The organism is Shewanella donghaensis, assembly GCF_007567505.1.
Lineage (GTDB): Bacteria > Pseudomonadota > Gammaproteobacteria > Enterobacterales > Shewanellaceae > Shewanella > Shewanella donghaensis.
This window is the reverse complement of the sequence record NZ_CP041783.1, coordinates 2,133,844-2,249,186: the sequence shown is the minus strand read 5'-3', so window position 1 is coordinate 2,249,186 and position 115,343 is coordinate 2,133,844. Positions and strand designations below refer to the sequence as shown.

At 40.5% G+C, this 115,343-nt stretch carries 77 protein-coding genes, 2 tRNA genes, 3 rRNA genes and 1 riboswitch (2 of these 83 only partly in view); of the genes, 42 read left to right on the top strand and 40 right to left on the bottom strand.

The window, feature by feature from the left end; genetic code table 11:
- Nucleotides 1-497, bottom strand: the 5' portion of a protein-coding gene (locus FPK91_RS09555) for an outer membrane protein assembly factor BamD (protein WP_144210820.1). The gene continues 268 nt to the left of window position 1, outside the view; the window shows 497 of its 765 coding nt (coding positions 1-497); its start codon is at nt 495-497; its stop codon lies beyond the left edge, outside the window.
- Nucleotides 498-622: 125 nt separating this feature from the next.
- Between FPK91_RS09555 and rluD the strand changes: the two genes are divergently transcribed.
- The 4 genes from rluD to FPK91_RS09535 all read left to right on the top strand — a co-directional run bounded on the left by rluD (nt 623) and on the right by FPK91_RS09535 (nt 5,618).
- Complete coding sequence (rluD, locus tag FPK91_RS09550) at nt 623-1,597, top strand: 23S rRNA pseudouridine(1911/1915/1917) synthase RluD (protein ID WP_144210817.1); 975 nt, start codon at nt 623-625, stop codon at nt 1,595-1,597.
- 40 nt (nt 1,598-1,637) lie between these two features.
- Nucleotides 1,638-2,372, top strand: a complete 735-nt coding sequence (gene pgeF / locus FPK91_RS09545) for a peptidoglycan editing factor PgeF (protein WP_144214294.1) — start codon at nt 1,638-1,640, stop codon at nt 2,370-2,372.
- A gap of 144 nt (nt 2,373-2,516) precedes the next feature.
- Nucleotides 2,517-5,090, top strand: coding sequence for an ATP-dependent chaperone ClpB (gene clpB / locus FPK91_RS09540; RefSeq protein ID WP_144210816.1), 2,574 nt, complete (start codon nt 2,517-2,519; stop codon nt 5,088-5,090).
- A gap of 210 nt (nt 5,091-5,300) precedes the next feature.
- Nucleotides 5,301-5,618 carry a hypothetical protein gene (locus FPK91_RS09535; protein WP_144210814.1) on the top strand — a complete coding sequence of 106 codons (318 nt, stop codon included), beginning with the start codon at nt 5,301-5,303 and terminating at the stop codon, nt 5,616-5,618.
- A gap of 137 nt (nt 5,619-5,755) precedes the next feature.
- Here the strand turns inward: FPK91_RS09535 and FPK91_RS09530 are convergent, their stop codons facing one another.
- Nucleotides 5,756-6,205, bottom strand: a complete 450-nt coding sequence (locus FPK91_RS09530) for a DUF4124 domain-containing protein (protein WP_144210812.1) — start codon at nt 6,203-6,205, stop codon at nt 5,756-5,758.
- Between the two features lie 713 nt (nt 6,206-6,918).
- Between FPK91_RS09530 and FPK91_RS09525 the strand changes: the two genes are divergently transcribed.
- The 6 genes from FPK91_RS09525 to FPK91_RS09500 all read left to right on the top strand — a co-directional run bounded on the left by FPK91_RS09525 (nt 6,919) and on the right by FPK91_RS09500 (nt 15,270).
- Nucleotides 6,919-8,461, top strand: a 16S ribosomal RNA gene (locus FPK91_RS09525).
- A 379-nt stretch (nt 8,462-8,840) separates the two neighbouring features.
- A 23S ribosomal RNA gene (locus tag FPK91_RS09520) occupies nt 8,841-11,734 on the top strand.
- Between the two features lie 181 nt (nt 11,735-11,915).
- Nucleotides 11,916-12,031, top strand: a 5S ribosomal RNA gene (gene rrf, locus FPK91_RS09515).
- Together the 16S, 23S and 5S rRNA genes with 1 tRNA gene alongside form the textbook arrangement of a ribosomal RNA operon.
- 109 nt (nt 12,032-12,140) lie before the next feature.
- Nucleotides 12,141-12,217 (top strand) — tRNA-Asp (locus tag FPK91_RS09510).
- A gap of 779 nt (nt 12,218-12,996) precedes the next feature.
- A tRNA-Trp gene (locus FPK91_RS09505) sits at nt 12,997-13,073 on the top strand.
- Between the two features lie 487 nt (nt 13,074-13,560).
- Nucleotides 13,561-15,270 carry a class I SAM-dependent methyltransferase gene (locus FPK91_RS09500; RefSeq protein WP_144210810.1) on the top strand — a complete coding sequence of 570 codons (1,710 nt, stop codon included), beginning with the start codon at nt 13,561-13,563 and terminating at the stop codon, nt 15,268-15,270.
- 487 nt (nt 15,271-15,757) lie between these two features.
- Here the strand turns inward: FPK91_RS09500 and FPK91_RS09495 are convergent, their stop codons facing one another.
- A complete protein-coding gene (locus FPK91_RS09495; protein WP_144210808.1) occupies nt 15,758-17,149 on the bottom strand; it encodes an aldehyde dehydrogenase family protein in 1,392 nt (463 codons plus the stop codon).
- Between the two features lie 429 nt (nt 17,150-17,578).
- Here FPK91_RS09495 and acuI point away from each other — a divergent pair, with 429 nt between their 5' ends.
- Nucleotides 17,579-18,562: an acrylyl-CoA reductase (NADPH) gene (acuI, locus tag FPK91_RS09490; protein ID WP_144210806.1), complete on the top strand. Its 984-nt coding sequence runs from the start codon at nt 17,579-17,581 to the stop codon at nt 18,560-18,562.
- A gap of 211 nt (nt 18,563-18,773) precedes the next feature.
- Here acuI and FPK91_RS09485 read toward each other — a convergent pair whose 3' ends face one another.
- A complete protein-coding gene (locus tag FPK91_RS09485; protein ID WP_144210804.1) occupies nt 18,774-19,709 on the bottom strand; it encodes a LysR family transcriptional regulator in 936 nt (311 codons plus the stop codon).
- Between the two features lie 213 nt (nt 19,710-19,922).
- The gene (locus tag FPK91_RS09480) at nt 19,923-20,807 is read right to left on the bottom strand and encodes an aspartate/glutamate racemase family protein (protein WP_144210802.1); all 885 of its coding nucleotides are present in this window, start codon (nt 20,805-20,807) and stop codon (nt 19,923-19,925) included.
- 297 nt (nt 20,808-21,104) lie between these two features.
- Here FPK91_RS09480 and FPK91_RS09475 point away from each other — a divergent pair, with 297 nt between their 5' ends.
- Nucleotides 21,105-21,629, top strand: a complete 525-nt coding sequence (locus tag FPK91_RS09475; RefSeq protein ID WP_144210800.1) for a DUF3087 family protein — start codon at nt 21,105-21,107, stop codon at nt 21,627-21,629.
- A gap of 172 nt (nt 21,630-21,801) precedes the next feature.
- Here FPK91_RS09475 and FPK91_RS09470 read toward each other — a convergent pair whose 3' ends face one another.
- Entirely contained in the window at nt 21,802-22,224 is a 423-nt protein-coding gene (locus FPK91_RS09470) for an organic hydroperoxide resistance protein (RefSeq protein ID WP_144210798.1), read from the bottom strand.
- A gap of 449 nt (nt 22,225-22,673) precedes the next feature.
- Between FPK91_RS09470 and FPK91_RS09465 the strand changes: the two genes are divergently transcribed.
- Entirely contained in the window at nt 22,674-23,303 is a 630-nt protein-coding gene (locus tag FPK91_RS09465; protein WP_144210796.1) for a hypothetical protein, read from the top strand.
- A gap of 123 nt (nt 23,304-23,426) precedes the next feature.
- Here the strand turns inward: FPK91_RS09465 and FPK91_RS09460 are convergent, their stop codons facing one another.
- Nucleotides 23,427-24,305, bottom strand: a complete 879-nt coding sequence (locus FPK91_RS09460) for a TIGR03899 family protein (protein WP_144210794.1) — start codon at nt 24,303-24,305, stop codon at nt 23,427-23,429.
- Nucleotides 24,306-24,355: 50 nt separating this feature from the next.
- Entirely contained in the window at nt 24,356-25,534 is a 1,179-nt protein-coding gene (locus tag FPK91_RS09455; protein ID WP_144210792.1) for an MFS transporter, read from the bottom strand.
- A 186-nt stretch (nt 25,535-25,720) separates the two neighbouring features.
- Between FPK91_RS09455 and FPK91_RS09450 the strand changes: the two genes are divergently transcribed.
- The 5 genes from FPK91_RS09450 to FPK91_RS09430 all read left to right on the top strand — a co-directional run bounded on the left by FPK91_RS09450 (nt 25,721) and on the right by FPK91_RS09430 (nt 31,734).
- Nucleotides 25,721-27,145: a porin family protein gene (locus FPK91_RS09450; RefSeq protein WP_144210790.1), complete on the top strand. Its 1,425-nt coding sequence runs from the start codon at nt 25,721-25,723 to the stop codon at nt 27,143-27,145.
- 90 nt (nt 27,146-27,235) lie between these two features.
- Nucleotides 27,236-28,396, top strand: coding sequence for an imelysin family protein (locus FPK91_RS09445; protein WP_144210788.1), 1,161 nt, complete (start codon nt 27,236-27,238; stop codon nt 28,394-28,396).
- A gap of 222 nt (nt 28,397-28,618) precedes the next feature.
- A complete protein-coding gene (locus tag FPK91_RS09440) occupies nt 28,619-30,262 on the top strand; it encodes a di-heme oxidoredictase family protein (protein WP_405127347.1) in 1,644 nt (547 codons plus the stop codon).
- A 273-nt stretch (nt 30,263-30,535) separates the two neighbouring features.
- Nucleotides 30,536-31,057 (top strand): menaquinone-dependent protoporphyrinogen IX dehydrogenase, encoded by a 522-nt coding sequence (hemG, locus tag FPK91_RS09435; RefSeq protein WP_144210786.1) that lies wholly within the window; start codon nt 30,536-30,538, stop codon nt 31,055-31,057.
- A gap of 146 nt (nt 31,058-31,203) precedes the next feature.
- A complete protein-coding gene (locus FPK91_RS09430) occupies nt 31,204-31,734 on the top strand; it encodes a cytochrome b/b6 domain-containing protein (protein ID WP_144210784.1) in 531 nt (176 codons plus the stop codon).
- Between the two features lie 93 nt (nt 31,735-31,827).
- On the opposite strand, the gene FPK91_RS09425 is transcribed toward FPK91_RS09430, so the two are convergent.
- Both FPK91_RS09425 and FPK91_RS09420 read right to left on the bottom strand, forming a co-directional pair.
- A complete protein-coding gene (locus FPK91_RS09425) occupies nt 31,828-32,499 on the bottom strand; it encodes a thiol:disulfide interchange protein DsbA/DsbL (RefSeq protein WP_144214290.1) in 672 nt (223 codons plus the stop codon).
- A gap of 507 nt (nt 32,500-33,006) precedes the next feature.
- Nucleotides 33,007-33,654, bottom strand: a complete 648-nt coding sequence (locus FPK91_RS09420) for a DNA-J related domain-containing protein (protein ID WP_144210782.1) — start codon at nt 33,652-33,654, stop codon at nt 33,007-33,009.
- Between the two features lie 281 nt (nt 33,655-33,935).
- On the opposite strand from FPK91_RS09420, the gene FPK91_RS09415 reads away from it, so the two are divergent.
- From FPK91_RS09415 to FPK91_RS09390, 6 genes are all read left to right on the top strand, one after another.
- Nucleotides 33,936-34,502, top strand: a complete 567-nt coding sequence (locus FPK91_RS09415) for a phosphoribosyltransferase (RefSeq protein WP_144210780.1) — start codon at nt 33,936-33,938, stop codon at nt 34,500-34,502.
- 143 nt (nt 34,503-34,645) lie between these two features.
- Nucleotides 34,646-36,586, top strand: coding sequence for a peptidase U32 family protein (locus FPK91_RS09410; protein WP_144210778.1), 1,941 nt, complete (start codon nt 34,646-34,648; stop codon nt 36,584-36,586).
- Nucleotides 36,587-36,666: 80 nt separating this feature from the next.
- The gene (locus FPK91_RS09405) at nt 36,667-37,005 is read left to right on the top strand and encodes a DUF3622 domain-containing protein (protein WP_144210776.1); all 339 of its coding nucleotides are present in this window, start codon (nt 36,667-36,669) and stop codon (nt 37,003-37,005) included.
- Between the two features lie 176 nt (nt 37,006-37,181).
- Nucleotides 37,182-37,772 carry a hypothetical protein gene (locus FPK91_RS09400; protein WP_144210774.1) on the top strand — a complete coding sequence of 197 codons (591 nt, stop codon included), beginning with the start codon at nt 37,182-37,184 and terminating at the stop codon, nt 37,770-37,772.
- Between the two features lie 162 nt (nt 37,773-37,934).
- Nucleotides 37,935-38,158, top strand: a riboswitch (cobalamin riboswitch).
- Nucleotides 38,159-38,282: 124 nt separating this feature from the next.
- Nucleotides 38,283-40,259 carry a TonB-dependent receptor gene (locus FPK91_RS09395; RefSeq protein ID WP_144210772.1) on the top strand — a complete coding sequence of 659 codons (1,977 nt, stop codon included), beginning with the start codon at nt 38,283-38,285 and terminating at the stop codon, nt 40,257-40,259.
- Nucleotides 40,260-40,441: 182 nt separating this feature from the next.
- Nucleotides 40,442-41,203: an HDOD domain-containing protein gene (locus FPK91_RS09390; protein WP_144210770.1), complete on the top strand. Its 762-nt coding sequence runs from the start codon at nt 40,442-40,444 to the stop codon at nt 41,201-41,203.
- A gap of 74 nt (nt 41,204-41,277) precedes the next feature.
- Here the strand turns inward: FPK91_RS09390 and FPK91_RS09385 are convergent, their stop codons facing one another.
- Entirely contained in the window at nt 41,278-42,189 is a 912-nt protein-coding gene (locus FPK91_RS09385; protein WP_144210768.1) for a LysR family transcriptional regulator, read from the bottom strand.
- Between the two features lie 533 nt (nt 42,190-42,722).
- Between FPK91_RS09385 and FPK91_RS09380 the strand changes: the two genes are divergently transcribed.
- Nucleotides 42,723-42,932 carry a dodecin gene (locus FPK91_RS09380; protein ID WP_144210766.1) on the top strand — a complete coding sequence of 70 codons (210 nt, stop codon included), beginning with the start codon at nt 42,723-42,725 and terminating at the stop codon, nt 42,930-42,932.
- Between the two features lie 62 nt (nt 42,933-42,994).
- On the opposite strand, the gene queG is transcribed toward FPK91_RS09380, so the two are convergent.
- The 4 genes from queG to FPK91_RS09360 all read right to left on the bottom strand — a co-directional run bounded on the left by queG (nt 42,995) and on the right by FPK91_RS09360 (nt 50,116).
- The gene (queG, locus tag FPK91_RS09375; protein ID WP_144214288.1) at nt 42,995-44,230 is read right to left on the bottom strand and encodes a tRNA epoxyqueuosine(34) reductase QueG; all 1,236 of its coding nucleotides are present in this window, start codon (nt 44,228-44,230) and stop codon (nt 42,995-42,997) included.
- Between the two features lie 141 nt (nt 44,231-44,371).
- Nucleotides 44,372-46,198 carry a tetratricopeptide repeat-containing diguanylate cyclase gene (locus FPK91_RS09370; RefSeq protein WP_158638076.1) on the bottom strand — a complete coding sequence of 609 codons (1,827 nt, stop codon included), beginning with the start codon at nt 46,196-46,198 and terminating at the stop codon, nt 44,372-44,374.
- 86 nt (nt 46,199-46,284) lie between these two features.
- The gene (locus FPK91_RS09365) at nt 46,285-48,285 is read right to left on the bottom strand and encodes a tetratricopeptide repeat-containing diguanylate cyclase (RefSeq protein ID WP_144210762.1); all 2,001 of its coding nucleotides are present in this window, start codon (nt 48,283-48,285) and stop codon (nt 46,285-46,287) included.
- Nucleotides 48,233-50,116 (bottom strand): tetratricopeptide repeat-containing diguanylate cyclase, encoded by a 1,884-nt coding sequence (locus FPK91_RS09360; RefSeq protein WP_144210760.1) that lies wholly within the window; start codon nt 50,114-50,116, stop codon nt 48,233-48,235. Before FPK91_RS09360 ends, FPK91_RS09365 begins: the two co-directional genes overlap by 53 nt.
- Nucleotides 50,117-50,689: 573 nt before the next feature.
- Between FPK91_RS09360 and FPK91_RS09355 the strand changes: the two genes are divergently transcribed.
- Together FPK91_RS09355 and FPK91_RS09350 are read left to right on the top strand one after the other, a co-directional pair.
- The gene (locus tag FPK91_RS09355) at nt 50,690-51,124 is read left to right on the top strand and encodes a DUF3069 domain-containing protein (protein ID WP_144210758.1); all 435 of its coding nucleotides are present in this window, start codon (nt 50,690-50,692) and stop codon (nt 51,122-51,124) included.
- Nucleotides 51,125-51,154: 30 nt separating this feature from the next.
- Nucleotides 51,155-51,838: a Crp/Fnr family transcriptional regulator gene (locus tag FPK91_RS09350; protein WP_144210756.1), complete on the top strand. Its 684-nt coding sequence runs from the start codon at nt 51,155-51,157 to the stop codon at nt 51,836-51,838.
- A gap of 110 nt (nt 51,839-51,948) precedes the next feature.
- Here the strand turns inward: FPK91_RS09350 and FPK91_RS09345 are convergent, their stop codons facing one another.
- The 3 genes from FPK91_RS09345 to FPK91_RS09335 all read right to left on the bottom strand — a co-directional run bounded on the left by FPK91_RS09345 (nt 51,949) and on the right by FPK91_RS09335 (nt 55,922).
- On the bottom strand, nt 51,949-53,637 hold the full coding sequence (locus tag FPK91_RS09345; protein ID WP_144210753.1) for an NAD-dependent malic enzyme: 1,689 nt from the start codon (nt 53,635-53,637) through the stop codon (nt 51,949-51,951).
- Between the two features lie 302 nt (nt 53,638-53,939).
- Entirely contained in the window at nt 53,940-54,404 is a 465-nt protein-coding gene (locus FPK91_RS09340) for a YehS family protein (RefSeq protein WP_144210751.1), read from the bottom strand.
- 258 nt (nt 54,405-54,662) lie between these two features.
- Nucleotides 54,663-55,922 carry an NRAMP family divalent metal transporter gene (locus tag FPK91_RS09335; RefSeq protein ID WP_144210749.1) on the bottom strand — a complete coding sequence of 420 codons (1,260 nt, stop codon included), beginning with the start codon at nt 55,920-55,922 and terminating at the stop codon, nt 54,663-54,665.
- A 328-nt stretch (nt 55,923-56,250) separates the two neighbouring features.
- Between FPK91_RS09335 and FPK91_RS09330 the strand changes: the two genes are divergently transcribed.
- Together FPK91_RS09330 and FPK91_RS09325 are read left to right on the top strand one after the other, a co-directional pair.
- Nucleotides 56,251-58,842 carry a TonB-dependent receptor plug domain-containing protein gene (locus FPK91_RS09330; RefSeq protein WP_144210747.1) on the top strand — a complete coding sequence of 864 codons (2,592 nt, stop codon included), beginning with the start codon at nt 56,251-56,253 and terminating at the stop codon, nt 58,840-58,842.
- Between the two features lie 193 nt (nt 58,843-59,035).
- A complete protein-coding gene (locus FPK91_RS09325; protein WP_144210745.1) occupies nt 59,036-59,674 on the top strand; it encodes a glutathione S-transferase family protein in 639 nt (212 codons plus the stop codon).
- A gap of 171 nt (nt 59,675-59,845) precedes the next feature.
- Here the strand turns inward: FPK91_RS09325 and FPK91_RS09320 are convergent, their stop codons facing one another.
- The 4 genes from FPK91_RS09320 to FPK91_RS09305 form a co-directional block, all read right to left on the bottom strand.
- A complete protein-coding gene (locus FPK91_RS09320; protein ID WP_144210743.1) occupies nt 59,846-60,346 on the bottom strand; it encodes a DUF4447 family protein in 501 nt (166 codons plus the stop codon).
- A 76-nt stretch (nt 60,347-60,422) separates the two neighbouring features.
- Entirely contained in the window at nt 60,423-60,827 is a 405-nt protein-coding gene (locus tag FPK91_RS09315) for an SMI1/KNR4 family protein (protein WP_144210741.1), read from the bottom strand.
- Between the two features lie 187 nt (nt 60,828-61,014).
- A complete protein-coding gene (locus FPK91_RS09310; RefSeq protein ID WP_144210739.1) occupies nt 61,015-61,782 on the bottom strand; it encodes a nucleotidyltransferase family protein in 768 nt (255 codons plus the stop codon).
- A 276-nt stretch (nt 61,783-62,058) separates the two neighbouring features.
- Nucleotides 62,059-64,128: a M13 family metallopeptidase gene (locus tag FPK91_RS09305; RefSeq protein WP_144210737.1), complete on the bottom strand. Its 2,070-nt coding sequence runs from the start codon at nt 64,126-64,128 to the stop codon at nt 62,059-62,061.
- Between the two features lie 296 nt (nt 64,129-64,424).
- Between FPK91_RS09305 and rsuA the strand changes: the two genes are divergently transcribed.
- The gene (gene rsuA / locus FPK91_RS09300) at nt 64,425-65,114 is read left to right on the top strand and encodes a 16S rRNA pseudouridine(516) synthase RsuA (protein WP_144210735.1); all 690 of its coding nucleotides are present in this window, start codon (nt 64,425-64,427) and stop codon (nt 65,112-65,114) included.
- A 186-nt stretch (nt 65,115-65,300) separates the two neighbouring features.
- Here rsuA and FPK91_RS09295 read toward each other — a convergent pair whose 3' ends face one another.
- The 3 genes from FPK91_RS09295 to FPK91_RS09285 all read right to left on the bottom strand — a co-directional run bounded on the left by FPK91_RS09295 (nt 65,301) and on the right by FPK91_RS09285 (nt 76,608).
- Nucleotides 65,301-65,666: a GlyGly-CTERM sorting domain-containing protein gene (locus FPK91_RS09295; protein WP_158638075.1), complete on the bottom strand. Its 366-nt coding sequence runs from the start codon at nt 65,664-65,666 to the stop codon at nt 65,301-65,303.
- A 140-nt stretch (nt 65,667-65,806) separates the two neighbouring features.
- Nucleotides 65,807-71,551, bottom strand: a complete 5,745-nt coding sequence (locus FPK91_RS09290) for a S8 family peptidase (RefSeq protein WP_144210731.1) — start codon at nt 71,549-71,551, stop codon at nt 65,807-65,809.
- A 152-nt stretch (nt 71,552-71,703) separates the two neighbouring features.
- Nucleotides 71,704-76,608 (bottom strand): S8 family serine peptidase, encoded by a 4,905-nt coding sequence (locus FPK91_RS09285; protein WP_144210729.1) that lies wholly within the window; start codon nt 76,606-76,608, stop codon nt 71,704-71,706.
- A gap of 423 nt (nt 76,609-77,031) precedes the next feature.
- On the opposite strand from FPK91_RS09285, the gene FPK91_RS09280 reads away from it, so the two are divergent.
- Nucleotides 77,032-77,973, top strand: a complete 942-nt coding sequence (locus tag FPK91_RS09280; protein WP_144210727.1) for a LysR family transcriptional regulator — start codon at nt 77,032-77,034, stop codon at nt 77,971-77,973.
- A 109-nt stretch (nt 77,974-78,082) separates the two neighbouring features.
- Here the strand turns inward: FPK91_RS09280 and FPK91_RS21215 are convergent, their stop codons facing one another.
- The gene (locus FPK91_RS21215; protein ID WP_144210725.1) at nt 78,083-83,068 is read right to left on the bottom strand and encodes a S8 family peptidase; all 4,986 of its coding nucleotides are present in this window, start codon (nt 83,066-83,068) and stop codon (nt 78,083-78,085) included.
- A gap of 457 nt (nt 83,069-83,525) precedes the next feature.
- Nucleotides 83,526-88,541, bottom strand: a complete 5,016-nt coding sequence (locus FPK91_RS09270; RefSeq protein ID WP_144210723.1) for a S8 family serine peptidase — start codon at nt 88,539-88,541, stop codon at nt 83,526-83,528.
- A 525-nt stretch (nt 88,542-89,066) separates the two neighbouring features.
- On the opposite strand from FPK91_RS09270, the gene FPK91_RS09265 reads away from it, so the two are divergent.
- Complete coding sequence (locus tag FPK91_RS09265) at nt 89,067-89,960, top strand: LysR family transcriptional regulator (protein ID WP_144210721.1); 894 nt, start codon at nt 89,067-89,069, stop codon at nt 89,958-89,960.
- Between the two features lie 55 nt (nt 89,961-90,015).
- Here the strand turns inward: FPK91_RS09265 and FPK91_RS09260 are convergent, their stop codons facing one another.
- The 4 genes from FPK91_RS09260 to FPK91_RS09245 form a co-directional block, all read right to left on the bottom strand.
- A complete protein-coding gene (locus FPK91_RS09260; RefSeq protein ID WP_144210719.1) occupies nt 90,016-90,960 on the bottom strand; it encodes a LysR family transcriptional regulator in 945 nt (314 codons plus the stop codon).
- A gap of 155 nt (nt 90,961-91,115) precedes the next feature.
- The gene (locus tag FPK91_RS09255; RefSeq protein WP_227006722.1) at nt 91,116-92,087 is read right to left on the bottom strand and encodes a DUF4097 family beta strand repeat-containing protein; all 972 of its coding nucleotides are present in this window, start codon (nt 92,085-92,087) and stop codon (nt 91,116-91,118) included.
- A complete protein-coding gene (locus FPK91_RS09250; RefSeq protein WP_144210717.1) occupies nt 92,084-92,686 on the bottom strand; it encodes a hypothetical protein in 603 nt (200 codons plus the stop codon). The genes FPK91_RS09255 and FPK91_RS09250 overlap by 4 nt, the downstream gene beginning before the upstream one ends.
- Entirely contained in the window at nt 92,683-93,231 is a 549-nt protein-coding gene (locus FPK91_RS09245) for an RNA polymerase sigma factor (protein WP_144214283.1), read from the bottom strand. Before FPK91_RS09245 ends, FPK91_RS09250 begins: the two co-directional genes overlap by 4 nt.
- A gap of 282 nt (nt 93,232-93,513) precedes the next feature.
- Here FPK91_RS09245 and FPK91_RS09240 point away from each other — a divergent pair, with 282 nt between their 5' ends.
- Nucleotides 93,514-95,379, top strand: a complete 1,866-nt coding sequence (locus FPK91_RS09240) for a methyl-accepting chemotaxis protein (RefSeq protein ID WP_144210715.1) — start codon at nt 93,514-93,516, stop codon at nt 95,377-95,379.
- Nucleotides 95,380-95,559: 180 nt separating this feature from the next.
- Here FPK91_RS09240 and rpiA read toward each other — a convergent pair whose 3' ends face one another.
- The 3 genes from rpiA to FPK91_RS09225 form a co-directional block, all read right to left on the bottom strand.
- Nucleotides 95,560-96,222 (bottom strand): ribose-5-phosphate isomerase RpiA, encoded by a 663-nt coding sequence (gene rpiA, locus FPK91_RS09235; RefSeq protein WP_144210713.1) that lies wholly within the window; start codon nt 96,220-96,222, stop codon nt 95,560-95,562.
- Between the two features lie 92 nt (nt 96,223-96,314).
- Nucleotides 96,315-97,139, bottom strand: coding sequence for a mechanosensitive ion channel family protein (locus tag FPK91_RS09230; RefSeq protein WP_144210711.1), 825 nt, complete (start codon nt 97,137-97,139; stop codon nt 96,315-96,317).
- Between the two features lie 13 nt (nt 97,140-97,152).
- A complete protein-coding gene (locus FPK91_RS09225) occupies nt 97,153-98,355 on the bottom strand; it encodes an ATP-binding protein (protein WP_144210709.1) in 1,203 nt (400 codons plus the stop codon).
- Between the two features lie 650 nt (nt 98,356-99,005).
- On the opposite strand from FPK91_RS09225, the gene FPK91_RS09220 reads away from it, so the two are divergent.
- The 6 genes from FPK91_RS09220 to FPK91_RS09195 all read left to right on the top strand — a co-directional run bounded on the left by FPK91_RS09220 (nt 99,006) and on the right by FPK91_RS09195 (nt 106,008).
- Nucleotides 99,006-99,995 carry a cytochrome-c peroxidase gene (locus tag FPK91_RS09220; protein WP_144210707.1) on the top strand — a complete coding sequence of 330 codons (990 nt, stop codon included), beginning with the start codon at nt 99,006-99,008 and terminating at the stop codon, nt 99,993-99,995.
- Between the two features lie 378 nt (nt 99,996-100,373).
- Nucleotides 100,374-101,027 (top strand): cupin domain-containing protein, encoded by a 654-nt coding sequence (locus FPK91_RS09215; protein ID WP_144210705.1) that lies wholly within the window; start codon nt 100,374-100,376, stop codon nt 101,025-101,027.
- Nucleotides 101,028-101,205: 178 nt separating this feature from the next.
- The gene (locus FPK91_RS09210) at nt 101,206-101,592 is read left to right on the top strand and encodes a HopJ type III effector protein (protein ID WP_144210703.1); all 387 of its coding nucleotides are present in this window, start codon (nt 101,206-101,208) and stop codon (nt 101,590-101,592) included.
- Nucleotides 101,593-102,113: 521 nt separating this feature from the next.
- Nucleotides 102,114-103,298: a GGDEF domain-containing protein gene (locus tag FPK91_RS09205; RefSeq protein ID WP_144210701.1), complete on the top strand. Its 1,185-nt coding sequence runs from the start codon at nt 102,114-102,116 to the stop codon at nt 103,296-103,298.
- 494 nt (nt 103,299-103,792) lie between these two features.
- Nucleotides 103,793-105,277, top strand: coding sequence for a sulfatase-like hydrolase/transferase (locus FPK91_RS09200; protein WP_319593233.1), 1,485 nt, complete (start codon nt 103,793-103,795; stop codon nt 105,275-105,277).
- 134 nt (nt 105,278-105,411) lie between these two features.
- Entirely contained in the window at nt 105,412-106,008 is a 597-nt protein-coding gene (locus tag FPK91_RS09195; RefSeq protein ID WP_144210699.1) for a hypothetical protein, read from the top strand.
- A 133-nt stretch (nt 106,009-106,141) separates the two neighbouring features.
- Here the strand turns inward: FPK91_RS09195 and FPK91_RS09190 are convergent, their stop codons facing one another.
- From FPK91_RS09190 to FPK91_RS09175, 4 genes are all read right to left on the bottom strand, one after another.
- On the bottom strand, nt 106,142-106,729 hold the full coding sequence (locus tag FPK91_RS09190; protein ID WP_144210697.1) for a NapC/NirT family cytochrome c: 588 nt from the start codon (nt 106,727-106,729) through the stop codon (nt 106,142-106,144).
- Nucleotides 106,730-106,967: 238 nt separating this feature from the next.
- A complete protein-coding gene (locus FPK91_RS09185; RefSeq protein ID WP_144210695.1) occupies nt 106,968-108,053 on the bottom strand; it encodes a GGDEF domain-containing protein in 1,086 nt (361 codons plus the stop codon).
- Between the two features lie 283 nt (nt 108,054-108,336).
- On the bottom strand, nt 108,337-109,380 hold the full coding sequence (locus FPK91_RS09180) for a hypothetical protein (protein ID WP_144210693.1): 1,044 nt from the start codon (nt 109,378-109,380) through the stop codon (nt 108,337-108,339).
- 337 nt (nt 109,381-109,717) lie between these two features.
- On the bottom strand, nt 109,718-110,761 hold the full coding sequence (locus tag FPK91_RS09175; RefSeq protein WP_144210691.1) for a hypothetical protein: 1,044 nt from the start codon (nt 110,759-110,761) through the stop codon (nt 109,718-109,720).
- A 483-nt stretch (nt 110,762-111,244) separates the two neighbouring features.
- Between FPK91_RS09175 and FPK91_RS09170 the strand changes: the two genes are divergently transcribed.
- Together FPK91_RS09170 and FPK91_RS09165 are read left to right on the top strand one after the other, a co-directional pair.
- A complete protein-coding gene (locus FPK91_RS09170) occupies nt 111,245-112,000 on the top strand; it encodes an outer membrane protein OmpK (RefSeq protein WP_144210689.1) in 756 nt (251 codons plus the stop codon).
- 201 nt (nt 112,001-112,201) lie between these two features.
- A complete protein-coding gene (locus FPK91_RS09165; RefSeq protein ID WP_144210687.1) occupies nt 112,202-113,488 on the top strand; it encodes an acetyl-CoA hydrolase/transferase family protein in 1,287 nt (428 codons plus the stop codon).
- 157 nt (nt 113,489-113,645) lie between these two features.
- Here FPK91_RS09165 and FPK91_RS09160 read toward each other — a convergent pair whose 3' ends face one another.
- Complete coding sequence (locus FPK91_RS09160) at nt 113,646-114,080, bottom strand: PACE efflux transporter (RefSeq protein WP_144210685.1); 435 nt, start codon at nt 114,078-114,080, stop codon at nt 113,646-113,648.
- 94 nt (nt 114,081-114,174) lie between these two features.
- Between FPK91_RS09160 and FPK91_RS09155 the strand changes: the two genes are divergently transcribed.
- Nucleotides 114,175-115,053, top strand: coding sequence for a LysR family transcriptional regulator (locus tag FPK91_RS09155; protein ID WP_144210683.1), 879 nt, complete (start codon nt 114,175-114,177; stop codon nt 115,051-115,053).
- 126 nt (nt 115,054-115,179) lie between these two features.
- On the opposite strand, the gene FPK91_RS09150 is transcribed toward FPK91_RS09155, so the two are convergent.
- On the bottom strand, nt 115,180-115,343 hold the 3' end of the coding sequence (locus FPK91_RS09150; protein ID WP_144210681.1) for a TM2 domain-containing protein. The gene runs 181 nt beyond the window's last position; 164 of the gene's 345 nt are visible here — the last part of the coding sequence; its start codon lies beyond the right edge, outside the window — the gene reads right to left on this strand; the stop codon is at nt 115,180-115,182.

Genomic DNA, 115,343 nt, shown 5'->3' with positions numbered 1-115,343 from the left:
TCAGCTGCATATTTGCTGTTTGGATAGCTTTTGATTAAACGATTGAAGTCTTTAAATGCATCTTGAGCATTTTTAGGATCACGATCGGTGCGATCAATATTCATCATATCGTGAAAAAGATAATTATCTGCCTGCATATTTGTTAAACCACGCATATAATAGACGTAATCAATATCAGGATGTGTTGGGTTTAAACGTAGGAAACGGTCGATATTTGCAATACCAGATGCGACATCATCCATCTTATAATAAGCGAAAATCATATCTAATTGGACCTGAGTTTTATGTGGTCCAAATGGGTAACGAGAGTCCAACGCTTCTAACGTTCTAACTGCTTTAGAATAGTTACCAAGTTCCATTGAGGTCCTTGATTGGGCATAAAGTCCTTCTGGGGACTTATTACTGATAGCTTCGTCTTCAAAACCTTTAGAGGTGCTACAAGCCGTTAAAGTCAATGAAAACAATACTAGGGCGGCACCTTTGGCAAATTTATACATATGTAAATTCAATTCTTTTTTAAGTTGTTGTTAAGAATTTTTCCATTTCACTGTAAAATAGAAAACAATACGATTGTAACAGATAGCTCATTCACTTTGGACCCCAAAAAAGGGGTACGGTTCCTATGACACAACAGATTAACCTAAAAAGCGAAATCACAGCAAGTCAAACGGGTTTAAGATTAGACCAAGCTTTGGCTGAATTGTTCCCTGATTATTCCCGTACACGCATCAAAGAATGGATCCTATCTGGTGCAGTTTCAGTAGATGATACTGTTGTCGATATACCTCGAGAGAAGGTAATAGAGTCGCAGTTAATTGCTGTAGAAGCAACGCTTGAAGAAGAAGTTAAAGATAAAGCGCAGAAAATACCACTTAATATCGTCTATGAAGATGAGCATATTATTGTGGTAAATAAGCAAGCGGGTTTAGTGGTACATCCTGGTGCAGGTAATGCAGATGGCACATTATTAAATGCGTTATTACATCACTTCCCAGCGATTGAACATGTTCCTAGAGCCGGTATTGTGCATCGCTTAGATAAAGACACCACAGGTTTGATGGTGGTGGCTAAAACAGTTGAAGCACAAACTCACTTAGTTGCAGCACTTCAGGCCCGTGATATCGTGCGTGAATATGAAGCCGTTGTACTTGGCACTATGACTGCTGGTGGCACGGTTGATGAACCAATCGAACGTCACGAGACTCGTCGTACCCAAATGGCAGTGGTTATGGGTGGACGTCCTTCAGTAACGCATTATCGCGTTTCAGAAAAGTTCAGAGCTCATACTCGCCTAAGATTACGTCTTGAAACAGGTCGTACTCACCAAATTCGTGTGCATATGTCTTACATTGGCCATGTATTGGTTGGTGATCCTGTTTATGGTGGTCGTCCACGTCCACCGAAAAAGGCAAGTCGTGAGTTCTTCGAGCTATTAAAGAACTTTAATCGTCAGGCTTTGCATGCTGTTCGTTTAGAACTTGCACATCCATTTACCCATGAAATTATGTCTTGGCAAGCGCCTATCCCTGAGGATATGAAGTTGCTAACCCAAGCATTACGTGAAGATACCGAACTAAACCCAGTAGATCACCTATAAGTTGTTCAGTATTTCGCAAGTGGTTCTATAAGGATTGATGGTGTTTAAAGCCAATTGGCCTTTACCTGATAATGTTGCCATTGCCATGACGGATAGTCATGGTGGTGTCAGTCATCCACCATATAATAGTCTTAACTTAGGCTTACATGTGGGTGATGCAACAGAAGATGTATTGGCTAATCGGGCTTTATTACAAAAAACACTATCGATTCCATCCCCTCTAGTTTGGCTTGAGCAGGTGCATGGCACCAAAATTATAGATTGCTCAACGCTAACAAGTTCTGATCTGATTTCACCTCTGACTGCTGATGGCAGTTATTCCAACTCTTGTGCATCAACTCTTGTTGTCATGACTGCGGATTGTCTACCGGTATTACTGTGTAATAAAGTGGGAACTGAAGTGGCTGCCATACATGCTGGCTGGCGTGGATTATGTGATGGCGTTATTGAAGCGGCAATTGAACAGTTTCAATCTCCCGCGTCTGACATATTGGCATTTCTCGGTCCAGCAATAGGCCCTAATGCTTTTGAAGTTGGGACTGACGTTTATCAATCATTTACCCAACAACATGCACAAGCCAAAGATTACTTCACTTCTTTTGGTGAAAAGTATTTAGCCGATCTGGCAGGGTTAGCACAAATGAGGTTGTCGCTTAAAGGCGTTAAATCTATTCACGATGCTAAGACTTGCACATTCTCTGATACTGATTATTTTTCCTACCGCCGCGATCAGCAAACTGGGCGAATGGCTTCTCTTATTTGGCTTAAGTCTTAATCTGTTTTTTAGATTTGATCTACATCAGCTAATCTGCCACTTTATGATTATATTTACCTGTCTCATATTGAAAAATCCATAAATACCCCCATATTTTAATTATCAAAAACATTCCGTTTTTAATTAAATCGTTTAGGAGGCCGTATGAGACTCGATCGTATGACCAATAAGTTTCAAATTGCTATTTCAGATGCACAGTCTTTAGCTTTAGGGCGTGACCATCAGTTTATTGAACCTATTCATTTGATGATGGCATTGTTAAATCAAGATTCTGGTTCTATTCATCCATTACTGACTCAAGCGGGCATTAATGTGAGTGCGCTGCGTTCGTCAATCAGTAAAGAACTAGAACGTGTTTCGCAAGTTGATGGTGCTGGTGGAGATATTCAGTTATCTCAGAGCTTAATTCGATTACTGAATCTTTGCGATAAACTCGCCCAAAAACGAAAAGATAAATATATCTCTTCAGAGCTGTTTGTATTAGCAGCATTAGAAGGCTCTGATCCTTTAGCAAAAAGCCTGAAATCAGCAGGCGCGACTAAAGAACTTTTGGAGTCGACCATTGAGCAAATCCGTGGTGGACAAAAAGTGGATGATCCTAATGCTGAAGATCAACGCCAAGCGTTAAAGAAATTTACTGTCGATCTTACCGAGCGAGCAGAGCAGGGCAAACTTGATCCAGTGATTGGCCGAGACGAAGAGATCCGCCGCACGATTCAAGTATTACAGCGTCGTAGTAAAAATAATCCAGTATTGATTGGTGAACCAGGTGTGGGTAAAACTGCCATTGTTGAAGGCTTAGCTCAACGGATTGTCAATGGCGAAGTACCTGAAGGCATTAAAAACAAACGGGTACTTTCCCTTGATATGGGATCATTAATTGCGGGGGCTAAGTATCGCGGCGAATTTGAAGAACGCTTAAAGGCAGTATTGAGCGAATTAGCTCAAGAAGAAGGCCAAGTTATTCTGTTCATCGATGAACTGCATACCATGGTTGGTGCAGGTAAGGGTGAAGGCGCCATGGATGCCGGTAATATGCTTAAACCGGCACTGGCTCGAGGTGATTTACATTGTGTTGGTGCCACAACCCTAGATGAATATCGTCAGTATATTGAGAAAGATGCTGCATTAGAGCGTCGCTTTCAAAAAGTCTTGGTAGAAGAACCCAGTGTGATCGACACTATTGCCATATTGCGTGGGTTAAAAGAGCGTTATGAACTGCATCATCATGTAGAGATTACCGATCCTGCCATTGTCGCAGCTGCAACCATGTCTCATCGTTATATATCAGATCGAAAGTTACCAGATAAAGCCATTGATCTTATTGATGAAGCGGCTTCAAGCATCCGTATGCAAATTGACTCTAAACCAGAATCATTAGATCGATTAGAACGACGCGCTATTCAGTTAAAGCTTGAGGAACAAGCATTAGCTAAAGAAGAAGACGAAGCAAGTCGTAAACGTTTGAGTCATTTGCAGCTTGAGCTGGCAGAAGTCGAAGTTAAAGCAAATGAGTTAAATGAAATTTGGCGTACAGAAAAAGCCGCGTTAGCAGGTACACAGCATATTAAAGCCGATTTAGAACAATCGCGCATGGATATGGATGTTGCCCGAAGAGCTGGCGATCTAACTCGTATGTCTGAATTACAATATGGTCGTATTCCAGAATTAGAAAAGCAGTTAGATCTAGCTTCTCAAGCTGAAATGCAAGATATGACCTTACTACGTAACAAGGTGACTGAAACAGAAATTGCCGAAGTACTATCAAAAGCCACCGGCATTCCTGTAAACAAAATGCTCGAAGGCGAACGTGATAAGTTGCTGCAAATGGAAGAAGCGCTTCATCAAAGAGTTATCGGTCAAAATGAAGCTGTTGAAGCAGTATCAAATGCTATTCGCCGCAGCCGAGCTGGGCTAGCAGATCCCAACCGTCCAATAGGTTCTTTTTTATTCTTGGGGCCAACTGGTGTGGGTAAAACTGAATTATGTAAGTCATTAGCGACCTTCTTATTTGATACTGAATCTTCAATGGTTCGTATTGATATGTCAGAATTTATGGAAAAGCACACTGTCTCACGTTTAGTCGGTGCGCCTCCAGGATACGTTGGTTATGAAGAAGGCGGTTATTTAACTGAAGCTGTTCGTCGTAAGCCTTACTCAGTGATTTTGCTCGATGAAGTCGAAAAAGCCCATCCAGATGTGTTTAATATCTTATTGCAGGTATTGGATGATGGCAGACTGACTGATGGTCAGGGTAGAACAGTAGATTTTAGAAATACTGTAATTATTATGACGTCTAACTTGGGATCAGAATTGATACAACAAGGCTTTGCTTCTCAAGATTATGCTCAAATGAAATCTTCAGTGATGGAAGTGGTAACTCAAAGCTTTAGACCAGAGTTTTTAAATCGTATAGACGAAACCGTAGTGTTCCATCCTTTATCGGCAGAGCACATTGCATATATTGCAGAGATACAACTAGAGAACTTAAAAGCGCGCTTAGCTGAGAAAGACTATGGATTGTCGATTTCAAAAGAAGCGTTGGCACTCATTGCTGAAGCCGGCTTTGATCCTATCTATGGTGCAAGGCCTCTTAAACGAGCCTTACAACAGGAAATAGAGAACCCATTAGCAAATCTTTTGCTCAAAGGTGACTTAATTCCAGGGAAAGAGATTATCGTTGATGTCAAAGAAGGTTTACTAACATTCACACAATAACGACTTTACTAAATTAAAGGCTCATTAAAAGGAATCATGTTTACACATGGTTCCTTTTTTCATTCTAGTTTAAAGCATTGTGCTATATCCAAAGAGCCAAGTTAAAGTTTATTGATGTTGATTAAGGTAACTTGCGTGTGTGATATTTATCGACTAGCTTAAAAAGTAGGCGTTTTATTTGCTAACCCTCAATCAAATGAAGGATATAACATGAAAAAACAAGTTGTATTAAGTCTTTGTGTCATAGCTTTAAGCATAACTGGCTGTAGTAGTGCACCCAACAATGATAGCAGTGAGCCTGCCGTTATTGCTGTCGGTAATGTTGATTATGACAGTCTTTATCATTTTGGTTATAACAGGGGTTGTGAAAGTGCTATTGCTGAAAAAGGTTCAAATCAATCTGTTGATTCGATGAAAGACACTACTTTGAATGGTATAGATTCATTTGAAGATGGTTGGCGTTCAGGAACCGAGAATTGTAATGGTGGTGAATATAGTCCGATGTACACAGTTGGTTTGGCGCAATAGCTGTTAATGATAGTAGAGAAATAGTATTGTAAAAACTAAAATAATAAAGGGAGCCAATGGCTCCCTTTATTATGTAAAACACTGTCAATCTATTTGAGGACTAGACACACTCTTTCTAATATTGAGAGTAACTATAACTAATCACAAAACATTTTAATGCGTTCTTCATTCTTTTCTATCTGCGCAATTCGCTCTACCTCAGATACTTGTATTGATTCACCCGTTGTAGGGTCTTTACGATGCAACCTTTGATAAGTCGAAAGTACATTCAAACTATGTTTAGCATTTTTACAAATGGAGGCCGCTTGTTCAGAATCATTTTTTTTGATTGCTGCAGCATTTTTTTCTTCATCTGATGTTTTACTGGAACTCGCAGAATAAGAGGTATTAGGTAAGACAGGTAAATAGCCCACTTGAGGTGGTTCAATGTCTTCACTGTAAATTTTATCTGAATGCACTTCAGCTGGAGGCTGCTGGCTATAATGTTTAACGCCATCTTCATCGACCCAAGAATAGATTACAGTGGCTTGTGCCAATTGAATAAAACTGAAGCAGCCAACTAAACACAACAAACGTAGACTAAGCATATATATTCCTAAATGGTGTATCCCAATTTTCCTTATTTAAAACAAAATAGGCGATTTAGAGCATAAAACCAATACATTTTATTGAGTTTGTTTATTCCTGTTGCTTTATAGAAGGATGAAAATGATAGATACAACTATGAGTTTTACTCCTAAACATAAGCTAAAAGCCAATAGTTGTTGGTTTTAAGTGCGATCTGATTAGCTTTTGTTCGTTCAACTGAGTTTTGTAATAAAAACATAAAAAAGCCCTTGCACGAAATCTTGATTTGCCTATAATGCGCATCCACTGACACGGCGACAGGCCAATAGGCTCAACGTGTTAGCGTTAATTAAGACGGATTTACATCATCATAATTAACGGGTTGAAAAGCATTTTAAATTAACATTAAAAATGACTTGACGCCCACAACGGGAAGTGTAGAATACGCATCCCTAAGCCAACGACCTAGCGTCTAACGGCGGTATCTGAAAGATTGATACCAACGCTCTTTAACAATCAAACAAGAAATCTGTGTGGACACTCACAGGTGTTGAGTTAATCGAAATTGCTACTTAGGTAGCAATCAAAATTATTTACTCAATGTAACGATGAGTGTTCATAGCAATATGTAACAAACGTTTTAGAGATTCTTCCGAGTCTTTAAATCGAAATCAGAATTCATTGAGCCGAAGCGATGTTCTTATTTATAAGAATGGCTGCTTTAACAAAACTTTAATTGAAGAGTTTGATCATGGCTCAGATTGAACGCTGGCGGCAGGCCTAACACATGCAAGTCGAGCGGTAACACAAGGGAGCTTGCTCCTGAGGTGACGAGCGGCGGACGGGTGAGTAATGCCTAGGGATCTGCCCAGTCGAGGGGGATAACAGTTGGAAACGACTGCTAATACCGCATACGCCCTACGGGGGAAAGGAGGGGACCTTCGGGCCTTTCGCGATTGGATGAACCTAGGTGGGATTAGCTAGTTGGTGAGGTAATGGCTCACCAAGGCGACGATCCCTAGCTGTTCTGAGAGGATGATCAGCCACACTGGGACTGAGACACGGCCCAGACTCCTACGGGAGGCAGCAGTGGGGAATATTGCACAATGGGCGAAAGCCTGATGCAGCCATGCCGCGTGTGTGAAGAAGGCCTTAGGGTTGTAAAGCACTTTCAGTAGGGAGGAAAGGTTAACGGTTAATAACCGTTAGCTGTGACGTTACCTACAGAAGAAGGACCGGCTAACTTCGTGCCAGCAGCCGCGGTAATACGAGGGGTCCAAGCGTTAATCGGAATTACTGGGCGTAAAGCGTACGCAGGCGGTTCATTAAGCTAGATGTGAAATCCCCGGGCTCAACCTGGGAATTGCATTTAGAACTGGTGAACTAGAGTCTTGTAGAGGGGGGTAGAATTTCAGGTGTAGCGGTGAAATGCGTAGAGATCTGAAGGAATACCGGTGGCGAAGGCGGCCCCCTGGACAAAGACTGACGCTCATGTACGAAAGCGTGGGGAGCAAACAGGATTAGATACCCTGGTAGTCCACGCCGTAAACGATGTCTACTCGGAGTTTGGTGCCTTGAGCACTGGGCTCCCAAGCTAACGCATTAAGTAGACCGCCTGGGGAGTACGGCCGCAAGGTTAAAACTCAAATGAATTGACGGGGGCCCGCACAAGCGGTGGAGCATGTGGTTTAATTCGATGCAACGCGAAGAACCTTACCTACTCTTGACATCCACAGAACTTACCAGAGATGGTTTGGTGCCTTCGGGAACTGTGAGACAGGTGCTGCATGGCTGTCGTCAGCTCGTGTTGTGAAATGTTGGGTTAAGTCCCGCAACGAGCGCAACCCCTATCCTTATTTGCCAGCGCGTAATGGCGGGAACTCTAGGGAGACTGCCGGTGATAAACCGGAGGAAGGTGGGGACGACGTCAAGTCATCATGGCCCTTACGAGTAGGGCTACACACGTGCTACAATGGCGTATACAGAGGGTTGCAAAGCCGCAAGGTCTAGCTAATCTCACAAAGTACGTCGTAGTCCGGATCGGAGTCTGCAACTCGACTCCGTGAAGTCGGAATCGCTAGTAATCGTAGATCAGAATGCTACGGTGAATACGTTCCCGGGCCTTGTACACACCGCCCGTCACACCATGGGAGTGGGCTGCACCAGAAGTAGATAGTCTAACCTTCGGGAGGACGTTTACCACGGTGTGGTTCATGACTGGGGTGAAGTCGTAACAAGGTAGCCCTAGGGGAACCTGGGGCTGGATCACCTCCTTACCTATACGACTAACTTAATGTTTGTTGAGTGTTCACACAGATTGCTTGTTAACTTCTTCGGAAGTTGAGCGAAATGCGCCGCGAGCCGGTTAGCATTGTTCTTTAACAATTTGGAAAGCTGATAGTATTTAACATGATGATGTCTGTCGTTGTGTTATTTACAAAATCGTATTATTGGGAAATTAATCCTTTTTCAATAATACATTGAGTTCTCAAAACACTTTATTAAGTGTCTTGAATATTCTAAAAATCTAAGGCGAATTTGTGTACTCGAAAGAGATGCAAATTATGTAATAAACCAGCTAGTTACGATATAACTGTTAAGGCTACCCGCTTTAACAACACTTGTTTTCATTTATGAAACTGATGTGGGTTGTATGGTTAAGTGACTAAGCGTATACGGTGGATGCCTTGGCAGTCAGAGGCGATGAAGGACGTAATAACTTGCGAAAAGCGTTGGCGAGCTAGTAATAAGCACTTGAGCTAACGATATCCGAATGGGGAAACCCGGCCACATAAGTGGTCATCATACAGTGAATACATAGCTGTATGAGGCGAACTCGGGGAACTGAAACATCTAAGTACCCGAAGGAAAAGAAATCAACCGAGATTCCCCTAGTAGCGGCGAGCGAACGGGGATTAGCCCTTAAGTCTATGGGGTGTTAGTGGAATAAGTTGGAAAGCTTAACGGTACAGGGTGATAGTCCCGTACATGAAAACTAACCATAGATGAAAACGAGTAAGGCGGGACACGTGACATCCTGTTTGAATATGGGGGGACCATCCTCCAAGGCTAAATACTCCTGACTGACCGATAGTGAACCAGTACCGTGAGGGAAAGGCGAAAAGAACCCCTGTGAGGGGAGTGAAATAGAACCTGAAACCGTGTACGTACAAGCAGTGGGAGCGGTTCTTGAGACCGTGACTGCGTACCTTTTGTATAATGGGTCAGCGACTTACGTTTTGTAGCGAGGTTAAGCGAATAGCGGAGCCGTAGGGAAACCGAGTGTTAACTGCGCGTTTAGTTGCAAGGCGTAGACCCGAAACCGAGTGATCTAGCCATGGGCAGGTTGAAGGTTGAGTAACATCAACTGGAGGACCGAACCGACTAATGTTGAAAAATTAGCGGATGACTTGTGGCTGGGGGTGAAAGGCCAATCAAACTCGGAGATATCTGGTTCTCCTCGAAAGCTATTTAGGTAGCGCCTCGAGCGAATACCACTGGGGGTAGAGCACTGTTAAGGCTAGGGGGTCATCCCGACTTACCAACCCTTTGCAAACTCCGAATACCAGTGAGTACTACTCGGGAGACAGACGGCGGGTGCTAACGTCCGTCGTCAAAAGGGAAACAACCCAGACCATCAGCTAAGGTCCCAAAGTTATTGCTAAGTGGGAAACGATGTGGGAAGGCTTAGACAGCTAGGATGTTGGCTTAGAAGCAGCCATCATTTAAAGAAAGCGTAATAGCTCACTAGTCGAGTCGGCCTGCGCGGAAGATTTAACGGGGCTAAGCAATACACCGAAGCTATGGGTTTGCTAGTTTACTAGCAAGCGGTAGAGGAGCGTTCTGTAAGCGGTTGAAGGTGAAGGGGTAACCCACACTGGACGTATCAGAAGTGCGAATGCTGACATGAGTAACGATAAAGGGAGTGAAAAACTCCCTCGCCGAAAGACCAAGGGTTCCTGTCCAACGTTAATCGGGGCAGGGTGAGTCGACCCCTAAGGCGAGGCCGAAAGGCGTAGTCGATGGGAAACAGGTCAATATTCCTGTACTTCTGCTAACTGCGATGGAGAGACGGAGAAGGCTAGGCTAGCGCGGCGTTGGTAGTCCGCGTTTAAGGTTGTAGGCTGTAAACTTAGGCAAATCCGGGTTTACTTAAGGCTGAGAACTGATGACGAGTCACTAAGGTGATGAAGTAGTTGATGCCATGCTTCCAGGAAAATCTTCTAAGCTTCAGGTTAGTAGGAATCGTACCCCAAACCGACACAGGTGGTCGGGTAGAGAATACCAAGGCGCTTGAGAGAACTCGGCTGAAGGAACTAGGCAAAATGGTACCGTAACTTCGGGAGAAGGTACGCTCCTGACGGTGATGAGACTTGCTCTCTAAGCTGTTGGGAGTCGCAGATACCAGGTGGCTGCAACTGTTTATCAAAAACACAGTACTGTGCAAAATCGCAAGATGACGTATACGGTATGACGCCTGCCCGGTGCTTGAAGGTTAATTGATTGGGTTATCTTCGGAGAAGCTCATGATCGAAGCCCAAGTAAACGGCGGCCGTAACTATAACGGTCCTAAGGTAGCGAAATTCCTTGTCGGGTAAGTTCCGACCTGCACGAATGGCGTAATGATGGCCACGCTGTCTCCAGCCGAGACTCAGTGAAGTTGAAATTGCGGTGAAGATGCCGTATACCCGCGGCTAGACGGAAAGACCCCGTGAACCTTTACTATAGCTTGGCACTGAACATTGAACCTACATGTGTAGGATAGGTGGGAGACTTTGAAACTTCGTCGCTAGATGGAGTGGAGTCAATCTTGAAATACCACCCTTGTAGTTTTGATGTTCTAACCGCGGCCCCTTATCGGGGTTCGGGACAGTGCCTGGTGGGTAGTTTGACTGGGGCGGTCTCCTCCCAAAGAGTAACGGAGGAGCACGAAGGTTGGCTAAGTACGGTCGGACATCGTACGGTTAGTGCAATGGCATAAGCCAGCTTAACTGCGAGACATACACGTCGAGCAGGTACGAAAGTAGGTCATAGTGATCCGGTGGTTCTGTATGGAAGGGCCATCGCTCAACGGATAAAAGGTACTCCGGGGATAACAGGCTGATACCGCCCAAGAGTTCATATCGACGGCGGTGTTTGGCACCTCGATGTCGGCTCATCACATCCTGGGGCTGAAGTCGGTCCCAAGGGTATGGCTGTTCGCCATTTAAAGTGGTACGCGAGCTGGGTTCAGAACGTCGTGAGACAGTTCGGTCCCTATCTGCCGTGGGCGTTGGATGATTGAAGGAAGCTGCTCCTAGTACGAGAGGACCGGAGTGGACGAACCGCTGGTGTTCGGGTTGTTATGCCAATAGCATTGCCCGGTAGCTACGTTCGGAATCGATAACCGCTGAAAGCATCTAAGCGGGAAGCGAGTCCTAAGATGAGTCATCCCTAGAGATTTAATCTCTCTAAAGAGCCGTTCGAGACTAGGACGTTGATAGGCAGGGTGTGTAAGCGTTGTGAGGCGTTGAGCTAACCTGTACTAATGACTCGTGAGGCTTAACCATACAACCCAGATGAGTTTTATCTGAGTGGTTGTGGTAACTAGATTTATTACAGACTGAAAAGTCGAACTTAGATACGAATATAGAGCACTTAATATGGTGTGAACTCAAAAAAATCTCGAAAGAGTTATCAGATTTCCGAATTATTATTTACTGCGTTTGCGGTAAATGAAGCAAGAATTTGCTTGGTGACAATAGCATTGTGGTACCACCTGATCCCATCCCGAACTCAGCAGTGAAACGCAATAGCGCCGATGATAGTGTGGGGTCTCCCCATGTGAAAGTAGGTCATCGCCAAGCGCCTAATTTACTCGAAAGAGTAGCTTTATCACGATAAAGCAAGTCTACTAACTTTGACACGTTAGCGACTTAAAAAGAATTTAGTATATTGCGCAAGCAAATTACTAAAGGAGCGGTAGTTCAGTTGGTTAGAATACCGGCCTGTCACGCCGGGGGTCGCGGGTTCGAGTCCCGTCCGCTCCGCCAACATAAAGACGAAAGCCTCATCGAAAGATGAGGCTTTTTTCGTTGTGTCGAATAAATATGTTCACTTAATGGTAATCTTTAGTTTGAATATTAAACATTTCTTAAGGTTTCAGCAGCGAAGATATAGCTTTTGGTTCTTGAGATTAATTAAATTACTCTGAAGCATTTTAAAATTACTAATTTGAGCGTTCATAGTTCAATTTGGCGGTGTTACTCACTGCTTTAAATAGTTATCTCAGCTTTCATTTGCGTTAAATCGTACATTCGTAACCGATTTCTCATTTTTCTAATTTCTCTATCTTAATGTTGTGCTTAGAATGAATGTAGTATTGAGGTTTTTCAGTATTATTATAGCGAGCAGGCCAGTATTCATTCTTCATACTTGAAGCGTCAGGTTTAACGATATCTAAAGCCACTTCAACCAGGCCGTTATGACCTATTAAAGACTTTAGTTCTAAACTGGCGAAGAGCTAAACCCTAAATGCAGTTCACACAACTTGTAAGTGTTCATAAGTGACTATTCGTTGCGATAGGTAATTGTGGTGCTTGTAGCCAAGCAAGTTATTTGTAAGTCTCTTTAGGTGCAGTTACGTAACTGCTTAACTAGATAATGTGATCCTATTTCATGTAGATACCGTATATCAGTTTTGTGTACATTGCTAAAATTGGAAAGTAGATTATAAATCACTTAATTTGGCTGAAAAACCCACAGTCAGTACGTTTGTGATAAATAATGCTTTACCTTTCGCAGTGGTTTTAGCATAATGCATTCCGTCAACAGGGGTATAGTTCCAATTGGTAGAACAGCGGTCTCCAAAACCGATGGTTGCGAGTTCGAGTCTTGCTACCCCTGCCAAATTTAGAAGGCCTAGCAGAAATGCTAGGCCTTTGTCTTTTCTGGCTTTTATTAATTTCCCCATCTTCAAATCACTTTTAAACTCATACTCATATTTTTCAGTATTTTCTATTCGGTGACCAAACGGTGACAATAGCTTTTTAGAGGCAGCCAATCTTTCTATTGATAGTTTAGTACTAACACCTAGTGTAAAAATATTTTCAGCATTAATAACGATAATCGAAACTAGATAGTTAGCTTGGGAAGACTCTTTACATTAATAAATTAGAATCTACCTATTCGTAAGTATTACTAAGCAGGGAGGTCCACACCGCTTTTGTCAGTTTTATTTTAGAAAATTATCCTCGATCGACCTAACCTTCCATTATTAATAACTTATTGAGCACTTAGACTTAGAACAAAAATAAATCACAGTTCTTTACTAAGTTATCGCCATATGTAACCTAGCCGTATATCATGGTTTAACAAGGACATATGGCGCATTTTCATGAACTCAACCTCTCTTTTTTATAGTCAGAATGCTATAGAGCTCGCTGAACAATATAATGGTCTTGATTTTAAGTCTGTACACCAATCGTGGAAGTTATATTGGCCAGAATCTGGATCTAATGTTTTAGACATTGGTGCTGGTTCTGGGCGTGATGCTAAGTGGATGAATGACCAAGGTTGTGAGGTCATCGCTGTAGAGCCAAATGATGCATTGCGTCAAATTGGGCTGCAAAGTACAGGCCCAGAAGTCACTTGGCTTAATGATTCACTTCCAGTTCTTAAAAACGTGCAAAGCTTAGGAATGCGTTTTGACTTAATACTTGTAAGTGCAGTGTGGATGCATTTAGCTCCTTCATTACGTGAAAGAGCATTTCGTAAACTTTCAAATCTATTATCCCCAAATGGTAAATTAGTCATTAGCTTGCGTCATGGAGAGTTTACTGATGGCCGACAAGGCTTTTCTGTCTCGGTTGAAGAGCTAGAAAAACTTTCAAAAGATCACGCATTGCAGCTTCAATTAGTATCGGGTAGTGAAGATAATCTTCAACGTGCAGATGTGTCTTGGCAGACTGTTGTATTGAATTTGCCTGATGATGGTTCCGGTAACCTTAACACTGTTCGTCGAATTATTGTTAACGACAGTAAATCGGCGACTTATAAGCTTGCCCTATTGAGAACGTTAATTCGTATTGCCGATGCTCACTCTGGGGCTGTGTTAGACCGTAGTGATGGTAAAATCGCACTTTCAGCGGGTTTAGTTGCTCTATATTGGGTTCGTCAGTTCAAGCGCCTTATTGATGTCGATATTGAGGGGCACGGAATTCAGCAGAACTCGAATGCAACGAAAGGGTTGGGTTTTGTGAAAGACGATGGTTGGAATAAGCTTAAACACCTATCAGCCGATGACTTTTCTATTGGTGCACTCTATGTCGGGGAAGAAGCTAAAGCTATTCAAAAATTATTTACTCATACGATAAGTACGATAAAAGCAGGGCCAGTTACTTTTATCTATCAGGGCGATAAACAAAACAAGTTGTTTGAAATCCAAGCAGCAGAAAAGCGTAGAAAATACTCAGATGCCATAATTTTAGATAGTGAATTTTTTACAGGGTTTGGTCAATTCATTTTGGATGAAAAGCTATGGGGTTGCTTTAGGCTTTATCACTCCTGGATAGAACCGTTGGTGGTAAACCAGTGGGTTAAAGAAATGCAGCGCTTTAAGCTTAATCAAGACAGAAATATCTCTCTACAGTCATATCATGACTGCCTCGTGTGGATTGATTCATCTCGTGATACTCGATACGTTCGCAAGCGTGTGGATGAGCTACAGGCTGAGGGCACTGTTATCCATAGGGCCTGGAGCAATACGGTATTAAAGAGCCTGTACGATGTGGATCATTGCCTCCCATTTGCTTACTGGCCAAATAATGACAAATGGAACCTATTACCTGCAACATCAAATGAAAATCGAAGTAAAAGTGATCGGGTACCAAAAGCTAAGCGATTGTTTGACTCTAAAGAGCGAATCTTGGAATGGTGGCAGATAGCATGGGAGAGTGATCCTTTGCATCAGCAGCGATTTTTCACTGAAGCGACATTCTCTTTACCTAACGTGCCAGCTCAGTGCAATGATTTTGAAGAAGTATTTGAAGCTATGGGCTTGCAGATTAGGGGAGTCAGGAGCCGTTTGTTAGTTTCAGAATGGTAGGGCTAGATTAACACCAATATGTCACAGTGAAGCAAGGTGTTGGTTAAGCCATTTCCCAAGTAAGAAATTAATGAGTTTAACCGTATCACGATCTTTTACAGTTTGAATTTCAGGCATGGGTAAGTTCCTTTTTTCTGATATATCATGTTTTGGGGGTTGGCTTTAGAAAGGCCCATTGGGTAGGGTTTGCTTGTTCCTGTTTTACCAATATGGGAACTTGGGTTTTAGAGTGGCCAATTTTAGTTGACCACTACAGTCGAAGAGACAACTGAGTCAAGTACTTGCTTAACGGATGAAGTTTACTATCAACACTACGTAATTCAGATATTCCTTACGATTATGAAGTGCGGGGACGTACTTACATATTAGCTACTCGTTTTAATCTTTGATTAAATAAGCTATATCAAGAAGCCGACAATGTCATCATTATCGGCTTTTTATGTTTTTAAATTTGATTTCACAAGTTTCTAGAATCTAAATATCGTCTTTAGCTTGTCGGTAACTTCATGATTACCATTTTTTCTTCGGTTAAATCTCGCATTGTGTATGGTATTCCACCGACGCCATAACCTGATTGCTTTCGACCTGCAAATGGCATCCAGTCGACCCTAAAGGCAGTATGGTCGTTGATTAATACTGTAGACGCGTCTAGCTCATGTTGGGCATGTAAAACAGTTTCTAACGAATTACTAAAGACAGAAGCTTGGAAAGAGTAAGGGACGTTATTTGCCCGTTTATAAGCTGACTTAAGGTTATCAACACCATATAAGCACACTACTGGACCAAATATTTCCATTGCTGATACTTTCAAGTCGTCATTTGGGTTTAATATCACTGTGGGTTCATAGTGGGTTTGTGATAGTTTTTTACCGCCAGTTAATATCTGTGCGCCTGCGTTTCTTGCTTCATCAACCCAATCCGCCACTCTTTGGCATTCTGCTGGTCGAATCAATGGACCACATTCTGTATCCGCCTCTCTCGCGTCACCAACCACTAATAGATTCACTTGCTCAACAAGCTTCTTTGCAAAAACATCAATGGTATTGTTGGTAATATATATGCGCTGTACTGATACGCAAACTTGACCAGAGTGGTAAAAGCCTCCTTTTACAATTGCGGGTAAAATAGCATCAATGTCAACAGTGTCATCAATAATGACCGGTGCGGCGCCGCCATGCTCTAAGGCGCATCGTGTTCCGGGTGCTAATTGACTGCGTAAATACCAGCCCACTTTTGATGAACCAATAAACGAGAAAAATGCGGTTCTAGGATCGGTTACTACTCGCTCAGTATCTTCATTTTCAGCAACAAAAAAACGACACCATTTTTGATCTAGTCCGGCCTGGTAAAGTAGCTCAACAAATTTTTGTGCACTTAATGGGGTATCGTTGGCAGGCTTAATTAGAATAGGGCAGTTAACGGCAATAGCAGGTGCTACCTGATGCACTATCAAGTTTAATGGATGATTAAATGCCGATACGGCGACCACTGGTCCAATAGGTTCACGATAAGTAAATGCCATTCGACCTGCGCCTGCGGCAGTGAGATCCATAGGGATTTGCTCACCTTTGAGATTGTGTAGTTCATTGGCACATAATTCAACACCATCAATGGCTCGTATCACTTCAACATATGCATCTTTTAGCGGTTTACCGCCTTCGGTTGCAATAAGCATGGCGAAATCATCTTGTTGCTCTTTCATCAATTGAGCGCAACGTTTAAGTATCGCAGTACGTTCATGTGCGGGTGTGCGTTGTGACTTGTCTGCAAAAGTTTCGTGAGCTTGCTGCAAGTATTGATCTAATTGATCCCAATTAGAAAATGCAACTTGACCAATGACTTCACCCGTTGAAGGATTTAGGACATCCAATTGATTCATATTTTGCTACCTTAAAAATGCGCCGATCAAAGTTTTTCTGAAACAGAGTTCGAGACTGAGCCTAATCTTGGGTTTAAGACTGAGTTAGGGCAAGGGTACTCGTTGCTACTTTCTCAGGTTATGAGACTTTTATAACAATAGGATTCTCAGTGGTGTAAACACTATTTGTTGTCATGATAATACCTAGTATTGGTTTGGAGCGACAAGCCATTATTGAGTTTGTTTCATACAGCTAAAGTCGTGGTGATTTTTGAAACGCATAGTTTTGAAAGTCATAGCTTGTAACTCAGTAGTTGAAACTTATTACTTTAAACTTATTACTTTAAACAATCTGCATGCACGCGATGCATGAATCTTATGCAAAAAGTGCAGTATGTTCATGTTATTTTTTGGACTATGCTTTCCCTATCTTAAATGTAAGGATTCGCTATGTTTAACGCTCTCGTATTAACTCAAAATGATAAGCAAACTCATGCAGAAGTTCGTCAAATCAATGTATCAGATCTTCCTGAAGGCGAAGTGTTAGTTGATGTAAGTTATTCATCACTTAATTACAAAGACGGCTTAGCTGTGACTGGCGTCGGACGTATTATTCGACACTTTCCCATGGTGCCAGGAATTGATTTTGCGGGTGTGGTAAGTGAGTCTGCAGACCCTCGTTATAAAGTGGGTGATCAAGTTATTCTTACTGGCTGGGGCGTGGGTGAAAACCATTGGGGTGGCATGTCGCAAAAGGCGCGTGTAAAAGCCGATTGGTTAGTCCCTATGCCACAAGGTTGCGACGCCGCTAAAACAATGATGATTGGCACCGCAGGTTTAACCGCTATGTTGTGTGTGCAAGCATTACAACAAGCAGGCGTAAACCCAGAAAGTGGTGATGTACTGGTTACTGGGGCTAGTGGTGGTGTGGGTTCTGTTGCGGTGACGTTATTAGCGCAACTGGGGTATCGTGTGGTGGCAAGCTCTGGCCGTGTTGAAGAAAATGGCGAATTACTTAAGCAATTAGGCGCCAGCGATGTGATTGATCGCAGCGAGCTTGAACAAGACAGCCGTCCATTAGATAAGCAACGCTGGGCCGGTGTGGTTGATACCGTGGGTAACAAAGTTCTAGCGACAGCCTTAGCGCAAATCAATTATGGTGGTAGTGCTGCCATTTGTGGTTTAGCGGGTGGTCATCAATTACCGACGACTGTTATGCCGTTTATTTTACGTGGCGTTAATTTATTGGGTATTGATTCAGTGGCTTGTCCCTTTGAAAAACGTGTAAAAGCTTGGGAGCAGGTGTTAGCCATATTACCAGCAAGCTTTTATGATCAAGCATGTCAGACAGTAACATTAGATCAAGTTCCAGAATTTGCTCAGCAGATTATTAAAGGCAAAGTGACCGGTCGTGTACTGGTAAAATGTGATTAATGAAAATGCCATTAACTAAAGTCTGTTAAACGAATTCCATTAAGTGGCTTTAATAGCCACTTTCTTATTACTGTTTCTGTGACTCCTTATTGCTGTTTTACTCTCACTTTTCTTGCCTATCCCTAACTTGCTATCACCACTTACTACCATTACCTAAATATCATCACCTAAAGTTTATTAAATTAGAATTTTTAGATCAGCGATCTGACTACTATGATGAGGTGATATTTTTTGTCTCAAGTAGCGGCTTGATTAAATCCACTACTCGTTCTCTTAGCCAATGGTGGCCGCTGTCTAGTTCACAGCGAGCATGCCAAAACAAGTTGTAGTTTAGCGGTGCGATGACAAATGGTAATGGTTTGACTATTAAACGGTGTCTTGTGGCAGCAAGTTCAGCCATTCCTGCTGGTAGGGTGATGATTAAAGGGTGAAGGTCGAGTATTGCCAATGCACTATCTAAATTAGGGGTTCTTAACAGCTCTGTTCGCGGTGGGAACTGATCAATTGCCGAATCTACTATGGCTTTTACCCCATCGCTTATGGCAATGGTGGCATGGGGAAAGTGTAGATAATCTTCCATGGTGATGTTTGTGTCCGCCAATGGATGATCATTGGACACCAAGCAACTTACCCCAACGTGTCCTAGTGATTCTTGCTGTAGAGGTTCTGTTTGTCCTATCGCGCGGCAAATGGCCATATCCGCACCTTGTAAACTCAGTTGAGCTTGCAAATTTTGATGTTGCACAGGAATAACTTCGATGCGGATATGCGGAGCTAATTCATAGAGTTTAGGTAATACAAACGGTAGTAAACTTTGTATGGCAAAGTCAGTGGTCGCTATGGTGAATTTCTGCCGACATTCTTTGGCTATAAATGCTGTGGGGGTAAGTAGTTTTAATAACTGACCGGTAGGACCTTGCAACTGTTGGTAGCAATCCAGGGCATATTGAGTTGGGACTAATTGCTGCCCCACCCTTGAAAATAGTGGGTCATTGAGCATGTCTCGTAACCGGCTTAATATTCTGCTGGTGGCTGATTGGCTTAAATGAAGCCGTTTAGCTGCCTTTGTCACACTGCATTCCTCGACTAAAATTTGTAATGCAATCAGCAAACTCAGGTCTTGTCGGTAAATTTCTTCAAGTTCCATAAAATGTTAGCCAAGGTCGAAGTCGAATAATAGATATGATTAAACTATCACTTTGATGATGGGTTTTCTTGGTTATTTACATCCGCTTTTAGTCGGTTACTTTTGAATTTCCATAAAGGCTAAGCTAACAAAGCGAAGTCTTTATGGCTTATCAAAACTGCTTATCAATACCGTTAATTAGTACTGTATTGATAAGCTGTAAATTGATATTCACTATTGGGCTTTGCTTGCCTTAGCTGCAATGTACTCAACTGCTTTGTCATCGGTATCGAGTTGATGAACCGTCAGTGAGCTGCCAAGATTCTTTGCTGAATTTTCTGAGTACTTATCTTGTGCTCTTTTATAAAGTGAAACGACTCTGGCTGCCACAGCTTCCATTGGATCGATAAATGACATATCGGTAAATGAATTTTCTAATAAATTTCTCACTAAAGGAAGTTCAGTGCAACCCAATACAATAGTGTTAACGCCTTGGTCTTTCAATTTTTGAATGACTTCAGCAAGAAGGGGGACATTTTGTTCAAGTGTTCCAGATTTTATGCCATGCGGGGCACGAATATCTAAACCTGATGGGGTTTTCTTACCGGTTTTTTCTCCGTAAATAGCACTATGAACATCGCGCTCTTGTGTTTCTTGATCTGGTTTAAAGAATTTAATATCAGCCTGCTTTAAATAGGTATCATAAATACCGGAGTTATAAGTGCCTGTAGTACAAAGTACGCCGACTACTGCTTTTGGATTGTTTGCTTTGATTAAGTCAGTTGTTGCTTTAAGCATATCAACGAGATACACATCAGTTTGTTCTTGAACTCGTTCCCTGAAAAAATGTGCGGTGTTGCATGTCATCACTGCAAACTGCACATTATTTCGCTCGAGCAGTTTAACTGAAGCCAATATTTCAGGAACCGGATCAGTACCGCCTTCGTTTATCGCTTCTGAACGATCTGGAATATCGGGATTTTTTACTACAACCATCCCCATGTGGTCCTGATCTTTAAGGACGCCTTTTGAGATTTCTTCATTAATCACAATATGCTGGAATAAGGTATCTGCTTCTGGACCCATATTGCCAATTACACCAAATATAATGTTTTTCATTCTTCTCTCTATCGTTAATTGCAAATTTAGAGAGGATTTTAGGGTGTATTTTTACATTCGATAAATCACTTATGAATGATTGGGTGCATCAAAGTTGAATTAACTAGCATTATTGGGATCGCTTTCTATTTATTCTAATGCTCTGGTTCTAATGGCCTGATTTTAATGTTCCTAGTTTTAGAACTCAGATTTTGAGTCTATTTCGTTATTGAAATCTGTGAGAAACAAGGTTAATTGGCATACTTAAAAATATTAAAAGTGTAAAATGTCCCATAGTATTTTTTTCAAGGTTACAGCATGCAGTTAATGTCAGTTGAAAAGGTTCAGTATCGTAAACGTTTAAATGTGGTTTTGGTTTCGTTGGTTGCCAGTTTAGCTTTGTTATCGCTAGGATTTGGTACTCTGTTGATTGGCATTTTTGGCAATGATTCAGTAGTGAGTGGAGAGTCAACGGGACATTTTCACCTAAACCTTTTGGCAGTGATTTTAGCCGTAATAACCTGCAGTTTAGTGATGAATTTTTATAAAAATCATGACTATTTAAAAGAGATTTATTGGGTTTGGAAGTTAAAGCAATTACATAATCGTATATACAGAAAACTGGCAAAAATAAAACTTGCTGCAAGTGATAATGATCCAACAGCGCTAACCATTTTGCTTTTCTACTATACGACTCAAAAACAAGTGTTTGAGTTAGATAATAACACTCTAACTCTTGCAACGGTCCAAACAGATATCACAGCGGTTGAATCTCAAATTGCATCTTTAAACCTGTCTATCGGAGTTGATGATTTTTCTGAGACACTAGTTGATAACTTTTAGGTTATTGACGTACTTCTCGATAATTAATCATCAAAGCGAGCTCATATTGTTAGGCTAGTGAGTCATTGAAATAAGCGCCTTTGAGAGCGGTGAGTCGTGGAGATAAAAAAGCCAGTGTTGAATATGCAACACTGGCTTTTTAGATCTATCCTAAAACTTAAATCCACATTGATTAAAGCAGAATAAGCTCTACGCGAATGTTGCCTCTGGTCGCATTTGAATATGGGCAAACTTGATGCGCTTTTTCAATTAATGCTTGAGCTTCTGATTTGTCCATTCCTGGTAAATCAATGCGAAGTTCTACGTCAATAGCAAAACCGACACCTGCTGTGTTTGCACCAATTCCCACCGTTGCATTTACCGACAAATCCGAGCTGAGTACTTTTTTATCTTGTCCTGCAACAAACTTCATTGCGCCAATGAAACAAGCGGAATAACCCGCAGCAAAAAGTTGTTCTGGGTTAGTACCTTCACCGCCAGCGCCGCCTAATTCTTTTGGCGTGCTCAATTCAACTGATAATTTGTTGTCAGAAGATACAGAGCGTCCATCACGACCGCCGGTAGTTTTTGCTGATGCTGAGTAAATGATATCCATAGGTAACTCCTGAAAATAAAATTGATGTATGTCGTTTGTGATACAAACAATAGCTCACAATTAAATTGTGCGCAACTTAATTTATTCAAAGAATAGAAAGTTTATTTTTACTCCATTAATATTAATTGCTTATGACTTCATTTTAGGCAATAAACCATATAGTGAGATAGTAGAGATCAAAATCAGTAGCTGAAGCGTATTAATCGAGACAATAAGTTTTTGTATTTGCTTCTCTATGGCAAATACTTGTTATCAAGAACATTGTCATTAAAAAATTGTATTAATTATTATGACATTCGCGTTTATGCTGAATGAAGGCAAATATTTTGAATTATTTTTGATTGCAGATGATACAATTAAAGCCTTATTTTGATTGATAATTGTCCAAAAGTATTACGCATGTTATGGTTGTTACATCTTGTGTCAGGTTTTGGTGTTAAGGAATTGCGATGAGTACCACGTTAACAAAAGAAGAATTAGCCTGTTTTAGTGATTTATTCACTAAACAGCCTTCTGTTGTTAATGAAAACTCATCCAGTCAAACTGAAACTGTATCTGTCACAACCGAAATACCGGTAACGCTGGCTAAAATACTGGGTAAAACCCAAATGACGTTACTGGCTGAAATTAGCCATTATAGATTGTGGTTTCCACTTAATTTGAAAATGGATGAGCTTGGCCAGTTTGTACCGCAATTAGGCATTCCTGAAGTGGTCGATACTCGCGGTGCAGATCGTAGCTGGCGCATGAACGAATTAGATAATGTCAGAGTTATCGATTATCAAACCAACTTAGCCATTGAAGTGTTGTCGTTGTCGAGTACCGGGTTAACCTTGTACGCGCCGAACATCACAGAGTTTGATGAGCCTCGCTCAGGTCGATTGATTTTGTCGAAAGACATTAGCTTTTCAATTGAATACCAAAAGGTTCGCTCTGAAAATGGTGTCATTGCTGCAACCATTATCGTGGGTGATGAATCTAGAGAAACATTACGACAATTTTTGTTTTCAATGCATAAAACACAACATTCTAATTTGTATGAACATAAAAATGGCGAAGTGGATGTGGTGCCTTATTAAGTCAATCAGCTAGTTTAAGTGATTGATTTTATATTTAAAGTTAGTTGGTGATACCTTATTCTATATCGTTACTTCAGTGATAACTCACTCCACTTACATTCCTTCAGTGATAATTTCCTTTCACTAATCCACATTAAAATCTTTCTTTAGCAGCGCTGTTAATGCCTTTGCATAATCATTGTCTGCCTTGGGGTGGACTAACTGACTAAGCTCATCTCCTACAGGCGTAAAGCGATAGTAGCTAAACAGTAAGTTATTGGTTTTGGGTCTGATACTGATTTGATAATCAAGCATACTTAATTGAATTTTAGCGCCTTTGTCTAAAATTCCCGTTTCAAATTCACTACCATGGAGTATGCCAGCGTCGACTAGTGTGAGTACACTTGAATAAGGTAAACCAAACTTAGAAAGGCCAACATTGACGTTGGTGACTTTCCTAAAGTACTGCTGAAACCCGCCTTGTATTCTATAGCCACTGAGCAATTTATAACGGCTTTCTGTATTCATTTTTATAGACATGCCCAATGCTTTTTCAAGTACCTGAGCTTCTCTTTGGGTAAGTTGTTTCAGAGTTGCGAGTGTTCGTAAGCTGAACTTTCCTGGCTTAACAATCTCACTGGCCAAAATTCTTGCCCATAAATCTTGCATTCTGCGGGTGTTAATTTGCTCTGCCATCTGGAAAAATTGGTAACTCCAGTCGGGATCTAAATCTTCGCCTGTGACATCTGATGGCGTATAAGTGAGCGCGAGTGCAAAAATGGTTTCTAGATTAAGTTGATGTTGGGAGAGATTTTTTCTTAACCTAAACTCTGCTCGTTCTGCGATGGATGCATTCGAAGGTCGATAATCTTCTTCACTGGCTAAGCCGAGTACTCGACCCAGTAATAAGGCCTTTTTACGGGCCGAAGCTTTGGGACCTGACTCATTACTTTTAGTTACAGACTGACTAGAGGCGCTAGTAGTCGAGTGTTCTTCGGATTGGGTTGAATGCTTATCAGCCATAGGTTTATTCTTTATCAGTGAGCAATATTCTGTTTAATTCAAGCTTACAGCTACTTGGTATTAAAACCCCAATTGGTTTCTGTTCCGGGCTTGGGTGAAGACGGAATATTTAACGCGAGTATTAAAGAGCATACCGCAAAAATGACCCCAATAATAAATACCCATTGCGGTGAACTTAGCCAGAGTATCCCTAATAGGGCTGGAATAATAACTGCTGCAATATGATTAATAGTAAAACTAACCGACATACTTGCAGCAATATCTTTTGGATCGGCTATTTTTTGAAAGTAGGTTTTCATGGCAATGGCCATAGCAAATAATAGATGGTCAATAACATACAAAGCAGCGGCGATGTCGGCATGTTCAACCACGGCATAGCTCGCAAATACAATAATTAAACCAAGGTATTCAATCACCAAAGCATTGCGTTCACCTATACGGCCTATAAAGCGGCCAATGGCAGGCGCAAACAATAGATTAACCACATAGTTAATTAAAAAGAGCGCTGTTATTTGAGAGACAGAATAACCGAACTTCTCAACCATCATAAAACCTGCAAAAACCATGAATATTTGACGTCTGGCACCCGACAAAAACGTTAGTGCGTAATACAGCCAGTAACGTTTTCTAATAATCAGCTTTTTATGTTGGGGCTCGGTAATGGAAAATTTGGGGTAATAAACACTCATCATCACCACGGCGGTAAAGCCTAAACCCCCGATGATGGCATACATCCAAATATAATCGAGCTTGAGCCAGGTCATAATCAACCAAATGCTGCCATAACCCAGTAACGCAGCTGCTGAGCGCCACGCTAACGCTTTACCTAAAAACTCTGCGGTTTTAGCTTTATCAACCCATTGCAAGGTAAGCGACTGATTAACCGTTTCAAAGTAGTGAAAGCCAATCGACATCAAAACCGTGGTCATATACAGGCCTAATACGCTTGGAAAAAAACCTGTAATGGCTATTCCTATGGATAAAACGGCGAGTGAAAGTAGGGCAAACGTTTGCTCTCGAATTAACAACAATACAAAAATTGCAGTAAAAGCTAAAAAGCCTGGTACTTCTCGTAAGCTTTGCAGCATTCCTATCTCAGCACCGGTAAAAGCAGCTTTTTCGATAACAAAGTTATTGAGCAATGCCTGCCATACGGCGAAAACCATCGACATGACGAATGTCATCCAAAGTAAAAATTGCTGTGGATTTTTATCTGTAACTGCGCGCATTGATGTCACTTTTCTTTATATTTCAGGGTTAATTTTATAGTTACACAGTTTGGTTTATTTCGCTAAGTGTAAATACATTGTAAATGAGGTTGCAAAAAATAATGTAAATTTTAATGCAAATGATTCTCATTTGGTATATCGTGTCGCAATATTAACAAATCAAGTGCAAATATTGCGGAGAATGAGATGAGCAAAAAGTTAACGCTGTTGGCAGTATCAATCGCCAGTGTTATTGGTTTTGGGGCGACAGCCAATGTCAGTGCAGCTACTTCGGCTGACGATTTAGCCAAAGCTATCGCAAAACAAGAAGCTGAAATTGCAACACTAAAACAGCAATTACAGGAGCTTGCACAGCAACAGTCCGAGCAGTTAGCCTCTCAAAAGCAGATTGAAATTGCACAGCAGAAGCAAAGTGTTGCCGTAACAGAAGTCAGCGACACCGTTGTCGCTGCTGCAGATCGTTACAGTAAATTCTCATTTAAATCCTATGGCACTGCTAATTTCACCAGTGATGAATATTTTGATAACGTCCAGGATACGTCGCCAGAAAGACGAAATCGTTTTGATCTTGAGCGTATCGTTACCGAATTTGGATACCAGTTCACTGATGAGTGGAGCATGGAAGTTGAAATCGAATACGAACATGGCGGCACTGGCGCAGCACTTGAGTACGATGGTTTTGATGAGTTCGGTGAGTTTGAAACTGAAACTGAAGCGGGTGGTGAAGTCTTAGTTGAAAAAGCTGAGATTCGTTATCGTCCGAGCGATGCATTCGGGGTTAAGTTCGGTAACATTCATTTGCCAATAGGCCTTTCAAGCACCCTGCATAAGCCAAACCAATACTTAACCGTTCTTCGCCATAAAAGTGAAGCCGCGATGATCCCTGCGGTTTGGAATGAAAATGGTATTGGTGTTTACGGTGAGATAGCTGATTTTCATTATCAAGCACAAGTTGTCAGTGGTCTTAACTCTGAGTATTTCAGAACGTATGACTGGGTTGCTTCAGGACATCAGAAACGTTTTGAGCATGTTAATGCCGATGACTTAGCGTTTGCTGGCCGAGTTGATTATGGCAATTTCAAAACCGGTAGTGCTGTTGGTGTGTCTTATTACTATGGCAATACCAGTGGTAACCGTAATAAAAGTAACAAGTTAAATGTTGATGGCAGCTTAAGTATTGTCACAGTGGCAGGTGCATTTGTTGAAGGTCCATGGGTTTTACGTGGCCAATATATGTATGGCACCTTAAGTGATAGCGATGCGATTACACAAGCTAACAAAACCACCCCTGGTTTACGTCCTGGTAACTTTGCCCAGCTAGGGTCTAAGTCTCAATCTTTCTTTGTTGAAGCTGGCTTTAAATTAAATGACTACATTGATATTCCAATGACTGTCTTTGCCAACATCGATTACTCAAATCCGTTAATGGAAGTAGAAAGTGGTGCTGCAACTCAGCGTTATGAAAATACCTGGAGCAGTATCGGCGTGAACTATTTCCCCATCCCTGAAATTGTCATTAAAGCTGAAGGCGGTTTACAGCAAGTTGCTGTTGCCAGCATTCCTGATACTAATTTCTTTGCCCTCGGTGTGGGTTATCAGTTCTCGCTATAAGTAGCAGATCAAATCTAAACAAGTTTGTTTTACTAAATGAAATACTGAAAGTTTCAGTGAAAAATATTATTGATTTAAATGGAGTTTTACATGAATTTTAAGTACACAGCAATTTCATTCGCGCTAGTAGGGACCCTTTCAGCTTGTGGTGGTTCAGGTTCTGACGCTGAAGTTGTAACACCAGTAGTACCAGAAACAGGGTTTACTTTTGTTGCAACGGATTTGATCACCAATCTAACTGATGATGTCATTGTCGCTGGTTATTCTGCGCTAGCAGCAGAAGGTGATGCATTATTATTGGCGACTCAAGCATTGTTAAATTCAACGTCTCAAGCAGATTTAACGGCTGCTCAAGAAGCATGGAAGGCTGCCCGTAAACCTTGGGAGCAAGGTGAGTCGCACATCTTTGGTCCTGTTGATTCAATGAGTATCGATCCACATTTAGATAGCTGGCCGTTAAATACCACTGACTTACAAACTCAGTTAGCCATCGGTAGTGGTTTTGATGCTGAAACCATTAAAGGCTGGAACGATGACGTTCAAGGTTTCCATACCATGGAATATCTACTATTTGGTGACGGCGTTAATGACAACACTAAATTGATTGCTGAATTGACTGTGGCTGAACGTGAATACGTTATTGCACTCGCTGAAGTATTTCGTGATTACACTGCACAGTTAGATGATGCATGGCAGGTTTCTCATAACCCACAAGATGCCAATGCATTGCCATATGCTGATTTACTAAAAGCACCAGGTTCAGATAACAATGCTATTTACTCATCAGAATTAGCGGTTATTGAAGAGTTAGTGAATGGCATGATTGGTATTGTTGATGAAGTGGGTAATGGCAAAATTGCTGATCCATTTGGTGATTCACTGACTACTGCTGATACCTCTAAAGTTGAGTCGCAGTACTCTTGGAACTCACTAACGGATTTCGCCGATAACATTCAAGGTGTCCGTAATGTTTATCATGGTGAGTTTACTGGTAGTGCAGATAAGCAAGGCATTATTGATTTTGTTGCTGCAGCTGACAGTGCACTTTCAATTCGCATCGCAAGTGAAATTGATGATGCTATCTTGAAAATTCAAGCCATTGCAGGTGCTGATGACATGCCTTTCCGTCAAGCCATTTTAGATGAAACTGGCCGTGAGCGTGTTGCTACTGCTGTTACCGCATTAGGTAAGCTACAAACTTCGTTAGAGTCAGACGTTATCCCATTACTATCTGACTGGAATGCTCAATAATTCAGAGCGTTGTTAAGTACGGCTGTTAATGGACATTGCTCTACCTTGTCATAGGTAGAGCAATTCTTTAAGGCCATAGCTTTACTTTATTTTTATAAAGCTCAGATATAAAAGCACTTATATAACAAACAGACAAAAAGTCGACCAATAGAGTGTGGCATGTCTGTCTTCGTTCAAATCTTAAATTGTCTGTGTATTGGATAATGACTTCAGAGTGTGAAAATGATGAATAAGAACCCCAAATTATCGATATTATCTCTATCACTAGTGAGTACCATTTTATTGTCAGGCTGTGGTGGTAGCGGTGATGATGAACCTACCGTAACGCCGCCAACAGTGACTCCACCAACAGTGACATATCCAACCTTTACCGATATCGACGCTTCAGGCGGTGATACCACGACTTTTGATGCGAGTAATTCTGGTCACGGTTTTTCAACACCTGCGCCGAACTTATCAGATGAAAGTTTAGCGCATCACCTTGAAGGTGATGCCAATTTTGAAATATCATTTACTACCGCTCCTAACACTGAGCACCCAGAGCTAGATGGCCTAGGTCCAGTATTCAATAATGCTGATTGTAATTCTTGTCATCAGCGAGATGGTCGTAATTCAACACCATTCTTAGGTGCGGGTGAAACCCGTGTAAAACTGGGTTCTGATGCAGGGATCTTTCTACGTATCAGTAAAGCGCCAGATGAAGAGTGCGTCCTCCAAACTGCTGCAAATGATTACTGCGCTCCTATTGCCGTGCCTGATTTCGGCGGCCAGTTATTTCACCGCGGTGTACTGAAAGCCCGTGCTGATTGGGAAAATAATGCCTTTGGTGGCCAAGCTGATGTGTATTTATCCTATGAAAAAACCACTATCACTTATGATGATGGTCGTGAAATTATCTTGAAAAAGCCAATTTTTGCGGTTGAAAATCCTTATGATGCGCCAGGGGAAACAAAGCAAAGTGCTAACGTGACATCTAATTTGTTACAAGACGATGTACTTATGGGCTGGCGAAATGGTATGCCTGTATTTGGCTTGGGTTTATTAGAAGCCATTCCAGAAGCTGACATATTGGCTAACGCTGATGCTGATGATGCCAACAATGATGGTATTTCTGGCCGTGCAAACTGGGTGTTTGATGCGATAAAAGCACAGAATGGCAATATTGATCCTGTTTCAATGGGGCGTTTTGGCTGGAAAGCCAATACGCCAAGTGTAAGAGTGCAGTCATTAGGCGCTTTACGTGGTGATATTGGTATTACTAATCCGCTGTTCCCTGATGAAAGTATTGTTGGCACCAGTTTGCATGATTCTTACTTAGCTCGAACTGGTTATGTTGATATTGGCAGCGATGAGAATGGTGCCCCCGAAGCTGATGCCGCTTTTAGTGATGCCGTAGTCTTCTACGCTGAAACCCTAGCGGTACCTGCAAGGCGTAATGTTAGTGATGATAATGTGCGTGAAGGGGCAAGGTTATTTGAGCAGGTTAACTGTACAGGATGCCACACCCCTAGCTTTACCACGCAAACTGCCGGTGATATCGGTGGTACGCCAATGGATGATTCGTTAAAAGGACAATTGATTTATCCGTTTACCGACATGCTTCTGCATGGCATGGGTGAAGAACTTGCTGATGGTCGTCCAGACTTTCTTGCTAACGGTAATGAGTGGAAAACGCGTCCATTATGGGGCCTTGGTTTAACACAAACTGTAAATCCACAAGCTGGTTTTTTACATGATGGCCGCGCTGCAACCGTTGAAGAGGCTATTTTATGGCATGGCGGCGAAGCGAAAGATAGCAAAGACGAATTTATGACGTTGTCGCAGACTGAACGTGATCAGCTGGTGGCATTTTTAATGTCATTGTAATGGTCAAGAATAAAGAATGTTGATGAGCGTAAGGATTATATCGTGAGTACGAATATGATTTAGTGGTTATATTGCTCATTCAAATTTTTACAAAATGACAAATGATAAGTGGATGAACCGAAAGGTTTATCCACTTTTTTGTGAGCAACGCAAAACTCTTGATTATTAATGGGTGTTTGTACTGGTTTGTCGTGATCTTATCCATGTAATTATGCTGGTGTTTCAACTAAGATAAAGCTAATAAGAGTTAGCTTTATCAATTTAGAGGTGAGCGTGAGTAACATTTTAATTATTTATTCAACTGTCCACGGTCAAACCCGTAAGATTTGTGATTACATGCAGCAAAAGCTTATCGCAGCGGGTAACACAGTTACTTTAGCGGCGTTACAAGATAAGCCTGACATTGCCGCATTTGATAAAGTGTTTATCGGCGCCAGTATTCGTCATGGTAAGCACAGAGCTGAGTTGTATACGTTTACTGCGAGCAATAAAGCGGTACTCGATAGTAAACCCAATGGTTTTTTCTCAGTGAGTTTAGTTGCTAGAAAACCGGGTAAGAATACCCCTGATACCAACATGTATATGCAAGCCTTTTTGAAACAAAGTGAATGGCAACCCAAAGTGCTTGAAGTGTTTGGTGGCAATTTAGATTATCAAGGTTACGGTCCGATGGATCGTAATATCATTCGCTTTATTATGTGGATGACCAAAGGACCTACCGATCCTAATACTCAGGTTGAGTATACCGATTGGGAAAAGGTCGATGCCTATGTTGCGCAAATAGACGCAGCGTAACGATTATCTAATGAAGCCAATATGATGATGTTGGCCTCAATGTTTATTGACTTACATATCGACTCGCATATCGAATAACTTATCGATGAATTTTATATCCAGCTGTCATCACTGTGAGTTCGATGCCGTAAGAGGAAAGTAAAGAAATGAGTCAAAAATTGTCCACTTTTGTTCGGGCTATTGCTGAGAAACTGCACGTTATAGTGATTACTTTAAGTGTATTTTTAGTGGTCACTAGCCCATGGATTATTATTGGTCGACGTTTACGCTCTAATGCTAGCATTTGGGATAACTTACATGTCTACGTGGGGTTGATCGCTGCGGTATTCGGTTTATTATTTTTAATTAAAAATGTATTAAATAGCCATTGGCGTCAGTTTTTCCCGTGGCTAAGTTTAGATTTTTCTCAGTGTGTAGATGAAATAAAACAGCTAAAGCACGGCAAGTTACCGAGTTCTGGCGGTAAAGGTATTTTTAGTGTTGTTGAAGGTATTGGTCTGGTATTGATGGCTTTAGTGAGTATTACTGGCATTGTGTGGTTTATGACGCAGGGCAGTAGTGATGCATTAGTATGGCGTAAGTATCATATTTTATTTGCCCAAGGTTTTGTCGGCTTCTTGGCTATACATATTGTGTTCGCTATGTTCCACATTATCGATATGGTACGTAATTCATAAACTCATGAATTTAAAAAAGCCCGACTTTATCGCTAAAGTCGGGCTTTTTAATGTCTTAAAGGTGCGTATAGCGCCTTTGACTGAATGAGTTACTTACTTTTTTTCTAACGCTAAGTAGTTCATTACTTCAGTTAAGTCACCTAAAGTGCTCATTTCGTTCATGTTGATTGCGTACTTATCGTTAACGATAAAAGTCGGTACGCTTTGTACTTGGAACATGACTTGCTGTTGACGCCATAATGCTAGCTTTTTATCTGTAGCTGCACTGTCTGCTATTTTGTCATAGGCAGCACTATCAATGCCGTGGGCAGCAAAGACTTTTTTGATATCGTCACGGCTGCTAATTTCAGGTTCGTCATGGCTATGACCTGGCGCGCTATGGTCGTGATGACCGCCTTCGCCTTGAATAGCCTGGAACATTGCAGTGTTTAAGACTTTGGCATTGCCCACTTCATGAATAACAGCTAAAGAACGCATCACTTCTGTACCAATGTCGCTATTCATAAAGTCAACGTGCTTAGTTTCAAAGTTAATATCTTGATTTAAGCCGCTTTTAATTTCTGGTAAGTAACGGGTTTCCATGTTGTAGCAGTTATGGCAGTAGAAAGAGAAAAATTCAGAAATCTTAGGTTCACTAGATGCTGGAGCATCAGAAATTTGCGTGTAATGCTGACCTTCAACAAACCTAGACGGAGTTTCAACAACTTTTTCAACAGTGATTTCAGCAGGTTTATCAGCAGGTTTGCCACATCCTGTTAGAGCCATTGTGAATGCAGTAACTGCCATAGTGAATGCAATATGTTTAATCTTAATCATTTCAGCCTCAATAAAAGTATCGTGTTACTCGCTGTTGTAGCGGATAAACCTTAAAATAAAGTTAATTAAGGCAAAGCTTAATTTCCTTAATGTTAACAAGAATTATGAACTAAACGATTAATTATTGCAGGGTTAAATCTGTGATGTGATACTGCTTTCTTGTAAAAAAAGGCTCAGTCAATTGAGGTATTATACCAATTGCATTAAATACTTGTTCATTCAGAGTAATGAACATCGCTTTAGGTAAGTCAGTAGATTGTGACTAATCGTCATTTTATCTCCAAAGCCTAATACCTTGCATAACGTGGTGTTAAAACCGCACAAAGTGAGCTTTGTTAATTCCAATGCACTTTTGCATTGCTGTTTAGATAGGAAAACCATTTCCTCAGCCAAGCGCCTTACATTCAAAACGCTTAGATACCTCTAAAGTGAGCCCATAGTTTATAACATGGCTATTTAACCCGCTTTTGCCCGCAGAGTTTGCCATGCTTCGCAGACTCGACGAAATTTTTCACTGTCGCCATTTTTTCGATCGGGGTGCCATTGAAGTGCAAGCTTACGCCATTGTCGGCGGATATCCTTATTGGTTGCAGTAGCATCCAGTTCAAATACGTTTAACGCGCTATGATCGTGCATGAGGTGTTGATCGCTACCGATATGATGTTGATATCGGCTCCAAAATGACTCAAGCATATCTTTGACGACATTTGCACAGGTATCGTAATGTTGCCAATCAAGGTAATACTCCCTTAATGGGGCATCATTGGCTTGCTGTAATGCCATATCATTGGGTAATAATCTAAATATCTGTATATCCATGGCTTGCACTTGTAGCCATTGATTGGGCAGTAATAAGGCTTGTAATTCAAATAGCGCATTCATCAATAGGAAATTGCGTTTAAATAAGTCTTTTTGGGGATCGGGGTCTAAATCGTGCATTAAGCCTTTATTTTGCAGCTCGGTGGCTAAATGATGCACTTTCCAGCTTTTGCAGGAGGTTTGCAGTAAGGTTAGTAATGACCAAATCAGCGGGTTATCGCTTTGTAGCGATAACTGCTCAGCGTCATTTTGTTGTTGAAAAGATGTTTGGTTAGCAGCAAGCATAAGTCGGTGTCGCTATGAAATCGGCTTTGAATTTACTATGCCACACCAAGTAATGGTGTCAATGAACATTATTTAAGCAATAATACTTTGAGTGCTAATTTAGACTCAGCTTTAGGCTTAGCTTTGGTCTGAGCTATGCGCTGATCAGAAGCTTATGGCTTTTATGATCAGTTATTAGCGTTATTTGATAACAAATATGACTAATGTTCACATTCCTCACAGACAAGTTACCCACAATTGGTATAAAATCCGCCGCAATAAAATAATAGGGGCCCAATCCAATGACAGATAAACATTATATTAGTGCACAACAACTGCTTGAAGATTCATTCAAACTTGCTGCACAAGTCTACGATAGTGGTTTTAGACCACAATTTATTGTTGGGATCTGGCGTGGTGGTGCTCCAATTGGTATTGCTGTTCAAGAGTTTTATGATTTCAAAAATGTTGAGACTGACCATATTGCAGTAAGAACGTCATCTTATTATGGTATTGGTACTGATAAGCAAAGTAAGAAAATCAAAGTTCATGGTTTGCACTACATTATTGAAAATGCCAATGCTGATGATGGTTTGTTAATTGTTGATGACGTGTTTGATTCGGGCCGCAGTGTTGATGCGCTGATTGATAAACTGCAAAAGTTCATGCGTAAGAATATCCCTACAGATATCCGCGTTGCTTGTCCTTATTACAAACCAAAGAATACCGCGGTAGATTTAACACCGGATTATTATATTCATGAGTCTGAAGAGTGGTTGGTTTTCCCTCACGAAGTCTCAGGATTAAACCCTCAGGAAATCCTTGAAGGTAAAACAGATTTTAAGAATATTCAGCATTTGTTTAAGTAAATGCATCGAGATTGATTATTTTTTGCTAAACTAGCAAATCAACAGTGCGTCAAGAGAGTGCCTAACACGTGGTTATTGTCCGTGTTTATTTCACCTTCTTGATGCATTTTTTATTATTACTCTGAAAAAGATAGTTATCCGTTATGAGCCCTGTTGAGATATTTTCCCCACAGCAAACCATTAAAGAGCCACTTAAAGCTCCGTCGCTAAATAAAAAGCAACTGGAGTTACTCGCTCCTGCTAAAAATGCCGATTATGGAATTGAAGCTATTCGTCATGGTGCAGATGCTGTTTATATAGGTGGTCCAGCATTTGGTGCCAGGCATAATGCCGGTAATAGTGTGGAAGATATTGCGCGGTTGGCTGAATTTGCTCATCGTTATCATGCTCAAGTATTCGTTGCGTTAAATACGATTTTAATGGATGACGAAATTGCCAAAGCCCAGGCTTTAATCTGGGAGTTGTATGAAGCGGGTGTTGATGCATTAATCATCCAGGATATGGGATTATTGCAGTTAGATTTACCGCCAATAGCGTTGCATGCAAGTACCCAGATGGACAATCGTACCCCTGAAAAAGCGGTATTTTTAGAGCAAGTGGGTTTTTCACAAGTGGTATTGGCTCGTGAGTTGAACTTGCCACAAATTCAAGAAATCGCATCAAGTACCCAACTTAAGCTTGAGTACTTTGTTCATGGTGCATTATGTGTCAGTTATAGCGGTTTGTGTAATATCAGCCATGCATTTTCAAATCGCAGTGCTAACCGCGGTGAATGTTCGCAAATGTGCCGTTTGCCATGTGACTTATCGACCCGTGATGGCGAAGTATTAGCTGAGAATCAGCATTTATTGTCACTTAAAGACAATAACCAAACTGAGAATTTAGAAGCATTAATTGATGCCGGTGTTACGTCGTTTAAAGTTGAAGGCCGTTTAAAAGACATTAGCTATCTTAAAAACGTGACCGCACATTACCGTCAGCAATTAGATGCCATTATTGATCGCCGTAGCGATCTAGAATCAATGTCCCATGGCCGCAGCGAGTTTACTTTCACGCCCGATCCTGAAAAAAGCTTTAATCGTGGTAAGACTGATTACTTTATCAATCAACGAACTGAGCAAATTGAGCACTTTAGCTCACCTAAATATATTGGTGAAAAAGTCGGGGTGATTACCAAAGTTGGTCGTGACTTTATTAAAGTCGATAGCAGTAAAGCGGGTAAAACCATTGAATTTAATAATGGTGATGGCTTGTGCTTCTTTATTGATGGTTATCAAAAACAACGTTTGTCAGATAATAAAACCAAAGGTCTTAGGGTTAATCGCTCTGATGGTAATACTTTGTATTTGACTGATGTTTCTAAAGATTTGACAGTGGGTGTGGAGTTATTCAGAAACTTCGATCATCAATTTGATGCTGTGCTATCAAAGGATTCTGCAACACGTAAAATTGTTGTAGACATGAGATTGGCAGATACAGAGCAGGGCATATCATTGACGATCAGTGATAAGCATACTCATTCAGTCACTGTCGAGCTTGAATGGGCTAAAGAGGCTGCAAAAGATTACGCTAAAGCTGATACGAGTCTGCGAACGCAACTCGGTAAACTGGGCAATAGTGATTATCAATTGCAGCAGTTAACGATTGATTGTGCAAACCGCTGGTTTTTACCTGCATCAGTCATTAACGGTTTACGTCGAGATGCCATTACGGCGTTTGACATTGCTAGAGTGGATGGCTATCAACGCCCTTTACGCGCTGAGCATGATAAAACGGCGCGTTTTCCGCAAAAGTATTTAAGCTTTTTATCCAATGTGGCCAATGACAAGTCTCGTGAGTTTTACGAGCAACATGGTGTTGTTCAAATTGAAGACACTTATGAAAAGAATCAAGTATTAACCGATGCGCCATTAATGGTGACTAAGCATTGCCTGCGTTATAGCTTTAATTTATGCCCTAAAGAAGTTGAAGGTATTAAAGCTGACCCAATGGTGCTCGATATTGGCAAAGACCGCTTAAAACTGGTCTTCGATTGCCTAAAATGTGAAATGATGATCGTTGGATCAAATCAATTAGTAAAGTAATACTGTGAACTCACAATGTTACTCAATAACCTCTATCACGCGCAGTGCGTGGCGATAAAATTTGTAGGAAGAAGTACAACATGATTAAAGCAAAAAAATATGATTTTAGAGTAAAGCAAGTTGGTACAACTTGGAAAACTGAAATCACTCGTCGTATGACTGCCACTAAGACTATTGTGTCTAAAAGTCATGACGGATTTGCATCAGAAGCAGAAGCAGAAGCCTGGGGTAAGCAAGAACTTCCTGCTTTTCTAGCGACTCAAGCTGAGCGTAATAAACGTAAAACAGAGAAGCACATCAAAGCGAAATCAATCGCTGATGCAATCGCTGCTGAAGCGTTAACTGATGAAGCTGAAATAATTTCAGATGAAGATAAAGAAATAGATTCATCTGAAAGTGCTGATAACCTTGAAGGTTAAGCGTTAAAATACTACAGTAATGCAACAATTTGGTGACACAGTTTGCCGTATTCATATTTGAATTAACTAAACTTCACCTTTCAGCACCAAATACCAAGGATGAATTAGGTATGAAAGCTTGCTTTACGATAATAATATTTTCAGGGCTGTTGTTATTAGGCCCTGGGAATAAAGTAATGGCCAAAGAGCCACAGTCGTATTTAAATTCCATAACAAATCAATCCGATGACGATAGTGATGCTCAAAAAAGAGAGCTGTCTATATTTTCTAAAACGGTTTCTTTTGAACTTCCTGTAGGTTGGGATATGGCATTTAATTCTTCTAAAGGACAAATGTTTAAAGCAGAGTTTGTACCTGCTGGTGAAACCTTAAATGATTGGTCTGATTTATTTTGCATTCAAGGCTTTGAAGGCTTATCAGATAATATTCAAGCCGATCAGTTTTTGAATGATTTTGCCAAAACCTATAAAGATACCTGCCAAGGTGAAGTGATTTATGATCAACTTGGTATGACTCAAATTGGCGGCCAGGAAGCGTATCATGGCATCATCGGCTGTACTGTTATGGCGAATTTTTTACAAACTCGTGGCAGCGGAAAACAACAAGGTGAGATTGGCTATTACGCGGTAATTAAAGGTTCTGAAGATTTGTACCTATTGCATAAATCAATGCGTGGACACGTATTTAATGAACAATCTGCACCATTGAAGTCAGCTAATCATCGTCAATTCATGTCAAATATCCAACAGTTACGATTCCAGCAATAATGCTTTTGTTGTCGTACTAAGCAGTCATATTATTCAAGCGTTGTTATCGCGAGTTGAATAATATGATTGATAACCTTTCTTTATATCTAAAAGTATCAAAATCACGTTATAATATGGTTAATTGTTATATGGGCTGATTATGATCAGTGGTAATGATTCCAATTTATAGTCAATTTACAGTGGTGCCTGTGAATAACATCACGGGATAATCGGGAAACTAGTGCAAATCTAGTGCTGCCCCCGCAACGGTAATGGTGAGAACTGAGTGCGTTAAATGATCCTGTTGATACTTATATCAACGGGCCTTAACGTTAAAAATTCATGTTCGTCAGTAGCTTTGCTACTTTAACCTGAGTCCGGAGACCGGCCCTGTGAGTGATTTTGAGATTTCGGTGGGCAGATCTCGAAATGTAGTTTATTGCTAGTCACGTTATCATTTCTACATGGTAAGGCTAGTTTGATGGGCTGCGACAAATATGCCCCATTTTTCCTTTCAGGAGTTAAAGGTAAATGGGTACAAATCCAACGAAAATCGCATCTGCACTGAGCCTTATATTAGGTCTTGCAGCCTCAACAACATCTGTTGCTTACGCTGACACCACTCAAGATACGTCTGCTAATGCAGAGGTCGAAACCATTGTGGTTATTGGCCGTCAAGATGCAAGTCCGCTTAATATTGCTGCAAACGTTAATGTCATCGATCAGGTTGATATTCAGCTCAGTGGTGCAGTTAGCCTTACTGAATTATTGCGCTCTCAAGCAGGGATCCAAGTGTCTGATAATAACTCAGGTACGACATTTTCAATGCGCGGCTTTTCTGCTTCACAAGCTGCCAGTAATACATTGATTTTGATTGATGGTCGCCGCTTAAACAATATTGATATTGCAGCACCTAGCATTAATGCAGTGCCGTTAAATCAAGTTGAGCGTGTTGAAATCTTGTCGGGTAGTGCAGGTGTGCTTTATGGCGATCAAGCTGTTGGCGGTGTGATAAATATTATTACTAAGGCCCCGAATAAAGAGGGCGGTGGATTACAACTGAGTGCTGGTAGTTTTGATACCTATGAAGCTAAAGGTGATATCTCAGGGTTAATTAATGATAATTGGCATTACTACTTTGCGGGTAGTTATAATCAAAGTGATAATTATCGTGATAATAACGAAAGCGAAACGGCTTCTGTTTTAGGTCGGTTACAATACCAAACTGACATAGAAAACTTCTTTGTTGAAGTTAATTATTTTGATAATGATCGCCAGGCGCCTGGTGCGTTAACATTAGCGCAGTATCAAGACGATCCGACGCAAGCAGCCCCCTATACCGATGATGACTATGTGCATGAAATGACCACAGCACTTCGCAGTGGTTATGAATACCAGCTAACCAAAGAATGGGCATTAGCGGCAGACTTAAACTATTCAGATACCCTAACGACTAACTTTCTTTGGGGAAGTGCAGGTCGCATTGAGCGAAGCTTATTAAGCTTTTCTCCTAAAGCCACTGCTAATTATCAAGTCGATAATGGCGATTTAGATATCGTTGCTGGTGTTGATTTAAGTGTCGGTGAGGCGGACTTTGATCTTGCTTTTACTCAACGTAATAACGAACAAAAAGTCGCCAGTGTGTATGTGCAAGCTTCTGTTCCTTTAACGCAGTCATTATCCTATGTAGTCGGTGGTCGCTATTCTAATGTGACTGATGATTTGTTCGATCAAACCCTATATCCAAACCGTGTAGATTTAGATAATAATGCCCATGCATTTGAACTGGGTTTAAATTATCGTCCAAGCCTTGAAAATCGTTTCTATATTCGCGCTAATGATAACTTCCGTTTTGCCAAAGTCGATGAGCAAGCTTATACCCCTGTTACCACCATTGGTCTAGATCCTCAAACCGGCCGTTCTTATGAAGCGGGTTGGGATTGGACAACGACAACGCAAAATTTCAAATTAAATTTTTATCGTTTAGATTTAGAAGATGAGATCGTTTATGACGGTGGGCGTACTGATGGCCCACAGGGAGGCGGTGCTAACGTGAACGCTGATGCATCAACTCGTTATGGTGCTAACGCGGCTTATGACGTTCAAATAGCATCTGACTGGCTGTTAGGCGCATCATACGATTACATTGATGCTGAATTTACCGAAGGTGAGAACGAAGGCAAAGCGCTTTCTTGGGTTGCTGAGCATAATGCTCGTGCCTATGTAAGTTATGACATAGCCCAAGAGTGGCAAATTTTCGTTGAAGGTATTTATACTGGTGAGCGATATATTGAAGGCGATAATGCCAATGTCGATCCTAAGCTATCAAGCTATGTATTAGCGAACTTAGCGATTAACTATACCCGTAATGAGTGGACTGCCAGTTTACGTGCTGACAACTTACTAGATAAAGATTATGTTAGTGCTGGATATTATTCAGCTTGGGGTAATGGTTACTATTCTGGTAATGGTCGTTCTATTCGTCTAACAGCAGGTTATCGTTTCTGATTTTTTGAACTATTTTGAATTAACAATTTTTGTTGTATAGACAAATACACTAAAAACACCAACGCCGACAATTCACTTGTCGGCTTTTTGTTGTAAATAATATTAATAACTTGACCTCAATACAGCTTATGTGGATAAATTCGTTAATCAAAAAATAGAATTAAAAAGGGAAGCATCGCTATATGACCTACCTTGAGCAGCAAGTGTTCACTCAAGTCAAAGCTATTATTGGCAACGAAGAACAAGTCATTGGCCGGCGCGGTATTTTGATCCCTTTAAAAAAAGCGTTGATTAACGAGGCTGATATCAGAATAGTTATTGATATTATTGCCACAGATCCAGCCCTTGCTGGTCATTTGCTTTTACGCAGTAATACTGCCCAAGCGGCGGGTATTATCGCGACTAAGAGTCGTAGCATTAAAGATGCCCTTATTCGCTTAGGCCACGTGAACATCTACCGCTATGCATTTTCATTTTATTTGAAAGAACGCCTAGATGAGTTAGCTGAACCTTACAATAAGCTTGTTAAGGGGTATTGGGCGTTAACAGAGTGTATTGCTACAGATGCCGTTCAACATTTACGTGATCTTGAGGGCGATAATCAAGGGATTAATATCGATGCTGATGAGGTGCAAACCTTGGCATTGTTCAGTGTATTTGGTCAGGTGATTACCTTAAGTGCTTTTGCATTTTTAAATGCTGAATCAGAAAAGACGATAGCATTGCAGGTGATCAAAAAGTTGATAGATACCCAACAACAAAGTTTGTCTGTTGAAGCGTTTGAAGCGCTGGGTTTAGATGATGAATTACGTAATGAATTTATGATAGCCCATAATCTTAAGCAATCTACTAATCCTAATTCTTCAGGGCTATTGCTGCGATCTGTATTGGCAAAACGTAATGTGTTAATCAATCCACTAGATGATTCAAGTCAGTATTATTAATGATATTGAGTTTTTTAGATTTAAAAAGCCACTAAGTTAGTGGCTTTTTTGATGGCTTAAAAGTTGAAACATGATTAATGCTTTTGACTTAATCGTTGTAATTTTAACCCTTCAGCAGCGACTAACGTTAACCACTTTTGAATCAAGTTAGTGTTAGATGCATTGCGGCGATAGGCGGCAAATAATGGTCTTTTTAATCCTTCACTGCCCAGTTTTATCGAGCTAAGGTTGAGCCCGTGGCCTTCATTAATTGACCAACTTGGTAGCGCGGCAACACCATCATTACAGGCGATTCGTTGCAGTAACATTGCCGTTAAGTCACACTGTTTTTGCTCTCCAGCTTCAACACCAGCTGGCTCTAAAAAATGCTTATAAATATCGAGGCGCTGTAAAGGCACTGGATAGGTTATCAGTGTTTGTTTGGCCAATTGTTCAGGTTTAATGAATTGCTCTTTCGATAGCGCATGATCATTTGAAACAACCAGTTTTACTTCAAAATCGAATAAATGTTGATAGGCAAGAGCATGGCCTGGAACAGGATCGGAAGTCAGTACAATATCAAGATCGCCAAGCTCCAACGCATTCAGTGAATCAAATAGGTGACGGCTAGATAAATCGATACGACCATCAGGTGCGATTTGTTTAAAAGCCTCTGTTACGGGCATTAACCAGCGAAAGCAGCTATGACATTCAATGCCTAATTTTAACGACTGCTCTTCACCATCTAAACCTTTTTTAAGGTCTGATTCGGTCAGCATCACTTTCGGCAAGATCTCTTCTGCCAAATTAAGCAGTCGAGCGCCTTCTTGTGTAAAAGATAAAGGTTTGCTCTTTCGAATAAAAATCGACGAATTAATGCGTGTTTCTAATTCTTTAATTTGATGAGATAGCGCTGACTGAGTTACAAAGCGCTTTTTAGCAGCGCCAGCAAGGCTTCCACTTTCTTTAAGTGCCATCAGAGTTCGAAGGTGTCTCAGCTCTATCATATTATCCTCACATGAATTTTGCTCAACTTACGGGTGAAATCAATTCGATTGCTTAGGACAAGACTAACACAATAAACTTCTAGACGTCCAGACGCCTATGTAATTAATTTACGAGAATGTGTGATTGATGTTAATTTTTTGATGTTTTTGATGTGAAAATTACAGTTTATGTTTCGCAATAATAGCTTAACAGTGTGGTTAAAATATGGATTTGATAAATATTGCCGTGGTGAAGTGAGCCAATCATTGCTACTAGAGTAGGGTTTTTAGCTAACAGTGCACCTTGGCGTTCGTATTCGCATGAGCTGTAAGGATATTCTTGCGTTAAGTTTTTTAGACCGCTGATTTTAGCTGTTAGCAGACAACATTAATGCTGTCAGGTTTTCTTGTGTTCAATTACGCAGTTTTTAAACGGTTACCTATACTCAGCTAAGCAGATATTTATCGAGGGCGCTTACTGGTTTTATTGACGGTATCAATTGAGCGTTCATCGATTTATTGACCGATTTTATGTCAAATAGCAGGAGTAAAAAATGAGCCATACTTATAAGATTATTGAGTTAACCGGATCCTCTCCAATTAGCTCTGATGATGCGATAAAAAGTGCTATCGCAGCAGCAAATGAGTCATTAAAGCATTTACGTTGGTTCCAGGTTGTTGAGACAAGAGGGCATTTGGAAGAAGGCTTAATTGCTCACTGGCAAGTTACCATAAAGGTCGGATTTACCTTAGACCATGATTAATCTAGTTGACGCTTTTGTTAGCATCAACTTTTTGTTCGCATTAACTTTGATTTTTATCAGCATTAGGCGTCTCTAGGTAAGCCTTTTTCAATAGCGCGAATGACGCGCTGAGTTTTCCGGCTTACGTTACCTTTAGGCGCACTTTCAGCTTTCACTTTTACATTGCTGCCAGCAGTTTGAGACATTTCTTTGGATGACAGTTGCTCTGACTGATGCTCATATTGTCGCGCAGACTGTTGTAACAGAGCCCAGTCGATATGTTCAATCACCATCTCATCGACTTCATCGCTAGCTTTACGAGCATTTAGCACATCTATGACTTGTTGATTGAATGGCGCGTTACCCAATGCAACTGCAATATTTCTTAACCAACTTTTATGACCAATACGTCGAATTGGGCTACCTTCAGTTAATGATAAAAACTGCTTTTCAGTCCAAGAAAATAGCGTCAGTAAATCAGGTTGAATAAGCTGGCTGCGGATATGAAAGTCAGTCTGTTGAGTGAGTGGCGCTTTACTGTTTATTGGACACACTAACTGGCAATCGTCACAGCCATAAATTCGATTGCCTATAGCTTGGCGAAACTCTTCAGGTATTGCGCCTTGCAGCTCAATGGTGAGGTAAGAAATACAGCGGCGTCCATCGACAATATTATTGTCTAAAATGGCATTGGTGGGGCATGATTTGATACAGGCAACGCAAGTATTACAGCTTTGCTCGATAGGAATATCCATCGGCAAAGGTAAGTTAATCAACACTTCACCTAAAAAAAACCAACTGCCTGCATCAGGGTTTAGTAATAAAGAATGTTTACCTGTCCAACCTAAGCCTGCTTTCTCTGCTAGTGGTCGCTCAAGTATTGGGGCTGAATCAACAAAGGGCCTGAAATCAACACCATCAACACCTAACTCATGGCAGTGTGACACGATTTTATCACCGAGTTTTTTCAACTGTTTTCGAATCAGTTTATGGTAATCTCTGCCGCCAGCATATCGTGAAATATAACCTAAGTTTGGATCAGCTAAATTAGTGGCAAACCCTGCCTGTGGGGGGAGATAGTCCATTCGAGCGCTGAGTACTCTAATTGTTCCAGGGTGAAGTTCATGGGGGCGAGCACGCATCATGCCGTGATTAGCCATATAAGCCATTTCACCGTGGTAACCATTATCAAGCCATTGTTGTAACTTGGCTTCTTCGCTTTTCAGATCGGTATCGGTAATTCCGAGTTGTGAAAACCCTAACTCTATTGCCCATTGCTTTATCAAACGTGCCAATTCAGCCATTGCTAGACTTGTCATTTCTACTTTTTGCCGTTGATGCGTTAACGTCGACCCATCACTTAAAGGCTCTGCAGGTAAAGTATTATTTGATGTTGGCGCTAGGTTTGGATCAGGCATGATGGTTAGTTATATTCGCAAAGTTAGTGGTTCACTTGGTCATTATAACTCTTGTGGCGCTTGATGGTAATAACAGAGCTGATTTCTACCTTGGTTCTTAGCTTGATACAGTGCTGTATCCGCTTTTTTAATTAGTTCTGGTAATGTGCTCTCATCTTTTAAAGTACAGACCCCAGCACTAATGGTCACTACTAATTTGTCATTAATATCTGAGAAGTCATATTGAGATACTTGTTCGATAATATACTGAGTCACAGATATTGCAGCCTTAGAGCGGGTTTGAGGCAGTAACAATAAAAATTCCTCTCCACCAACACGGCCAATGACATCAGTCATTCTGGTGTTGTTCTGACATATATTCGCCACAGCCCTAAGCACTTTGTCCCCAGCATCATGACCATAGTTATCATTAACTTGTTTAAAATTATCAATATCAAAAGAGACAACAGTAAGAGATTCTTGTTTCTTCAGTGCTTTTGCAAATAATCGGTTTGCTTGTTGATAAAAGTGAAGCCGATTAGGTAATTGAGTGAGTAAATCGGTTAACGCTAATTGCTTTAATTGGGCTGATTTTCTGTTAAAGCGAATGCTGAATAGCGTCAATAGTAGTATTGACGCTAGCCCCAAACAAAGGGCTATCATCTGTAGTTTTTTATTATCTTCCTTTATTTGCAGTTGTTGCTCTTTAAGCAGTTGATATGCAATGAGCTTGGCATTTTCAGCTTCAATCTTTTCACTATCAAACTTCACCCGCATTTCAGTGCTAGCTTGATTATCCATTGCTTTATCTAGTAATAGGTGAATTTCATATAAGGCTAATTGGGCTTCATAAGCTAACTGCCAATCCTGTAAAGACTCAAAAATGGCGACCTTTAAATGTAATAACATTTCTTTGCCGCGTTTATTTTGATTCTTTTCAAAACCTGCAGTGGCTTTTTCTAAATGTGGTAAAGATTGCTCGGTTAAGCCTAACCCGTGTTTAGCTCGGGCGAATGACAGTTGTAAAAAACTGTAATGTGTATCGACATTGGGGCTAATAACGCTTTCGTGTTTATTCAAGTAATCAAGGGCGAGTTGATACTGCTCTAGTTCAATCAATGCTGAGGACATATCTACCGCGACCCGAGCAGTGAATGTAGGATCGGTGTGGACTTGTAGGTAGTAGTTATATATTGATAAGTAATTATCAGCTGCTTTTTGATACTGTTCAATATCTTCATAGGCATAGGCCATGTCATTTTTAACTAGCATTGCCAATGCCGTTTGGCCACGTTGGGTAAATTTAGCTTCGAGCTCGGTATAGTATTTTAGTGCGGTGTCAGTTTCGCCTAGACGTCGATAAGTAATGGCTAAATCTAACAAACTTAAATTTTGTAATGTGGGTAAATCAAACTCTTGGTACAGCTCATAAGACTTGAGTAAATGGGTTAAAGCAATGGCAAAGTCGCCAGTGTAGGACGCTATCTGGCCTAACTGAGAGTGAGCATCAGCCATTAATCGTTTATCACTTATGGTCCTGGCATCGGTTAAGTTTTGTTGAATAAGCTTATTTGCAGCTTCAATATCACCTCGATAACGAATTAACGTGGATTCACACAATTTAAGTTCAATTCGAATTTTTTCCGGCATTGACGGATACAGCTTCAGTGCATCGATTATAAATTGGTTTGCGACTGCATTTTGAGTTTCATCAAAGAAGTTATAGGCTAGGCATTGTTTGGGGAGTAATAGAAGTGTGCGTGTAACATCGCCAGCAGCAATTAACTCTTCTAGTTGTTTAATAATGTCTGGATAAGTCGCATCATTGATATCGCCTTGATCGACAATGGCAAATAGCCGATCAAATTCTTTATTATTCTCGTTTGCCAAAGATGTTGGGCTTATTAATAACGAACATATACAAAAGAAGAGTGAGGCTATAGGTCGCGGCTTCGTTAACATATTTAGGAACAAATTCATGATACGTGTTCCCCGTTTGATGAGCTAACGACATCTCGGTAATGTTTAAAGCAATTACGGCCACTATTTTTTGCACTGTATAAAGCAATATCCGCCTTTTTTAAAATGGCAGAAATGATGGTTTCTTCACTGACTGTTGCGATACCTATGCTGGCGCTGAATGTTAAATCCTCGCTGACTTGAGGGCAATCAATCAAGTTAATGCTAACGTTAATACTCTTTGCCAATGTCATGGCTTGTTCGGCATTACTATTTGGCAGAATAATGAGAAACTCTTCTCCACCAATTCGCGCAATAGTATCTTGCTGGCGGCACAGTTGCTGACCAGTTACAGCGATAAGCTGCAATATTTGATCGCCAACATCATGGCCATAGGTGTCATTTACATTTTTGAAATGATCTACATCAAACAGCAATACAGAGAAGTGATTTTTCTGCTTTAACAGTTTATGCATTACGTTATAAGCGTATAGCCGATTAGGAATTTGGGTCAACGGGTCCGTTAATGCCATTTGACGGTATTGTTGGGACTTTTTCATTAACTTTACCATCGACAAAAGCAAAATTATCGCAAAGGTAAAAGTCATTGAAAGCGCGATGTATTGTAGGTATTGCTTAGTGTTAAGAGCTGCGAGTTGGCTATCTTTTAGCGCTTTGAATTCAATTAGTTTAGTTTGTTTGTCTTCCAATGTTTTTGAGTCAAAACGTAGTCTCATTTCAGAGTTATAAGTGGCTAATCTGGCTTGATCTAATTCTTCATGAATTGTAAGGAATTGATGGTGCCAACTGTTAGCGGCTTGATAGTCTTTTTGTGCAGCAAATAATTGGCTAGCAAGTTGGTAAGTGATTGCTAAGCCTTTTTTATTATTGTTTTTAGTAAAGTTGTTTTTAGCCTCTTGAAAATGAATCAAGGCTTCTTCATATTTTCCCTGTATTAACGTTAACTCCAATAAGTAAGCTTGCATGTAAGCATAATGAGAGTACACCTCAGGGGTGATTTGAGGTTTAGCTTGTATAAGCCATTGTTCTGCTTCTTCTAGTTGTCCAAGCTTAATTAAAGGAGCAGATATATCGACAGCGATTTTTGCGGTGAAAAGTGGGTTTTCAAGATTAGCGGTTAGTTCGTATACTTTTTTAAAGTATTCTATTGATTGCAGATATTCGCCACTATCTAACTTGATATAGGCAAGTGAATGCTCAACGTTTGCTAATAGCGTTAGATTGTTTGTTTCACTGAAATATTTCTCAATAATATTGAAGTAATACATGGCTTTATCATTATCACCCAAGCGCCTGTACGCTGATGCCAAATCCAATAAGTTAAGGCTGGCTGAGTAGCGTAAATCGAGCTCTTGATGTAATTCAAATGATTGACTAATACTGTCTACTGCTTGAAGAAACAAGCCTTGATAGAGTGCTTGTTGGCCAATATTATTATAAACACTGGCCAGTAAATCTTTATCGTCAATAATGATGGCTTGGTCTAATGCGGCTTGATTGATTTCTATTGCTTGCGATTGTTGACCAAGATAACGAAATGCTTTTGAGCGACATAGGTTGAGCAATACAGGGATGTTAAGACTATAAAACTGTTGCTGGTTAATATCACTTGTGGAGTCAATAAATGCTTGAAGCTTTTCTGTTTCGAAAGAACGGATTGCTCTGCATTGGTAGGTTTTAAGCACACTTTGACGCTCTGAATCGTTATCTTTAATAATCGTTTCAAGCTCTAACAGTTTTTCTTGTGCAATAAGTGGATTCGTAAATTGCTCACTTTTGAATTGGTATAGCAGCTCATCAGCGGCTTTGTTATCAGTAGTAAAAGCCGCTACCGAAGTAATATTCAGTAACCCTGCAACAACTATCAATAACCACAACTGACTTTTATTTGAGCTTAGTAAATCGTATAAAAAGCTTATTATTTTATTATTCTTTTGCAATTTTTCATACTGTTTTAACGCAGTTCCTTCCCGCTGATTTTGCTTGGTAAAGGGCATTATCAACTCTTAACAATAATGCTTCTAGATCTTTGTCATCTTTTAAGGTGCTGACGCCTGCACTGACAGTTTGTTTTAAGCCTGAGGAAATACTCTCCCAGTTTGCATCAGCAATTTTATTGACCAGTCGAGTGGCTATTTCTTCTGCTTGTTGTTCGTTAGCGCCTGGTAATAATACCAAAAATTCTTCACCGCCTACTCTACCTACCGTATCGGATTTTCGCATCAAGTCTGACGCAACTTTACTCAACTTTACCAGTACCTTATCGCCAATATCATGACCTAAGGTATCATTAACTTTTTTGAAATGATCTGCATCAAAAGAAATTAAAGAAAACGCCGATTTGTCATTGTTAGCTTGTTTAATATAACTCTTGGCTAAATTATAAGTATGACGTCGATTTGCTAACTGGGTTAATTCATCTGTTAGCGCGAGCAATTTAAAGATTTGTTTGCGTTTGAGCTGCTTAAAAGCAAATATGGTCACAATGAATAATATGATCGCAACCAGTATGATTATCACTTGTTGCAGCTCTTTATTTTTCTCGAGTACTTGTAGCTCTAACTCTTTAATTCGTTGTATTTCTTGCAAGGTTTTATTCTCTGATTCAATTTCATCGGTATTGAATCGGGCGCGCATTTCGCTGTTGCGGTTGCTCAAGCTTTTTTGATCCAGTTGATGATGCATTTTTAGATAATCAGTAAGCGCTTGATGGGCTGATTTAAAGTCTTCTAAAAATAAATATATTTCATTTCTTAAGGTGAGAACCTGAGTGAGACCTCGTTCATTATGACTGACTAAAAAGCCTTGTTCAGCTTCTTGGCTGTAGCGTAGTGCTTTTTCTGGTTGTTCCTTAATTAGCGCTGCCTGAGCTCTAAACAGCTTCATAAAACTGAATAAACCATCAAATTCAATGGTAATGATTTTTTCGGCTTCATCTAAGGTTTGGATTGCTTCATCTATTTCACCCAGTTTGAGTAGCACTCCTGCAATATCAACGGCGGCACCCGCTGTTGATATTGGGTCGTTTTCATCTAACCAAAACTGATAACTTTTTTGAAAGCGGGCAAGTGATTGCTGATTTTTACCTAGTTCTTCATAGGAATAGGCTATTTGGCTATTCATCTCTATTGCTTCAAATTTTTGATCATTATCTAGATAGGCTTTTTCAAGTTTTTGTTGATATGACAGCGCCATTTGTGGATCACCAAAGCGGCGGTAACTATTGGCTATTTCACTTAGATTCACTCTAGCCCAATAGTCTAAATTAAGTTGCTCATACATGGACTGAGCAGGGATAAGATCTTCCAATGCGGCAGTGTAATCACCCTCATAAGATAGCATTGCTCCACGCATACTTCTTCCGTCAGCGATTAAGCGAATATTTTCTATTTGATAGGCTTCCTTTATCGCGGCGTCATAATCAAGTTTTGCCTGCTTAGGTTTACCTGAATATTGGTAGTGGGATGCTCTACACAATAAGAGATCGGCATGCAGCTGTGATGGATAGCTCTTTTGATGCTGCTGCATCAATTCTTCTGCGTTTGTTATGGCTTGTTTAAACTCTTCAGTGGTATCTGAAGGGTGATACCAACATTTTAATGGGATGAGTTTTTCTTGCTGGGCTGTGTCTGTTTCAACAATGAGGCTATCTAATTCTGTTAGGTACTTATTGAGCTTTTCAAGATCGCCTTCTTCACCAAGATTGAATATCTCAAATAATTGATCAATTCGCTGTTGATTAGTCAACACATCAGCTTTGGTGGTATTAATAAGAATGGCAGTGAAAATACCAAGAGCCAAAGTGCATTTAAGCAAGGTTTTAATCAATTCTTTCTCATGTTTTTTGTGAGCTTAATAATATTATGACATATAATCTCGTTTGTTCAATTATTCAAGTTAAAGTTAATTTTATGTGGGTTGTATTGTTTTTACTTAATATTAAATAAGCCCTTTTTGTTAAGGTTGAAATGCTCGTTTTTACCACTTAAGTTGCGAGGAGGTTAAATTGGCTGTATCTCCTATACACTCGTATCACTCAGATAGTATTCTATTTATCGTCTTTAAGTTTAAATAATCAATATTGAAAATCGAATTCTCAATATGATGACAAATTTTACATTATCAATATTTTTGTTTCGTCGGTTTTCACCATTTTGATTGTTCTTGGTCTTCTATGTAATAAGTCACAATTCAATATGCGGGCCGAAGACATAGATCGCTTATACTAGTATTAATTGATACATATCAACTACAAACTTAATTGTTATCGATAACTATGTTTTACCACTTCATTATTTAATGAATGCCATTATCAATATAATTAATATTTGGTGGCGCTAGATGGTAACAATAATAATGATATAAGTGATATTTTTAATACTTAAAATAGAGAATAGCGTAATGAGTAATGTGACTGAAGAATACAAAGCAACAGCAAAGCAAATTTCTTTTAACGTAGCGAATAAAGTCCTACCAATGGCTAAGTTGCCAGAGACATTACTTGAAGCCTATGAAGGCTTATTTAATGAGTTAATAGAAGATAAAGCTGAGTTGTTTGAAAAAAGTTGGCAAGCACTGCCAGCAAGTGCGCAAAAACAAATGCCACAAGCTGAGTTCCATGGCTTTTATATTGCCAATGCGTGGATGCAGCTAAGCCGTGTCGCACAAGAAATCGCTGATGAAGCTGAGTCAGAAAAAGAGATTGATGAAAAAGAGTACGACGGTGTATTTGGCCGTTTAGCTGAGCAGTCTTTGAAAGAAAGTATTCGTAAGCTTAAGAAATCACGTACTGATCGTTCACTGCTGAATAGCTTTAAACAGGTCATGTCAGTTTAATATATAACGTTATAAATGTTTGGAGAGTAAATGACACTAGCACTAAGTAACCAAATCATTTGGCCTTGTGATTTAAGCGAAGCCAGTAAAGCCGATATTATGGATATCGCTGTTAAAGTTGACGGTGTTGATAAATATAAAACTTTACTTGATGATGATTATAAACGTGGCTTATTTTATTGTGTTCATGGACTTGGAACATTTGCAACAACGAGTTTAGATAACCGTCCTTTAGCGAGTTTTATTTTTGGTAAAGGTATGTGGGTCGGCGCAGTCGCGATTGAGATTTTTCCTAAAATTAATCTTTATACCTGTGAGCTTGAACCGCTTACTAGCTACTTTTTCTCCAAAAAAGAATTGAATGAACTGGCTAAAAGTAACGGTGAAATTTATAAATTACTTTATAGCATTATGCGTAATAATACTCCCAAGTTAGTACAGGGGATGCATTTGTCTTTTTATGGTATTGAAGAACGAATTATGTACTTCCTATTAGAGTTAGCCAGAAGCAAAGGTATTGTAGATACATCAGTGATAGAGCTCAAAATTACGCAACAACAACTGAGCGAAATAGCCAATGTGAGTCGCCCGAGGGTAAATGAAATCCTCAATAAACTTGCTGGCTTAGGTTATATTTCTCTGGTTAGAGGGAAAATGATAATCCTCAATTATGAAGGGCTAACCAAGTCTTTAGTTGATAAAGTTGTAATGTGATTTTTTAATTTTTATAAAAAAGCCTAGCAATGCTAGGCTTTTTTGTCGGTGTACTTTAGAGCTGTATCAACACTATGCCTGCATGACATCGACACGCTATGGGTACTATTTTAGAACGCTGTGCGTTTATAACGACGGTATTCAGGTTCCCAGAAGTTACTTTCAATTTGTTGTTTAAGTAACTCATCAGTACAAGGCAATGCTAGGTCTTCTTTAATTGCTTGTTTTGCGACAGCAAAAGCAATGTATTTACTGACCTGTTGAATGTCTTCTAGTTTAGGCAGTAATGAGCCTGTACCGTTTTGCCCTAGTGGTGAACATTCGGCAAGGGCACGGCTTGAAGCCATTAACATACCATCAGATACACGAGTTGCCCCGCCGGCTAATATGCCTAAACCAATACCTGGGAAAATAAAGCTGTTATTACATTGGGCGATTTCAAATGTTTCACCGTCGATAACCACAGGCTCAAAAGGGCTACCCGTCGCAACAAGGGCTTGGCCATTGGTCCAATGTAGTACATCTTTTGGTGTTGCTTCCACACGACTTGTTGGATTTGATAGTGGGAAGACAATCGGGCGTTCACAATGGCTATGCATTGCTCTGATGATTTCTTCTGTGAACAAGCCGGGTGCACCAGATACGCCAATAAGGACTGTAGGCTTAGCATTGTTAACCACATTCAATAATGAAATATGATCGCTCACACCATCCCATTTTTCAACGTTAACGGTTTTTTGAGATAGCTTATGCTGGAAGTCGAGTAAATTAGGCATGTTATCTAATAACAAGCCCCAACGATCAACCATAAATACTTGCGATCGTGCTTGCTCGTCGCTAATTCCTTCGGCAACCATTTGTGCCACAATCGCTTCAGCGATACCGCAACCCGCGCTCCCCGCACCTAAAAAGGCGACGCGTTGCTTGCAAAGTTGCGTTTCTGCCGCTTTACAGGCTGCAAGTAGTGAGCCCACAGTAACAGCTGCAGTGCCTTGAATATCATCATTAAAAGTACAAAATCTGTCTTTATAACGCTCAAGCAATGGCATGGCATTTTTCTGAGCAAAATCTTCAAACTGGATCAATGCCTCAGGCCAGCGGCGACTTACGGCTTGCATGAACTCTTCAACAAATTCAGCATATTCTTCACCGCCAATACGTTGATGGCGCCAACCCATATACATTGGGTCTTCAAGCAAATGTGGGTTATCTGTACCCACATCTAAGGTAATTGCTAAGCAATATGCGGGGCTTATCCCGCCACAACTGGTGTATAGCGATAATTTACCAATAGGGATGCCCATACCACCAATACCTTGATCACCCAGACCTAAGATACGTTCACCATCAGTGACAACAATCACTTTTACTTTATGACGAGTAGAGTTATTTAAGATGTCATCAATGCGGTCTTTATTAGAGTAAGAAATGAATAAACCACGGTTACGACGGTAGTTTTTAGAAAAACGTTCACAAGCTAAACCTACGGTAGGGGTGTAGATAATCGGCATCATTTCGCTGATGTGATTACGCACTAAACGATAGAAAAGCGTTTCGTTGGTATCTTGAATATTTCGTAGATAGATATGCTTATCTAGGTCATTACTAAAATTCTTATATTGATCGTAAGCTCTTGAAGCTTGTTCATCGATCGTTTCAACTACCCAAGGGATAAGCCCTTCAAGGTTAAAGTAAATGCGTTCTTCTTCACTAAAGGCGGTGCCTTTATTAAGCAGTGGAGATTCAAGAATGGCTGGACCTGCGAAAGGAAGATAGAGAGGGCGTTTATTCTCGTCCATTGGAAACCTTATTATCTGTGGCGTAATACTGTTATTTTTATCTACATTCAGTCATTTCTACCTAACGGTAGATATTTATTTTTATAAAAAAGTAGACGTATCTTGTTATCGATGAAGATTATCACATCTTGGTTTTTTTGTGGTCTGTTAAGTGAGCTATTTCACAGTTTTTTTGTTTGTCAGAGCAAGGATAATTTTTGAAGTGCAATCTTTAGCGGGTGTTTGAATTAAAACAGTAGATACAAAAATGCACAGCCTGAGCTGTGCATTCATAAGGTAACCATCAAACAGTTAAGGCGGAATTACATTCCGCGATGTTTAAGTGATAAACCTTTTAGGAAGTTACGTAAAATCTGATCACCACAAGTTTTGTAGTTTTTATGGCTAGGATTACGGAATAACGCACCTAACTCTGATTTGCCAATAGCAAAATCAGCAGAACCGATTAGTTCAATAATGTCATCTTCGCGAAGTTCTAATGCGATACGTAATTTCTTAAAAATAAGGTTATTGGTCATATCTTTAAGTGGTGCAGGTACTTCACTACCTTCACGTAAACCACGTTTTTCGATGATAAAGCCATCTAAAAACTGACACATTAGTTTGTCATTACATGCTTTATAACCTTCTTCCTCTTCTTTCTTTAATAAGCTAATCATTTCGTCATTACTGACTTCAACATTTGCTTGAGCGAAGATTTTAGTCATTTTGGCATTTGAGTAATCAAATACAAAACGAAGGCGGCGAAGGATGTCATTGTTAATCATAAAGTTCTCTGGGCGCGGCTGCGCTGGTAAAGTAAGTGCTTATGTTGAAAGTCTCGTTTGAGGCGTGAATTAAACCACCCGTAACCACTTAAAACACATTTGGACAGTGATTATACCTGAGTTGTGGCTATTAGGTCAGATTATCTATTCACATATCAGTATGCTCAATGTTGAGATAATGATGTGTGAGTATAATCTACGGTTTCTGATATGAACTATTACAATGATAAGTGGTTAAATTGAAAATAAAAGTTAGCGTTACATTGCGAGCTTCCAGTAAATAAATACCCCAGAAAAGCCAATTAAATAAGCAAGACCAAGCCAAGATAACAGTTTCATTTTGACACCGTAGCGATGTTCTTCAGGCAATGCATCACAGGTCATCAAGCGATAGTTTAGCCACGCAAAAATCACCGTGGTTAAAAATGCTAAGGTCATGACAAACTCAAGCAAAGGTAATAACGCGCCTTTAAAGAACCATATTAATGCCATTCCTAAGGCTGAAACCACTAACATCACTTTGGTTAAGCGTTTTGAGCAATCTTGCTTGTTGGTTAATAACTGCCAACCCATATCTAAGGTGCGGCTATAGCCATCAATGACGGTTACAGTGGTACTAAAAATACATAAAAACGCCACCGCGGCAATTAAGTAGCGGCTTTCTTCACCCATTACGTCACTGTATAAATCGATTAATTGGCTAGCGAATTTAGCGCCTGAACTAGCAAATTGCTCACCACTACCATGCATCACTAATGCGCCCAATGCGAGAAACACTATCGCTAAAATAGCGGTGACAATAAAGCCCAAGTTAAAGTCAAAAATGGCTTGTTTACTGGTGACAGTTTGCGTTTTTTTCTTTTCGATTAACCATAATGAATTCCATGCACTGACTTCAATTGGGGCCGGCATCCAGCCCATCATCGCCACTAAGAAACCCACATAAGCCCATTGCCAAGGTGATTCACTTTGGACTGTCGATACGGATTCTGGGGAGTGTTTAAAGGCTAAGGTAACGGCAATTAAGGTCGTTAATGTGAGAGCTAACATAATGACTTTTGTTAGCTTATCTAATAATTGGTAATGCCCTAAGATGAGTAAAGCCAGTGAGCTGATTAAAACCAGAAAAGCCAATACATCAATGGGTAAGGGAACGAATTGAGTTAGCATTGCTGCGGTTAACATGCATACACCAGCAGTACTGGCAATGGCTGCAATAGTGTTCAAGCTGGTGAACATGATCAAATATCCACGACCTTGTTTCAAATAGCCATGGAGTAAGCTTTCGTTGGTGGCTGCAGTATAACGAGCACCGGCAGCAAAAAAGGGGTATTTAAGGAAGTTGACAGCTAAAACAACCCAAGCTAATTGCCAGCCAAACTCTGCACCAGCGCGAGTAGAAGAGACTAAATGAGATGCGCCTATCGCCGCCGCAGCCATTAATAGGCCTGGACCAATACTTGAAAGTAACAAGGAAAGTTGTTGGCGTTTACTGGTTGTTTTTTGAGTCAGTGTCATTATTTTCTATTATTTTCTATTAATTTCTTTTGATGTTTTGCTTACTCGTGGTGAACGTTAGCAAACTATCTTGTTGTTTAAATTTGAGAATAACTATGTCACATAACCGCGGACGTTTGAAATGCCAATTTCATACAGGTGAATGAAAATTGTTACAATTGCTTAAAAACTAGCCATTGACTTCTAGTGAGAATTATTTAGTTTAGAAAAACATGATGCACTAATGTAGTGCGATTGTAGTTGATGAAGTCCGCTCTATAGAGGGCTCATTTTCGAGACTTAACATGATGTTAAGTCTTCATAAAAATAATTCTAATTAGGGACAATTATGAAACGACCTCAATTCTGGCAGAGTGCTTGCGCTGCTGCTGTATCTCTTATCTTATCGCCTACTGCCTTTGCTGCTGAACCCGAAGTTGAACGCATCGAAGTCACAGGCACCCATATCAAACGAACCGATCTCGAAGGGGCTTCACCAATGACGGTGTTAAGCGCTGAAGATATTGCCCGTTCTGGCGCTCAAGATATTTCACAACTACTGAGCAAGTTACCGGTATCGGGCAGTGGTACTTTCTCTACCCAAGGTAATAACTCTGATGATACTGCAAACGGTGGCGCCGCGGTGTCACTGCGTGGTCTTGGCGCCGATGCCACATTGGTATTATTAAACGGTCGCCGTATTGCGGTGTCTTCGTTTGCTAAATCAATTGATACTGCGTTTGTGGATATTAACTCAATACCTATTTCGGCCGTTAAACGCATCGATATTGTTAAAGATGGCGCTTCTGCTACTTATGGCTCCGATGCCATTGCTGGTGTAATTAACATCATCATGAAGAAAGATTTCGAAGGGTTTGAAGTTAACGCTAAGATCGCTGAAACCGTTGAAGATGGCGGCGGCCAGCAAGCGGGTTCTATTTTATGGGGAACAGAAGCAGCTAACGGTAAATCGCACACTACGGTGATTTTAGATTACTTCAAAGAACGTGAAACCTTGTTTGCCGATCGTGATTATTCAAGCTCTGCAGATCAAACGCCCAACGGCGGTAGTGACTTTAGGTCGTCAGCAGGTAATCCAGGGTCGTACATCCCAGCAACGATAGGCATGGATGGTTCTATAACGCCAAAGTCAGATTTATTCAGTTGGACGCCAGATGTGAATTGCCCTGCTGGTAGTGTGAAAGGCAGTTATTGCCGTTATGACTATGCGCCAGCAATGACATCAGTACCTGAGTCTACTCGCGTCGGACTATCAGTGTTCCAAAATTATGAGTTTAATGATGATTTAAGTATGTTTGCTGAATTGATGTATCAGCATAATGAAAGTGTCGTCAAAGGCGCTGCAAGCCCATCCTTTGGTGAGTTTTATATGCTAAAGGATAATCCGCTATTTACCAGCGGTGCGGCAACTAATCCATTTCCAGGTGAAGACTTAACCATGCGCCGCCGTTTAACAGAGACGGGGCCTCGACAAAAGTCATCAGAGTCAGATAGTGCCCGAGTGGTATTAGGTTTGAACGGCATGCTGTCTGATTGGGAGTGGGAGCTGGCTTATACCTATTCTTATAACCGTAATTTAGAGTTTGGTGAGCAAGGCTTTGTGTGGACGCCGCGTTTGCAAGAGTCGATTAACTCTGGCGCGTTTAATCCGTTAGCAACAACTCAGCAAGGCACTGTCATTGACGATATTAGCGTTAATACCACCCGTAATGGTAAATCTACAACGAATGCGTTTGACGGTAAAATTAGCGGTGATTTATTTGATATGCCAGCAGGTACAGTGGCAATGGCTGTGGGTTTTGAATACCGCGAAGAAGAATTATCAGATAACCCTGATGAATTATTTAAGCGCGGTGAAATCTTTGGTACAGAAGCAACAGAGGCCTTTGGTGAGCGCGATCAAACGTCATTGTTTGTTGAGTTTGCAGTACCGTTATTTGAAAAGTTAGAAGCACAGTTAGCGCTACGTTATGAAGATTATAGTGATTTTGGTAACACCACTAATCCTAAAATAGCCTTACGTTATACCCCGCTTGATAACCTCACGCTTCGTGCGAGTTGGGGCGAAGCATTTAGAGCGCCTTCACTGGTACAATTGGGTTTAGGTCCATCACAGGAATCTCCAGGTTTAGTTGATTCAACTCGTTGCCCGTTAACAGGATTAGAAGAAGATTGTACTGCTCAAGAGCGTACGGTGATCTTTTCAGGTAACCCCAATTTACAACCTGAAGAATCAACTTCATATAACGTGGGTGGTGTTTGGGAAATCACTGACGGCTTAAGCGTGGGTGTTGATTATTGGAATTACGATCAAGATGGTTTGATTACTTCTGATACCCAATACTTAGTTGATACCCAAGGTGCAGATCCTAGCGTGGTAAAGCGTGAGCCTTCATCAACTAATGTGCCTGGCCGTATCATCGAAATTTATGACCAGTTCGGTAACCTAGGTAGTCAGGCAACTGATGGTGTCGATTTTGATGCTAAATATGCCTTTACGACTGAAACTGCGGGTGATTTTGGCTTTAGTTATAATCTGACATGGGTAAATACCTTTGATCAAGTTCGTGAAGATGGTTCGACCCGTGAGCTAGCGGGTGAATATCAACACCCAGAGTACCGTTGGACAGGTGCGATGGATTGGGGATACACCAATTGGCAAACCAGTGCTCGCTTAAATTATATTGGTGAATATGCCGATAATATTGATGCTGGAGCCACTGGTACCATTGATGCCATGATGACAGTTGATCTCAATGTTACTTATATTGGTTTTGATCATTGGTCACTGACTTTGGGTGGTAATAACGTGCTGAATGAAGAACCTCCATTCAGTGCTGCAGACTTTATGGGTTACGATCAAGCTACTCATTCAGCTATTGGCGCATTATGGTACGGTAAAGTTAGCTATCAGTTTTAATAAAACTGCGCTAATGTTTACAGTATAAAAAGCAAGCGGCGTAAGCCGCTTTTTTATCGGTTTCATTCAACTAGAACTCAGCTAGAACTAAATAACAAATAAGCACGACTAAGCTAAAATAAAGCAAAATTCGGTTAATTACTGACGTTTATTATTTATGTAAATGGTTTACGTTTATGAGACAGGGAATAATATGATTACTTTGTATGGCACACCAAAAAGCAGAGCGCTTCGGGTTTCATGGTTGTTAGAAGAGTTAGGTATTGAATGGCAGTTTTCATTTTTGGATTTTTCAAAAGGGGATAACCGCACAGAAGCTTACTTGGCATTAAATCCTAGTGGAAAAATGCCTGTAATAACAGATGGCGAGCTGGTGTTAACTGAGTCAGCGGCCATTTTAATATATCTGGCAGAAAAGTACGGTAATGGACGTTTTTTACCTACCCCAGGAACTGCTGAGTCTGCTCACCACCATCAATGGGTCAGCTTCATTATGTGCGAGTTAGAACAGCCATTGTGGACTATGGGTAAACATCGTTTTGCTTTGCCTGAAGAGCAGCGTCTAGCTGCGATGTTACCGGTAGCAAAATTTGAGTTTGATAGAGCGGCAACAATTGCTGAGTTATGGGTACCTGAGTCAGGTTATGTGTGCGGTAATGAACTGACCATAGCTGATATTTTGCTAGCACAAACCCTCATGTGGGCCACCATGTTTGAGCAAACGATTCCGCCTAAATTAGCCGCTTATCGTGACCGATTACAACAGACACCAACGCTGTCAGCTGCACTGAAAAAGTCAGAAGCGGCTAAAGCTGCTGCTGAAAGTGAATAATATGTGATTTGTTCAAGTTTGACTAAGGTTTGACTAAGGTTTGACTAAGGTTTGACTAAGGTTTGACTAAGGTTTGAATCAAGAATTACAAGCTTGCGTTTAAACTTGAAATATTAAAAAGGGAAGCTGTAGCTTCCCTTTTTAGTGCGTTGAGTTTAAACCGTCAAGGTATTACAGCTGAGCAGCAGCCCATTTAGCGCGGCTTTCGCGGCTTTCACTCATACCATTATCAGCGCGGAATGATTTGTAACTCTCTACTTCTAAACCTACTAAACTCACTTCAACTTCAAGTACGATTTGGCATTCTTTTTTGATACGCCATGCCGCAGTATTATAAAGTTCAGTGAAAGGCAGAGAACTTAAGAACTCAGGGTTATATTGGGTATATAACGCTTGAGTTGGGTAGACAACAAAAGCCAGTCTACGTTTAGGTTCTTTTTTAAAGAGTTCTTCAATACCATCCGTGGTGTTTAGCACCTGCATTTCAATGGTATCTTCGATTTCTAATAATTTCTTTTGTGCAACAGCTGGCGCTTCAGTTTCGCCAGCTTCCCATGCGATTACCGCTTCAGGCGTGCTTTTGGTTAACTCAGCAATTTGCTCAACAGTTAACCCTAAAGATAAACGTAAACACTGCATTTCGATTGCGTTTAAGTTGTTTGATTTAGCCATGATCTTTCCTATGTTCTAATACTGTAACGATATGCGTTTGCTGTATGGGTTTATAATCTAAGCTATTCAAGTTTGACTACTTTCGTTTTAGCCAAATATCTTGAATCCAGTCCCACAATGATTCCCACATAATGTCGACCATGCGGCCTTTATAGAAGTGACGAACATTGCCTTCTTGGTCGATACAATAAAAGTTATCGCCTTGCTGGCAGATAGCAATATATTCTCTTGGCATGCCGATAGACCAAGCATAGCTGGTCACTTCAGGTAGAAATGTGTGTGAATACGGATCAGATGCTGTGACCATTTCGATAGAGCCGTAAATGACATCACTACCAAACAATAAGTATTCTTTTAAATCATTCGGCAGCGAAATTAAAATCTGTTCTTCAACTTCTACCAGTTGCTCGAATGTCGGCAATTCGAGTGGTACTGGTACTGTTTCACTCAAGTCTTGTAGCATTTCAATGATGTCATTCATCAGTGTATCCAGTCATCGGGCAATAATGGCGGGAGTATAGCCTGAATGGCCGTTTTAACCAATTCAGATTTTATTTAAGGTAAAAAAAAGCACCTTTAATAAAGGTGCAAAGGGGAAGATGTAAAATAAGGGTTTACAGGGGCGAACATTAAAATTGTTAGCGCTATTTACTAGTCATTTTAAAAGCTTATGCCGCTTGTAACTCGGCTAAACTTTGACGTTTATAGGTTAGCCAAGCTTTGTGATACATCTTGTGTGATGCTTGACGTAGCTTAACGATTTGCATGAGTTCAAGTTCACTTACGGATCGGTGTTGTAATTGAGCTTGTAATTCAATTTGTTGAATTTGCTCGTATACATGATGTTCTGGACCACTTTTAATCTCTGCAATTTTGTTAAGGTGTAATTGAACTTCAGCAACCATTTGGCTTTGAGGTAGCTTAACAAGTAGGTTTAAATCGCGATATCCTGACGCTTTAGGGTTAGCGAATCGGTTTTTGATTTGTACGACTTCAGCTTGTGCCACAATGGCTTTATAAGCATTCATCAAGCTGCCAACATCATCAGCTACAATGGTCGCTCTTGCTATATCGGTTAAGTAACTTGCATCACCGTCAAATTTCATCGCTACCTTCTGTTGTGCTCTTTGGTAGCTTTTGATTTCTGGGATAATCGTGAAAGCATGGTTTTGCTCGCTAATATAAGTGACTAAATCTGTTAACTCAGATTGAGCGTAAGGTGCGCGTTCAAATAAAGTATCTAACTCATGAGTGAATTGCTGAGGAGCGCCACCGTGGGATTCCTGTAAAGCCAATAGGCTTTCGAGATCATTACTGACGACTTGTCTAAAGTCGTAGACGGGTTTAACAGGCTTAGTGTCGACTTCAACGGCAATGGCATTGCGTGTTGTCAGCATTATTAAAAAGATAAAAAAGGTTTTAAAAATTCTACTCATCCAGAAGGCACCTTTACTCAATATCTGTGTTTATTTTATGCATCTAGATTAACGTATGTTAGCTGAATCAATCCTGAATATAGATCGTGTTTTTAGTTTGTTTGTGAGGGTTTTTAAGCAAAAAATTAAATGTGTGCTGAGGTTATGATTGTGATTGTGGATATGACTATTTTCATGACTAAAATGAGCAATATTGTGGCAAATAAAAAGGGCATCTAACGATGCCCTTCAAGTTACATTTTTATTGATTCACTAAAGAATCAAACAAAAGAGTGACTACCAGATTTTTACGCGTTTTTCAGGTGCGATGTACATTTTGTCACCCTCTTTAACGTCATAAGTGCTGTAAAACTCAGGCATGTTTGACAGTGCGCCTAATGCTCGGAAGTGGCCTGGTGAATGTGGATCAGTTGCTACGCGGTTACGCATTGCTTCTTCTTTCATTTTCACGCGCCAGATTTGAGTGAAGCCCATAAAGAAGCGTTCATCACCTGTTAAGCCATCAATGACCGGAGCTTCTTCACCGTTAAGTGACATTTTGTAAGCTTTATAAGCGATAGTCACACCTGATAAATCACCGATGTTTTCGCCTAGAGTCAGTTCACCATTGACGTTTAAGTCATCATATACCTGATAACCATCATACTGAGTAATCAGTGCATTACCTTTTTTGGTAAATGCTTTTAAATCAGCTTCAGTCCACCAGTCACGCATGTTACCTTCGCCATCAAACTTAGCACCTTGGTCATCAAAACCATGGCCCATTTCATGCCCAATAACTGCACCAATACCGCCGTAGTTTACCGCGTCGTCAGCAGCCATGTTGAAAAATGGTGGTTGCAAAATTGCTGCAGGGAACACGATTTCATTCATGGTTGGGTTGTAATAAGCATTAACTGTTTGTGGCGTCATGTGCCACTCACCTTTATCGATAGCACTACCTAACTTAGCAACATCTTTATTGTGGCTTTCAACGCTTGCACGTTGAGCATTGCCCACTAAATCATCACCTTTAATAGTTAGTTTGCTGTAATCTTTCCATTTATCAGGGTAACCGATTTTTGGATTGAACTTAGCTAATTTGTCTTTTGCTGCAACTTTAGTATCTGCACTCATCCAATCTAATGAATCAATACTGATACCGTATGCGCCACGTAGATTTTCAACTAAACCGCTCATGCGATCTTTTGCTGCCGAAGTGAAGTGACGTTTAACGTAAACTTTACCAACAACTTCACCGAGTGTGCCGCTGACAGTATTGACACCACGTTTCCAGCGAGGCTCTTGTTCTTCTTGGCCATTTAAGGTTTTAGAGAAAAAGGCAAAGTTTTCTAAATCAAGTTCTTCAGAAAGGTTACTTGCTGCACCGGTGAGCACTTGCCAAGTCATGTAGGCTTTCCAAGTATCTAAGTCATTTGCACCAATAACATCACTTAAGCCACTAACAAAGCTAGGTTGGTTAATGATGATATCTTGTTGGGCAGCAACACCTAAAGTAGCAAGGTACTGAGTCCAGTCGATGTTCGGTGCAAGTTCAGCTAAATCTTTTACCATAAACTTATTATAAGTTTTGGTGCTATCACGGGTTTCAACCACATCCCAATGCTTCTCTGCAATGGCTGTTTCAAGGGCTAAAATTGATTCAGCAGAGGCTTTTCCGTTTGGCAGACCCGCTAAGGTAAACATTTTCTCGATATGTTCAACGTAGGCTTTACGGATATTAACGAAGCGTTCGCCTTCGTTAAAGTAATAATCTTTTTCTGGCAGGCTTAAACCATATTGCCAAATGTGTGTGGCATAACGGGTAGAGTCTTTAGCATCAACATTGATGTAAAAAGCCAGTGGCGTGCCGTAACCATTTACTTGGCTTTGAGCAAAGTAATTAGTTAAATCAGCTTTTGAAGATAATGCTGCAATGTTGGCAAATTCACCTTGGATTGGCGTTACACCTAATTTATTGAGTGTTTCAACATCCATAAATGCACGATAAAGATCAGCAACTTTTTGCTCGTCAGTACCCGGTTTTAGGGTTGGCATTGCCGCCACTTCTTCGATAATCGCTTTTACATCATCACGGGCATTTTCACGTAAGTCATAAAATGCGCCAATATTAGTACGGTCGCCAGGAATGACCGCTGTCTTTAACCATGCGCCATTGACGTATTCGTAAAAATCATCTTGTGGGCGAACTGACTTATCAATGTTTTGAAAATCGATACCAGATGTGAGCGCAGTCTGAACTGCTGCAGCTGTGGCTGTTTTAGTGGTGTTTTGAACTTCATTACTGCAAGCACTAAGGCCGGCAATAAGAGAGGCACAAAGACCTCCAATAACGAACTTGTTCATGTTGTTTCCTTTGCATTGAATAGTTAAGCCCTTCACTGGGCTTTTTTATCGAGCTATTTATCGAGCTATTATTTTTCACTGCCTGAAGACAGATTTTTATGTGATAAACATGTTAAGTCTTAAAGGGGGCGGTTAACAAGAGCTACAGTGCGGCTTTTAGTGATAAATATGACAAATATTGACGGTGTTATGTAACTAAAAATTACCAAGTTGTTTCAACATTGATTTATCGATTTCTATTTCAATGTCAAACGCTCATAATAGCGACCAATTCGTTTTTCATTTTGGTTTTATATATGCGTTTAGACAAATTTATCTGCGAGAGTACTGAGCTGACTCGTTCATTGGCAAAAAGAGTGATTAAGTCAGGTAAATTGACTTGTAATGGTGACGTCGTTAAAGACGCAAGCTATAAAGTGCAAGACGATACCGTCGTCTGTATTGATGGCAGCCAAATCAAGATCGTTGGCGATCGCTATATCATGATGCACAAACCCGTTGATACTATTTGCTCAACTATCGATGAAGAATATCAGTCGGTATTAGAATTAATGGACATTGAAAAAGTAGATACCTTGCACATTGCTGGGCGCCTAGATGTTGACACAACAGGACTCGTGCTGATTACCAGCGATGGTCAATGGTCTCATCGAGTGACTTCGCCTAAGAAAGATTGCGGTAAGCGTTACTTAGTTGAGTTAGCTGCATCACTTGACCCATCTCTTGTAGCAACCTTTGCCGAAGGGATTCAATTAAAAAGTGAAGATGGCTTAACTAAGCCTGCATTGTTAGAAATCATTGATGAAAACCATGCTCGACTGACAATCAGTGAAGGCAAATATCATCAAGTGAAGCGCATGTTTGCTGCTGTGGGTAACCGCGTAGTGAACTTACATCGTGAGGCCGTCGGTGAAATTGAACTTGATGCTGATTTAGAAGAAGGTGAATGGCGTTTCTTAACTGCTGAAGAAGTGGCTACTATCTAGTTTTTAAAGCTTCATTTTAGTGAACTTTCTTTTTAGAAGCGTTCAAATTTAAGCAGCCATCAGGCTGCTTTTTTATAACTGCTTTTTGTGCCTGATTGAGTGGTGCGTTTATTCAGGCACCTAATTTAAGTCCAAAAAAAGAGCCTTCTTTGCAGAAGGCTCGAACACTAGTTTTGGAACGCGATATTAGTGTAGTTTACGACGACGATTAGCGCCTAATGCTCCTAGTAATATCAGACTTAAGATCCCCATGCTACCACCAGAACTTTCTTTCTTTGGTGGTTCAACAACTGGCGGCGCTAAAGGTTCTTCACCATCAGAGCTAACCGTTAGCATGAAGCTACTGCTCGCTTGGTCTGACGGGTAGGCCATGTCATGAACAGTTACTGTAACTTCTGTGGTACCGTGCCAATCAGCATCTGGTGTAATTGAGAATGATTCGCCAGTAACTTCAGCGGTAATATTCTCACCTGACACCATCATGCCATTTGCAGTCCCTTTAACTTCGTTATACATCACAGTTAAGCCTTCAGCAGTGGTGTTTTCTTTCAAGTGTTTCTCTATTGAGCAATTATAATAGGTGGCAGTCCAGTACACTGCACGATTTTTAATAACAATTTGACTGTCAATGAACTCCATTGGGTTAAAAAGGGCCTTCGTTGAAGAAGGCCCATGAATTAGCTACAAACTATTTAGTGGTGCTTGTTACGACGATGACCTACACCAAACGCGCTGAGTAACAGTAAGCTTAGTATTCCTGTACTACCGCCACTGTCACTCTCGGTTTTTGGCGGCTCAACATTGTTTGCCTTAATCTGTAATGTGAACGAGTCAGTTGACACAGCAAGTCCGTCGGAAATTGACAGCGCAATAACGAGTTGTGAATCAGCCGCTGATGCGGGAGGTGTTCCTTCGAACATTAATGATTCACTGTTGAAGCTGAGCCATGCAGGTAACCCAGACACAGTCACCGTAAGGGCATCACTTTCGTTATCAACCACAACCATCGTGCTTTGGTACAGTGAATCAACCTTAGCTGTGCTGCTAGGGAAGTCGCTGATATACGGTGCGGTGTTATTGCCAAAGATACCCGCAGTGAAACTGACTTGACCATTAACAAGACCATCACGATCGTTGACGCCACCATCGGTAACCGTTAACAGGACACAATTTGCATCTTGCACTAGGTCTGCTTGGTATTGTGAATCCTGTAGCGAATTACAATTAGCCGTAGTCGAAGACATCATTAAATCAGTGTCTGTTTGGACAAATTCAGCCCAATAATTATCATTATTCAAGAGGTGCAGTGCAGCATCTCGCTCAATCGGTAATTGCAGCGGTACGACAATTTTAGCGACTGAAATGTCCAACGCAGCTTGGTTTATCTGAATATCAACCACGTTGCCATAAGGATGCCATTCGCCATTATCAATCATTAAATGCTCATTGATAATAGATGCTGGCACACTCGCCTGTTGTGCTTCAAGGCTATAATTACCTAGCATCAATATGGCACCATCATGGGTTGCAATATAGCCGTTATTCGCCATGGCAGAACCGACCGGTATGATGTTGGTGATAGCGTTTGCATCTAGGTAGTCAACAATGCCATCACGATCAGTATCGCTAATGCCTTCAATGCTATCCATCACTCCGTCATTATCACTGTCAGTATTTGCATCTAATACCGGCGTCGTGGCTTTAAAAAAGAACGACCAAGGTAAAGAAGCGATTAAACTTCCATCATAGCTATCTGTGATGTTGAATAGCATTTGATGCATGCCTGCATCGATACTGGCAGGATCGATGACTAATTGATTCGAATCGTTAATGTTAGCAACAACCGTATCGCTCTGTGTTTCTATCAAATAACGTTCAAGATCAATATTATTAAATAGCAGCACAATAGGATCATTTTGCTGATAGGCAAATCTTGATACTTGATTACCTTGCTGTAATTGAATGGCAGGGTTTAACTGGTCTGATGCATCAATTAATTTAATTACTGCTAGGTTGTTTGTGGGATCAATTTCGGCATTCTCTGGGTTTTGCAGAGAAGCTTCAATGTTGTCACTCGTTTCTACTTCCTCATCAATATGCGCGCGTCCAATTACGATCTGTTTTAACGTATCCTCATCAAATCTAATTCGACGGGTGGTTAAATCATGGTCGTTCATATCAGAGCTGCCTTCAATAACCAAGTCAACAATGACAGGCCAATATGGTGCGTTGCCATTTAAATCAATGTCGATCTGAATCGGATCACCTTCTGCCACCATAGTCGGTGCGTGAATCGATATCATTGGGATCACATTGACAGTTTGATCTTTAGTGGACACATTGCCACTTAAATCAATCGCGGTCCAAGTGACAATACTTTGCCCTATCGGAAAAGGGTTTTCCATTGATGCGGTTGGAATAATGACACCATCTTTACCATCATAAACCCAAATGTTACCTAGATTGACCTCAGTAAACTCACCCGTTGAAACGACTTCAATAATCTCTTCTAAGGTGATCATTGGGCCAATGTCATCTTTAGTTGGGTCAAGGCCTGCTAGGATTTCATCCCGGTTATTCATACCGTCGTTGTCAAAATCTTCTAACGCATCGCTTGGATCGAATGGATCAAATCCCCAAAAAATTTCTTGCTCATTAGTGATCCCATCGCCATCAATGTCAGGATCACTGTTATCGCCAATACCGTCATTATCAGTATCGTGCCACTCGTTGGGATCGAGTGGGAATGCATCATCTTCATCCGCAACACCGTCATTGTCATCATCGGGATCGGCATTATTACCAATACCATCACCATCGGTATCTCGTTGTTCGTTAGGATCTAATGGGAATGCATCTTTAACGTCGACGACACCGTCACCGTCATTGTCTTTATCGATGTTATTACCGATCCCATCATTATCGGTATCTTGCCATTCTGTCGGGTTTAACGGTAATGCATCGTCTGTATCGTTCACACCATCATTGTCATCATCGAGATCTTTATTGTTACCAATACCATCAGCATCGGTATCTAACCATTCAGTGGGGTCGGTTGGAAATGCATCACTATTATCGCCAGTTCCATCACCATCAGTATCTGTGGTTTCTAAATGGTTATATGGGAAAGCATCAAGTGAATTTATAACACCGTCACCGTCAATATCTTCATCGGCTGCATTCGGTATGCCATCATTATCGGCGTCACGCCTGTTACCAACATTGCTGCCTAAATTAAAATCTGCAGTATTGAGGATAATTTCATTGCCTAACGCATTGTATGCTCGCAGTTTTAGTTGGGCGATATGCTGACCTTCGATTAAGGGCAATGGCACCATTAAGTCAGTGGCATCCTTCCCAGTAGAAAGAGAGGTAAATTCATTATTATCAATACTGATTGATAGGTCATACCAAACAAGTTCTGTACCTTCACCACCATTGAGAGATAACTGAAGCTGCGCACGGCTCTGGCTGACCTCTTGCTCTAGTCTCTCCCCATTTTTAATCAAAAATGTTTCAATATTGGGCGCGGCACCGGTATCACCAAACAGGTATGATAATTCAAGCTGGTTAATCGCATTTGCATTGATAGGCATGCTGTAATGAATACTTTTTGCATCACAACGGTTGCTAAAGTTAAATAGCGTGACCATATTCTCGGTGCTATGTACGGATTCATTACCACAGCGTAAATCAGCACTGATTCTATCCTCCAAGGTATGGCCTGAGTACAAACTATCTTTAAGGATGATTAATTCTTCACCATCAGTTGACGTTAATGTAAATCGACCTTCATCATTTAAACTTGCATGGGGTGTCCACTGAACAGAGTCTCTAGAAAATATTAGGGTTTCGTTGTCATCTCTTTGTTGAGTGAGGCGGTATAAGGGCGTGTCATTAACCCGGTCTTGATATAATTTAATGTCATTATCAACATTCACTTCAATCCAAGGTGTAGTGACCAACTTGGTATGTTGAAATGCCCAAGAATCAAAGTTATGACCAATATCGAATTTTAGCAGTGAAGGGTTTTGACTTACTCCTGTCGTCATCCAATACGTGTTTATCTGTGTATCTTTCTCGTTGTTGTAAGTAAAGAAAGTGGGGTTAAGTTGATCTGAACTTAATGTGTCATCACCATAACTTTTACCTCCCATATGGAGTGCTAGCTGGACTGATCTATCCTGATAATCCTGGTCGATATTCAGTGGTAAAAACTGCATATTGTTTTGATCAAGCACAATATGTTGATCTTGAGTAAAGTCAGTAAATGAATGATTCAATGCGTAAACGGAAAAACCATTATTGATATCGTTAGCGGTGACTAACCCTTCAAAAGAGACGTTGTCACCGGACTCAATCCCTACGATGGTATAAGTTTCTAAATCAAACAGTTCCTTTGCTTCTGTCAGGTAACGTACCTTGCCAGATTTGCCATCTAGTATGCTAAATCGTTCCGCTCGTAACATATACGAGCCAGCTTGTAGTTCGGTACCGTCTTTTTCGAAAATATTAGAAAAAGAAAATTTCCAACCTTTTTTATTAACAATATCAAGTGTAGTTTGCTTCGATAACTCGACATTTTTAAAAATAGTAATGAGATTACCATCATCTTGATCGTAATTTTTTACCACTACATCATAGGTGTCTTTAGGGGCCTTAAAGCGGACAGTGTTATCTACAGTACCAAAAGAAGATTTTGAAAAGTCAAACACGATCCCAGTTTCTTGGGACGTCATTTGTACATTAAAAGCTGTAAAGTCTTCTGACCAAAAAGCTATCGTGGTTTGATTGTCGATATAGATATTAATTTTGTAGCTTTGGTCGTCGACAATCAATTCTGCCTTGGCGACAAATTGGGAGATATTGCTACCAAGGGTTTTTAGTAAACTGGTGTCGACTTCTGCGGTGATCGTTAATTCACTATTTCCGTCAGCGGCAAGTACGCCCTTAGCCGGAGTAGTGAGTGTGACGCCTTCAGGGACTGATAAGACATTGAAGGAATAATTTTGCTCTGCTTGAGAAATATTTTGAATATTGATCGATGAGGTTTTTTGCCAAATTTTAGTCTCTTCTTCGCTGTTAAAATAAATCGATGTATCAGAAAGCTTAATATTTGGTGCTGCTAAATGGGTTAAGGAAAGTCGACCTGCTCCTTGATTATAATTTGGTTCGCCAATATCAATCGCTTTTGCCATTAATAACGCTTTAATTTCAAGCGGGGTTGCATCCGGCATTTTCTGTTTCAATAATGCTGCTGCACCAGCAACATGGGGGGAGGCCATGGATGTACCGCTTAAGTGTTTATAATCATCTTTATAGGTAGAATATATGTCACTGCCAGGCGCTAAAATATCGGGCTTATTGATGAAGCCTGTTTTTAATGGTCCACGAGAACTAAAATAGGACAGGTTATCATTTTTGTCTGTAGAGCCTACGGTGATGGCATGCTCGGCAATGCCTGGAGACCCTACAGTGTAATTCGCTTCACCATCATTTCCCGCCGCGACAACGGCGATGACACCTGCCAAAACTGCATTGTTGACCGCATCTGCCATTGGATTTTCATCACCAACAGGACCGCCTAAACTGAGATTGATAACATCTAATTTGTCATCGGTTGTCACGTCACCATCAGGATTTAGTGCCCATTCGATACCGGCAATAATACTTTCAAAACTGCCACTGCCATTATCTGACAGCACCTTAATCGCGTATAGGTCAGCATCGGGTGCGACACCTTTAATGTTACCGTTCCCTGCGATGATACCGGCAACATGGGTTCCATGACCGTTGCCGTCGAGCACACTGTCAATATCAGAGGTGGTATTAATGCCCGCTTTAACTTTACAGAATTCACCTATACAGCCACCTAGATCTGGGTGGAGATAGTTAATCCCAGTATCTATTACACCGACTCTGATACCTTTGCCTGTCACTTTTATGCCATTGGTATCAAGCGTATCCCACAAATTAGCGGCATCAATTAGCGGCACAGTGTCGTCTAGTAATGTGTGCACAGTGCCATTTAATGAGACCGACTTTACATTTGGCAGTTTAAGTAACTGTTCACGATACTGGAACTTAGTGGTCAAACTGATTGCGTTAAGCGCATGTGAGAACTGACTGCGAACAGTGATAGGGATTTGCTTGGTTTTTAGTGATTGAATTGCGTTAACTTGTTGCGAATTTATCTGGTTGAGCTGTTGTATTGATGATATCTGGTAAGCATGCATTCCCACTCTTTGGGGCATCATTCTACTTAGTGGTTTTTCATTAAATTGGACAATAAAGGTAACATCATCATTGTCTGAATATTGACTGGGAGCGACAGTAGTTGGATTGGGGATATGCTTAATTTGATTTGTTTCAGTTGCCATCATGGGTTGTGAAATCAAACCCGTTAGCACTGCAATGCCGATAAAGGGGTACTTCATAACAGTATCCTTAATTTTAGTTATTTTTTATTAGGATATAGAGAGTCAGGGAAAGCTTAATGTTGAATACGATTAACTGAGACATAGTGATGTAATGGAGAAAAGTAGGCCCGAAGGCCTACTTAAATTTCATTAACACTTAATCATCAAGATTAGTGTTGCTTGCGACGACGTCCAGCAAGTAGACCCATTAAGCCTATTGCTAAGAAACCTAAGCTACCACCTGAATCATTTGAATCATCTTCAACTTCTTCATCTGGTATCACAGGTGTTGGTGGAGTCGGTTCAACACCATCAGAAGTCACCGTCAACATAAAGCTGCTTGATACCATATCGTTGCTATTCTCAGCATCGCTTACGGTAACAGTAACCATAGTACTGCCATGCCAATCGCTATCAGGCATGATGTCGACCATTGAACCAGAAGTGTGACTGCTTACCATTGCAGTGATGTTGTCACCACTCACACTAATGACTTTTTCAGTACTAGTGGTCGTGCTATAGACAACAGCTAGGTCAGATAGCTTGGTATTTTCTTCGATTGTTACATCGTTGTATTGACCAAGTTTAATGTTGCCATTAACCATTACACTGTGGGTGATAGCGTTAGTTGAAGCATTGTCATAATCACTGCTGATAACGACATCCATATTGCTTCCGGCTGCGTTGTTATTAACAACAGCACTGAACTTAACTTTAACCGCTGATTGCTCAGGTCCTTGGTAGTTACCACACACCATTGATAATTCAGATACTTTATCAAGTACGTTATCAAAGGCAAATGTGTCAGCTAACCAACCTTCGTTTGGTGCCCAAGGGTTACGGAAACCATGGTAACCACGGGTACCGATAGCACCTTTGCTGTTCAATGACTCATCTAGTTGCTTATAGGCAAAGATGATCTCATTCTTACCAGGGTCAAAGTCAGGTTCAACGGCATAGATGGCTTGGAAAGTATAGCTACCACTCACACCCGTCCACCAATCATTGACTTCCATACCACTCCACTGGAACAGTAGTTCTTTATCTGTTCTAGCGACATAAACACCGCTAAACGCACCTGTCAGCATGTTAAAGCCTGGAGTGATACGACCATCGCCATGCCAAAGTGGCGCGACCATAGTATCTGGGAAGCCTAAGTTCTCCATTGGGGCGTGTCCCCAGTTTTGGTAAGGCATTTGATCGAACGCTATGTAACCAGCAGGGCTGATCTGCATTAGACCATCCCAATCTTTACCATAGTGATTGATCTTGTCAAAACCAAGTTGCCAGATATTGACCTTTAATGAGTCCCAAGCACCACCTTCAATCGCTGTTGGGAACATGATTTGTCCCAAGTCCATGAAGTTGTCGACGAAATCTGTATCTTCATAAGGTTGGCGACATAATGGATCAGTCTCATTGGTTGTCCACACATATGCACGTGGTGTATAAGCTGATGTTGGTTGAACACCTTCGATAGTTAAGTTGTTACCATCAATGGTTGCCATATCTGCATAGATGCTTTCAATTTCAACACTGCCTTTCACCAATGTAAGCCCTTCAGGTAACATTGCTTTGAGGCTAAAGTTGCGATCAGCTTCCATCATGTTTGGCGCAGCTTCCATGTAGAAGTCGATGATATCGCCTTCTTTAGCTGTATCTTGACTGGCTTCAAGAATCAAATCTGATCCTTTAGTTTCAAGACGAAGTCCCATCATGCCAATGTCAGTTTCGTTGGCATCATTACGACCCATTTCAACCGCGGCATAATACACATCACCTTCTTCAGCTGTAGGGATGTCCCAAGCTAAGTTCAGGCGGTATGGATCTGCACCATTAGCTTCACCAACGATTTCAGCAGTTAACTCACCACTCATTTCATTTGGGATAATCGCTAACGAGCTCGTGATACCAAGTGGCGCATCTTTGCCCGCAGGGTAGTTAGGGTCAAATAGAGTGTAGTTACCGACTAGTGCCCAGTACTCACCTGGTGTTGGATTCTCTACTGAACAGAAGTCACGAGCATAGCTGAATGAGAAACAGATTGTTTCGTCAAACCATTGTACTCGGCCATCACCGTTCGCATCGAAACCAATATCAATCGCAGTATCGTGCGCTGTTGTGTTGCCTTCGATATTAACCACTTCGAATACAAAACGTTTAGTCCCTTCTGGGATAGTGAAGTTAACTTGCTCAATACCTGGGTCATTTTCAATCCCTTCAGGTGTTCCTACACCTAACGAATATGGCACTAAGCTATGGAACTGTTGCTGACCTTTCACTAATCCACTGACCTTGACTGAACCAGCTTGTTTAGTGACCATTTCAGGGGTCATCACAACATTTTTAGTGCGGTGCATATCTATGGAAAGGTCATTCGGTAAGCCATCGCCATTAAAACCAATACGCATTGGCAATGTTTGTACTGGCTTCATCGTATCTTGTGGGCTAATAGTGACATGACCCTCAAATTCGACATCTTCAATTCCACCGTAAACGTTTCCAATATCTGATGCGCTGGCAGTGAATAGTACCGTTTGAACTTGGCCTTTTTGTAAGGTGAAGCTAGATGGATTGGCTGCAAGTGTTAAAAGAGGCAGACCTTCAACAACATGCTCTTCCATCTCAACATTCCATGTACCATTTTCAGTGGCGCGGAATGTTCTTACAAAGCTACAATTAAACTCGCATTCGGTGCCAAATAAGTACGGGGTATTAAGTGATGATACATCACCACCATTGTTTGGGTTCGCCGCGCGGTAGTTGTCAGCAGTTTCGTCCATGATTAGCGTGGCCATTGAGGCCGCTTTCACATTAACGATACCACTACCAAAATCATTAAAACCTGCGGCAACCATATCACCCCATTGGCCAGTGATTGTGCCGGTGTTATTTGCTGTCATCATTAACGCAGATTCGATTTCAGCAGGAGTCCACTCAGGGTTAAGTTGCTTTAACAATGCCATTGAACCTGCAACATGAGGTCCTGCCATTGAAGTGCCTGACATCATGGTGTAGTCAGAAGTAAACGGTGAAGTGGTAAAAGGTTGCTCATCGGCGAAGGCTGCATAGATATCAACACCCGGAGCACCAATTTTGGGCGCCATTGAATCAGGTGTTGTTATGCTAGGACCACGTGATGAAAAGTCTGCGACAAAATCGCCTTCACCCATAGCTGTGCTAATACTTGAAGCATTGATGCTCGCCATATGATCGCTGCCTGTCGCCAACCAGCTGGTTAATTGCTGACCAGGCCAGCTTGCGATAAGCATTCCAGGAATCGCATATGGATCATTGGGTTCAGAATAACCATATGGAGCATCTTGGGTGTAATCGGCATTGTATAAAACAAATGCACCCGCACCACCGGCTTGTACGTTAATTGCTTTTTCTAAACGGGCAATGTCACCACGCTTACAAACTACAATTTGGTCAGATGTAAATGTGCCAATCTCAAAAGGTGTATTACAGCTTTCATCGCCATAGGCTGAGGCGAGTACGATATTACCAGTAAAGGCTTCAGTATAACCGGCACCGATAAGATCACTTGGTGGTGAAGTGTCACCGCCAGATAAGCTTTCTAAACGTTTTTCTGAGAACTCAATAGTACGACCATGTGTAGTTGCAGCGACACTGGTTATCCAAGGTGCTACGTGGTCGATATAGCTATAGCCTGAGTTACCCGCTGATGCAGCAACGACGATACCGGCTTCACGTGCAGAAAGGAATGCCATTTCTAATGCGCTTTCCCATGGGTTACTTTCGCCGCCACCAATAGAGAAGTTAATGACATCTACTTGGTCTACGATTGCATCTTCAACTGCACTGACTAAGGCTTCACCTGGGCAACCTGTATATTGGTCGCTCGGTTGCCACTCATCACCAAATGAGCCATCACCTGGATAACAAACTTGATAGGCAATAATGTTTGCACGCGGTGCAACACCAGACATGTGTGGGAAAGTTAGCTCAGTGTCAAATCCGTCATTCATTTCACCGAACTGGTTAAACTGATATGGGACATCAAACAGTTCATTACCAGCAACAGTTGATGCTGTGTGTGAACCATGCCCTTGATAATCTTCGCCATTTTCAGGACGTTTAGGGTCTACTTTAGCCCCATACCAATCGCCTTGAAAAACAGGATCAGAATAAGAATCTGTGATCACAGGGTAAGAGCGAACGCCGATGAGCTTATCGTTACACATGCTAACGAATTCTTCTTTTTCACAATCGCCGTAGAATTGACCTCGAGGATTGTTATGCGCATAACCGTCACCAGCTACTGCTGCAAAAGAAGGGTGATCAGAGTTAATACCAGTATCTAAAATACCAACGACAATGCCTTCACCTTTATTGGCGATAGATTGTGTATTGGGGACCCAAATTTCATCAGCTTTAATATGCTTTGGGCCAACATCAGTATTCAATTTGTAATTGATTGAACGTTGAATATTTTTGATACCCGCCAATTGTGATACCCGAGAAGCTTGTTCTTGGGACATCTTCATGGTTGCACCGTTAAGGGCAAACTTAAATGTGCGGTTCACTTTTACGTCACCGCCTACAATGGCACTAACGTGTGAAATTTGTTGGGCTTGTTGCTGTTCTAGATAATTAACATAGCTTTTAACTTCATGACTATTAACATCAATTTTGTATGAATGGTTTGTAGCTAGGCTTGAAGGTACTTTTGATAGACTACGAATATTTGTCGCTGCTAAACCAGAGATATTACCATTGTATGTCGCCACTGAATTATCGTTGAATTCGATAATATAGGTATGCACACCACTTATATCCGCTTCCCATTTAAATGGAACTTTCTTTGCGGCGGCTCTGTGAGTGTTGGCTTGGCTTGCTGTTGCAGGTTTAGTTTGACCGGGATTAAATCGATCCGCTCTGACTTTACTTGCTTCACTATCGGCAATCATTTGTGGGGTGATGATGATTTCTTTAATGAAATCTGGCTTTTCCAGTGGTGGGGAGCTCATTGCATTATTTGCAACCCCAGCACCTGCACCAGCGGCATAAATAGCCGCAATGGTCATCATGCTAATTTTTTTAAGTTTCATAGTAAACCTTCCGTTTAATTATTATTAGAACAGGTCTAGCGCAATCCTGTTGAAGGCATTGTTGACTTGATGGACTGTAACCTTCCAATAACTTTGAGCTATGGCTATATGCGCTGCAGGCATTTTAAGGGCTAGAAATTCTTGCTGTTAAATTATTAAACTTGATAGTGTTTGTACTACTTTATATATATAAATTAGTGTATTAGTTTTTTTTTAGGAGGGAGGGTACCGAATGTTAATGCTGGGTTATCAATGTTGCTACCTGGTTATTAGTGTTCTTTATGATACAAAGCGACACACAATACTCACACTGAAAGCATTGATTACTTTCTTACATTTGTTAAGGTCGTTTTATATTAGAAACCATTAATTATAATTTTTTTTTGAGTTTTTTTGAGGTCTTAATCTGTAAAGGAACGAGTAATGGAGCTAAGGCAAATTAAGCATTTTGTGTTACTTGCAGAAGTTAAACATTTTAATAAAGCGGCCAATATTCTTAATATAACTCAACCATCTTTATCGAAAAGTATCCAACGGTTGGAGTCTCTCATCGGCGGGAAATTACTAAATCGTAATGCGAAGTCAGTAACTGTGACGGCTTTAGGTTTGGTAATGCTAAAGCATGGACAAAAAATCTTAAGGGAATTTGAAAGGCTTGAGCAAGAAGTGACTCAGTTTCATGGTTTTGATGATAGAGATTTAAAGATTGGAGCGAGCCCTATACCCTCAAACAGTTTAGTTGGACCGATTGTTGGGCAATTTTTACGTGATTTTCCTGACATGAGCATAGAGCTGAAAGTGGCTGGGTGGGATGTACTATATCAGCAGCTTACTTTTGGTGAAATTGATTTTTTTGTGGCAGAAACTAAGGCGACAGAGCTTGAGAGTAATAACTTAATTACCATGACGGAGTTACCGCCTTTTAAAGTCATCTTTTGTTGTCGTCCAGATCATCCATTAACTGAATTATCGCGATTATATATACCTTCATTTAGGGATTATCCGTTAGCCATCCCTCGACATTTGCCTGATTCAATTGCAACGGGGTTTGAAGATTTGTTCGAAGTTCAACGCAGTGACTTTTCTGGTTTGGTACGTTTTGAACAATTTCATCCGATCAATGAATCAATTATAAGCGGTGATTTGATTGCATTAACACCAGAAATTGCGGTCAGAAATCAAATTGAAAAAGGCGAGATGGTGGAACTAGTGCCTTATATTATGCCATCTATTTATGCCAGTTTTAGTGTGGTGTCACTTAAAGAAAAATCACAAACGCCAGCAGCAAAAGCCTTTATTGAATTTTTGATAACTCGGGCAACAGCTGTCAAATTATCCTTAGCAGAAGAAAAACAAACAGCTTAGTGAATCAAGTGGGTGGGTGAATTAAAAAAGGCCTTCAAATGAAGACCTTTTTAGGGAGATATTTAGCGAGAGTAATGACTCGCTAAATTTTTGTCGATGTTATTATCAGTTAGTGATTTTTACGTCGACGTCCTGCTCCAATAAAACCTAACGCTAACAGACCGAGTAAACCTAAGCTACCACCTGAATCAGATTTAGGTGCTTCTGGCTCGATAGGGTTTTCTGCTGGTGGCGGTGTTGGTTCAACACCATCAGAGTTTACCGTCAACATAAAGCGGGTACTCGCTTGATCTGACGGGTAAGCCATATCATGCACGGTCACCGTGACTTCAGTCATGCCATGCCAATCAGCGTCAGGCGTAATTGCAAAGGTGTCACCAGTAACGACACCAGTCACATTGTCGCCGCTTATCATCATACCGTTTTGAGTGCCTTTAATGTCATTGTACATGACACTTAAACCTTCAAGGGTGGTATTTTCTTCCATGCTCATATCGGACATAGATGAAATAGTGATATTACTTTGGGTGGCAATATTGTGAGAGATTGTCACCATTTCTGAATCAGCATATTGCGACTCAACAGTCACTAAGTTATCTGCACCAATGGCATTTGCTGATACACGCGCTGAAAATGACAACGTCATTGCTGTTTGCTCTGGACCGCGATAATCGGCACAAATTACCATGCCTTCAGATACTTTCTCATCAACATTGTTAAAGGCAAAGCCATCATTAAACCAACCGCCAGCGGGGCCAAATGTTGCTCGCTCTCCCCAATATCCATGTAGGCCTACTGACCCAAAGTGACCATTGCTCGACTGTAATGTTTTATAAGCAAATATCATTTCAGGGGTGTTTTCATCAAAGCTAATATCCGTTGAAATAACTGTTTGTATATTAAACTTCGCATCCGGGTCTGGATTTGAGTTACCAACGAAGAAGCTTGCAAATTCTTCACCACCGTCCCACTGCACAATATAATGATCATCTGTCACAATGGCGTAAACCACGTTTTTGAAGCGGAAGGTATCCCAGTCAATACTGCCTTGTGGCATTTGGACATCACCACGCCAAAGCGGGGCTATTACCGTATCAGGGAAACCTTGAAAGTCATCATTAAACTCAGTATGAGCATCCCAGAAAATAGGTAATTGGTCTAGTTGAACAAAACCAAATGGTGAGATCCCAAGAGTGTTTTGCGCGAAGACTTCAGGGTTACCATAAAGTGGAATATGCGGCAGGCCATTTTCAGCCATAGGGATATAGAGGACGTCTTTAGCTTTACCTGATATTTGTAAATCTTGATAACCGTGAGACGGTAAATCAAAAAAGGTTTCATCGTCGCCATAGGGGACTTTACAAGTCGCGTCATCGAGGTTTGTGCTATAAACATAATGACGTTTCATATCAACAGATGAAGCTTGGGCTGCACTAATATTGATGCTATTTCCTTCAACAACCATTCCATCAACATAATTACCGATGCCGCCAACCACAATTGAATCTTCAATTAACTGAAGATCTTTTGCTATGGTCGTATTGACTGTAAATTCACGTTCCCCACCTAAAAGGTTAGGTGCAAGTTCCACTGTGAAGTCAATAATATCGCCTTCTTTACCAGCCATTTGTGATGCTTCAATGGTAGTATCAGCACCAAAGTGCTGTAATTTTACAGCGAAGTCGCCTAAATTACCCGTGTTGTAATCATCACTGCTTAAGCCAACGACACCGTAATAGGTATCACCTTCCTCTGCGTCAGCTAAATCATAATTTAGTGTTAACTGGTAGGGTGTTAGGCCATCAGTAGAAGAGGGGCCTTCAACGGTTAAGTTACCGCTGTCTTCACTACCAATAATAGCTAGGCTAACAATAAATTCATCAGCCAGATCCTTTGGGTCTTCATAATCCCATTTCCAGTTAGCAGCAATGGCCCAGTAACGCCCAGGTGCTGGATCGTTAATAGCACAAAAATCACCATTATCAGTGGATGACATACAGATAGCTTCATCTGTCCACTGAATATCTTCATCCTGGTTAATATCCATGCCTAGATCGATTGAAGTATAAGCAAGCTTAGGCGCTGACAGTACTTCCCAAACGAGGCGTTTAGTCCCTTCAGGTACATCAAAGAAGGTCACTTTAGCACCAGCAGCTTCGATTTCTTCTACTGTTAGCCCTGTGGAATAGTTACGACCCTCTAGGGCTGCAGAATTCATCAAATATTCAAAACGTTCACCTTTGCTTAAACCATATACCGTGGTATTTAGAGACTGTATCTCGGCGGTTTCCAACATAGGAGTTAACGTATGACCTTTCTCTCTGTGGATGATGCCTGTTACTTCAGTTGGCAAATTATCACCACTATAACGTATGCTCACTGGCATATGTTGAGTCGGTGTATTGCTGTCTTCAGGGGTCATAACCACATTGCCCAACAGCTGAATAATTGAGGAGTCCACGCCAATAGCTTCAATTTGAAGTACTTTAGCTGTTAACTGTATCGCTTGAGACTCGCCAGCCTTTAAGGTGAAGGTTTGCGGCGAAATTTCAAGTTCGAGCATTGGCGCGCCTTCCATCGTGTCTGGCGTTGCCGTTACTGTATAGGTACCATCTTTTGTTGCCGTGACTACTCGCATCATACTGCAAGTACCAGCACAGGTTTCTTGATAGAAATATGGCAGGTTTAGTGTATGAATGTTGCCGCCATTGTTTGGGTTGGCTGCGCGGTAATTATCTGCTGTTTCGTCAAATAATAATCCGGCATTGTTAGCGCGTGATACATTTATCACACCACTGCCCGCATCGCTAAACCCTGCTGGAACAGGATCTAAAGGATAACCGTCATTTGAGCGGGTAACCCCTGTTAGTGAGGCTGTTGTCATCAACGCTGATTGAATCTGTGCCGGTGTCCACTCTGGATGGGCTTGGGTTAATAGTGCCATCGCGCCAGCGACATGAGGGGCAGCCATTGAGGTACCGCTAATGGCGGCATAATCAGCTGGCATTCCTTGCATACTAAACGGCATTTCATCTGCATAGGCTGCATAGATATCAACACCAGGCGCCGCAAGGCTTGGTGTCATAACATCTGGCACTGTTAGGTTAGGACCACGAGATGAAAAATCTGCAATATAATCTGGTGTGGCTTCTTTAGTGATAACGTCAGATGCGGTAATAGTTAAGCTATGGTTTGAACCCGTTTCAAGCCACTGTTGTAGTCCAAAATAATTATTTTGGTAAGAACCTGCATAGCTATCATAATCGATATTAATTCCTGGAATTGAATAGGGGTCATTATGAATGGGATCAGAAAAGCCTGAATTCCATAAGATAAATCCACCAGCGCCACCGGCTTCTACGTTAGTTGCTTTGGTTACACGGGCTATGTCACCACGCTTACAAACAACAATAGGAGCAGTGTCATAAGCTACGCCCTCTGGATCCACAGTAAAGAAGTCTGCAGGAAAGGCTTCATTACACATTTCATACTCAGTGCCATAAGCGCTCGCTGCGACAACTGGCCCTGTGTATTCTGTGGTAATACCTGCACCTATGATATCTTCAAGTGGCTGGTCACCACCTGTAGCGGCTGTTAGCATTTTTCCATCAACTGCGATTTCGCGTGTGTGGGTCGATGCTGCAACTGAGGTCACCCAAGGAGATAAATGATCGATTGCGCCACGGGCCTGAGCTGAATTGGTTGGGTCATAGGCATTACCTGCAGATGCTGATACTGAAATACCTGCTTCTCGAGCAGCAAGAAAGCCTAGCTCCATAGGATCATCCCAAGGGAATGCGCCAAAGGTCATGCCAATAGAGTAGTTGATCACATCTACGCCATCAGCAATAGCATCTTCAATACCTGAAAGTAGTGCAGCGCCTGGACAACCACCATAGGTGTCACCAAAGCTACCATCACCAGGGAAACAGACTTGGTACATGATGATGTTAGCGCGTGGTGCTACACCTGAAACTTTGTCAAATTTAAGCCCTGTAGGGACACCATCACCAAGCTCGCCTGGTAAAGGGACGACATAGTCAACGTCAAACAGCTCATTACCCGCTGACGTCGATGCTGTGTGGGAGCCGTGGCCGTTATAGTCTTCACCATTTTGCGGACGTTTAGGATCTATAATGCCCCATGGGTTTGCATCTGGTTGAAATGCCGGGTCGGTGTAACTGTCGGTGATACTTTCGTAAGAGCGCACCCCAATCAGTTTGTCGTTACACATACTCGCGAATTCGGTCTTTTCACAATCTCCTAGATAGTTTTCATAACGAGCTGGCATTTGATGGGTGTAACCATCGCCCGCAACGGCAGCAAAAGAGGGGTGGTCAGAATTGATACCAGTATCAAGTACACCGACAACAATCCCTTCACCTTTATACTTATCGTCAGCAGCTGAACCACTCCAAAGGCCATCTGAGCCAATATGCTTAGGGCCTGTATCCGTATGAAGTTGATAGATTTGTTCCGCAGTAACATTACGTATACCTGGCAATGCTGCAACGGTTGCCGCTTGCTCTTGGGTCATACGTAACGCCATGCCGTTAAAGGCCAAGGTATAGCGCTTTTTAACATCAAGATTTCCACCTACAGTGGCCGAAATTTGCGATAGCATTTGATCTTGTTTCGTTGATAAATACTGGCTGTAACGCTTTACTGCACTACTTTGCATATCCAACTTATTATGGTTTCTCGCATTGAGCATCGCAGGTACAGTGTTCATTGATGGTGACGTTGCTGCAAGTTGCTGAGTACCACCACGGTAGAGTGATACGGGCTTGTCACTCATTTCGATTATATAAACTTGTTCGCCTTGTTGATCTTGTTGGTATTTGAAGGGAACCTTACTGTTTTTATCTGTAGCAACTGCACGGTGTACATTTTTCCCATTACTGGTTCTGTTAACCAATGATTGGGTTCCATTTCTGAGTTTGCCACTTTTTAATTCTTCATTATATTTAATGATGGCATCTGTTATTTCTATTGAACGCATTCCATAGCTCGGATCGGAACTAGGCGCAGCAGCGCCCGCTCCGGCGGCATAAATGGCCGCTATCGTCATTAGACTTATCTTTTTCAGTTTCATACAAAATCCCGCTTAATTAGGTGTTATTTCACAATTAAATAACTTTTACGTAACAATAATTAAGCGGTTGACTGAAAAATATCCAATGTATTATGTCTATTGCTGCTTGTACTATTTGCATGATTAAATTATTTTTATTTTAGATATTTTGCCAATTTGAATTTGTTTAGCTTTATAAATTGCTCTCGGTTGCATTCTTAGGTTATTTAACTATTAAGACTGTTTTTTTTGAATTTAAAACCTTAGTTCGAATTTCGTTTTTTATGCGTAATTACTGATTTATAACGGCCAAATGTTACAAATAGATACATTTTGAGGGTTTGTTTTATGAGCTGGTTTTTGTGATCATTTAAAAGTTAGGGTATTTAAAAAAGAAAAAGGCCTTCAGATGAAGGCCTTTTGAATGTCCTTTAGTCATGATCTCGATTGACTAAAGCTAATCACAGTTCCAAATTAATTAGTGATTTTTGCGTCTACGTCCTGCTCCAATAAGTCCTAATGCGATAAGGCTTAGGAAACCTAAACTACCACCTGAATCAGATTTAGGTGTTTCAGGTTCTGGTGTCTCAGCCACTGGAGGAGTCGGCTCAACGCCATCAGAGTTTACCGTAAGGGTAAAGCTCATTGATGCCGCATCGTTAGGGAACAAGTTATCAGCAACGGTTACCGTAACAAGCGTTTCACCGTGGAAGTCAGCATTAGGCGTTATATCAAATGTTGAACCTGATGTATGACCGTTAATCACAGCAGTCACATTATCGCCACTAACACTAATAGTGTTAGCCGATAGGCCGCCATCACTATCTGCGTAGGTTACGCTTATGCCTGACAATGTTTCATTTTCTTCAACCATTTGGTCGCCGATGGCAGACATCACGATGTTAGAGGCAACAGCGATAACTTGTTCAGTGTTGGCATCAGAAATACCTTCAACTTCACCCGTTACAGTCAATACTTGATCAATACCCAAGGCATCATGAGTGACTTCAGCTTGCATAGTCACATATACCATACTGTCATTTTGACCACTGATGTTGTAACAGACAACCAAGCCATCAGAGACTTTATCGGTGAGGTCGTTGTAAGCATAGCTTTGTCCTACATGGTCATTAAGTGGGTAATATGTACCACGTGGACCATTGTAGCCTCGTACACCGATAGAACCTTCACCTGGCTCTCCTGCAAAGTCGATATTGTCATAGGCCATGACAATTTCATATCCGCCAGGTGCGTGACTGGTGTTAGCTTTTAAGAACACTTGGAAGTCATAGCTATCACCACGTGGTGTGATTGACTGGTTCCAGTTTTCATCCCAGCTTTCATCGTGAGTTGCTGCTTTATTCCATTCAATAATGGTGTAATCATCAGCGTATGCAACCGTAACACCTTTTGCTTGGCTACTATCCCAACTAGGCTCATACATTGCCAAGTTCCACTTTTGATCCTCAAAGATATCGCTGATACCACCCCAAAAAGGTGCTACTAGGTAATCAGGTGGGGTGCTGTAATCCGTGCTTGGTAGTTCTAGGTATACATCCGAAGGCATTGGGTTCCATGGGTTGTATTGAAATACATCAAGCTGTAGCCAACCTTTAGAACTCAGGATAACTGAATCAGTCGTGAAGTAATCAGCATTATCAAATGCTGTCATCGTGCCAGATTGTAGCGGGATCTCAATATCATGAACCCAGTTACCCCAGCCCCACTCATTGACTTCGTAGAAGCTACCCCAAGTGACATCGATACCAAATTTAGCAAGGTCAAGATAGCCACCATCAACAGGTGTTCCATCTGGGTAGTCCATTTCTAGTGGCGTGCGACACATTGCGTCTTCGAGGTTGGTAGTCACTTTGTAGTTAGTTTTTAAACCTGCAGTATTTAGCTGAGTGCTTAACAAGGTGAAACCGTTTTCAGTTTCAGTTAAGCCTTCAATGACAGTCATAGAGCCTGGGACTAACTTTAATCCTGCAGATAAACTCGCAGCGAGTTCGATATTTCGATCCACTCCTGAAAGGTTAGCTTGAACCATCACGCTTAGGTCGATAATGTCACCGACACGTGCAGCATCTTGCGAGCTGTCAATGGAAACACTGTTTACACCGCGAGTAATATGCAGTGGCACAAGTGCCAATGAACCTTCAGCATTATCGCCTGCAGAGATTGCCGCTGCAGAGTAGTAACGCTTACCTGGTTCCATCTCCAGATCCCAGTCGATAGTCAGGCTAGAGTTACGCTCTGTAGTATCCTCAAAGTTTAAAGTGATAGCTGAAGATATATCCTTTGGAATTACCACATGGGCAACTTCAATGGTATCAACGGCATCGTATGGGAAGAGCGGATAAGCGCTCATGACCATAACGGTATATTCACCCGCTTCAGGGTTTTCTAACGCACAGTATTCCCCTTTAGTCACACCGCCCAGCATAGAGCCACAAATTGCTTCAGAACTGTGTAGACGATCGTCATTATTATAATCACGGAAGATATAGATACTGGTATCTAGATACATATTCAGTGGATGGTCGATGGTTGAGTCAATACGACCAAGCAGCTCTGCGCGAAACACTGCGCTGTTTTCAGGTACGTCAACCTTGAAGGTCTTGATGTTCGGTTGAGTCAAATCGTAATAGAACTCATCATCGATCATCGGGGTCCCAAAGGGCATTCTTGGTAAGGTTATCTCCGTTGTCGTTGCTTCTACTGGGTTGTATGCCACGCCGCTAAGGCTAGAACCTGGTGCTCCAAAAGGCACATCTGCAATCACATGCTTCGACATATCATCGTGCGCAGTGATATTAATGGTACTTGGCAGAGTTTTACCTTGGTATGTGGCTAAAAACGGCCATTGAGCACTTGGGATTGTCGCATCTGATGCTTCAAAGTTGATTGAACCATAAGTCGACTGAATGGTTCCATCGTTCCAAGCCATATCAGACTCTTTAAACTGACTCGTCACGGTTAGATCAATTGACTCACCGGCTTTTAAGGTAAATGTTGACGGTGATATTGACACTCGGGCAGTAGGGTCAAGGGTAAAGTCCCACTTTAATGGATCTCTATCTGAATGGTTAGCACTTACTGTCCAAGTACCATCTTTGGTGGCTGTAACGGTACGTAGCCAATTACAACTCAGACCACAATCTCTATTAATCAATTGTGGTAAGTTGAGGTCACGAACCTGGCCGCCGTTATTTGGATTTGCTCGGCGGAAATTATCCGCTGATTCATCCATAATAAGACCCGCATTGATTGAACGCCCCACGTTAGCTAAACCGTGACCTGCGCGATAAGGGCCAGCAACTTCCACTTTTAAATCATATGGGTGAGTAGCCTTAATTGCTTGACTATCGGCTGTCATCTGCAGTGCAGATTGAACTTCTGATGCTGTCCAGCTTGGGTTAGCTTGGCGCACTAATGTCATGATCCCTGCAATGTGCGGGCTCGCCATTGAAGTACCGCTAATGGTGCTGAAATTACGAGTATCAGCTTGCGGGTTCAGTGGGTTTTCATCATTCCACGCCGCGAAAATGTTCACGCCTGGCGCAGCGATCCCTGGTGAAAATAGCTCTTCAACAGTACTCGAAGGGCCTCTTGATGAGAAACCCGCTATCCAGTCAGCATTATCAGGGTTTATTTCTCGGGTCGCAGTAGAAGCGGTAATGGTGCCTTGAAGACCTGTACCAGATGTAATCCAAGGTTGTAAGCCTGTGGTTTGCCAGTCACCGTACCATTGCGTCGCGGAAAGGTGGATACCTGGGATGGCATAGGCATCATTGACGACGGCATCACCTTCACCTTCAGCCCAAGTGTTATAGAGAACAAATGCCCCCGCACCACCACTAGCAGCGTTAACCGCTTTATCAACCCGGGCAATATCTCCACGTTCGCAGATAACAATATGGCTAGGCTCAAAAGTCCCGGCAGCGAAAGGGCTGTTACAACGGGCGTCACCATAATCAGCAGCAAGGACAAACTCACCAGTAAAGGCTTCTGAAATACCGGCAGCATCAATTCTTGCTGGCATCAGCGCAGCGTCGCCACCGACAAAATTTTCCAACGCTTTGTCAGAGATAACAATTGAACGAGCATGGGTGGTGGCTGCCACATTTAATACCCAAGGAGAAGTATGATCTACGGTATAAAATGAATCAGTACCATAAGCCTCTCCAGAGTTCCCTGCTGATAAAGCAACGGCAACACCTGCTTCACGTGCAGAAAGGAAAGCCATTTCAAAGGCATCATCCCATGGGAAGTTTTCCCCACCACCGATGGACATATTAATAACATCTACACCATCTTTAATCGCTTGTTCAATAGCAAATAACATGGCATCGCCAGAGCAACCTCCGCTGACCATACAGACTTGATAGGAGATGATATTGGCATGAGGTGCTACACCTGAAATCATTGGCATTTTCACGCCAATAGGTGTTCCAGGGCCGCCACCAAACTGGCTGGCAACAACGTCAACATCACTAAGGAAGTTACCCGCAACGGTACTTGCTACGTGGCTACCATGACCTTGAAAATCTTCACCAAAATCAGGGGCTAATTTATTACCCCATTCATCACTGTATTCCGCTGTGATATCTTTGTGAGTGTAAACACCAATCAATTTATCGTTACAACGGTCGGCAAATTCTGCCTCGCTACAGCCACCAAGGTAGTTGCCACTGCCAAGCGGGTTGATATGTTCGTAACCATCGCCGCCAGTTGCGGCAAATGATGGGTGGTCAGTATTTACGCCAGTATCAATAATACCGACAATCATTCCTTCACCTAAATATTTACTACCATCAGCCGTTTCTGTGCCATCCCATGCACCAGTTGCGCCGACATGCTCTGGACCAACATCAGTATGCAGTTGGTAGGTTTTTGAGCGTTGTACGTAAGCAACCTCTGACATGCTGGCAAGATCTATCGCTTCTGCCTGAGTCATTTCAACGGTAACGGCATTCGTTGCAAGGGTGAATTGTTGTTTTATCTGAATACCAGATTTTTGCACAAAGCTTTGTTGCTTATTTAACAGGTGGTTTGTGTAAGCACTCACTGCGGCCTGCGTGCCACTAACCGGATTGCCTGCGGTAAACAGTTTGCTGCTAGTAGCATTAATGCTAGGTTTAGTCGCTTGAAGTCCTGGGATATCGCCTTCATAGGTTGCAACTGAGCTGCCATGAAGTCTTACGATATATGTATGGGTTCCAACAAGATCCTTTTCGATTTGAATTTTGTCTTTGGCTTGCTTAGGAGAGAAGTGAATGTTACTCATCTTTCCTGTTCTCAAAGGCTTTATGTTTTGAACATTGGCCTTTGCTTTAGTTTCCTGCTGGATTTTGTACAGCTCCATCACATCGATGGCTTGGGGAATATTACTACCTACGCCTGTTTGTTGATTCGTTACGGCAGCGGCATGTCCGATACCGCCAGCATATATTGCCGTTAACGTCATCAATGTCAGTTTTTTTATTCTCATGATGAATCCCTAATTTAATTAGTGTGTTCCCAGCAAAATTAAAAGTTAAGCTAGTGTTATTGATATTGCGGTTTTGTTGCTGGGTAATCCAATGCAAAATTAATCATTAAATGATGCATGAAATCTATTAATGGTTAAAAATAGTGAATATTAATCGATGCATTAAATGTATTACACTGATACTTAATTGCTATCAATGGTTGTTAATATTATTGATACATATTGATACATAATTATTTCGCATTAATTTCTTTTAAATCAATAGTTTGAGTTGTATTTTTTGGCATTTAAGTTGTGCATTATTATTATTATTTTAATGTTTAAGTTTTGTGTGTTTATATGTTTTGAACATTTTGTTAATCTTAATTGAATATTTTAAAAATAAGAGTATGTTGACGTGATTGTTATTGTTGGCTGATTTATTTTCGCTTGGGTAATATTGTTTAATACAGTTTTTAAATTACTGATATTTGCTTTGTTATTGCCGTGTTATTGTTTTTGTTGTTTTTGAATTAAGTAGGTTGAATGGAGTTAAGGCATTTAAAACATTTTCTTGTTGTGGCGGAATTAAAACATTTTCATCATGCGGCAATAGAATTAAATTTAGCGCAACCTTCTCTTTCTAGAAGTATTCAGAAAATGGAAGATCTCCTGGGGGCTAAGTTATTAGAAAGAAATTCACGTTCAGTGTCTTTGACCCCGTTTGGTGACGTTGTAGTAGAGCATGGCACTCGCATTGTGCGTGATGTAGAGCTATTAAAGCGAGAAATACAGGCTATTCAAGGGCTAGAAACGGGTGAGTTGATTGTTGGGGCGAGTGCTATTCCGTTAAATAGCATCGTAGGGCCTAGTATCGGGCAATTTATTAATATTTACCCACATGTCGCTGTAGAATTAAAAGTAGGGGCTTGGCAGGAGTTGTATCAGAAACTGTGTAAGGCTGAAATTTCATTATTTATCGCAGAAACCAAAGCGACTGAGTTAGATCAAAGGGAAGAGGTTGATGTTATTCCATTGCCTTCTTTTCAAGCGGTATTTTGTTGTCGTGCCGATCACCCGTTAGCGCAACAACAGCAGATTAATTTAGCAAACTTAAAAGCTTTTCCTTTAGCGATACCCAGTGCACTACCAGCCAGTTTATCTGAGCAATTTGATGATTTGTTTAGTAAGCATCGAAAAGATTTTTCTGGTTTGGTTAAGTTTGAGCAGTTTCAGGCGATCAAAGAGTCGCTTTGTGAATGTGATTTAATCGCCTTAGCACCTGATGTCTCTATTCGAAAGGAGTTGGCTTCGGGGGCATTAGTTGCTTTGCAAATAGTTGATATGCCAGACATCAAAGCGTCTTTCAGTATTGTACACCTTCGTAAAAGGCCGCTCACTCCAGCAGCCCATGCTTTTATCGATTTTCTTAAACAGTAAGCTCTACTCATTCACTTGAAAGAAACTGAGACTCATAGCGTGAGCTTATTGACTGTTATTCTAGCTTCTCTGATGCTTTTTCATCGAGGATGAATTCATTTATTGTCTCAAATAACCATTGATAAAGTGGCTTATTACGATGACGATAATGATGGCAAAAGTGGTTTTTAAATAATATAGGCTCACCATTTAACAGTGGGATTTTTCGGATGACACTATCATTATAAAGACCATGATAACTGGCGCCCATGGGATGTATTAACTCAGTTTGAGATACCACACTTAATACAGAGCTCGGGTGTGGGCTTCGATAAACAATATCTGGTACTAAGCCCTCTCTCATTAAAATTTTCTCAATATTCGTCATGTGTTCATTCCAACCTGGTACATGCAAAATAGCTAAAGGATATTGCACTAAAGATTGCTCTGTTATTGTCGATTGGGCAAGAGGGTGACTTTTACTGAGATACACCTTTGCTACCAAAGACGGCAGCGGCTTAATACTCATTTCTTTCGACATACCATGGGGTAACATTGTTACCGCGAAGTCTTGTTTACCCGTCATTAAATCAGCTTCAGTTTCATTCCCCCATACAGAGACAATAAGTTGAACTTTAGGGGCAACTTCATGCAACTTTAAAAATAACTTATCGCTAAGCATGCCAACTAGTGCGGGGTGGAATGTTGCGTGTATTTTTCCTGATAACTGACTTAAATCGAATTCATCCACGTGATTGATAATATCTGATAACTCCTGCCAAGTATTAGGCAGATGCTGAGCAAGATAATGGGCTTTATCGGTTGGTGTTAGGCCGTGCCTTGTTTTAACAAAAATAGGGTCTTGAAACGCATCACGAAGCTTTTGTAGCGATCGACTCACATTGGGTTGACTCATATTGAGACGTTCTGCTGCCCTATGGGTATTGAGCTCTTCATAAATGACAAAGAAAATCTTTATTAGGTTGAGGTCAAGTGCTTCAAAAGGGGTCTTGTTCATCATTTATCGCTGGTTGAAACGGGTGAGTTAATGATAGCGGATTAGATTATATTTAACAGTGTTCGTGGCAGTTTAATAAGAATGGTATTAGCGGAAGAGTTGGGGGAGAACTCGCTTACATACAAGGTATTAATGCATGTAAGCTGAGTCAGTTAGGCTTATTTCAGTTCAATATTACCGCTAATGGTGTTGATACTAAAACGACCTTTAGCATCGCCAGTTTTAAATTGAATGCTTTCTCTTGATGAGTATTTACTTTTTAACGGTTTATCATCAGTTAAGCTATTAGTAATGTCTCCACCAGGGCCGCCATCCACTTCGAAGGCTAAATTTGGCATGTTAGTGAATTTCACTTCAATATCACCACTGACAGTATCAAATGAAGCTTTTGACACTTTATCGCCTAAACTGATTTTGATATCGCCGCTTACGGTGACTAGCTTGATTTTTTCAGCGGCAATAAAATTGCCTTCAATATCACCTGAGACTTGGTCGATACTCAACTTAGTCACTTGGTTATTCTTTGACTCGAATTCGCCACTGACTAATCGATATTGCGCTTTCCCAACGGCATCTTTATCTTTGATATCGCCTGAGACGGTTTCTAATTCAATTTTGCCGTTTAAGCTTTCAGATTCAATGTTGCCTGACACTGTATAAAGCTTAATCTCACCTTCAATCTCTTCGGCTTCTAAGTTGCCACTCACTAAAGCGACTTCTATTTTTCCTGAGAGCATTTCCACTTTGTAATCTGCCGAAACACCATCCGCTTCTAGCATCAGCTTTTTAGGTAATTTGATCACCAAGTTTGAACCGTCTTTATTATTGCCTCGGTAGCTACTGGGTAGTTTATCTTCAATGTGGATTTGATTGCCTTTTTGCTCAAAGATAAACCCTTCAGATAATTCATCTAACTGACCGGTTACGCTAATGAGGTCTTTGTCCCAGCCGATGATTTCAACTTTACCTCGCTGCACTTTTAATTCTATTTGCGGGTTAGCACTCACAGTCATCTCTTTATCAACAGATTGCGCAGCAAAGCCCTGTGTCGATGTCATAAGTGTTGAGGTAATTAAAAGACTGCTGCCTATGATGAGCCTACCAACAAACTGGCTTAGATTAATGTTCATATTGTATTTCCTTGAGTCGATGGAGTCGTATTATTTGGAGTGCGCTGTTGCTGCTGCAACAGTTCAATTTCACGTTTCATTACCCATAACCATAAATCCCATACTTGCTTGTTATTAGGATCATTTTTAAGGGCTTTTTGAATTTCTTTTGAAGCCAGTTGTAGTTCGGTATAACCCTTACTAAAAGGGTTCGATAGGTCATTCAATTGCATACCGACGGTATATTTGTTGTCATCAAATGTATTGATTTGTTGTTGATGCGTGGCTGCAATTTGATCAACCAGTGCAACTAAATCTTCGGTAGAACGATTGGTTAACGTATCGTTCATCGCGGCAGTTACAGGGGCAAGAGTTGGATTTTGGGCTGATCCTGTGGATAGCATCCAACCTAACACCATGACAAACCCAACACTGGCAGCAATGGCAAGGTTTCGCCATCCGTGCTGGTTTGCATGTTTATTTAAATTGGGCTCTGAGCTTGTTTGAGCACTGATTTGATCATCGATGTTTTGCCATAAATCATTTTTAGGCGATATCTCTTTAGGTAAACTATCAATGAGTTCTGATAATTTTTGCTGCTGTGTGTTGATGTTCTTCATGCCAACATCTCCTGTAACATAAGCTTTGCTCTATGGTATTGGGCTTTACTGGTGCCAACGGCAATATTTAAGCATTGAGCCACTTCATCATGTTGATAGCCTTCAATGGCACACAGTACAAAGACGACTCTGGTTCTTTCCGGTAACTTCATGATTAACTTATCAAGGCGGTGATATTCTTCCGTGTTGCTAATGGCATCATGATTTTCGCTAATGGTTGTTTCAGGTAGAAATCGATTCCAAAATCGTTGTTTCGACTTCATGCTATTAATGGCCTGGTGGACTGATAACCTGTGTAGCCAAGTAGAAAACTGGCTTTCACCATTAAACTGATCCAGCTTTTGCCACAATCTGACAAAGCAATCTTGGCAGATCTCATCGGCATGATCAGCGCTACCACTTAATCGAAAACAAATCGCATAAACACGCCCTTGGTGACGCTGATAAAGTTGCTTAAAGGCATCCTTATCTCCAGCTTTAGCGTTAGTCACTAATGCATCATCAGGCGTTGAACTATCAAATTGATCACTTTCAGCACTGGATATATCTGTGCTGACTGGATTATCAATAGCTGTAATCTTGTTTGAGGTTAAGTTCACCCATTATTCCAATTTGATGTGAGTTACTAGATTAGACATTAGCAAGTTGGTAAAAGGTTTACTTAATAAAATAATATATTTTTATTATTGAAGGCGGATGAGGCTATATTGCTTAGATGAATGAAAGGGAATAAACAGCGAGATCAGTTAATTAGTACAGATAAAATTGTCTAAATTTCAAGTAAGCAACTATATTTTTTAGGTACTTGCCAATAAATAGGGGGTTTTATGCTCATTCGTACCAAACTTATATTGAGTGTGGTGGTTTCTTTAGTGGCCTTTGTGGCTATGTTTGGGCTCCAACTTTATACCACAGATGTTAAGTCAACTCTGGCAGGTGCTGCTAATGGTGTAACCACTATCGAGCGAGAAGTACTGCAACTCAGGGTAACAGAGAAAGATTTTTTCGATCGACTAGATACAAAGTATATCAACAAGCATGACGTTATATTTGCCAATATAAATGACCTTATTGATGAATTGAATTTGACGCTGAATCAGCGGGATTTATCTACAGACAGTCTACAGAATTTCAAGCAAAGTCTTGGTCGATACAAAGCCTTATTCACAAAATTAATCGCACTACAAACTGAAATTGGTTTGACACCCAAGACGGGTTTATATGGTGATTTAAGACAATCAGTTCATAACGTAGAATCGATTTTAACTGAACAGGGAATGAATAGTTTATCGGTAACCATGCTGCAATTACGCCGAAATGAAAAAGACTTTATGCTGCGTCGTACAGAGAACTATATTGAAAAGTTTGATAAAAACATCACCTTATTTAAGTCGCGTATTCAATCCTCTACGTTAAATGCTCAAAGTAAATCTCAACTCATTTCATTAACCAGTGCCTATCAAGATAGTTTTAAGCAATTAACAAATAAAGAGAAACAATTTGGCCTTAATGCCTATGAAGGGCAAATGCTATTGCTTAGAGAAGCGATTCACACAACGGATAAAGACTTAAATAAATTACACGAACAAACCTATGAAGAAATTAGTATTGCTGAAACCAATGCTCTGATTTTAGGGGCAAGTATCTTTGTCCTCATTACGTTTATTCTATGTGTTTTTGCGTATTTGATATTACGTAGCATAGTGGTACCTATTAATGACATAAACAGAGTGATTGAAGATGTTGAGAGAAATAAGGACCTCACTTTAAGGTGTGATGAAAGTAAAGAAGATGAACTAGCTGATATTGCTAAACACTTCAACAAGATGGTTCATAGTTTTCAAGTGTTGATTGAACAAGTTAATGACTCTGTAAGTTCGATGACGGTATCTTGCGAAGAATTATCTCAAAATGCGGTTATTGCCTCAGAAGGAGTGTCAAAGCAACTCAGTGAAACCGATATGGTCGCAACAGCGATTACTGAAATGGGGGCCACCATTGAAGAAATTGCTAGCAATACCGAACAAGCTGCGTTAAAAGCCAATGAAACTAATGAGAATGCTCATCAAGGTTTGGTCAGTGTTGAAAAGACTATTGAAAGAATTCAATCTTTAGCGACTCAATTAAGTGACTCTTCAAAAGTGGTTGGCGAGCTTGAACGTGACAGTGAAACGATTGGCACAGTCTTAGATGTTATTCGCGGTATTGCGGAGCAAACTAACTTGTTGGCACTCAATGCAGCTATTGAAGCAGCAAGAGCAGGCGAGCAAGGCCGAGGCTTTGCTGTGGTAGCCGATGAAGTGCGTAATCTTGCGATGCGAACTCAAGAGTCTACTGAAGAGATATCAGGCATTATCACGACATTGCAGTCACGGACACAATCTATAGTCCAATTGATGAATGCCAGTCAGCAACAAGGCCTAGATAGCGCCGAGCAAGCTGCAGGAGCGGGAGAGTTACTCAAATCCATCACCCAAGATGTGCAGACCATTTCGGATATGAGCACGCAAGTGGCTACCGCGATTGAAGAACAAAGTATGGTGGCTGCAGAAGTGAATAAAAATGTGGTGGTCATCCGCGATATCGCCGATGAAACAGCGCAAGCCACTGAGGAAAATTCAGTCGCCACTGAAGATGTAAGGCAGCGTGCTGAGGTATTACATGATGCTGTTGCAATATTTAAGGTCAGTTAGTGGCTGATTATTACCCGTAGTGACAAAAAATTATTTACAGGCTCAAAAACAGAGCAATTAACAAAAAATGCCCAATCAATTGATTGGGCATTTTATATCATTTAACTTTATCTGAAATCGGCTTTATTAACTTTAGCCACGAGCCATATCAATGTTAGATACAGCGTTCGTTAATGCTAATTAAACGCCAGTAACCGTTTTAACACCATCAGGGCTACCAACAAGTAACACATCTGCGCCGCGATTAGCAAAAAGACCGTTTGTTACCACACCAACGATAGCATTAAGTTGCTTTTCTAGTGTTTTAGGGTCAAGAATTCTGTAGTTGTACATGTCTAAGATAACGTTACCGTTATCAGTTACTACGCCTTCACGGTAAACAGGATCGCCACCTAACTTAACGAGTTCACGGGCAACATATGATCGAGCCATCGGGATCACTTCGATAGGGAGTGGGAACTCACCTAAAATATCCACTTGCTTGGTGTTATCAACAATACAGACAAACTTTTTAGCCACAGCTGCAACAATCTTTTCGCGTGTTAGTGCTGCGCCGCCACCTTTAATCATGTCCATGTGAGCATTGATTTCATCCGCACCGTCAACATAAACAGATAGATCAGATACGCTATTGAGATCAAATACTTCAATACCCAATTCTTTTAATTTTTGAGTTGATGCTTCTGAACTTGAAACTGCGCCTTCAATGTCATTCTTCATCGTTGCTAGCGCATCAATAAAGTGATTAACCGTTGAACCCGTTCCAACACCAACAATTGAACCTTCTTCAACATATTTTAGTGCAGCCCAACCTGCGGCTTTTTTCATTTCGTCTTGAGTCATGACAACATCCTGTGGTGGCAATCTAGCAATGGTAAGTATTAAAATTGGCCTGAGTATAACAAAAGATAAACAGTGCTCGATACGGCAGTGATTTAATTAATCGACTCTGAAGTCACAGATTTCGTTACAGGGTAAAATTGTGCGTGTTTAAAGGCATTAATTACCCGAAAATTAATATCACTGGCAAATTTTCGCTCTAATCTAATATCCATCACATAGGCTTTTACGGTGAGCTTGATCAAGTGCTGACCAAACTCGTAATCTGTGGCGATATTGACAGTAATGGGCTTGTCTAAAAAAGTGTAGGGAGAGCATTGAGTGGCTTCTTTTACTAATGCCATGGCTTGTTGATGATCAACGTCCACGGGTAAACAAAAATTGACCACCACCATTTCATCTAATGCGCCGCTATTGGCATTGGATACCGCGGTTTTTAAAGCTTCGGCATTAGGCACCATTACCGTATTGTCATCAAAGGTTCGTAGCCATGTGACACTCCAATCGAGTTTTATCACTTCGCCGTAATGACCTGCCAATGTCACCATGTCACCAACCCGATAAGGCGGAGTAATCATAATGATTAATCCCGCTATCATGTTTTTAGCGGGTTCTTGAGTGGCTAAACCTAGCACAATACCAATTGAACCAATAACCGCCAGTACCAGGTTTTCGTGGGGGTCAATGATTTCTACAATGGTGTAAATAATCACAATCGCCCAGGTGATTAATCTGATAAAAGGGTATAAACGGCTCCAGAGTAATCGGTATTTCGGCAACGTTTTTGTAAGTTGGCTAAGAAGAAATTGAGCGAGAAATAGCACAAACCATGCAATTATACATACCAGAGCAAAAGCGAATAATTTTTCGAACGAAATGATGTCTAAAATAGCCTGTAGTGCTTTACGAGAGTCGTCCATTTTTACCTATCTCCTACAAATACAACTTATTATGATTGAGCAAGTGCATCGCAATTATCCGTGTTAACGTCGGCGTGATCAGATAATAATGTTGGGCAAAATCTTGTTTTGAATAATGCGCCTTAACTAAGCCTTGTCGTGCTAAATACTCAAGTTTTAACGAGCTATGCTCAATGCTGGTGGCAAAGATTTCAGCGTGTTGAAATACCCGTAAGCCGCCGTGAACGTAAAGCTCTGCCAGGCTAAACAAATCTTCATCAATACATTGTTTAAGACTGCTCAAATCCGGTTGTGAAATCGGGTTTAGGGTAATAGGGCTATTGCCATCATTGACTAGCGCTTGCAGTAATAACACGCAGGCCAGTTTAGGGTGTCCGTCACTGGCTTGGTGTAGCTGCTTAGCCATATTATCAAATAAGCTGTTGTTGGTTTCTTCATCATTAGTATCAGTTAGCTGCAAACTTATCTGGCTGGTTTTTTGTTTGAGTAGGTCAGCCAAGTCTTGTTGAGAAAAATAATCTAACGTGATGATCGATTTAACGAAGTTGGTGATTGAATATTGTGATGATAATCGATGCCACACGAAAGTTTCGCAGCCTAAAATCCAGCAATGGTGCTGGCGAGTTTCCATCAGCATGGTGGCAAAAGTCACTAGCGCTTGATAATTTCCCATCATACGTAGCATTAATTTGTGTAAATCATCGATGATTATAATGTGCCGCGGCAGCTGATTGATCAGTGCTATAGCTGCGGTTATCGATGTCGGTGCCTCGGTAATATTGAAGCAATAACATAAATTGGCAATGGCTTCTTTGGTTGTTAACACACCATGGTAAAAACTCAGATAAGTCACAGTATGCTCTTGGGCATACTGTTGGTGAAACTGGTTTAGAAAAGAGCTAACACCACAGCCAAAAGGCCCAATAACGGCGGTAAGCTCACCTTTATTGTTTTGCCATCGTTCAATGGCATCGGTCAATTGCTGCTGTTGCGAGTCTCTACCGATAAAGTTATCGATGCCGGGTATTAATGGCGTATACAGTAATTTTTTATCGATTTCTGACTGGGCTGAATGACTTGGATAGCATTGCGCTATCGCTTTCAAAGACAATTTCCCTTCAATATCGTCTTCGTTAACGAGTGCGTGAGTATCTATACCAATCAGCGCTTTGACATGTTGCCAAGCTTTAGATATTAGTGGCAATTGAACATCCATTTAGTCTCTTTCCTATGGCTTTATGTCATTGATAAACCATTAATCCGACAGTTCAACCTCGTACTTATCAGATAAATAGAGCTTACTTAGTCAGCTAGCTTTACTGTTAACTTTAGCTATTAACTTTAGCACCTAACGCTAATACAGAGAAGAATGTTCATAGAGGTCGACTCGTAAACTGAGATAACAAGGGGAATAGCAAGTGGAAATGGTAAGGGGAAATTGCCAAGGAAAATAACAACGAAAATTACCAGCTGTGGTAATTAGTCACAGATTTAATTGAAATATAACAGTCTGCAGTGAGTATTTTTGGCGTGCTAGGAAATGAGAGAGTCATTTCGACGAATAATGTCACCGATTAATTGATTTATGTAAGGTGATTCAAATCAACATGTAGCGTAAAGGGCGCTAATATTGATACAAAATTCTGTGACCTTTAACGGTTTTAATCGATATTGCAACTGCCACTATCTGTATTAATCTTATTTGTAGATAACCTATCGTATTCAATAAATTTAACAGTGACTTAGGTCTCATTTACTGCATTTGTAATCACGATAGACTCAATCGAATTTATACGTTTTAACTTCCAGTATAGAAGCGTATATGATGTGGGAAATTAAACCACACACTGTACAAGGTTATTACCTATGACTAAGCTGACCACCGTAGCTGTATTACTAGCTTCAATATTTTCGATTTCTATCTCACAGGCTAGCGAGCCAATTGAAGTGATTAAACCTGCTGTGATCACTGAGCCTGAAAAAGTTGAGTTAGGTAAAATGCTCTTTTTTGAACCACGCCTTTCAATATCTGGTTTTATTTCGTGTAACTCATGTCATAACCTGTCGTTAGGTGGTGTCGATGCGCTACCCACTTCTATTGGACATGAATGGCAAGAAGGACCAATTAACTCACCGACAGTGTTAAATGCTGATTATATGTTGGCACAATTTTGGGATGGCCGTGCTGCTACTCTAAAAGATCAAGCAGCAGGTCCTATCGATAATCCAAAAGAAATGGGCTACACCCATGACTTGGCAGTAGACACTATTGCTTCTATGCCAGCCTATGTAGCGCGCTTCAAAGATATCTATGGTACTAATGAGGTTAATATTGATCGCATTACCGATGCCATAGCAACATTTGAAAAAACCTTAGTTACGCCAAATAGCCCATTCGATAAGTATCTCGAGGGCGATAAAAAAGCCATTACAGCTAATGCACAAACGGGTTACCAGTTATTCAAAGATAAAGGTTGTGTGGCCTGTCATAACGGCCCTGCAGTTGGCGGCACTATGTATATGAAAATGGGCTTAATCAAACCATTCCATACCAATAACCCTGCTGAAGGCCGTAAAGGGGTAACCGGTAAAGAAGCGGATAAGTTTGTATTTAAAGTACCGACGCTGCGCAATATTGAGCTTACCTATCCCTACTTCCACGATGGTAGCGTATGGACCCTTGAAGAAGCAGTAAATACTATGGCTGATATTCAATTAGGGCAAACCATGAGTGAGACCGAAACCACTCAAATGGTTGATTTTTTGAAGAGCTTAACAGGTGAACAGCCGCAAATCATGTTACCTATTTTGCCGCCATCAAATGCGAATACTCCGCGTCCAGTGCCGTTTAAGTAGTACTAACATACGATTGACTTAATATAGCTATATCTCCTTAAAGCCTGCTACTAAGCAGGCTTTTTATTGGCTATCATTTATTGCCTATGAGTTATTTGTTTACCCTTTATCTGTTTTACATCTTAAAAAATAAAATACCGATCATTCAATAACATGGACTGAAAAGTACCTAGGGTACGTATAAGTGATTGCTATGTTTTAAGCTGGGATAGGATTAGTATATGGGTGGATATTTAAAGAGGTAGCCATATTTAAAGGGACAGATATGTTTATAGGGCTGCCATGTTTAAAGGGAGAACTATGCTCATTAAGAAGGGAAACCATGTTCATAGGGGCAATCATGTTTAAAGAGAGCAGTCATGTTTAAAGGAAACAGCTATGTTTAATATGGATTTTAGCCAACGCATTGTCATCGATACCAATAAGCTTGATTGGGATAAAAGTCCTGCTCCTGGAGTATGGCGTAAAAGACTGGCCAGAGAAGAAGCTGAACGCGGTCATGCTACTAGTGTGGTTAAGTATGATGCAGGTGCGAGCTTTTCATCTCATCCGCATCCATTAGGTGAAGAAATATTAGTCCTATCTGGAGTGTTTTCAGATGAAACGGGCGATTATCCCGCTGGGACCTATATTCGTAACCCCGAAGGTTTTAGTCATGCCCCTTTTAGTGAACAGGGCTGCGAGTTACTGGTAAAACTTCATCAATTTCAACCCAGTGATATTGCGCAAGTACGGATAGATACCAATAACACAGATTGGCTACCAGGGCAGGGGCTGCTGCAAGTTATGCCACTTCATCAGCATCTTACAGAATCAACAGCATTAGTATTTTGGCCCGCAGGTTGCCAATTTCAGCCCCATCGTCACTTTGGTGGTGAAGAGATATATGTCATCAGTGGTGAATTCATTGACGAGTTTGGGCGTTATCCTGCTGGTACTTGGATCCGCAGTCCACACCTAAGCCAGCATAATCCCTATGTTGAGCAAGATACCGTGATTTTGGTTAAAGTGGGGCATTTGATATTAGGTTAATGAGCCTCCTCCGTTAATACTAATGTGCCATTTGAGAACTTTAGGGCCTAGCTTATGAATATTGCATATCTAAAACTTGGTACCGCTCTTAACTAGCTATTAGTGAAAATAAGTCACTCGCAACGAGTAACTTTTATAGAGATAATTAGCCATATTTTTACATCATCACAGGGTTATCATGACTGACATTACTGCCACACAAGCTGATATTGTAAGCTTTATTGAAAAACTGACTCAACAAACTGAAACCAACAAGAAAGAGGGCTGTATACGCTTTGAAGATAGTATGGCGCTGATAGAAGCTCACTATGAATTTACTCCTAATGCCTTTACTAATGGCAAGCAAGTTAATGTAGCGGGTGAAAATTCAGGATCATGTAAATTATTCTCATTTGCCCACTCCCACCAGTTAACCCAGCTGCAAACTCTACGATTATTTGGCCAATATTACCTTGATGTTTTGAATACACCAGAAGGCAATGACCATCAAAATATTCGTCAGTTCATCATTAATGGTTGGGCTGGGGTCAGCTTTTCTCAGTCTGCTTTAGCTTTGAAAGAGTAGAGCTTTAACGGTCTTGAATTTGGTCTCAGATATGTTCGGTTTGATGAAACTTAATGATTCTATTCGATTGCATAAGAGTCATTAAATTGTACATTCACAATGTTTACTTGATTGGGGTTTAAGTTCAACATTTATAGAATTAACAGCATTAATTTTTAGGACCATAGGTTGTCATTTCAACCTTGTCGACACTTTGTTGGATAAGAGGTATATGTTAGTGGCGGCGTTTCATTTTACAGCTAGATCGTTGTCGCGATGTTTCCTGGGTACTAGTCCACGTTTGGGGTCATAATCCTTTTTTTGAGTAAGTCATATTTATTTTGGCTGTGGTTGATAATTTAGTATGGGATTATACGTGTTAGTTATTCAACATTATAAGTACTTATGTATTTTTGAACGTTTAATTAAAAAGGTTTATCTTTAATTTTAAAACTGTAATCTATATTATAAAATTGAAATGTTATTAGTAATTTTAACTTTAGTAATTTTATCTTTAGTAATTTAGAAAGGACTTCTTAGCAATGGATGCTTTTACTCTTCTTATTTCTACAGCACTTGCTAGTGCTATTATGTTTATTACTCTATTTTCGCTATACCTAACGAGTAAAAAAGATCGTAGTTTAATTGATTGGGCGATAGCAGGTCTTCTGTTTTTTCTTAGTAACATGATTGGCTTAATTTTTTTCTTTAGCTCTGTTCCATTTGGTATGTGGCCTGCTGCATTAGCCAACATGTGTTACGTTTTGGCTCATTTAGCTCTATTAGTTGGAGTTAGACGACATTTAGGGCTAAAACCACAATGGAAATATGCCTTTATCCTTTCTTTTTTTGTTTTTATGTTTCATTTTATTCCTGGTTTTTTAGACTCTGTAACCCACCGAATACTATTTATTTATCCTTTATTAATTGTCATCAATGTAACTATTGTGTCGACGCTTTTATTTGTTAAGAAAAAAGACTTTCGAGCCGTATATTATCCATTTATTCTCGCTGAAATAATATTTTTGGTACAACAGCTAGCCCGGTTTCTAGTGGTCGCATTTGATAGGCAATTTCCGTTAACTCTAGCAGGTAATGAACTATTACAAACATCAGGTACTCTATCAGTTTTTGCTTTTATATCATTAATCACAATGTCATGTGGCTTAATTGTTTTTCGTAAACAGGAGGTAGCTTTACGTCAAGTATCAAATACAGATCAATTAACTGGATGGATGAACAGAAGAGCCTTGAACTCTATTGCCGAAAGGGAATTTGAATTGGGGAAATTGAAAATTGGTAAATTCAGTTTAATCATGATTGATATAGATCACTTCAAAAAAATAAATGATAAATATGGTCATCAATGTGGTGATTTAGCTATAAAACATATTACCCAGATAGCTAGTGACTCGATGAGGCATAGTGACTACTTGTTCCGATTTGGTGGTGAAGAGTTTCTTTTGATGTTCAATAATATTGACCTAAACATGCTTAATGTTTTATCTCAACGTTTGAAACAACAAGTTGTAAAATCACCACTGGAATATAAAGAGGAGCTAATATCTATGACTATTAGTATTGGTTTTGCTATGCAAACTGATCTAGATGATAATTGGGAGATATTGCTTAACAGAGCAGATTTAGCACTCTACCACTCTAAAAATGAAGGGCGAAATAAAGTGAGCGTTCATGATGGTATTGAATGTGTTTTATTACATAATTAACTTAGTTTCAAACATTAAGTTTATTTAGATTTGGTAACTGTTCTTTTAATGTTGTTTAGACTTTAGCTTTTTATGGGAAAAGTAAACAGAAAACTTCCCATTAAACCTTTCAACTTTATTATCACAAAAACGCTAACCATGACTTGCTTATATTTATTGAAAGTAGGTTTAGTTTTTTTATCTGCTCGGCAGTGATGCCTGAAAATTGCGCGTTACTTGTATTATTAGCATACTCTCAGCACACTCTCTGTGGGCTCTAAACTCATTTTAAACACTTTCAGTCGGCCAAACTTTGTTGAAGTAAAGCCGAGTTTGATAGCCTCTAAACCGCCTGTGCTTTTGCTATATTGCTTATCCTTTATTTGCATATTGGTAATTTTTTATTGTTAACAATATTTTGATGTGCAATGATATTCGTTGTTTTAAAAGTGAATAATATTGAATGCTTTATGTGAAAGAGCATGAAGTTATCATTTATATCAAGGATGGTTTTGATGTTTAAAAAGGCAAGCATTGCGTTAAGCATTATTTTTTGTTGCTGTGGTCAAGCTACCAATGTCAGTTATGCAGCAAATGAAGATGTGACTTTGGAAGCAAAAAAACAACCCAATATTTTACTGATTATTGCCGATGATGCAGGTTATCAAGATTTTGGTTTTCAAGGCAGTAAAGTGATGAAAACCCCTGAACTCGATAAGCTTGCTGAGCAAAGTGTTCAGTTTTCACAAGCCTATGTGTCAGCGGCTGTTTGCGGCCCATCTCGAGCGGGGTTGTTTACTGGTAAATATCAACAACGCTTTGGCTTTGAAGAAAACAATGTCCCTGGTTATATGAGTTCGGCAGGTCTGCTGGCTGATGATATGGGCTTGCCTATCGATCAATTAACCATGGCAGATCATTTAAAGTCACTAGGTTATCAAACGGCGTTAATAGGTAAATGGCACCAAGGCAGTGCTGACAGGTTTCATCCGTTAAAACGTGGTTTTGATAGCTTCTATGGTTTCAGAAGTGGTGCTCGGAGCTATTTTTCTTATGATAATCAAGGGATCGAATATAGTAAGCATGATCGATTAGAACGAAACTTGGCCCAGTTCGAAGAACCTCAAAAGTACCTCACTGATCTATTCGCTGATGAAACTTCAGCGGTTATTGAACTGCAGGCTAAGCAGTCAGCCCCCTTTTTTACCGTATTATCATTTTCTGCTGTGCACACGCCAATGGAAGCAAAGTCAGAAGATTTGGCCATGTTTGAACACTTATCTGGTAATCGAAAATCACTCGCAGCAATGAATTTTGCCATGGATAGAGCGGTTGGGCAGGTAATGGATAAACTTAACCAGCTTAAGATTGCTGATAATACCTTAGTGGTTTTTATGAATGATAATGGCGGACCTACGGATTTAAGTAGCGCGAATAATTATCCGCTAAGTGGCACTAAAGCCAGTCATTTTGAAGGTGGGATTAGGATCCCATTCTTAATGCGCTGGCCAGATAAGTTAACGGCACAGAGTCATTATCAACAGCCTATTTCCACATTAGACTTATTGCCAACATTTTACCAAGCTGCTGGTGGTAACCTAGCGACGCTAGACGAAATTGATGGTGTCGATTTAATGCCTTTTTTGACAGCAGAGACTCAGGTGTTGGCAACTGATAATCAGAGTTCAACTCATATTCAAGCTCAAACTCGGCCACACCCAAATCTATATTGGAAAAAAGAAAATCGCGGTGCAATTCGAAGTGGTGATTGGAAGCTGATGCGCTTTCCTGATCGCCCCGCAGAGCTGTTTAACTTGGCTAATGACCCTTCTGAATTGAACAACTTAGCGAGTCAGCAACCAGATAAAGTGAAGCAGTTATATAAAGCACTATTTCAATGGGAGCTAGAGCTTGAACGACCAAGTTGGCAACTGAAACGTAAGTTTGAAGGTGCCGCCATGGAGCGGATGGATAAATTTCGAATTCACCAAGCGCAGTAATATTTTTTCCCCATAAAACGGTAGGGAACAGGTGAACGGCATCCTCTTTGTTATAAAGCTTTGTTGAGCTGTAAAATTTATTCGTTTTTATAAACATAAAGTAATATCCTCATATCAATCTTAGGATATTTTTGATGAGAGTTTTCGCAATGAGTTTCACACAAAAGCTGGTTAAAAAACGTTTCGAAATTGTACTTGAATTAGTTTCAGTGTTCTTAGCTGTCACCTTGGCTCTTGCACTAAATCAATGGAATCAAGACCGGATTGCACAAAATAATGCCAATAATATCTTCCAAAAATTATCTGCAGAATTAAACCTTAATAATGAAAAGTTAGATGACTCGATAAAGAGTTTTGAGTCGATTATCAAAACACTTGAACTATATCAAAAGAATGAAGAGGAAAATCAGAATCCAAATACTGATTTTAATTTGAGTCATATTGTCATTACATTATTGAGCGATAACATTTGGCAATTAACCTTAAAGCGCAATAGTGTTGATTATCTTGATATAGATGACGCGAATGTACTTTTTAGTACTTACCGTGGTCAGTCATTTATTGAAGAGCAAAATCAACGTATTCTAGAATTTCAAATGCGTAATAACACCACGCCAAAAGACATTGCGGCATTGAAACAAATGATGATTTATACATTAGCCGTCACGCAAAAAACCAAGCAACTGCAAACAGATTCAATCTTACTATTAGCTAAATACAACGAGCTATAAATCGGTTGTTTTTATAGTGTCCATTGAGCCTTGCTGTTGTTATAGGATTAAAGTAGATTTTCAAAAAAAGTGAGAGTGAATATGCGTCGTATAATATTCCCGAGATTAAACAACGCATCTTAGCTAGTGAATTTTACCAGCCTTCAACGCCTTCCATATCTGGTAGTTGATGGGCAATACCTTTGTGGCAATCAATACAGGTTTGTTCGCCGCTCTCTAAATACTTTGAGTGCATATTAGCTGCCCTATCTGATTGGCGAGTGAAGTCCATATAATCGTATTCATGACAATTTCGACATTCGAGTGAGTTATTGGCTTTTAATCTACGCCATTCATGTCCAGCAAGCTCACGACGTTTTGCTTCAAATTTTTCAGGAGTATCAATGGTGCCGACTAAGTCTGCCCATATTTCTTTAGAAGCTTGCATTTTTCGTGCAATTTTATCGGTCCATTTATGGGGCACATGACAATCATGGCAAGTCGCTCTTACACCACTGCGATTGGTGAAATGAATGGTAGGTTTCATTTCTTCGTAAACATTTTGATGACAACTACTACAGAATTCTTCAGTGCTCGACATTTCTAATGCAGTATTAAAGGCCCCCCAAAATATGACACCCGCTATAAAGCCCCCGATAACTAAGAAGCCTAAACTGTAATGAACACTAGGCTTTTTAATTACTCGCCACACGGTACTTAATAATGCTTTTAGCTTTTCCATTGAATAACCTTATTCGAATGTCGGGGCAGAATCATTTGAGGTAAATGAACTAGAGCTATAAATATAGCTGAATAATACCTAAGTGGTACTTATAATTTGGTTTTTTGCAGAAGTGAATGACACAAAAATTGGGTGCTTTATAAAGCTGAGTTTATGTGTTTTAAGCTTGCCGTAGCTATGACTCATTGTAAAAATAGATTTTTAGTATTAATAAGACCCTACCACCTAACGGTAGTGTTTATTGCGTGTATTGCACAAAACAATTACGACCATTCTCTTTGGCTTGATAAAGAGCTTTATCGGCTTTTTTTACCATAGCGACTTTGCTTGATTGCTCGTTAATTTTTTCTAAATAAAATCCCACTGAGCAAGTTACATGTTGTTGATTTTCAATTTGCCCATGTGGTTCTTTTAATTGCTGCCACTGGGCAATAATCCGATTAGCAAGCTCAATGCATTGAGCTTCATTCACTTGTGTCGTTACGACGACAAACTCCTCTCCACCATAGCGTGCGACAATATCCGATGTCCTTCTAAATACCTTCTTTAAATTACTGGCTTGTAACTTAATAATATTGTCACCTTTAACATGACCGTAGCCATCGTTGTAATGTTTAAAATAATCCAAATCGATAATAAACACGCAGATAGAATCGCCGACTCGATTATTTAAACTGAGCTGCTCGGTAAAGCGTGATTCGTAAGTTCGGCGATTATAAATATCCGTTAAGTGATCTATTTGGCTTAATACGTTTAGTTGGTCATTGGCCTTAGACAGTTTTTTTAATGCATTTTCAATTTGTAACACGCCCATTAAACCTACGATTAAACCAACAAAAACAAAACCTAAGTTCACAGCATTTTTATCACCATAAATAGGGTAATAAAACAAAATAAAGGCAAAGCCACCAAGTACAATAATTGAAAAGGGAATTGAATATTTAAATGACATTCGAAATACAAATAATGTAAATAAGCTATACATTACAGTGCCTTCATAAGGGAAAGGAAACCTATCAACTTGCCAACACATAATGATTAGCCAGTAGTTAACATAGACTAACCACAACATGGTGATAGCCAGTGCAATTTGATAAAACTGTGGGAATTTAGGGTGAAAAGAACTTAACAAAAAAGCAAAACAAATGGGGAATTGAAGATACAGGCGAGAAGTCGTATATATGCTGGCCAGTGAATCAGGTACTAAAGCCAAATCAGCAATCATAAAACTGGCGAGCAAAGATGTTCCAATAATAATTAACAACCTTACTTGAATAAGATTTAGAGATGTTGAACCAATGGTTTTGATTATTGGGTTACTCAAGTATTGCCGCCTCTATCACGTTAATGTTTATATTGTTAATCTTGGATATTTAGACATAGAAATAGAGATGAGGGTTCTAATTGGTAGCAATCCTCATAAATCAGCTTAATTAATTTTTATTTGACCGATATTAAATATAGGTCACTCCGCTAAATTTCGCACAAAGTGATGACATAAATAGCCGTTTTTGAACAATTTTTAGTATCAATCATATTTATAAGTCATCAGCTGTCATCATTTTTAATACCTGTCACTAATGGTGAACATTCATTAATGGGGCTAATTAGAAGCGGGCATTAACATCAAGTCCCAACAGTAAATCATCCATGTCATCAACATCATTATTGAAGTATTGAGTAGCTGAAAACTGGATATTGACGTTATTCGTTATTTCCCACCAATAAGCAGTATTGATACCGTATTTACTATAATCGTCATTGCGATTGTTAATCGCAATGTCACTCGCAAGGCTCAGTTCACTTGATATTGTCTTAGTACTCCTCCAATCGACATCTTTCCATTGGTAGTTAGCCCCGACTGACCACGATTGATTGATATAAAAATCAGCAGCTAAGGTTATTAGGTTTACCGTAATGTCGTTACTTGTGTCGTTAGCTCTCTCTGATATATCTGGAGTAGGGTAACTATCTCCTAGAGCAAAACGGGTGAAGTAGTTTGAATCTTGCTGTGTATTTTGCCAGTTAGCTTGTAGGTTAATGCCACTAAATGACTCAAGTGTTATAAAGCTTTGGAAATTGATGCCATAGGTTATCGCTTCAAGATCATAATTACTTTCGGTGACAAGCATGTTGTAATCGGCAGGATCTAAATTGTCAGTGTTTTGATAGCTATTATCACCGCTTCGATTCCTATAAAAAAGTGATACTTCAGTACTTTCATTAAAGAAATAACCCACTTTAGCGCCATATGACACTTCATCATCATTAAAATACCAATCATCTGAATTATCATTAAACGATTGATAGTCGATGCCAATAAAAAACTTAGAATCAAAAACATAAGTACCATCTAAGTTGTAAGTATCTTCGTCATTAAGATTATTTTTAATGTACTCAGCACCCACATTTGAGGTTTGTGCGAAGAAGGAATTCAGCGCGTAGGGACTGTTGTTGGTTAACACGGGCACAGCAAAATAACGATAACTTGCAAACCATGTCGCCTCATCAAAATCTGATGTACTTGATAGTGTTGATGCACTCAACTCATGTTGAAAAGATGGGTTATCTGCGTGAACAGAGCAAGTGAATAAACTACTCAAAAGTAGGGTTGTAATTTTTGGGTGCTTTCGAAGCAAATGTTTCATCATGACATCCTTGTATAGAGATAAATATCTAACAACAAACAAGCTGTAAGAAATGATAAGTGAATTTGTGGTAAGGTTTTCAAATGTATTAATGTGTAACAAAGTTAATAATTTCAGTAGCTTATGACTTATTAATTTGGCAGGTTTATTTTGAGTTGTAAAGATGTTTTCGATTCTATGTAGCTGAGGTAAGTTAAATTAATATTGCAGGCAATAGACAACGAGCTTGTCTACCGCTGTCTATTTAGAATGCAGTTTGTAAGGGAGATAATATTATATATAGCAGTGAATCTTGCTGCTATTGAGACAATTTGATATGAAAAAAATAGGTTACGGCTGATCAAAAGCGTGCTTTTGCATTAATGCCAATTAAGCTACCACCTATTATATAAGAGTCAGTGTTAAACAGTTTTGATACTGAAAACTCAGCACTAAAGTTACTCGATATTTGCCACCAATAGGCTGTGTTTATGCCAAATACACCAAAGTGTCCGCTATAATCTCTAATATCTAAATCATCCTCAAATCTATTATTTTCATAATGATTGTAATCAGTGGTCGTAGTGTCCCTTTGCCACCATTGATAATTAGCACCAACAGACCAAGATTGATTAAAATAATAATCAGCGGAAACGGTAAAATAGTTGGTTTTTTCTTCAATGTTTAATTCATTGGTTCTGTCAAAAAAACCTGTTTTATCAGGTTCACTTGCACCGTATTTGCTCAATTCATTGTCATTTTTTTGTATATTGTGCCAGTTAAATTGCAGGTTAATACCGCCGAATGATTGCAGGGGAATATAGTTTTGAAAGTATATTCCGTAGGTCACTGTTTCGGCATCAAACTGGCTTGTAACAAGTGAGTCATCAAAACCGTTGAGCAGAACTTCATTATCGCGATAGTTAGCAGAGAGGCTGCCTTCACGGTAAAAAAATGAAATTTCAGCACTATTACTTAAGTAGTATCCAATTTGTACACCGAATGATGTTTCGCGCTCATCGTTAGAATAAATCCATTCATCACTGTCTCCATTAATTCTTTTATATTCAGCGCTAATGAAAACGTGTGAGTCAAAAACATAAGTGCCATCTAGGCTGTAATCATCAGTGTTATTGGCGTTTAAATTGGAGTAATCAATACCAATATTGGTGCTTTGTGATAGCGCAGTATTCAGCGCAAATGGACTTGTATGGGTTGTTACAGGGTTGGAATAATAATGATAGTTAGCAACGAAAAAAACCTCTTTGGTATCGAGAAGGCTGCGTTGAGTCGCGATGCTGATTTCGTGTTGAAACGAGCTGTTATCAGCTTGAGCTGAAAATGCCAGCAAACTACTAAGAATGACAGCGGTAAATTTAACACTTTTTTCGAGCAAGGTTTCCATTAGGCATCCAATTTAAAATGCAATATTTTGCAATTTTGAGGTTTATTGTTCGATGAATCCAGATTAACAAAGCTTAAATCTATGTAACAGATTGTGTCAAAGGCTATTTAATATCAGTAGGTTATGTATATTTTTTGTGTTTTTATTGAGAGAATTAATAAGACAGGACGTTGTTATATTGTTGGTATGTTTAAGTGGTCATTGTTGCTTTATTTTGTTTCGTTTTTTTAAGGTGAATATTAAATAATCGCGCAAAAATTATTTTCAATTCTATATTTCCATTCCTTACCAACAATAAAATTGATTATTCTGTCTCGTAACCTTTAAATATAAAGGGTGTAGCAGTTACAATGTCTGGGCTGTTTGTTAAAACGTATAATGAGTGGTGGTAGACGCATTTATTCACTACAATTCTATGACCACAAAATACTGTTTGTTAAATCGACTAATTTACTCAATTATTGCCCAATAAAAGGACTTAATATGAAACGCTTGCTCATCGCCTTGATCGTTAGCTACGCCCCATTGGCGGCTGCCAACGATGTCATTCAATGGCAAGACAACAGCCTGTCCTACCTTTATGGTGATAACTTTAAAGTTAATCCTGAAACCCAACAAACGTTAACATTTGAACATGCCAGCGGGTGGAACGTGGGTGACTTATTTATGTTTGTAGATTTCACCAAATACAATGGTGAAGAAGACTTTTTAAATGGTAAAACCAGCTATTATGGTGAATTTAGCCCACGTTTTAGTTTTAGTAAAATGCTGGGTAAACCTGTCGAAATGGGTTTTGTGAAAGACGTATTATTAGCAACCACCGTTGAGTTTGGTGAAGGCGATGTGGAATCATTTCTCATTGGTGCAGGTTTTGATTTAGCTATACCCGGTTTTGATTTTTTTCAACTTAATATGTATAGACGTATTCCTGATGGACGTGATGGCGATACCTGGCAAATTACACCCACTTGGAAAATGACTTGGCCAGTTGGCGAATCCAATATTGTATTTGATGGCTTTATTGATTGGATTGTTGATTCAGATGGTAGCTTTGAGCAAAACTTCCATTTCAACCCACAACTAAAATACGACCTAGGTAAGCAAGTCGGTTTACAAGAAAGTGCACTATTTGTGGGTATTGAATATGATTACTGGAAAAATAAATACGGTATTAAAAGCAGCTCAGGTTTTAATACCGATCAAAGTGTCACTAGTTTATTGGTGAAGTATCATTTCTAATTCGCTAAATAGATCAGAGTAACGATAAGGTATTATGGATTTACTCTGATCTATTGATGTTCTCATTCATGGATTTAACCACTTTACCCTTAGTACGGGTTTAAAGCTTTTGTATTACTTAAAAGTTATTCTACTTAGCACTGTCATAATATTGTATTACTCCTTACACTAGAAATCGCTTCCTTAATTTGAGTCATATTGATGGAACCAATCGTTTGTAATACTGCTTTAGAGGCCGTTTCGTTAATTGAAAACGGTGAAACCCTTTGGACTCACTCCATGGGAGCGACTCCCAAACTGCTGCTAGATGCGTTAGCTGAACATGCACTGACGCGACAAGGTTTAACATTACTGCAGTTACACACTGAAGGTGCTGAATCCTTGAGTGATCCTTTATTAAAAAAACATATTCGCCACCGTTGTTTTTTTGGTGGTCTGCCTACCCGACAGTTGTTACAACAAGGGGACGCAGATTATGTGCCTATCTTTCTGTCTGAAGTGCCGAAGTTATTTCGCTCTGGCGAGCAAGCTATCGATACGGCTATTGTGCAAGTGTCCCCGCCCGATAAACATGGTATTTGCTCTTTAGGTATCTCTGTTGAAGCCACGTTGGCAGCTTGCCAGATGGCGGGGAAAATTATTGCTCATATCAACCCATTAATGCCCCGTACTCATGGTGATGGTTTTATTCACTACAAAAAGTTTGCTGCAGTGTATGAGCAAAGCATTCCACTACCTGAACACCCTTTAGCAGCAAGTGATGCAACCAGTCTTGCTATCGGTCAAAATGTGGCAAAGTTAGTCCGAGATGGCGATTGCTTGCAAATGGGCATTGGTGCGATTCCTGATGCCGTATTATCTTGTTTAACCAGCCATAAAGATCTTGGGGTACATACTGAGTTATTTTCTGACGGGGTATTGAATCTTGTAGAGCTTGGCGTGATAAACAACAGTCGTAAAAAGGTGCATCCTGGTAAACTTGTGACCGGCTTTGCTTTAGGTAGCAAGCGATTATATGACTATGTTGACGATAATCCTTCAGTGATTTTTATGGATATTGAACAGGTGAATGACACCGCTATTATTCGTAAAAATCCTAATGTCATGGCCATTAACTCAGCGCTGCAGGTGGATATATCGGGGCAAATTTGTGCCGATTCACTTGGCACCCGAATATATTCAGGAGTGGGTGGTCAAATGGATTTTATCCGCGGAGCTGGTCTTTCTGAAGGTGGTCGATCTGTCATTGCATTACCAAGTACTGCCGTGGGTGGTACTGTCTCACGGATTTCGACGGTGTTATCGCCTGGGGCTGGTGTTGTTACTACTCGGGCACATGTGCACTACATCGTTACTGAGTATGGTATTGCAAATTTACGAGGAAAATCATTGCGTGAGCGGGCTAGATCGTTGATCGATATTTCTCATCCCAAATTCAGAGATCAACTTTGCCAAGAAACATTTGATATGTGGGGATTAACGGTTTAATAAAGCTAAGAGGTCGAAAGGACCTCTTTCTATTAATTGTTAACTATTATCACTTAGCGCTTTTCAGCCAATGTCTTTCTTTGTTGCAAGCTTATCCCAACTGCTATCTTTCTTCGTCAATATACGTATTTATATACTAGGTTATTATTTCAAGGGGTTAGCTTATTACAGTGTCAGTGCTTTGTCTTGACACAATACGTGCTCGAACGAGGTCATAAAACCAGTTGAAGGCAATCGCATATATCAAGAAGAAAATAACCACACCGATATTCATCATAAATACCGTCCCAAAGTCTAGCTGCAATACCCACATCATAAATGGCAGAGTGACAGCAAGCATACCCAACTCAAAACCTAACCCATGACCTAAGCGCATTTTTAAAGTGCGTTCGATGCGGTTATGGCCAAATATATGGTCAAAACCTAAGTTGTAAGCATAATTCCAAAACATGGCAATGAGTGACAAACCAAGCCCTAAAGCGGTTGCTGATTTTGCCCCTGCATCAGTGAATACCAGCGCTGCACTGATAACAAAAATTAGCGCTATAGCTTCAAATAATACGCTGTGGAAAATACGTTCTTTGGTGTTCATGGTTAATCTCATTACCGTTGTTGATTCACTCTTGGCTGCTATAATCATCAATTATTAAGAAAGAAGATAGTTAGTTACTATCAGGAAAAGTGATATGTATAATTTAGAGCAACTTAGAATGTTTGTTGAAGCAGCGCAGCTAGGTTCATTTTCTGCCTGTGCGCGTCGGCTTGGTAAAGTTCAGTCAGCGGTGAGTCAGGGAATTGCCAATCTTGAGATTGAGCTCAATACCACTTTGTTTGATCGCACCAGTCGTAAACCATCATTAACCGCCCATGGAGAGAGATTATTACCTTTTGCTAAAGGGGTTTTGCAGCAAACTTATGAGCTAGATTCAGTGACTCGTGCATTGAACTCATCCCACGAGACCAAAATTAAAATAGCGGTAGATGATGCGTTGCTTTCAGTGGTTGCCAGTATTCTTGATGATTTTTCAAATCGTTTTCCTGCGACGGTATTAGAGCTTTATGGGGTATCGACTCCAGACGTATTAACCTTGGTGCATACCGACCGAGCTGATTTAGGATTGATGTTTGCGAGTAGTGATTTTTCACAAGCGGTGGATTTATGCTGTATTGGCAGTTTACCGTTCAGTGGTGTAGTGAGTTCTACGCATCCATTGGCCACATTGGATGTTGTCACCGTGGCTGACTTAATCCCACATCGTCAATTGTCTATTCGTGGTCTTGAAGGACAGGTACTCCCGCACTTTCCTAATATTTCTTCACATGTGTGGTGGGGGAACAGCTTTAATGCAGTTAATGCCATGGTAAAAGATGGTCTAGGTTGGAGTTACATTCCTGCGCATATGGCTGAACAATATGAACAACAAGGCAGTATGGTGCGAATGAATTTAAGTTTTGATCATAAGCCGTGGCGAGTCCCCGTTGACCGTGTCATGGCAAAGCAAAGTGCAAGAGGCCCAGCATTAATGTGGCTGGCAGATTCAATCGTTAACTTATTGGATGATTAAAGCTAAGAAGGATTAGGCTCTTTTAATATGAAAATTAGCAATATCGTGCTGAGCAATATGAAGAGTTATAAATAGGGAGTGAGTGAAACTCCCTATTCTTGTTTTAGGCAAGCTACCTGACTGTCGTTAAGCAGAGTATTGACCAGCTTTACTAGAGTAACGTTGCTGAAAATTAAACGGACTCATTTTCAACGTACGCACAGCATCAACCCAACCAACAATCATCGGGACAAATGTCCAGCAAAATACCAGGTATAAGCTGCCTTTCAGGTGCTGACCTAAATAGAACT

Excerpts from the sequence above, each read along its gene's own strand:
- FPK91_RS09215 (WP_144210705.1), top strand. The coding sequence starts at position 100,374 with ATGTTTAATATGGATTTTAGCCAACGCATTGTCATCGATACCAATAAG.
- clpB (WP_144210816.1), top strand. The coding sequence starts at position 2,517 with ATGAGACTCGATCGTATGACCAATAAGTTTCAAATTGCTATTTCAGAT.
- rsuA (WP_144210735.1), top strand. The coding sequence starts at position 64,425 with ATGCGTTTAGACAAATTTATCTGCGAGAGTACTGAGCTGACTCGTTCA.
- FPK91_RS09480 (WP_144210802.1), bottom strand. The coding sequence starts at position 20,807 with ATGAAAAACATTATATTTGGTGTAATTGGCAATATGGGTCCAGAAGCA.
- acuI (WP_144210806.1), top strand. The coding sequence starts at position 17,579 with ATGTTTAACGCTCTCGTATTAACTCAAAATGATAAGCAAACTCATGCA.
- FPK91_RS09175 (WP_144210691.1), bottom strand. The coding sequence starts at position 110,761 with ATGGAAACCTTGCTCGAAAAAAGTGTTAAATTTACCGCTGTCATTCTT.
- FPK91_RS09210 (WP_144210703.1), top strand. The coding sequence starts at position 101,206 with ATGACTGACATTACTGCCACACAAGCTGATATTGTAAGCTTTATTGAA.
- FPK91_RS09205 (WP_144210701.1), top strand. The coding sequence starts at position 102,114 with ATGGATGCTTTTACTCTTCTTATTTCTACAGCACTTGCTAGTGCTATT.
- FPK91_RS09450 (WP_144210790.1), top strand. The coding sequence starts at position 25,721 with ATGAGCAAAAAGTTAACGCTGTTGGCAGTATCAATCGCCAGTGTTATT.
- FPK91_RS09340 (WP_144210751.1), bottom strand. The coding sequence starts at position 54,404 with ATGATTAACAATGACATCCTTCGCCGCCTTCGTTTTGTATTTGATTAC.
- FPK91_RS09265 (WP_144210721.1), top strand. The coding sequence starts at position 89,067 with ATGGAGTTAAGGCATTTAAAACATTTTCTTGTTGTGGCGGAATTAAAA.
- FPK91_RS09305 (WP_144210737.1), bottom strand. The coding sequence starts at position 64,128 with ATGAACAAGTTCGTTATTGGAGGTCTTTGTGCCTCTCTTATTGCCGGC.
- FPK91_RS09385 (WP_144210768.1), bottom strand. The coding sequence starts at position 42,189 with ATGATAGAGCTGAGACACCTTCGAACTCTGATGGCACTTAAAGAAAGT.
- FPK91_RS09410 (WP_144210778.1), top strand. The coding sequence starts at position 34,646 with ATGAGCCCTGTTGAGATATTTTCCCCACAGCAAACCATTAAAGAGCCA.
- FPK91_RS09430 (WP_144210784.1), top strand. The coding sequence starts at position 31,204 with ATGAGTCAAAAATTGTCCACTTTTGTTCGGGCTATTGCTGAGAAACTG.
- FPK91_RS09355 (WP_144210758.1), top strand. The coding sequence starts at position 50,690 with ATGAGTAATGTGACTGAAGAATACAAAGCAACAGCAAAGCAAATTTCT.
- FPK91_RS09535 (WP_144210814.1), top strand. The coding sequence starts at position 5,301 with ATGAAAAAACAAGTTGTATTAAGTCTTTGTGTCATAGCTTTAAGCATA.
- FPK91_RS09530 (WP_144210812.1), bottom strand. The coding sequence starts at position 6,205 with ATGCTTAGTCTACGTTTGTTGTGTTTAGTTGGCTGCTTCAGTTTTATT.
- FPK91_RS09420 (WP_144210782.1), bottom strand. The coding sequence starts at position 33,654 with ATGCTTGCTGCTAACCAAACATCTTTTCAACAACAAAATGACGCTGAG.
- FPK91_RS09320 (WP_144210743.1), bottom strand. The coding sequence starts at position 60,346 with ATGGCTAAATCAAACAACTTAAACGCAATCGAAATGCAGTGTTTACGT.
- FPK91_RS09365 (WP_144210762.1), bottom strand. The coding sequence starts at position 48,285 with ATGCCCTTTACCAAGCAAAATCAGCGGGAAGGAACTGCGTTAAAACAG.
- rluD (WP_144210817.1), top strand. The coding sequence starts at position 623 with ATGACACAACAGATTAACCTAAAAAGCGAAATCACAGCAAGTCAAACG.
- FPK91_RS09475 (WP_144210800.1), top strand. The coding sequence starts at position 21,105 with ATGCAGTTAATGTCAGTTGAAAAGGTTCAGTATCGTAAACGTTTAAAT.
- FPK91_RS09170 (WP_144210689.1), top strand. The coding sequence starts at position 111,245 with ATGAAACGCTTGCTCATCGCCTTGATCGTTAGCTACGCCCCATTGGCG.
- FPK91_RS09495 (WP_144210808.1), bottom strand. The coding sequence starts at position 17,149 with ATGAATCAATTGGATGTCCTAAATCCTTCAACGGGTGAAGTCATTGGT.
- queG (WP_144214288.1), bottom strand. The coding sequence starts at position 44,230 with ATGACAAGTCTAGCAATGGCTGAATTGGCACGTTTGATAAAGCAATGG.
- FPK91_RS09405 (WP_144210776.1), top strand. The coding sequence starts at position 36,667 with ATGATTAAAGCAAAAAAATATGATTTTAGAGTAAAGCAAGTTGGTACA.
- FPK91_RS09220 (WP_144210707.1), top strand. The coding sequence starts at position 99,006 with ATGACTAAGCTGACCACCGTAGCTGTATTACTAGCTTCAATATTTTCG.
- FPK91_RS09280 (WP_144210727.1), top strand. The coding sequence starts at position 77,032 with ATGGAGCTAAGGCAAATTAAGCATTTTGTGTTACTTGCAGAAGTTAAA.
- FPK91_RS09315 (WP_144210741.1), bottom strand. The coding sequence starts at position 60,827 with ATGAATGACATCATTGAAATGCTACAAGACTTGAGTGAAACAGTACCA.
- FPK91_RS09440 (WP_405127347.1), top strand. The coding sequence starts at position 28,619 with ATGATGAATAAGAACCCCAAATTATCGATATTATCTCTATCACTAGTG.
- FPK91_RS09285 (WP_144210729.1), bottom strand. The coding sequence starts at position 76,608 with ATGAAACTTAAAAAAATTAGCATGATGACCATTGCGGCTATTTATGCC.
- FPK91_RS09415 (WP_144210780.1), top strand. The coding sequence starts at position 33,936 with ATGACAGATAAACATTATATTAGTGCACAACAACTGCTTGAAGATTCA.
- FPK91_RS09200 (WP_319593233.1), top strand. The coding sequence starts at position 103,793 with ATGTTTAAAAAGGCAAGCATTGCGTTAAGCATTATTTTTTGTTGCTGT.
- FPK91_RS09180 (WP_144210693.1), bottom strand. The coding sequence starts at position 109,380 with ATGATGAAACATTTGCTTCGAAAGCACCCAAAAATTACAACCCTACTT.
- FPK91_RS09325 (WP_144210745.1), top strand. The coding sequence starts at position 59,036 with ATGATTACTTTGTATGGCACACCAAAAAGCAGAGCGCTTCGGGTTTCA.
- FPK91_RS09230 (WP_144210711.1), bottom strand. The coding sequence starts at position 97,139 with ATGGACGACTCTCGTAAAGCACTACAGGCTATTTTAGACATCATTTCG.
- FPK91_RS09250 (WP_144210717.1), bottom strand. The coding sequence starts at position 92,686 with ATGAAGAACATCAACACACAGCAGCAAAAATTATCAGAACTCATTGAT.
- FPK91_RS09225 (WP_144210709.1), bottom strand. The coding sequence starts at position 98,355 with ATGGATGTTCAATTGCCACTAATATCTAAAGCTTGGCAACATGTCAAA.
- FPK91_RS09460 (WP_144210794.1), bottom strand. The coding sequence starts at position 24,305 with ATGGCTGATAAGCATTCAACCCAATCCGAAGAACACTCGACTACTAGC.
- FPK91_RS09255 (WP_227006722.1), bottom strand. The coding sequence starts at position 92,087 with ATGAACATTAATCTAAGCCAGTTTGTTGGTAGGCTCATCATAGGCAGC.
- FPK91_RS09445 (WP_144210788.1), top strand. The coding sequence starts at position 27,236 with ATGAATTTTAAGTACACAGCAATTTCATTCGCGCTAGTAGGGACCCTT.
- FPK91_RS09165 (WP_144210687.1), top strand. The coding sequence starts at position 112,202 with ATGGAACCAATCGTTTGTAATACTGCTTTAGAGGCCGTTTCGTTAATT.
- FPK91_RS09310 (WP_144210739.1), bottom strand. The coding sequence starts at position 61,782 with ATGAGTAGAATTTTTAAAACCTTTTTTATCTTTTTAATAATGCTGACA.
- FPK91_RS09455 (WP_144210792.1), bottom strand. The coding sequence starts at position 25,534 with ATGCGCGCAGTTACAGATAAAAATCCACAGCAATTTTTACTTTGGATG.
- FPK91_RS09260 (WP_144210719.1), bottom strand. The coding sequence starts at position 90,960 with ATGATGAACAAGACCCCTTTTGAAGCACTTGACCTCAACCTAATAAAG.
- FPK91_RS09395 (WP_144210772.1), top strand. The coding sequence starts at position 38,283 with ATGGGTACAAATCCAACGAAAATCGCATCTGCACTGAGCCTTATATTA.
- rpiA (WP_144210713.1), bottom strand. The coding sequence starts at position 96,222 with ATGACTCAAGACGAAATGAAAAAAGCCGCAGGTTGGGCTGCACTAAAA.
- FPK91_RS09390 (WP_144210770.1), top strand. The coding sequence starts at position 40,442 with ATGACCTACCTTGAGCAGCAAGTGTTCACTCAAGTCAAAGCTATTATT.
- FPK91_RS09470 (WP_144210798.1), bottom strand. The coding sequence starts at position 22,224 with ATGGATATCATTTACTCAGCATCAGCAAAAACTACCGGCGGTCGTGAT.
- FPK91_RS09335 (WP_144210749.1), bottom strand. The coding sequence starts at position 55,922 with ATGACACTGACTCAAAAAACAACCAGTAAACGCCAACAACTTTCCTTG.
- FPK91_RS09190 (WP_144210697.1), bottom strand. The coding sequence starts at position 106,729 with ATGGAAAAGCTAAAAGCATTATTAAGTACCGTGTGGCGAGTAATTAAA.
- FPK91_RS21215 (WP_144210725.1), bottom strand. The coding sequence starts at position 83,068 with ATGAAACTGAAAAAGATAAGTCTAATGACGATAGCGGCCATTTATGCC.
- FPK91_RS09270 (WP_144210723.1), bottom strand. The coding sequence starts at position 88,541 with ATGAGAATAAAAAAACTGACATTGATGACGTTAACGGCAATATATGCT.
- FPK91_RS09350 (WP_144210756.1), top strand. The coding sequence starts at position 51,155 with ATGACACTAGCACTAAGTAACCAAATCATTTGGCCTTGTGATTTAAGC.
- FPK91_RS09500 (WP_144210810.1), top strand. The coding sequence starts at position 13,561 with ATGAACTCAACCTCTCTTTTTTATAGTCAGAATGCTATAGAGCTCGCT.
- FPK91_RS09240 (WP_144210715.1), top strand. The coding sequence starts at position 93,514 with ATGCTCATTCGTACCAAACTTATATTGAGTGTGGTGGTTTCTTTAGTG.
- FPK91_RS09485 (WP_144210804.1), bottom strand. The coding sequence starts at position 19,709 with ATGGAACTTGAAGAAATTTACCGACAAGACCTGAGTTTGCTGATTGCA.
- FPK91_RS09330 (WP_144210747.1), top strand. The coding sequence starts at position 56,251 with ATGAAACGACCTCAATTCTGGCAGAGTGCTTGCGCTGCTGCTGTATCT.
- FPK91_RS09195 (WP_144210699.1), top strand. The coding sequence starts at position 105,412 with ATGAGAGTTTTCGCAATGAGTTTCACACAAAAGCTGGTTAAAAAACGT.
- FPK91_RS09380 (WP_144210766.1), top strand. The coding sequence starts at position 42,723 with ATGAGCCATACTTATAAGATTATTGAGTTAACCGGATCCTCTCCAATT.
- FPK91_RS09155 (WP_144210683.1), top strand. The coding sequence starts at position 114,175 with ATGTATAATTTAGAGCAACTTAGAATGTTTGTTGAAGCAGCGCAGCTA.
- FPK91_RS09160 (WP_144210685.1), bottom strand. The coding sequence starts at position 114,080 with ATGAACACCAAAGAACGTATTTTCCACAGCGTATTATTTGAAGCTATA.
- FPK91_RS09400 (WP_144210774.1), top strand. The coding sequence starts at position 37,182 with ATGGCCAAAGAGCCACAGTCGTATTTAAATTCCATAACAAATCAATCC.
- FPK91_RS09465 (WP_144210796.1), top strand. The coding sequence starts at position 22,674 with ATGAGTACCACGTTAACAAAAGAAGAATTAGCCTGTTTTAGTGATTTA.
- FPK91_RS09425 (WP_144214290.1), bottom strand. The coding sequence starts at position 32,499 with ATGGCTCTAACAGGATGTGGCAAACCTGCTGATAAACCTGCTGAAATC.
- FPK91_RS09345 (WP_144210753.1), bottom strand. The coding sequence starts at position 53,637 with ATGGACGAGAATAAACGCCCTCTCTATCTTCCTTTCGCAGGTCCAGCC.
- FPK91_RS09290 (WP_144210731.1), bottom strand. The coding sequence starts at position 71,551 with ATGAAGTACCCCTTTATCGGCATTGCAGTGCTAACGGGTTTGATTTCA.